The organism is Pseudomonas fluvialis (assembly GCF_002835605.1).
GTDB classification, from domain to species: Bacteria; Pseudomonadota; Gammaproteobacteria; order Pseudomonadales; family Pseudomonadaceae; genus Aquipseudomonas; species Aquipseudomonas fluvialis.
This window is the reverse complement of sequence record NZ_PIYS01000027.1, coordinates 1-115,343: the sequence shown is the minus strand read 5'-3', so window position 1 is coordinate 115,343 and position 115,343 is coordinate 1. Positions and strand designations below refer to the sequence as shown.

The following is a 115,343-nucleotide window of genomic DNA, read 5'->3' as shown; positions in this document are numbered from 1 at the left end:
CCTCGCCCCATACCTGACTGGGACTAACCTCCGCCACGACCCCCTGATGCACCCCCTCGGCCCACTCGTCGAGCTCACGACGCTCGCGCTGCCCGACACTGATGCGCTGCTGCGTCGCCAGCTCAACCAACGTCTGCACCCGCGGATCCTGACGCCCCTCGGCCAGCCACAACTGCTTGACGCGGCGTGGGTGATGGCGCAGCAAGGCCTCCACGGCGTGCACGCCGTATACCTGCTCCAACTGACTCATGACTTCGCCTTACGCTTACGCGCCTTGCCGGGCGCCGCCGCGCCGTCCCGCTTGCCAGCCGAGGACTTGGCCTTGCCTTTGCCTTTACCAGACGACTTGCTGGCAGACCTGGTCTCATCTGCAGACTTCTGCTTGCTGGCACGACCTTTCGCCGGCGCAGCTGACGGAGCGGAAGAGCGCCCCGCCGCACTGCGCGAGCCACCCGCAGCCTGACGCGCACGCACCGCGACCGGCTGCTCCTGCGCCAGCTCGAAATCGATCTTGCGCTCATCCAGATCAACACGCATGACCTTCACCGACACGCTGTCGCCAAGTCGGAAGCTGCGCCCACTGCGCTCACCGGCCAGGCGATGATGTACCGGATCGAAGTGATAGTAGTCACCCGGCAAGGCCGTGACGTGCACCAAGCCCTCGACATAGATGTCACGCAACTCGACGAACAGGCCAAAGCCGGTCACCGCGGTAATCACCCCGGCAAAGGTTTCGCCCACGCGATCCTGCATGAACTCGCACTTCAGCCAGTTGACCACATCACGCGTGGCCTCATCGGCGCGCCGCTCGGTCAGCGAGCACTGCTCGCCGAGCTGCTCCAGAGCCGCCTCGTCGTACGGATAGATACGCGCCTTGGGCATGCTCGCGGCGCCCGCCCGCAACACATGCGGGGTGTCCAGCTTCGAGCGAATCACGCTGCGAATCGCCCGATGCACCAGCAGGTCCGGGTAACGGCGAATCGGCGAAGTGAAGTGGGTATAGGCTTCGTAGTTGAGGCCAAAGTGCCCCTGATTGTCGACGCTGTACACCGCCTGACTGAGCGAGCGCAGCATCACCGTCTGGATCAGGTGGAAATCCGCACGCCCCTGAATCGACTGCAAGAACTTCTGATAATCCTTCGGCGTAGGGCCTTCCTTGCCCTTGTGCAGGCTCAGGCCCAGCTCACCGAGAAACGCCTTGAGCTTTTCCACGCGCTCGGCAGGCGGACTGTCATGCACACGGTACAGCGACGGCAGCTCATGTTTCTGCATGAACTGCGCAGTCGCCACGTTGGCGGCCAGCATGCACTCCTCGATGAGCTTGTGCGCATCGTTGCGCTGGGTCGGACGAATCTCCGCGATCTTGCGGTCAGCACCAAAGACGATGCGCGTCTCCTGGGTCTCGAAGTCAATCGCCCCGCGCTCGTGACGAGCCGCCAGCAGCACCTGATACAAGGCATACAGCTGCTTGAGATGCGGCACGACCTGCGCATACTCCTGACGCAAGGCCTTGCCTTCGGCGCTCTTCGGATGCTCCAGCATGCTACTGACCTTGTTGTAGGTCAGCCGCGCATGCGAGTGGATAACCGCCTCGCAAAAGCGATAGTCGACCAGCTTGCCGGCCTTGGAGATGCTCATCTCGCAAACCAATGCCAGGCGATCGACCTGCGGATTCAGCGAGCACAAACCATTCGACAGTTCTTCAGGCAACATCGGCACCACCCGTTCAGGGAAGTACACGGAATTGCCGCGCTGCCGGGCTTCTTCGTCCAGTGGCGAGCCCACCTTGACGTAATGCGATACATCGGCAATCGCCACGTACAATTTCCAGCCACCGGAGAACAGCTTCCAGCGACTGGTGTTGCGCTCGCAATACACCGCGTCGTCGAAATCCCGGGCATCCTCGCCGTCGATGGTGACAAAGGGCAGATGGCGCAGGTCGACACGCTTCTCTTTGTCTTTCTCCTCGACCTGCGGCCTGAGCTTGCGAGCTTCGCGAACGACCTCCTGCGGCCAGACATGCGGAATGTCATAGCTGCGCAGCGCCACATCAATCTCCATGCCCGGCGCCATGTAGTTGCCGATCACCTCGATCACATCACCCTGCGGCTGGAAACGCGCGGTCGGCCAGTGAGTGATGCGAATCTCGACGAACTGGCCGATGCGTGCGCCGCCGTTACGCCCCGGAGTAACCAGCACCTCCTGCTGGATCTTCGGATTATCCGCCTCGACGAAACCAATGCCGGCTTCCTCGAAATAACGCCCGACGATGCTTTCGTGGGCGCGCTGGATCACCTCGACAATGGCGCCCTCGCGGCGCCCCCGCCGATCCAGGCCGGAGACCCGCGCCAGGGCACGATCACCATCGAACACCAGGCGCATTTGCGCCGGCCCGAGGAACAGGTCATCACTGCCGTCATCCGGCACCAGGAAGCCGAAGCCGTCACGATGACCGCTAACCCGACCACAGACCAGATCAAGCTTATCCACCGGGGCATAGGTGCCACGCCGGGTATAGATCAGTTGACCATCGCGCTCCATGGCCCGCAGCCGACGACGCAAGGCCTCGGCCTGTTCGTCATCGTGCAGGCCGAACTCTTCCAGGAGTTGCTCCCGGGTCGCGGGTGCACCGCGCTCATCCAGGCGCTTGAGAATCAGCTCACGGCTGGGAATAGGGTTTTCATACTTTTCCGCCTCGCGGGCGGCCTCGGGATCGAGGGTTTGCCAATCGGCCATTAGAGAGGTGTCACCTGTATTCATGAAAGGCATCTGTGCCTTGGTGCGTATTGAAGCGCGAAACGCCCCCGGCGGTCATTGCGCCAGGCAATAATTTTTTCAGCGTCAGGGGTTTACAAGGAAAAACCCGAGCCGTATAGTTCGCGCCCACAGCGTCACTGCGACGTTGTAACCCGGAAAGAATACAGCAATACGACGTTATTGATGCATTCAATCCCGTGCCCAGGTGGCGGAATTGGTAGACGCGCTGGTTTCAGGTATCAGTGGTGGCAACACCGTGGAAGTTCGAGTCTTCTCCTGGGCACCAATTTCAAACGAATCGAATCCCAATTATTCGATTTGTGTATAAAAAGGATGGCAAGGTTCCTTTTTCGCTTGCGAAGCAAACCTTGTAAGTCGATGAGCAATCATCGCGCTGTGCCCAGGTGGCGGAATTGGTAGACGCGCTGGTTTCAGGTATCAGTGGTGGCAACACCGTGGAAGTTCGAGTCTTCTCCTGGGCACCAATATTCAAGTAAAAAACCCGCCTCTGGCGGGTTTTTTATTGCCTGCATGCTCATGCCTTGAATTGGCCAAGACTGCCTTGCAGCTGCCTGGCCAGCTCGGCGAGCATGCGCCCACTGGCCGCGGCCTGGGCAACGGCTTCAGCCGCTCGCTGCGCCTCCTGATGAATCACCTCAACACGGCCACCCACCGCCAGCACACCCTCGCCCTGCTGCCGGGCCGCACTGGCTGCGGCCTCGATCGCGCCATGCACCTCATCGACTGCACGCTGAATGGACTGCTGCAGACGCTCGCTGTCGCGCAACGCCTGTACACCCTGTTCTCCCTGCGCGCCGGCCTCGCCAATAGCCGCCACCGCATCCCGCGCACCCTGCTGCAAGCTGACGATATGCTGCTGAATATCGCCGGTAGATTGCTGCGTCTTGCTCGCCAGCGCACGCACCTCGTCCGCCACTACCGCAAAACCACGCCCACTTTCCCCTGCCCGAGCCGCTTCGATCGCCGCATTAAGCGCTAGCAGATTGGTCTGCTCGGCAATGCCATGAATGACGTGCAGCACCGTCTCGATCTGCTCGCTCTGCCGCGCCAAGCGCTCAATGACCACAGCCCCCTGCTCGACGCGTGTTACCAGCGCCTCGATCAGAGCCCCGACACGCTGGGCAATCTGGGCATTCTCGTGCGCCAACTGGCGAATCGCCCCGACCTGCTGCTGCGCGTCGCCCATCAACCGACTTTGCAGCGCCGCCTCTTCGCCCACCCCAGCCAGCGCCTGGCGACTGGCCGCCACCTCCTCACTCTGACGCCGGGTTGCCGCCTCGGCCACCGCCGAGCGCTGCCCCAGGTCGATGATCTCGCTGGCCGTTCGCCCCGCCACCTCGCCCGCTTCGCGCACGATTGGCTGCAGCTTGGCCACGAAACGATTGACCGCCGCGGCCATTTCGCCCACTTCATCCTGCCCCTGCAGAGCAATCCGCCGCGTCAGATCCCCCTCGCCAGCCGCCAAGTCATCCAGCGCAGCAATCAACAGGCGCAGCTTGCTGACCACCCGCCAGCCCAGCACGATCAAGACACTGAACAACAGCAGCCCGCCCACCAGTAACAGCCCTGCCGCCACCCGCCAGCGTAGCGCTGCAGCCGCCTCCTGTACGGTCTGGCGACTGCCCTCGGTCATATTCACCGCCGTATCGCGCGCGGCCTGCAGGCGTGCTGCCAGGGTCGCCGCACTGTCCGCAGCGGCGCCACTCAACCCACTGCTGACCAGCTCACCACTGCCCTCGATCAGGCTGGCAAAGCGCTGGTCAAGCGCTTCCAGCGAGTCATCCACATTGGCCGTGGACACCCCAACCAACACCTTACCAATCACCGTCCCCAACGGACTGATCTCGGCCTGAGCGAGGTAGATGGATTTATCCTGGGCCGCCGCCTGCAACACCTTGTCCAAGGGCGAGCGCCCCTCGCCCTTGTCCAGCAGGGTCTGCACCCGATAGTCCTGGCGATTCAAATGACGCGTCAGACGCTGCCCCTGTGCATCCAGGTAGACCACGAAAACTACGGCCGAATTGCGCTGGGCCATGCGTACTAGCTCGGTCAGCGCCGGCACATCGTTATCCCAGATCGCCTTGGGAGCCACTGCCGCCAGCAACTGCGCGATATCGTCCGCCGACTGCTGCAAGCCCCCTTCCAGAAGCAGCCGAAGCTGCTGCTGTTCTGCGCCCAGCCGGGTTGACAGCCCTTCCGCCAGACGCCCCTGTGTCTTGCCGGCCAGTGCCTGCAGGCCTGTCTGCACCTCGCCACTGGCCTGTTCCAGAGCTGACGACAGTGCTGCACTGTCCTGCTGCAAGCGTTGCGCCAACTGTTTCTCCAGCGCCCCCACGGTCACCCGCGCCAGCAACAAGGCCACCAACAGTTGCGCCAGCAGAGCCAGCAGCAGCGTGACCAGCACCGGCAACAGCAGACGGCTGCGCAACAGGGAAAACAGACTGATCACAACGACCTCCTCGGCACTTCGGCCAACACAACCCGCAGCGGCTGCAAAGGGTTAACGGCAGATAGTCTCTTCGGTATAGCCAGAAACCTGACTTTTTGCCGCACATAAAAAAACCGGGGGCACCCATCACTGGATGCCCCCGGCTATACACCGCGAATCAGGCGTAGGGATGACGCAGCACGATGGTCTCGTTGCGATCCGGGCCCGTGGAAATGATATCGATCGGCGCTCCGACCAGCGTTTCGATACGCTGGATGTAATTGCGCGCGGCCTGCGGCAGATCCTCCAGGCGCTGGGCGCCCAGGGTCGACTCGCTCCAGCCGGGCATCTCCTCGTACACCGGTTGCAGGCCGATATAGCTGTCGGCATCGGTCGGCGCATCGACCAACAGCTGGCCATTGGCATCCTGGTAGCCGGTGCAGATACGGATGCTGTCGAGGCCATCCAGCACATCCAGCTTGGTCAGGCACAGCCCGGAGATGCTGTTGATCTCAATGGCACGCCGCAGGATGACCGCGTCGAACCAGCCACAACGACGCGCGCGCCCCGTGGTGGAGCCGAACTCATGCCCTTGCTTGGCCAGGTAGGCGCCCGTTTCGTCAAACAGCTCGGTGGGGAAAGGCCCGGAGCCTACGCGCGTGGTATAGGCCTTGGTAATACCGAGGATGTAGTCGAGGTAGAGCGGACCAAAGCCCGAACCGGTGGCGGTGCCGCCGGCCGTAGTGCTGGAGCTGGTGACATAGGGATAGGTGCCATGGTCGATATCCAGCAGCGAACCCTGCGCCCCCTCGAACATGATGTAGGCCCCCTGACGGCGCAGCTCATGCAGGCGTGCCGTGACGTCGGTTACCAGCGGACGCAGCATCTCGGCGTATTCCATGCACTCGTCGAGTGTCTTCTGGAAATCGACAGCCGGCTCCTTGTAGTAGTTCTGCAGAACAAAGTTGTGGTAGTCGAGCAGCTCGCCGAGCTTGGCGGCAAAACGCTCGCGGTGGAACAGATCGGCAATGCGCAGACCACGGCGCGCCACCTTGTCTTCATAGGCCGGACCAATACCACGCCCGGTAGTACCGATCTTCGCATCGCCACGCGCTTTCTCGCGCGCCTGGTCCAGCGCCACGTGGTAAGGCAGGATCAGCGTGCAGGACGGACTGACGCGCAGACGCTCGCGCACCGGCACACCCTTCTCTTCCAGCTTGACCATCTCACGCAGCAGGGCGTCGGGGGCAACCACCACGCCGTTGCCGATCAGGCATTCGACGTTGTCGCGCAGGATGCCCGAAGGAATCAGGTGCAGCACGGTCTTCTCGCCATCGATGACCAGGGTATGCCCTGCATTGTGACCACCCTGATAGCGCACCACCGCAGCAGCCTGGTCGGTCAGCAGGTCGACGATCTTGCCTTTGCCCTCATCACCCCACTGGGTGCCCAGGACAACCACATTCTTACCCATAACGCTTACCTCTTTGCGAAAACGAAACGCCGGCCGCTGCCGACGCAAAACGATTCATGCCGTTAGCGACAACAGCTGCCAGCGCCCATCCAGCCATTCCAGACGCTGACTGCAACCGGCAGCCCGAGCTGCCTGCAAGTCCTGACCGGGCAGTGCCTGCAGCACCTGGCGGCCCTCCTGACGCAGGCGCTGGACCGCCTGCCACAGGTACAGATCATGGTTGTCCGGCGCCCAGATGGCGCCGACCGCCGGGGCCTCACGGAACTGGCCAAGCGAGACCAGGGTCTTCAGGTCCGTGGAAAAACCGGTTGCCGGACGGGCACGCCCGAAATCGGCACCAATGTCATCATAGCGACCGCCCTGGGCAATCGACTGCCCGACACCCGGCACGAAGGCGGCAAACACCACCCCTGTGTGGTAGTGGTAACCACGCAGTTCCGCCAGGTCGAAATACAGCGGCAGCTCGGGGAAACGCAGTTCAAGAGCGTCCGCGACAGCCACCAGCTCATCCAGCGCCTGCTGTACCGCAGGCGGCGCAGCCACCAGACAGGCCTGGGCCAGATCCAAAACATCGCGCTCACCGGACAGATCGACCAGCGCACGCAACATCGACGCCAGCTCACCCGGCAGACTGGCAGTCAGTTCGACCACTTCATCGATAGCCTTGCGTTGCAGCGCATCAAACAAACGCTGCTCCACTTCGCCGGTCACGCCGGCAGCCTCGCAAAGGCCGCGGTAGATACCGACATGGCCAAGGTCCATGTGCACATCCGCCACCTGGGCCAGGCTCAGGGTATCCAGCATCAGGCTGATGACTTCGATATCGCTGGCTGGGCTGGCATCGCCATACAGTTCGGCACCCAACTGGATGGGACTGCGCGATGTAGCCAGGGCACGCGGCTTGGCATGCACCACGCTACCGGCATAGCACAGCCGGCTGGGCCCCTCACGGCGCAGGGTATGCGCGTCGATACGCGCCACCTGCGGCGTAATATCTGCACGCAGGCCCATCTGCCGGCCAGACAGCGGGTCGGTCACCTTGAACGTGCGCAGGTCAAGATCCTGCCCAGCGCCCGTGAGCAAGGACTCCAGGTATTCGATGTGCGGGGTGATCACCAGCTCGTAGCCCCAGCGCTGGAACAGATCCAGCACCTGGCGGCGCGCCGCCTCGATGCACGCCGCTTGCGGCGGCAATACTTCTTCGATGCCATCTGGCAGAAGCCAGCGGTCTACCGTTGCCATGTTGCCATTCCCCTCTCAGCCGGTCGGCAAGCCTTCAGTGAAGCCAATACAGCAGGGCCGTGCCCAGCAGCATGCTGGCCAGCCCGATCAGGCGCAGCTGGCGTTCGGATAATTCGGCCAGCGCCAGCATGGCGGCGCGCCAACGCCCTGGATAGAGGAAAGGCAGGATACCTTCCAGCACCAGTAGCAGTGATAACGCGATGCCCAGTTCCTGCCACATCATTGCCGTAGACGCAAAAAAGCCGGGGTTATCCCGGCTGCCGCATGATAACACGCTAAAAGCTGCAAACCACAAGCCTCAGGCGGTCAGCCGGCAACACCCGTGCCGACTGACCGCCTGAGATCCTCAAGGCTTGGCGTTGCGCAAGTAGCGGAAGAAGTCGTTGTCCGGATCCAGCACCAGCACATCGCTCTTGCTGGCGAAGCTCTCGCGATAGGCCTGCAGGCTGCGATAGAAGGCGTAGAACTCGCGGTCCTGATTGTAGGCGCGGGCATAGATCTCGGCGGCCTTGGCGTCCCCGTCACCACGGGTTTCCTCGGCTTCGCGGTAGGCTTCGGCAATCAGCACGCGGCGCTGGCGGTCCGCATCGGCACGAATCCCCTCGGCCTGTTCGGCGCCCTTGGCGCGATGCTCACGCGCCTCGCGCTCACGCTCGGTACTCATCCGCTCGAAGACGCTGCGGTTCACCTCGCGCGGCAGGTCGATACGCTTGACGCGCACATCCACCACTTCGATACCCAGCTCCTGGCTGGCCATGCGATTGAGCGAACGGGTGATGTCGGCCATCAGCTCGTCACGCTTACCCGAGACCACCTCATGCAGAGTGCGCTTACCAAATTGGTCACGCAGACCGGCCTCGAGACGGCGCGAGAGACGCTCATCAGCCACCTGCTTGAGGCCCGAAGTCGCGGTATAGAAGCGCTCGGCATCCGCCACCCGCCACTTGGCATAGGCATCAACCATCACCGCCTTTTTCTCCAGGGTGAGGAAACGCGAAGTCTGCGAATCGAGCGTCAGCAAGCGTGCATCGAACTTGCGCACCTGATTCATCACCGGCACGCGAATATGCAGACCCGGCTGAACATCGGCCACTTCCACCTTACCGAAGCGCAGCAAAACGGCACGCTCGGTTTGCGAAACGATATAGAAGCTGTTCCAGGCGAGGATCACCAGCAGTACGCCGGTGAGCAGGCCAATCAGTGTCTTGTTACTCATCAGCGACCCTCCCGTGCACGCACATCACGCGACTGCAGATCATTGGCGATGCGCGCCCCCAGATCGGACGAACTACCACCCACGGCGGCACGCGGTGCTGCCGTGCCATCACGCGGCGCAACCATCTTGTCCAGCGGCAGGTAAAGCAGATTGTTCTGCCCCTTATCGCCAGTCACCAGCACCTTGCTGGTATTGCTGAAGACTTCCTGCATGGCTTCCAGGTACAGACGCTCACGCGTTACCTCGGGCGCCTTACGGTATTCGGTCAGCAGCTTACTGAAGCGCTCCGCCTCACCCTGGGCACGGGCAATCACTTCATCACGGTAGCCATTGGCATCCTCGATGATGCGCTGCGCCTGGCCGCGCGCCTCGGGCACCACGCCGTTGGCGTAGGCTTCCGCCTGGTTCTTGGCACGCTGCTCATCTTCGCGCGCACGGATCACGTCATCGAAGGCTTCCTGCACCTCGCGCGGCGCTGCCGCACTCTGCACGTTGACCTGGGTAACACTGATACCGGTGCGGTAGTTATCCAGGAACCGCTGCAGCCGCTCCTTGACCTCACTGGCCATCAGCTCACGACCTTCGGTCAGCACCTGATCCATGGCCGTGGAGCCAACCACATGGCGCAGAGCGCTATCGGTCGCATGCTGCAGACTGACTTCCGGCTGATCGACATTCAGCACGAAATCCTGCAGGTTGCTGATGCGATACTGCACGGTCAGCGGCACCTCGATGATGTTCTCATCCTCGGTGAGCATCTGCCCCTGGGCGCTGTAGGCGCGCTCGCGGGTAACGTTTTCCTGGAATTTGCGATCAATCGGCGGGAAATAGATATTCAGGCCCGGACCAACGGTTTCGTAGTACTTGCCAAAACGCAGCACCACAGCCTGTTCCTGCTCATCGACCACATACACCGCGCTGTACAGCCAAAGTGCTGCCAACACCGCCAACGCGATACCGATCAACCCCAGGCCACCGGCCGCCGAACCATTGCCGCTTCCCGAGGACTTCTTGCCGCCAAAGATGCCATTGAGGCTGTCCTGCAGCTTACGCAGGGCCTCATCAAGATCCGGCGGCCCCTGGCGTCCACCGCCCTTGCGACCACCCCAGGGATCCTGATTGTTCGAGTTGCCACCCGGCTCATTCCAAGCCATAGCGCTCTCCAGACTAAAAATGCCAAAACGCGCCCATTAGCGCGCCGCCCATGCTACCGAAAGCGCGAGGATGACGGGGAAATGCCATCGCCACGCATTATTGCAAAGTATGTTGCGCAATGAATTCCTGCGGCTGCAGTCCTTCACGACTGACCAGCCGATTCAGCTCGGCACGCGGCAAGCGCAGCTGCAGCAGGATATCCCCCTGCTCGTCATGCGCTTCGCCTTGCACGGCACCGGCGGCAAACAACTGGGCGCGCAGGCGCCCCAAACGCTGCGGCAGGCGCAGGGTAGCCGCGAACAGGTCTTCACCGAGCAGCTCGGCAATCGCCTGGCGCAACAGTTCCAAGCCCCGCCCGTCGCGCGCCGAGAGCCATACGCGCTGTGGCTTGCCGGCGGCATCGCGCTGGATATGCGGTTCGATACCTTCCAACAGGTCCAGCTTGTTGTACACCTCAAGCAACGGCACTTCGCTGGCGCCAATCTCTCCCAGCACCGCCAGCACTTGCTCGATCTGCAACTGCCGCTCGGGTTCGTGCGCGTCAATCACGTGCAGCAGCAGATCGGCGTTGCTCGACTCTTCCAGGGTGGCCCGGAAAGCCTCGACCAGCTTGTGCGGCAAGTGCCGGATGAAACCTACCGTATCGGCGAGGATGATTGGCCCAAGGTCATCCAACGGCAGGCGGCGCAGGGTAGGGTCGAGCGTGGCGAACAGCTGATCGGCGGCATATACCTCGGACGTCGTCAGGGCATTGAACAACGTCGACTTGCCGGCATTGGTATACCCCACCAGCGACACCGCCGGAATCTCCGCCCTACGCCGACCACGACGCGCCTGCTCACGCTGGCTACGCACCTTTTCCAGACGTTGGCGAATCTGCCGAATGCGCACGCGCAGCAGGCGGCGGTCGGTTTCCAGCTGGGTCTCCCCAGGGCCACGCAGACCAATACCACCTTTCTGGCGCTCCAAATGCGTCCAGCCGCGCACCAGGCGCGTACTCATGTGCTCCAACTGGGCCAGCTCGACCTGCAGTTTTCCTTCATGGGTACGCGCGCGCTGGGCGAAGATGTCGAGAATCAGCCCGGTACGATCCAGCACGCGACACTCGAACGCTCGCTCCAAGTTACGTTCCTGACTGGGTGTCAGGCTGTAATTGAAGATGACCAGTTCGGCCTCGCAGGCCTTGACCAGCTGCGCCAGCTCATCAACCTTGCCGCTGCCGATCAGATAGCGCGCCGTCAGTTGCTGGCGGGGCACGCTGACAAAGGCTGCCATTTGTGCACCGGCCGAACGCGCCAGCTCCTGAAACTCTTCGGGATCCTCGCGCACCGCCGGCTCTTGGCCTTCCAGATGCACCAGAACGGCGCGTTCTCCCCCGCCGTGGCGCTCAAAGAACAATGCAGAACTCCGACTTAGACGTCATCCGCCTCGCCTGCCTGTTCGCTGGCCGGCAAACGCACCGGACGGCTTGGCACCACGGTGGAGATGGCGTGCTTGTAGACCATCTGGCTGACAGTATTCTTCAGCAGGATGACGAACTGATCAAAAGACTCGATCTGCCCCTGCAGCTTGATGCCATTGACCAGATAGATGGAAACCGGGACGCGTTCCTTACGCAGGGTGTTCAGATAAGGGTCTTGTAGCGAATGCCCTTTTGACATGTGCCGCACTCCTTCAGGGATGAATCGTTATAGTTGTGAAAAACAAATCGCCACATATCCCTTAGGATAGACGGCTTCGGGAAATTCTCAGGCCAATATGGCGGCCGCTTGCAGGTATTTCAAGGCGCGCTCGACATTATCCTCGGCCTGGCTATCCAGCCAGTGCAACGGCGTCTGCCAGCCACGTAACCAGGTAAATTGGCGTTTGGCCAACTGGCGTGTCGCCGCCACACCGCGCTCGACCATGCTGTGACGTTCGATGTTGCCATCCAGGTACTCCCAGACCTGGCGATAGCCTACCGCACGCATGGATGGCAAACCGAGATGCAGATCGCCACGCGCACGCAGGGCTTCGACCTCGCTAATCAGCCCCTGTTCCAGCATCAGTTCAAAGCGCAGGGCAATACGTTCGTGCAATATCTGACGCTGCGCCGGGGCAATCGCCAACTGCGCGACAGTATAAGGCAAAAGCCCCTGGCTACCGCGCGCCTGCTGGCGCAGACGGTGCTCGCTCATGGTCAGCCCACTCAGCCGGTAGACCTCCAGGGCTCGCACCAGACGCTGTGGGTCATTGGGATGAATACGCTGCGCGGACTGTGGATCCACCCTGCGCAACTCCTCATGCAGCGCGGCATAGCCTTCGGCCGCCGCCCAGGCCTCCAGCTCCGCGCGCAGCACGGCATCCGCTGCCGGCATTTCCGCCAGCCCTTCCAGTAACGCCTTGAAATACAGCATGGTGCCGCCTACCAGCAACGGGATACGCCCCGCGGCGCTGATCCGTGCCATCGCCTGCAGGGCGTCCGCACAGAACTCGGCGGCCGAGTAACTCTCCAGCGGATCGCGAATATCCACCAGATGATGGGGGAACTCGGCCAGCAACTGGGCATCCGGCTTGGCCGTACCGATATCCATACCCCGGTAGATCAGCGCCGAGTCGACACTGATCAGTTCACATGGCAGGCGCTGCGCCAGCGCCACAGCCAGGTCAGTCTTGCCAGCGGCTGTTGGCCCCATGAGAAATATGGCAGGAGGAAGACTAGGCATCGGCACGCTCGCAGGCAACGGAAAGGGCAGGACGCGCTTCAGCGGCCGCGCAGGAACAGCTTGTCGAGGTCATCCATGGCCAACTGCGTCCAGGTCGGCCGGCCGTGGTTGCACTGGCCACTACGCTCGGTCTGCTCCATATCACGCAGCAAGCCATTCATCTCCGGCACACTCAGACGCCGATTGGCACGCACCGCGCCATGACAGGCCATGGTGCCCAGCAACTCGTTGAGGTGCGCCTGGATACGATCACTGCTGCCATATTCCAACAAGTCCGCCAGAACATCACGCACCAACTGGCCAGCCTGGGCCTGCTTGAGCAGCACTGGAATCTGTCGAATGGCCAGGCTTTCCGGACCGAGACGCTGCAGCTCGAAGCCCAGGCGAGCGAACCACTGGGCATGCTCTTCGGCACAATCCGCCTCACGCTGGCTCAACGCCAGAGACTCGGGCACCAGCAGCGGCTGGCCTTTCAGGCCTTCGCTGGCCATGGCCGCTTTGAGGCGCTCATACATGATCCGCTCATGGGCGGCATGCATGTCCACCAGCACCAGTCCCTGGGCATTTTCCGCGAGGATATAAATCCCCTTGAGCTGAGCCAAGGCATAGCCCAGCGGCGGAATATCCGCCTGGGCGACCGGCAACTCGGTGCTGGACGCCTGCTCCTGATAAAACTCGCGGTATACGCCCTGCTGGTCGGCCAGCGGCACGCCAGGCGAGCGCGGTGGCATATAGCCGGACGATGCAGGTGCAACAACAGTGCTGGCCTCATAGGCCGGCAAGCCGGCGCCGGACTGGGCAGCCAGGCTCATCTCGCCCTGCGGACCGAACTCGCCCGCCTGCAGACCACTGGCACGCGGTATCTCAGGCAGCGCGGCAGGCGCCGCCAACTGATCCTGCGGGCGAACCTCCGCCAGCGCTCGATGCAGGGTGCCGTAAAGGAAGTCATGCACCATGCGACTGTCACGGAAGCGCACTTCATGCTTGGTCGGGTGGACATTGACGTCCACCACGGCCGGTTCGACCTCGAAAAACAGCACGAACGCCGGATGTCGGCCGTTATACAAGACATCACGGAAAGCCTGGCGCACCGCATGCGCCACCAGCTTGTCGCGCACCATGCGGCCATTCACGTAGAAGTACTGCAAATCCGCCTGGCTGCGCGAAAAGGTTGGCAAACCCACCCAGCCCCATAGCCGCAGGCCACTGCGTTCCACCTCGATAGGCAATGCCTGCTCCAGGAATGCCGGGCCACAGACATTAGCCACACGACGCGCACGGCTCAGCGGATCATCCGCGGCATGCAGGGCTAGCACCGTCTTGCCGTTGTGGCGCAGATTGAAGGCCACATCGAAACGGGCCAGGGCCAGACGACGAATCACCTCCTGCAGGTGATCAAACTCGGTTTTCTCCGCACGCAGGAACTTGCGCCGCGCTGGCGTATTGAAGAACAGGTCGCGAACCTCCACCGAGGTGCCCTGGGGATGCGCTGCCGGTTGGACGCGCGCTTCCATTTCCCGGCCTTCGCTTTCCACCTGCCAGGCCTGCTCCGCACCTGCAGCCCGCGAGGTCAGCGTCAAACGCGACACCGAGCTGATCGAAGCCAACGCCTCACCGCGAAAGCCCAGGCTGAGCACCCGCTCCAGATCCTCCAGGTCACGGATCTTGCTGGTGGCGTGCCGCGCCAGAGCCAGCGGCAGATCCTGCATATCGATACCGCGACCGTCATCGCGGACCTTGAGCAGTTTCACGCCGCCCTGCTCGACCTCCACATCAATGCGTCGCGCACCAGCATCCAGGCTGTTTTCCAGCAGCTCTTTGGCAACCGAAGCCGGGCGCTCAACCACTTCACCGGCGGCGATCTGATTGGCCAGTCGCGGACTGAGCAGGGCAATCCGCGAAGGCGGCGTCGGAATATCTAGCTCGCTCATGGCTGTACCGCCACGGTGGTTTGCGGAATCTGCAGCACCTGGCCGACCTTGATAGTGTCGCCGCGCAGATTGTTGGCCGAGCGCAGCGCCACGAGACTGACCTGGTAACGCTGGGCGACCAGCGCCAAACTGTCCCCTGCCGCCACCACATGCTCACGCGGCCCCTGGGCGATGATCTTGCCCGAATCACGGAGCCAGGCGATGTAGGTGCCGGCCGGCGGATTTTCATGGAAGAACTGGCGAATACCCGTGCGAATCGAATTGGCCAGGGCCTGCTGATGAGCGGCGGTGGACAGCTTGCGAGCCTCGCCAGGATTGGAGATAAACCCGGTCTCCACGAGGATGGACGGAATATCCGGCGACTTCAGCACCATGAAGCCCGCCTGTTCGACGCGCTTCTTGTGCAAGGGCGTGACCCGCCCCATGTTGCTCAACACCTTTTGCCCGACATTCAGGCTCGACGACAGCGAGGCGGTCATCGACAGGTCGAGCAACACGCCGGCCAGCATACGATCCTTGTCATCCAGACTGACGCTGCCTACCCCACCGATCAGGTCGGAACGGTTTTCGCTATCGGCCAACCAGCGCGCGGTTTCCGAGGTGGCACCCCGATCAGACAATGCATACACCGAGCCGCCGAACGCCGAGGAGCGCGGCGCGGCGTCGGCATGAATGGACACAAACAGATCAGCCCCTTTCTTGCGGGCAATCTCGGTACGTCGGCGCAGCGGAATGAAATAATCGCCGGTACGCACCAATTCGCCACGGAAGCCCTTCTCCTGGCTGAGCTGGCGCTGCAACTCGCGGGCAATGGCCAGGGTCACATGCTTCTCATAGAGTTTTTTGTCCGGGCCGATGGCCCCAGGGTCCTCGCCGCCATGGCCGGCATCGATGGCGATGATGATGTCGCGCTTGCCACCCGGCGGCGGCGGAAGGCGCGCCGGCGCCTGCGTAGGCGTGACGGGCAGGCTGGGCTGCACGGGGGGCACGTTACTCGGCGCTTCGCCATCAAACAGATCGACGACCAAGCGATGCCCGTATTGCTGATTGGGTTCCAGTGTGAAGCTCTTCGGTGTAACCCGCGCACTGAGGTCAAGCACCATGCGCAACTCACCGGGCGCGCGTTGCGCAGCGCGCACGGCGCGGATCGGCGTATTGCTCAGATTGAGCTGTTCAAGGGCCATCTGCAGTTGCGCACCACTGACATCAATGACGATGCGTTCGGGTGCAGCCAGGGTGAATACGCTGTGTTTCACCGGACCACTCAGGTCAAACACCAGGCGTGTGTTGTCCGGCGCACGCCACAGGCGCACACCGCGGATATCCGTGGCAGCCAGCACTGACCCGGCGACACTCAGCAAACACAGGCCCAGCACAGCCAACGGTACGCGCCAGCGCATACAGTTCCCCTCGTTTATAAGTCTTGACCCGCGCGCAGCTGCTCGCACCAACGCTGCGCGCGCGGGGTGCGAGCCTGCAGGTGCAGGCAACGGCCCTCGCCGCTGGGCGCAATGGTAATGTCCAGCTCAGCGCTTGGCAAAACACCTGCGCCGCGTTCCGGCCACTCGATCAAACACAAGGCATCCTCGGCGAAATAGTCGCGAATCCCCAGAAACTCCAGCTCCTCGGGATCAGCCAGACGATACAGATCGAAGTGATAGGCCTGACCGTCGGCCAACTCATAGGGCTCGACCAGGGTAAAGGTCGGACTCTTCACCGCGCCCTGATGCCCCAGACCGCGCAACAGGCCTCGCGACAGCGTGGTCTTGCCGGCCCCCAGATCACCGCGCAGATAGATCACGCCATGCCCACCACATACCTGCCCCAGGCGTGCACCAAAGGCCTGCATGGCTTCTTCGCCATGTATCTCCATGCTCAGTTGCAACATGGGCTGTGCTCCTCCAGCAACTCACGAATCACTCCGACCAGCTCACTGGCCAGCAGGCCTCGCCCGGCCTGCCCCAGGCGCTCACCGGCACGCGCATGCAGCCAGACCGCCAGCTCGCTGGCCGGCAACGCCGCCAGCCCCTGAGCCAACAAGGCACCGATCAGACCGGCCAAGACATCGCCCAACCCCGGCCCGGCCATCGCCGGATGGCCATGCTCACAGAGACGCAGGGTATGTCCATCCGTCACCAGACTACCGGCGCCCTTGAGTACCACCACGGCCTGGTAGCGTTGCGCCAGACGCAGGGCCGCTGCCGGCCGGTCATCCTGCACCTCGGCCAGACTGCAACCCAGCAGGCGCGCCGCCTCTCCCGGATGGGGCGTGAGTACTGCACCGGCGCGGATCTGCACCCGCCCCGCCGCCAGCAGGTTCAAGGCATCGGCATCCCAGACCTGCGCGCCCTCGAACTGCGCGGCCGCCGTCAGCAGGCTGCGCCCCCAGGCGCCCTGACCCAGGCCGGGGCCGACCACCAGCACATCATGCCCCGGCAGCAGCGCCAGCAACTGCCCACTCGACAGCAGCCCGCGCACCATCAGCTCGGGACAACGCGCGAGCGCGCCCGCCACATGCTCTTCCCGCGTCGCCAGGCTGACCATACCGGCACCTCCGCGCAAACCACTCTGCGCCGCCAGCAGCGCCGCACCGCCATAGCCACGTTCTCCGCCAACCACCAGCAGACGTCCGCAACGCCCCTTGTGCGTGGTGCGCGGACGCGCCGGCAAACGCTGCAGGTTGCCTGCCGTCAGGCGCTGCGCCATGGCAGGCGCCGCTGCGCAGAGCGCCGCATCAGCCTGCAGATCGGCAAAACACAGTTCACCCACCTGATCAGGGCCCGCCCCGGTGAACAGGCCCAGCTTGAGAGCTATAAAGGTAACCGTCAGATCGGCGCGCACCGCCGCACCCCATAGCCGGCCAGTGTCGGCACACAGCCCGCTGGGGATATCCAGCGCCAGACACGGCAGGCCGCTCGCATTGATCCGCGCCACTGCCGAGGCATAAGGTTCGCGCAGCTCGCCCGCAAGCCCGGTGCCGAGCATGGCATCGACCAGCAGACCGTCCAGCACGGCCTCGGCGTGCCAGGGCTGCACCTGCAGACCCTGCGCGCAGGCCTCGGCGTACGCCTGCGCCGCCGCATCGCGCAACCTGGCAGGATCAGCCAGGCTATACACCTGCACATCCCAGCCGGCTCGCCGGGCGAGAACCGCCAGCAGGTAACCGTCACCCGCATTATTGCCAGGCCCGGCCAGCACACAGAGTTTGCGCAGCTGCGGCCAGCGGCGGCGCAAGGCACGCCAAGCGGCCTGAGCCGCCCGCTGCATGAGCACAGCGCCCGGCGTGCCGGCAGCCATCAAGCGGGCATCCAGCGCGCGAACCTGTGCCGCGTCGTGCAACGACAACGGCCAGGACGAAGGGTATTCGGACATGGGTACTCCTGCGGCAACTCTGGCAAAATTATACCCCGCTTCCCCTGCACGCTGGCCTGCCATGCCTACATCGCCACTCGACCTAGCCACCCTGGCTGCCTCCATCAAGGAATGGGCCCGTGAACTGGGCTTCCAGCAGGCCGGCATCTGTGAGCCGCAACTGGACGAACAGGAGGCACACCTGCAACGCTGGCTGGATGCCGGCTACCACGGCGAGATGGACTACATGGCCGCGCACGGCAGCAAGCGCAGTCGCCCCGCCGAACTGGTGCCCGGCACGCTGCGGGTCATTTCCCTGCGCATGGACTACCTGCCTGGCGACACGCGAATGAGCCAGCGCCTGGCCCAGCCGGAACAAGCCTATGTCTCGCGCTATGCGCTGGGCCGTGACTATCACAAGCTGATCCGCAAACGCCTGCAGCAACTGGCCGAACGCATCCAGCAGGCCATCGGCCCCTTCGGCTTCCGTGCCTTCGTCGACAGCGCGCCGGTGCTGGAGCGCGCCATCGCCCGCCAGGCCGGCCTCGGCTGGGTAGGCAAGCATAGCCTGATCCTCAACCGCCGCGCCGGCAGCTGGTTCTTCCTCGGCGAGCTGTTCGTCGATGTGCCCCTGCCGGTCGACGCCCCGCTGGATAGCGAACACTGCGGGCGCTGCACCGCGTGCCTGGACATTTGCCCGACCCAGGCCTTCGTAGCGCCCTATGTGCTGGATGCACGGCGCTGTATTTCCTACCTGACCATCGAGCTGAAAGGCCCTATCCCCGAAGCGCTGCGGCCGCTGATCGGCAACCGGGTGTTCGGTTGCGACGACTGCCAGATCGTCTGTCCGTGGAACCGCTTCGCCCGCCCCAGCGAGCAAAGCGACTTCCAGCCGCGCCACGGACTGGACAACAGCAGCCTGGCGGAGCTGTTTCTATGGAGCGAGGAAGAATTTCTGCAGCGCACCGAAGGCTCGCCACTGCGGCGCGCCGGCTATCAGCGCTGGTTGCGCAACCTGGCCGTAGGGCTCGGCAACGCCCCCTCGACCATCCCTGTACTGCAGGCCCTGCGCGCCCGTCAGGACGACCCCAGCGAACTGGTCCGCGAGCACGTCGCCTGGGCGCTGCGCCAGCACGCCGAACGCGACGCCCAGTAAGCCACTGGCCGCCTGGCCTTCAGCGCAGAGGCCGCGTGACCCACCTACAGCTTGAGCAGGTGGCGACGATAATGCTGCAGCTCGGCAATCGACTCGCGGATGTCATCCAGCGCCTGGTGCGTACCGCGCTTCTGGAAGCTTTCCTTGACCTGCGGCGCCCAGCGCTCGGCGAGAATCTTCAGGGTTGAGACATCCAGGTTGCGATAGTGGAAATAGCCCTCCAGAGTCGGCATGTAACGCACCAGAAAACGCCGATCCTGACCGATGCTGTTGCCGCAGATTGGTGATTTGCCGCGCGGCACCCACTGTTCGAGGAACGCCAGGGTCTGCGCCTCCGCTGCAGCCATGTCGGTGCGGCTGTCACGCACCCGCTGGGTCAGCCCGCTCTCGCCATGCGTACGGGTGTTCCATTCATCCATACCCGCCAGCACGGCATCGGGGTGATGAATGGCGATCACCGGCCCCTCGGCCAGCACATGCAGATCACTGTCGGTAATGATCGTGGCCATTTCCAGAATGACATCGCGCTCCGGCTCCAGGCCGGTCATTTCCAGGTCGATCCAGATGAGATTCTGCGGGTCTTGCATAGCCAAAGGCTCCTGACAGGCGGTGGGAAACGCTGATCGGGCAATCAGCGCAAGCTGCTACGCGGGTAGCCAGCCAAGGCTGGTCAAAACAGCCGAGTGCGCAGTGTAGCAATTAGCACTGTGTTTAACGGGCCTGAGCAAAGACCCGCCTGCTCACGGCATGCGCCACACCAGCAGGGCACCAGCCCGCCAATCGTGCAACTCGATGCGCTGCGTAGGCGCCACGCCAGGAATGGCAAAACTGTTGCTGACCAGCAAGCTGCCATGCCCCATCTCGGCCTGTGCTTTGTCCCACACACGCGGCATGGGTGCGGGCGAGAGAAAGCAGTAGACCAGCGCGTAGGGCGCCAAGTCGACCTGCCACAGACTGCCATAGCGCACTCGGCAGTTAGCCAGCGGCAGGCTGCGCAACCAACCGAGCAGAAACACCAACGGCGCACTTTCCACACCATGAAACTGCCGTTGCGGATTGGCGCGTGCCAGTCGGGTAAGACTGCCTGCCAGGCCGCTGCCCAAGTCGATAAAGGCCGCATCGTCGGGCAACGGGTCAAGCAACTGCTGCAAGGCCCGCTCCGCCGGCGCACTGCTCAGATAGAGCGGCACCCGCTCGCCCAGACTGTTCCAGTTGGCCAGTAGCAGCAGAGCGAACATCGACGCCGGCAGCCAGGCCGGCCAGTCCAGCTGCTGACCCAGCACGACCGCCGGCATGAATAACAGACTGATGGGCAGCCACCAGCGCGGCAAGCCCAGCAGATGCCCCGTCACAGCAGCCAGCCCGCCCTGTAGCCCGGCCAGGGCCAGGCCAGTCAGCGGCCACCCCGTCAGTCGCCAGACAACCGGCAACACCGCCCAGGCCAGCAACCCGGCCAGCACCTGCAGCAGCAGCGCCAGCACGGCTGGATAACGCCTTAGCCAAGCCACAGCCCATTTCCTCGCAGCCCCCGATGACGCGCAGTGTAGCGGCGCGGCGCGCCCGACGCGCGTGCTAAACTCGCGCATCCTTCAACCTGCGGACCCCCCATGGCCAAACGCCAACTCAGTCGCCGGCAAAGCTGGCGCATCGAAAAAATCCAGGAAGAACGCAGCGCCCGCGCCGCCAAGCGTGAGTCCCGCGCCCTGGAGGAACTGCAAGGCGGCGACCTCGGCGAGGAGCAGAACGGCCTGGTCATCGCCCATTTTGGCGTACTGATTGAAGTCGAAGCGCTGGATGGCGAGCAGGCAGGCCAGGTATTCCGCTGCAACCGGCGCAGCAACCTGCCGGCACTGGTTACCGGCGACCGCGTCGTGTGGCGCCCCGGCAACCAGCAGAACGGGGTGATCGTTGCACTCCTGCCGCGCCACTCCGAGCTATGCCGGCCCGACATGCGTGGCCAACTCAAGCCGGTTGCAGCCAACATCGATCAGATCGTCATCGTGTTCGCCCCGCTGCCGCATCCACACGCCAACCTGATCGACCGCTACCTGATTGCCGCCGAGCATGCCGGTATTCGGCCGCTGCTGCTGCTCAACAAGGCCGACCTGCTGGACGAACACAACAGCGCGCACATCGACCGTCTGCTGGCCACCTACCGGCAACTCGACTATCCGCTGCTGGAAGTCTCGGCACAGGATGGCGCCGGCATGGACGAACTGCGGCAACGCCTGGATGATCGTGTCAGCGTATTTGTCGGTCAGTCGGGGGTGGGCAAGTCATCGCTGGTCAACGGTCTGCTGCCGGGCATCGACACGCGGGTCGGAGCACTCTCCGAGCAGACCGGCAAGGGCACGCACACCACCACCACGGCACGCCTGTTTCACTTCCCCAATGGCGGAGAGCTGGTCGACTCGCCCGGCATCCGCGAGTTTGGCCTCGGCCATGTCAGCCGACAAACCATCGAGGAAGGCTTCATCGAGTTCCGCCCGCTGCTCGGGCACTGCCGCTTCCGTGACTGCAAACATGACCGCGAACCCGGCTGTGCCCTGCTCGCTGCACTGGCAGACGGGCGCATCCAGGAACAACGCATGCACAGCTACCGGCACATCATCGCCAGCCTGCCGCAAGACAGCTACTGACGCGGCTCGCCCATTTGCAACACGCCCTCTTCGAAGATATTCAGGCGCTCACGCAGCTGCCCGGCCGGTAGCGGCTCGGGCGGCGTATCTGTCGCAGGAGAAGCGGCGGACGGCGCATCCGACGCTTCGTCATTTTGCTCGCTCTCGATGGTGCGCTGAGCCTTCTTGGTCAGCACCACGATGTCGATACGCCGGTTCACAGGATTGAAAGGATCTTCGCGATCAAACAATGCCGAAGAGGCGTACCCCACGACACGCGCTACCTGTTCCTCCGGGTACCCCCCAAACACCAGGGTACGACGGGCAGCATTGGCACGATTCGAAGACAACTCCCAGTTACCAAAGCCACCCGCACCGGCAAAGGGTTTGGCATCGGTATGCCCGCTAATGCTGACCTTGTTCGGCACCCCCTTGATGGTGTCGGCCATGATCAGCAGGATATCTTCGAAGTACGGCTGCAACTGAGCGCTACCGAGGTTGAACATCGGCCGGTTATCGGCATCCATGATCTGTATGCGCAACCCGTCCTGGGTAATCTCGAAGAGAATCTGATCCTTGAACTTCTGCAGCTCGGGGTTTTCCTCAACCTTGTTCTGCAGCTCCTGGAGCAGCATCTCCAGGCGCTCGCGCTCGACCTTCTCGGCCAGGTTCTCCGCGACATCCGGACTGATCTTGACCTGCTCAGGCGGATTGACCTCGGTTTCCCCTTCAGGATTGATGTGTAACTCGTCGGCGTCGGTACGCCCCTGGGAATCCGGATTGAGCGTGCGATCCGGCGCCACGGTAGGCGTACCCCCCAGGTCGATGACATAGGGGCTGGCACTTTCGGTAAAGCCGATAGGGTCCTGAAAGTAACCAGAAATGGCTTTTTTCTGCTCCGGCGTAGCCGAGGTCATCAGCCACATCACCAGGAAGAACGCCATCATCGCCGTGGCAAAGTCAGCAAAGGCAATCTTCCAGGCCCCGCCATGATGGCCACCGGCAACCTTCTTGATGCGCTTGACGATAATCGGCTGATTGTTTTCCACGATTCAGGCCTGTTCAGCTGCCACGCATGGCCTGTTCCAGCTCGCTGAAGCTGGGACGATGTGCCGGATAGAGCACCTTGCGACCAAACTCCACGGCCAGAGTGGGTGGCATCCCGGACGCCGAAGCCACCAGCGCGGCCTTGATGGCCTCGTAGACGTTCAGCTCTTCCTTGGCATCATGCTCCAGCGCATTGGAGAGCGGCGCAAAGAAACCATAAGAGGCCAGGATGCCGAGGAAGGTACCCACCAGTGCAGTACCCACTTTCTCGCCAATCTGCGCGTTATCCGCCGTGGCAAGAATGGACATGGTAATCACGATACCCAGCACCGCCGCCACGATACCCATCGCCGGCATGCCATCGGCCACCTTGGCCACCGCATGGGCGGGGTGCTCAAGGTCTTCCTTGAGGCTGGCCAGCTCCATGTCGAACAAGCCCTCCAGCTCATGGGGCGCCATGTTGCCCGAGGACATGATGCGCAGGTAATCGCAGATATAGGCGGTCATGCGCTGATCCTTGAGGATCGCCGGGTACTTGGTAAAGATCGGGCTGGACGCAGGCTCCTCGACATCCGCCTCGATGGCCATCATGCCTTCACGACGACTCTTGTTGAGAATCTCATAGATCAGCTTGAGCACCTCCAGATAGAAGGTGTGGGTAAAGCGCGAACCGAACATGCTCAGCGACTTTTTGAACACATGCATGAAGGCGCTGGCCGGGTTGGCCTGCAGGAAAGCCCCCAAGGCGGCGCCGCCGATGATCATCACCTCGAAGGGATGCACCAGCGCCATGATTTTGCCCCCGGAAAGCACGAAGCCCCCCAGCACGCAACCGAAAACGACGAGAATGCCGACTATTTTGATCATCTGGACACTTGCACGAGCGATGGGAAGGGTGTTTGCAACAAGCCCTTCTATTTATCGGAACATATACGCCAGACTATAGCCCCCGAAGGCGAAATGCCAGTTGGACTGCATGCCCATGACGTCTGCCCCGCCCCTGCCCCGCAGCATCGAAGGCTGGATCAAGCACCTTGATCCGGTGCGCCTGCCAATTGCCCGCGAGCAACATCTGCGCATCAGTCGTGCACTGGCTGACAGCCGCCTGTCATTACGCGACATCGCCTTGCAAATGCAGGACTGCCCGGCCATTGCCCTGAGCCTGCTGCGCGAAGCCAACCGCCCACGCAGCCCTCTGCACAGTCCGGCAGAAAGCCTGGAAGTCGCGCTTACCCGACTGGGCATCGGTCGTTGCGAGCAACTGCTCGGCCAACTCCCCCAGGCGGAGAGCAGCCGAATCCCTCCGCCACTGCGGCAACTGGAGCTGATCAGCCTGCATGCCATGCAACAGGCCAACGGACTGTTCGCCCATCGCCTGGCCCGCCTCTGGCAGGAAGTGCACTGGGGCAGCCTGCTGTTCCTCGCGCCCCTGTGGCCGCTGCTTGCCGCCCATCCGACACTGTTCCTGGCGTGGGAACAACGCGTACTGGCTGCCGGTGAACCTGCCCGACAGGTCGAGCAGGAGCTGCTTGGCGTGCCCCTGCTGCAGCTCTGCCAGGCACTGGTCGAACACTGGCGCCTGCCACAGTGGATCATCGATGGTTATCGCCTGCTCAACAGCGACAAGCGCCTGCTCGTCAAAGCACTACATATTGCCCGCGACCAGGAACACCCACTCCAGCAGCAACACCAACTGGATGCCGATCCTGCCCTGCGTCGCTGGCTGGGGCAGCCTGCACACAGCCTGCTACTGGCCAATGGCCTGGCCGTAGCCGCTCACCACAGCTGGAGCACTCCGCACAGCCTACGCTGGCAGCGTCTGGCCGGGCTGTATCTGCAGCAACCCCTGGAACTGCTGCAACAGCAGGTTCACCAGCACGCCGTGAGCAGTGCGCGACTGCATGCTCAAGCCGATCTCTGGCACCCGGCCGAAGCCCTGCTCTGGCCATGGGACTGCCAGCGCCTGCACGTTGTGCGCAAGGACAGCCACGCACAGGCAACTGCACCTGCGAGCAGCCGTCTGCACGAGGACTGGAAACCACTCTGCACGGAGTTGCTCAAACAGCCCAGCCCGTTCGACAATCTATTGCAGCTGACCAGCCACGCCTGCCGCGCGCTACGCGCCTGCGGCCTGCAGCGCATCCTGCTGCTGCTTGCCGATCGCCAGCATACCCGCCTCGTCGCCCAGCAAAGCAGTGGGCTCAGCGGCCTGAAGGCGGGGTTCAGCCTGGACCCCGCCAGTAGCCAGATCCTCAAGCGACTGCTGCAGAAACCGGCCCAGCTGCGCCTGGAGCCCGCCAATCAGGCGCAATATTCCGCGTTACTACCCGGCAACCTGAAAGCCCTGTTCCCCAGCGAACACCTGCTGCTGCGTTCGCTGGCCAGCCAGGAGCGCGTAGTCATGCTGCTGGTCTGCGACCAGCAGGGCATGCCCTTCAGCAGCGAACAACTGCATGCCTTTGGCAAAACCGTGCAATGTATCGAGCGCGCCCTGGACAACTTCAGCCGCCGCGCACGCTGATGCTTTCCGCTACAATCGCTGCACCCTCAAGCCCTGGAGCCCCGGCATGCGCGCCTTTTCCTCCCTGCCCCTGGTGATCGAGCCGGTCGACCTGGCTGAGCGCCTGCACGCCCCCGAACTGATCCTCGTTGACCTGCGCAGCCTGGAGCAGTATCGCGCCGGGCATATCCCCGGCGCCCGGCACGTTGACAGCAAGCGCACCCAGCGCAGCGCCAGCCCAACGCCGGGCCTGCTGCCCGAACTCGACGCCTTGCAGCAACTGTTCGCCGAGTTGGGGCACCGCGAAGAAGCCGTTTACGTGGTGTATGACGATGAAGGTGGCGGCTGGTCGGGACGCTTCATCTGGTTGCTCGACTGCATCGGACATAGCCGTTATCACTACCTCAATGGCGGCTGGCTGGCCTGGAATGCCGAGCAGCGGCCACAAAGCCAGGAAGAGCCGCCTCTCGGCCAGGGCGAACTGCAACTGACGCTCAACGACGCACCGACCGCCAGCCGCGAATACCTGCAGCAACGCCTGGGCGCCAATGACCTGGCAATCTGGGATGCCCGCTCAGCGGCCGAATTCAGCGGTGCAAAGGTGCTCGCGGCGCGGGGTGGACACATCCCCGGCGCCATCAACCTGGAGTGGACTACCGGCATGGATACGCAGCGCCAACTGCGCATCCGCCAGGATATCGGCGCCTTACTGGCGACCCACGGCATTACTGCCGATAAGGAAGTCATCACCCACTGCCAGACTCACCGCCGCTCCGGCTTCACCTACCTGGTCGCCAAGGCGCTTGGTTACCCGCGTGTCAAAGCCTATGCCGGCTCCTGGTCGGAATGGGGCAACCTGCCCGACACGCCCTGCGAACTCTGAAGGATCATCATGAAAGAACGTCTGTTCATCATCAGCCAGTACCTGCTGCCCCACCACCTGCTCTCGCGCCTGGTCGGCTGCCTGGCCGAATGCCGCGTGCGCTGGGTGAAAAACGCCTTTACCCGCTGGTTCGCCCAGCGCTATCAGATCGACATGAGCGAAGCGCAGGTCGAGGCACTGGATGGCTATGAGCATTTCAACGCTTTCTTCACGCGTGCCCTCAAACCCGGCGCCCGCCCACTGGACAGTGCAACGGACAGCGTACTGTGCCCTGCCGACGGCGCCATCAGCCAGCTTGGCCGTATCGAGCACGGTCGCATCTTCCAGGCCAAGGGACACAGCTTCAGTGCCGTGGAATTGCTGGGCGGCGATGTGCAGCGTGCCGCCCCCTTCCTCGGCGGGCAGTTTGCGACGGTCTACCTGTCGCCGCGCGACTACCACCGGGTGCACATGCCGCTGAGCGGCACACTGCGGGAAATGGTCTACATCCCTGGCCGCCTGTTCTCGGTCAACCAGAGCACGGCAGAAAATGTCCCTGAACTGTTTGCCCGTAACGAGCGCGTCGCCTGTATCTTCGACACCGAATGCGGGCCGATGGCCGTGGTATTGGTCGGCGCCATGATCGTTGCCAGTATCGAGACCGTCTGGGCCGGCCTGGTTACCCCGCCGCGCCGCCAACTGAAGACGCAGCGTTATGACGAAGCCGCACGCGCGCCCATTCAGCTGGAAAAGGGTGCAGAGCTCGGCCGTTTCAAACTGGGCTCGACCGCTATCGTGCTGTTCGGCCCGCAACAGGTGCAATGGCTCGACGAGCTCGCCGCCAACAGCCCGGTGCGCATGGGGCAGGCTTTGGCCAAGCAGGTCGCACAAACGCACACCGAAGCCGCGCAGAGCGAGGCAGCAGCACCGACAAACTGCTAGAGTGCAAGAAAACACTGGCGGCGGCGGCGTCTTGAGCGCTGACCACCGCACACCGGATCATGGAGTCACGGCAAGCAATGGATAGTCCTCGCCCCCAGCTGCGTCTTCGGGTGCCTACACCCGATCGACACAACCTGAGCTTCTGCGACGGTTCGCTACGCGATCTGCGTCGCTGGGTGGCCGGCCTGCCCAAGGCCAACATCGGTGAAACCGCACGCCAGCTGTATCAGGCCCTGGTGGAACTCAACCAGCTGCAGTGCGCCAGCGAACAGCGCCTGCAAATGCTTGAGCTGCTGCGTCCGGAAATTCATTTCGTCTGTCAGCATCTGGAACGCCATTTCATCGGCCAGGCCATCGTGCTTGACGAGCGTCCGCGCAAGGTTGCCAACCTCTGCCAGGCCCTGCAAAACCACCTGGCCATCGGCTACAAACTGATTGTCAGCCAGGCGCTTCAGGAACCCAGCAACCGACAGCGCGACAATCACCTACTGATTGCCCTGCAACGCGCCATCCGCAGCCTGACCGCCCCGCTGGTGCGCGCCAGCCAGCTTTACTGCCCGGTGCCGGAAGGCCTGTGGCTGGAGCTGCACCAGCTGTACCAGATCGCCAGCCAGGCTCAACTGGCCGAGCAGCCGGTCAGCGATGGTCTGGCACGCCATGGCAACGCCATGAGCTGCGCACAGAGTTACCTGGTTGCCTTGCTGCTCGGCTGCGCACGCACCAATCAGATGCGCCAGAGCGGCATTGCCCGACTCGCTGAAATCCTCGAAGCCTGGAGCCTGCTGGCACGCCTGCTGCCTGCCAGCGACAGCGCCAGCCTATTCGCCATTGCACCACAACAGGATGGCCCGCCGCGTTTCAAGTCGCTCTTTGGTAGTGCCGAGCAGCAACACATGCTTGGCCTGGATACCCATCCACTGGCTGACAGCATCAAGGAATACCTGCTGCTGCCCGAGGAAGAACGGCAAGGCTCGCGCCTACTGGTTCCCGCGCACTTCAGCGTGGACATGTTGCAACACCTGGCCGCCGCATGGGGCGATATTGCCGAACGCACCTTCCAGCGCAACCAGGGCCAGGGGCAACTGACCCTGTGTATCGGCATGAGCGCTTTGCACTACTACCTGGGCGAGCGCAAGACCCTGGCACAGCAGCTCAAGCGTCCGGAAGTCCCCAAGCAGGCGGTGTTCGCCAGCGATGCCGGCGCCGCCCAGGATATATGGGGCAACGCCTTTGATGCACAACCCGGCATGCGCTGGGACGCCGGGCTGGATATGGAAGAGATTCAGTACAAGCCTGCTGCAGAGAGCGAAGAGACTGGCTTGGGGAGCGACGCCGACAGCGACGAATATCCCGTGCATGAACTGCCTATCGTTAACCACAGCCCCGGCGGCTATTGCCTGAGCTGGCCACGCGAGGTTCCCAGCCAGCTGCAGACCGGCGAGCTGCTCGGCATACAGGACATGCCAGGACGCGCCTGGACCGTGGCCGTGGTGCGCTGGATTCGCCAGGTGCGCGGTGGTGGCACGCAGATGGGTATCGAGCTGATCGCCCCGCAGGCGCAACCCTGCGGCCTGCAACTGATCCGCAAGCAGGAACAAAACAGCCAGTACCTGCGCGCCCTGCTACTGCCGGAAATTCGCGTGATCTCCCGCCCCGCCAGCCTGATTACGCCGCGCTTACCGTTTCAGGAAGGGAGCAAGGTACAGCTCAACCTGCAGGGCGAAGAGCACCGTGCAACGCTTGGCAGACGCCTGTGTGCCACCGGCAGTTTCAGCCAGTTCCAGTACCGTCTGACCGATGCCGCCGACCACCCGGAAGGGAAGCCGGTCACAAGCGGGAAAGCCTCCGGGGTCAGTCTGGAGGAAGACTTTGACTCCCTCTGGAAGTCGCTGTAGATTCGCCAAACCCTTATTTTTCCAGCTTTTTAGCGCCTTTAGTGCGCAAATAGACCTGCCATGGCCATTGCAAAAAAAACCATCCGCCTGCTGATTCTCGAAGACTCGCAGAACGAAGCAGAGCGTTTGGTCAGCCTGTTTCGCAATGCCGGGCATGCCACCCGAGTGCATCGCCTGACGTCCAGTGACGATTTGGCCGAAGCCCTGCAACAGAGCTGGGATCTGCTGATTGCCGCACCTTACAGCGAGCACCTGGACCCGCACGAAGCACTCAACGCCATTCGCCGGCAGGCCAAGGACATCCCCTTTATTCAGCTGGTCGTGGACAACGATCCGGACAACATTACCGAAGCCTTGCAACTGGGCGCCCAGGATGCCCTGCCAGCGGGAGAGGACGAACGTCTGCTGCTGGTGGCCAAGCGCGAGCTGAGCAACCTTGAAGAACGTCGCGCCAGACGCAGTGCGGAAGTGGCCTTGCGCGAAGCAGAAAAGCGCTGCCAGCTGTTGCTCGACAGCTCGGTAGACGCCATCGCCTACGTACATGACGGCATGCACATCTACGCCAACCGTGCCTACGTGGAGATGTTCGGCTACGCCGATGGCGAGGAACTGGAAGGCATGCCAATGATCGATCTGATTGCCGGCAGCGATCAGGGTGCCTTCAAGGACTTTCTCAAGAGCTACCGTAGCGGTGAGGAGAGTGCCGAGCTCAGCTGCCAGGGAGCACACATCGACGGCAGCCAGTTCAGTATCCGCATGAGCTTCTCGCCGGCCACCTACGATGGCGAACCCTGCATCCAGGTGGTACTGCGCGCTGAAAGCAGCAATGCCGAGCTGGAAGAAAAACTCCGCGAAATCAGTAGCCAGGACCTGGTCACCGGTCTGTACAACCGCCCACACTTCCTCGAACTGATGGATGCGGCAGTAGAACGCGCCGTCAGCCAGGGACAAAGCGCTACGCTGGCCTATATTCGCCTGGATCGCTACGCCAGCCTGCTTGCCGAGGTAGGCATTGCCGGCATCGACCTGCTGCTGGCCGACCTCGCCCACCTGCTGCGCGAACACTTTGCCAGCGACGCCCAACTGGCACGTTTTGGCGATGATATCTTCAGCGTACTACTGCCCGGGCAACATCCAGAACAGGCACACGCTGCGCTTCAGGCTCTCCTGAAGAAAGTCGAAGCGCATCTTTTCGAAGTCAGCGGACGCACCGCACAAACCACCCTGAGCATCGGCGTGGCCGGGCTCAATGAAAAAACCGCACGCGCCCAGGACATTGTCGATCGCGCCCATCGCTGCGCCGACGAGTTGCGCGACGGCAATGGCATCAAGCTCTACGATCCGGCTGAAGAACTGGCCGCTGCCGCCAGCCGCGGCAACATCCAGGCCATGCTGCAACAAGCCCTGGAGACCAACGGCTTCCGCCTGCTGTTCCAGCCGATCATCAGCCTGCGTGGCGACAACGAAGAGCACTACGAAGTGCTGCTGCGCCTGCACAACGCACAGGGCGAGGAAGTCCCGCCCGCCGAGTTCCTCGCCGCCGCCATGGAGCTGGGGCTGGCAGAGAAAATCGACCGTTGGGTGATCCTCAACTCCATCAAGCTGCTTGCCGAGCACCGCAACAAGGGCCACAACACCCGACTGTTCGTGCACCTGACAGCCAGTAGCGTGCAGGATCCGACCCTACTGCCTTGGCTGAGCGTGGCCACCAAGGCAGCCCGCCTGCCGGCCGACGCCCTGGTCCTGCAGCTCGCCGAGCCGGATGCCATTGCCTACCTGCGCCAGGCCAAGGCACTGACCCAGGGCTTGGCGCAACTGCACTGCAAAGTCGCACTGAGCCAGTTCGGCTGTGCCATCAACCCGTTCAACAGCCTTAAGCACCTGCATGTCGACTTCGTGAAGATCGACAACTCCTTCAGCCATGACCTGGCCAACCCGGAAAACCAGGAAGCCCTGAAGACCCTACTGGCCAGCCTGCATGCCCAGGCCAAGTTGACCATCGTACCCTGCGTGGAAAGCGCCTCGGTGCTCGCCACGCTGTGGCAGGCCGGTGTCAACTACATCCAGGGCTACTACTTGCAAGGTCCCAGCCAGTCGATGGATTACGACTTTTCTTCCGGCGACGAGTGATTGCGCCTAGGCTTCCGCCTCACTGATCAACCAGTCCAGACGCCAGGTTGCCTGGCTTTGCGCCAGCTGCTCAGCCAACCAGGGCAGCAGCTCACGCAGGCTGTCTTCCAGCCCCCAGGGCGGATTGGCAATCGCCAGCCCTGAACCGTTCAGGCCCAACGCATTGTCGGCCGGATGCACCATGAGCTCGGCACGCAGCAACTTCGGCGCCGCACTGGCAGCCAGCGCCTGGTAGAAACTGCGCAACTGCCGCTCATCCTTGATCGGATACCAGATCACGACAATGGCCTGGCGCATGCGACCCAGCGCGTCATTCAGCGCCTTTACACAACGCTGCAGTTCATCGACCTGCTCAAAAGGCGGATCAATCAGCAGCAGCACGCGTTTTTCCGCTGTCGGCAGCAGGGCCCGCGGCACATGCCAACCGTCACCGCGATGCACCGCTACGCGCCGATCCTCGGCCATATTGGCTTTGAGCAGCGCGCCATCTTCCGGGTGTTTTTCATTGCAGTGCAGACGGTCTTGCGGGCGACTCAGGCGGCGCGCCAACTCCGGCGATCCCGGGTAGTAACGCAAGCGGCCATCAGCATTCAGCGCCCGCACTACCTGCAGATAATTCATCAGCGCTTCCGGAAGCGCCGGCTGCTCCCACAGCCTACCGATACCTTCGCGCCACTCGCCAGTACGGCTGGCCTGGTCGCCCAGCAGGTCATACAACCCCACACCAGCATGACTGTCCAGATAGGCATAGGGCGCATCCTTTTTGGCCAGCAGGGCCAGGATGCGCGCGATACACAGATGCTTGAGCACGTCGGCATGGTTGCCGGCGTGAAAGGCGTGACGGTAGTTCATGGGGCTCTCCGAAGCGAGCGGCAAGTTTACCCGCTGCACCGGTTTTACGCGCGCCCCAACGTACAGGGCAGGCTGCCGCCATCAGCTGCTTGATTGAGGCAAGCGCCCCATTTCGGCACCTGTCGCACGCTGGCAATACGGTACAAGGCTTGCCCCGAGCAGTCTTGCTGCGCAAGTCTGTAGGGCAAGAGCCAGGCATGCGCTGGCCAGCCGTGGTCTTGTGCGAGTCACGGCTACCGACCTTCCACCCGCGAAAATGGAGCACTCATGCTGATCGACGACCTGCTTGGCTGCGAACTGCCCCTGATCCAGGCGCCGATGGCCGGCGCGCAGGATCATCGCCTGGCCGCCGCCGTGTGCCAGGCCGGCGGCCTCGGCTCACTGCCCTGCGCCATGCTCACGCCCGCCGCCTTGCGTCAGGAACTGCAAGCGATGCGCGCACTGACCGCACGCCCGTTCAACCTCAACTTCTTCAGCCACGCCCTGCCAGAACCGGACGCCGCCCGCGAGGCTGGCTGGCGGGACACGCTGGCACCTTACTATGACGAGCTGGGCGTGGACCGGACGTGCATTGCGGGTGGGCCTGGACGTCTGCCCTTCAATGACGAAACGGCCGAATTGGTAGCCGAGTTCCGCCCGGCGGTGGTGAGCTTCCACTTTGGCCTGCCGGATGAAACCTTGCTGCAGCGAGTCCGCAACAGTGGCGCGAAGATTCTCTGCACGGCCACCACCCTGGAAGAAGCGCTGTGGCTACAGGAACGCGGTGTCGATGCGGTGATTGCCCAGGGGCTGGAGGCCGGCGGGCATCGCGGGCACTTTATGGATTTTGACCTGAGCCGCCAGCTCGGCACCTTCGCCCTGCTGCCGCAACTGGTCGATGCCCTCGCGGTGCCAGTGATCGCCGCCGGCGGTATCAGCGATGCGCGTGGCGTAGCGGCTGCCATGACCCTCGGTGCGGCAGGCGTGCAAGTGGGCAGTGCTTACTTGCTGTGCCCGGAAGCCACTACCAGCGTCGTGCACCGCACCGCCCTGCACAGTCCGAATGCACGTCACACGGCGCTAACCAACCTGTTCAGCGGGCGTCCGGCGCGGGGCATCGTCAATCGCCTGATGCGCGAACTGGGTCCGCTCAGCACGCAGGCGCCGGCCTTCCCGCTGGCCAGCGCGGCCATCGCGCCCTTGCGGGCAGCCGCCGAGGCACAGGGCAGCGGGGATTTCTCACCCCTATGGGCCGGACAGAACATCGCCAACTGCCAGCCCATGCCGGCCGCAGAACTGACTCATGCGCTGGCTCAGGGCTTCATTGCAGATCGAGGTTCGCCCACCGATGGCTGATGTGGTGCTTTATCACCACAACTGATGATGCTGGGCAGCCGGGGCAGCGACTGCCTAGACTCGAACCCTCATCTGGAGGCCCGTTCCATGTCCGAAACTCTGCTCAGCTCCCGCAACCTGGCATTCGAACTCTATGAAGTACTCGACGCCGAAGCCCTGACCCAACGCGAACGTTTCGCCGAGCACAACCGCGAAACCTTCGACGCCGCCATCGCCACCGCCCGCGGTATCGCCGAGGAACTGTTCGCCACGCACAACCGCAAGAACGACGAGCATGAGCCGCAATATGTCGACGGTGGCGCAGTGCTGATCCCCGAGGTCGAGCCGGCCCTGCGCGCCTTCCACGAGGCGGGCTTTCTCAACGCCACCCGCGACTTCGAGCAGGGCGGCATGCAGCTGCCCAACCTGCTGTCGCAGGCCTGCTTCGCCCACTTCCAGTCGGCCAACATCGCCACCAGCTCCTACTCGATGCTGACCATGGGCGTGGCCAACCTGATCGAAGCCTTCGGCAATGACGAGCAGAAACGCAAATACCTGCAGCCGATTATCGACGGCCGCTTCTTCGGCACCATGGCGCTGACCGAGCCGCACGCCGGCTCTTCCCTGTCGGATATCCGCACCAAGGCCGAGCCGCACGCCGACGGCAGTTACCGCATCAAAGGCAACAAGATCTTCATCTCCGGCGGCGACCAGCCGATCTCCGAGAACATCGTGCACATGGTGCTGGCCAGGCTGCCGGACGCACCGCCCGGAGTGAAGGGCATCAGTCTGTTTATCGTGCCGAAGTTCCTGGTCAACGAAGACGGCAGCCTGGGCAAGCGCAACGATGCCCTGCTGGCCGGCCTGTTCCACAAGATGGGCTGGCGCGGCACCACGTCCACGGCGCTGAACTTCGGCGATAACGACGACTGTGTCGGCTATCTGGTGGGCAAGCCGCACCACGGCCTGTCCTACATGTTCCAGATGATGAACGAGGCACGCATCGGCGTCGGCATGGGCGCCATCATGCTTGGCTACGCCGGCTACCTGTACTCGCTGGACTACGCGCGCAACCGCCCACAGGGCCGCCCTGCCGACGGCAAGGACCCGAGCAGCCCACAGGTGGCAATCATCGAACACGCCGACGTACGGCGCATGCTGCTGACCCAGAAGGCCTACGTCGAGGGTGCCTTCGACCTCGGTCTGTACGCCGCGCGGCTGTTCGACGACACCCAGACCCTGGCAACCGCCGAGGAGCGCCAGAGCGCCCTGGAGCTGCTCGACCTGCTTACCCCGATCGTCAAATCCTGGCCCTCGGAGTTCTGCCTCAAGGCCAACGAACTGGCCATCCAGATCCTCGGCGGACACGGCTATACCCGCGAGTATCCGGTTGAACAGTACTACCGTGACAACCGCCTGAACCCAATCCACGAGGGCACCCACGGTATTCAGTCGCTCGACCTGCTCGGGCGCAAGGTCTCGATGAACAAAGGGGCCGCGCTCAAGCAACTGATGGCACTGATCCAGGCCACCTGCCAACAGGCCAGTCAGTTCGAGACGCTGACGCACCTGCGCCAACCCCTCGAACAGCTGGTACAGCGCCTGGGCAGCGTGACCCTGGCCCTGCTCGGCGACCTCATGGCCGGCAAGGTCGAACAGGGCCTGGCCAACTCGGCTTTGTATCTGAACGTGTTCGGCCATGCGGTGATTGGCTGGCGTTGGCTGGAGCAGGCGATCCGTGCCGAGCAGGGCCGCTTGCGCAGCCTCGACAACGCCGAGGAATGCGCCTTCTATCAAGGCAAGCTGCAGGCTGCAGGCTATTTCCTGACCTGGGAAGTGCCCGCCTGTCAGCATGCCCTGAACCTGCTGGAAGCCCGCGACGCGACCTGCCTGGCCATGCAGCCGGACTGGTTCTGAAGACAGCAGGCGCCAGCTGGGCCGCCTGTGACACTTTGACAGCCCGCGCCGGCAGCCCGCAGAATCGAAACAGGCGCCCCCTGCGGCGCCCTGTTTCCTGCCTGTCGGAGTAGCCCTTGGACGCCATCACCATCAACAGCCTGTTGCTGATTGGAGCATTGCTCGTTGGCGCCAGCATCCTGTTGAGTTCGGTCAGTACGCGCCTGGGCATACCGATCCTGGTGATATTTCTCGGCGTTGGCATGCTGGCCGGCACCGATGGCGTAGGCGGCATTGTTTTTGACAACTATGCGCTGGCCTATCTGGTCGGCAATCTGGCGCTGGCCGTCATCCTCCTTGACGGCGGCCTGCGCACCCAGGTCAAGAGCTTTCGCGTGGCCCTCTGGCCGTCCCTGTCGTTGGCCACCCTGGGCGTGCTGCTGACCTCCGGGCTGACCGGCCTGGCAGCCACCTGGCTATTCGACCTGCACTGGCTGGAAGGCCTGCTGATCGGCGCCATCGTCGGCTCGACCGATGCCGCTGCGGTATTCTCTCTACTGGGTGGCCAGGGGCTTAACCAGCGAGTCAGCGCCACTCTGGAAATCGAATCAGGTAGCAACGACCCCATGGCGGTATTCCTCACCGTCACCCTGATTGCCATGCTGGCCAGCGGCCAGGATCACTTCGACCTGAGCGTCGCCGCCCAGCTGCTCTGGCAATTCGGCCTTGGCGCAGCGCTCGGCCTGGGCGGCGGCTGGCTACTCCTGCAACTGGTCAATCGCCTAAGCCTGGCCAGTGGCCTCTATCCTCTACTCACCGTCAGCGGCGGCCTGGCCCTGTTCGCCATCACCAACGCGCTCGGCGGCAGTGGCTTCCTGGCCATCTACCTGTGCGGGCTGCTGCTCGGCAACCTGCCTATCCGTTCACGCCATGGCATCCTGCATATGCTCGATGGCCTGGCCTGGCTGGCGCAGATCGGCATGTTCCTAGTGCTAGGACTGCTGGTGACGCCGCACGAGTTGCTGCCGATCGCCTTGCCAGCGCTGGCCCTGGCGCTGTGGATGATTCTGGTGGCGCGCCCACTTTCGGTCTTCCTCGGCCTGCTGCCATTCCGCGCCTTCCACGACCGTGAAAAGGCCTTTATCGCCTGGGTAGGCCTGCGCGGCGCGGTCCCCATCATCCTTGCCGTATTCCCGCTGATGGCCGGCCTGGAGAACGCCCAGTTGTTCTTCAACCTGGCGTTCTTCATCGTACTGGTCTCCCTCTTGCTGCAAGGTACCAGCCTGCCTTGGGTGGCACGCCTGGCCAGGGTCACCGTCCCCCCCGAGCCAGCGCCCATCTCGCGCGCGGGACTGGAGGTACACCCCACCAGCCAGTGGGAACTGTTTATCTACCGCCTCGGCGCGGAGAAGTGGTGTATTGGCGCGCCCCTGCGTGCCTTGAAGATGCCCGAAGGCACCCGTGTCGCTGCGCTGTTTCGCCAGCGCCAATTGCTCCACCCATCCGGCAGTACCACCCTGGAGGCCGGCGACGTACTCTGCGTGGTCGGCCATGAACACGACCTGCCGGCACTGGGCAAACTGTTCAGCCAGCCACCCAAGCGCGGCCAGGACCTGCGCTTCTTTGGCGACTTCATTCTCGAAGGCGAAGCCGAACTTGGCGCAATTGCCAAGCTGTATGGCCTGCCCCTGGGTGAAGAAGAGGCTCAGCAGAGCCTGGCCAACTTCATGCTCGGGCAAATTGGCGGCGCCCCGGTGATCGGCGACCAAATCGAGTGGCAGGGTCTGACCTGGACGGTCGCGCAACTGGAAGGCAACCGAATAGCCAAGATCGGCGTACGTTTTCCGGAAGGCCGCAGCGGGCCCGGTCTGTTCCTGTGAGCCAGGCGCAGCCTGCGCCATCAGCAGGCTGCTAGACTAGCGCCTTCGTTGTTACTGCCATGAGCGTTGTCATGTCCCCGCTGCGTGCCTTGCTATATCCCCTGTTGCTCTGTGTTTCCCTGCTGGCTCATGGTGTGCCCAGCAGCGACCAGGTACAAGCCAGCCTCAACGGCTTGGCCGAACGCAAGCTGGCCGAAGCCGAAGAGGCTGCCGTCAAGGCCACCCTGGAGCAAACCCTGGCCTTCCTGCGTCAGCGAGACAACAGCGACAGCCAGCTCAAGGCATTGCGCCAGCAACTCGAGCAGGCACCACGCCAGGTCACCCAGAACCAGCGCGAGCTGGCCCAACTCAAGCAGCTGACGCCCAGCGACCTGGCCAGCCAGTCACGCAATCGTTCGGTGGAGCAGCTCGAACAACTGCTGGGGGAACGCAACAAACAACTGAGCGAGTGGCAACAGGCACTGGGTGAAAGCAACAGTCAGCTGATCGCCGCACAGACCCGACCAGAGCGCACCCAGGCGCAGATCAGCAGCAACCAGACGCGCAGCCAGCAAATCAGCAACCAGCTGAAGAGCAACCGCGACGGCAATCGCCCGCTGAGCAGCGAACGACGCGACCTGCTGCAGGCCGAGCTGGCGGCCCTGGACAGCGACAACCTGCTGCTGCGCGAGAGCCTTGCCGGCAACAACCAGCTGCTGGAGCTGGCCAGCAGCCGCCGCGACCTGCTCAACCTGCGCATCGGTCGCCTGGAAAGCGACATTCTCACCCTCCAGGAACTGATCAGCGACAAGCGTCGCGCGCAATCCGAGCAAACCGTCGCCGAGCTGGGCGGCCAGGCCCAGAACGATGGCGGCAACAGCCTGCTGCAGGAAGAAAGCCTGCTCAACCAGAAATATTCCGAGCAATTGCTCAAGACTACCGACCGGCTCAACAGCCTGACCACGCAAAACCTGCAGGTACGCCAGCAACTGGACAACCTCAGCCAGGCCGAGCAGGCCCTGGAAGAACAGATCAACGTGCTGCGTGGCAGCCTGCTGCTGTCGAAGATTCTCTACCAGCAGAAGCTCGAACTGCCGCGCCTGAACCTCAAGGGCAATCTCACCGATGAGATTGCCGACCTGCGCCTGCGTCAGTTCGAACTGGGCCAGCAACGCGCCCTGCTCAGCAATGTCCCCCAATACATTGAGCGCCGCCTGGGCAGCCACGCCAGCGACGCCGAGCTGCACAGCCAGTTGAGCAGCCTGGCCCAGGCACGCAGTGAGTTGCTGGAACGCCTAGATCGTGAGCTGAACGCCCTGCTCAACGTCAGCATTACCCTGCAGCTGAACCAGAAGCAGCTGCAAAGTACGGCCAATGCGCTACGCCAGACCCTCGACGAGCAGATGTTCTGGATTCCCAGCAATCGCCCGCTGGACCTGGCCTGGCTGCAGAGCTGGCCCCAGCTGCTCCAGCAGCAACTACTCGGTATTCCCTGGCAAAGTACCCTGGAAGAACTCTGGCGCGGCCTAGGCAGTCGCCCCTGGCTGTTCATTCCGGTTTTCCTGCTCGCCCTGGGTCTGTTCTGGCATCGCCAGCGCATCAAGGATCGCCTGCAGGCACTTGATCAGGATATCGGCCACTACAAACGCGACAGCCAACTGCATACCCCACAGGCCTTGCTGCTCAACCTGCTGCTGGCACTGCCGGTCAGCCTGCTACTGCTGCTTGGCGGCCTCGCCCTGGAATTCGATGCCCGCGGCCAGAACGTCTACCTGGCCCCGGCACTGCTGGAAATCGCCCAGGCCTGGCTGGTCCTCTACTGCAGCTTCCGTATTCTGCGCCCGCATGGCATTGCCGAGCGACACTTCCACTGGGACCAACAGCTGACACGCTTCCTGTTCGTGCAGATCCGCCGTCTTGGCTTGGTAGTGATACCGCTGGTCGCCGTAGTGACCATTGCCGAAAACCATCCTTCGGCCTTCGATGAAGATGCCCTGGGCATGGCCATCGTATTGATCGGCTACAGCCTGATGACCTGGCTGCTGGCCCGCCTGCTGCTTTCGGCCGAGGCACGCGAACATGCCTCGCCGCTGCGCCTGCTGCTCGGCCTGGGCATCACCCTGCTGCCGCTGGGGCTGATCATCGCCGTGGGCTTCGGTTATTACTACACCGCCCTGAAGCTCACCGACCGCCTTATCGACACCCTCTACCTGCTGCTGCTCTGGGTCGTGGTGGAAGCCAGTTTCGTCCGTGGACTGTCGGTAGCCGCCCGCCGCCTGGCTTATCAGCGCGCACTGAGCAAGCGGCAGAGTACGGCCAAGGACAGTGAAAGCGGCGAGGCCATCGAAGAACCCAGCCTGGATATCGAGCAGGTCAACCAGCAATCTCTGCGCCTGATCCGCCTGACCCTGCTGGGCGTGTTCGGCGTGGCGTTGTACTGGGTCTGGGCCGATCTGTTGACGGTGTTTACCTACCTCAACCAGATCACCCTGTACCAGTACACCAGCGGCAGCGGAGAAACGGCGACCCTGGTGCCCCTGAGCCTGGGTGACCTGATCGGCGCCATCGTCATTGTCATGCTCACCGTGGTGCTGGCACGCAACCTGCCGGGCCTTCTGGAAGTCCTGGTGCTTTCACGCCTGCGTCTCGCCCAGGGCAGTGCCTATGCCACCACGGCCCTGCTCTCCTATCTGATCGTCGGCCTAGGCAGCGTAGTTACCCTGTCTACCCTGGGGGTCAGCTGGGACAAGCTGCAATGGCTGGTCGCGGCCCTGTCGGTAGGTATCGGTTTCGGCATGCAGGAAATCTTCGCCAACTTCATTTCCGGGCTGATCATCCTCTTCGAGCGCCCGGTGCGCATTGGCGACGTGGTAACCATTGGCAACCTGTCCGGCACGGTCAGCCGCATTCGCATCCGCGCCACCACCATCACCGACTTCGACCGCAAAGAAATCATCGTCCCCAACAAGACCTTCATCACCGGGCAACTGGTCAACTGGTCGCTCAGCGACACCGTCACCCGCGTCACCATTCGCGTGGGGGTCGGCTACGGCTCCGACCTGGAACTGGTGCGACGCCTGCTGCTGCAGATCGCCCAGCACAATCCTCGCGTGCTGCGCGAACCCAACCCGATGGTGTATTTCCTCAACTTCGGCGAAAGCACCCTGGACCACGAGTTGCGCATCCATGTCCGAGAGCTGGGCGACCGCAACCCGGCCATCGACGAGATCAACCGGGAAATCGATCGCCAGTTCAAGGAGCACGGCATCGAAATTGCCTTCCGCCAGCTCGACGTATTCATCAAGAACGTCAGCGGCCAGCAGTTGCACATCAGCGAAGGCCCAGGCCACTGAGTCACAGGCTACAGGCCTACGTTTATTCCTAGTAAGCTACTCGGAAATAAACGGAGGCCTGCATGGTGGCACTCGACGCGCTGCACTTCGACAACCGCTTCGCCCGGCTCGGCGATGACTTTTCCACAGCCGTACTGCCGCAGCCCATTGAGCAGCCACAGTTGCTGATCAGCAGTCCGGCGGCGATGGCCCTGCTCGACCTCGACCCAGCGCATGTCGATCCGCAACAGCTGACCCGCCTGAGCGCCGGGCACAGCCTGTGGGCCGCCGCCGAGCCACGCGCCATGGTCTATTCCGGCCACCAGTTCGGCGTCTACAACCCGCGCCTGGGCGACGGCCGCGGGCTGCTGCTCGGCGAAGTGATCAACAGCGCGGGCGAGCATTGGGATCTGCACCTGAAAGGCGCCGGCCTGACCCCCTACTCACGCATGGGCGATGGCCGCGCAGTGCTGCGCAGCTCGATCCGCGAGTTCCTGGCCAGCGAATACCTGCACGCACTGGGCATTCCCACCTCGCGGGCGCTGTGCGTGACCGGCTCGCAGACCCCGGTCTGGCGCGAGCGGGAAGAGCGTGCCGCCATGCTCATGCGCCTGGCACCCAGCCATATCCGCTTCGGGCACTTCGAGTATTTCTACTACACCGGTCAGCACGCTCAGCTGCGCCAGCTGGGCGAGCACCTGCTGGCCAGCCATTTCACACCCTGCCTGGCGGCCGAACAGCCCTGGGCGGCGCTGTTTGCCGAGATCGTGGAACGTACCGCGCAGCTCATCGCCCGTTGGCAGGCGTATGGCTTCTGTCATGGCGTGATGAACACCGACAACATGTCGATCCTCGGCATCACCTTCGACTTCGGCCCCTATGCCTTTCTCGATGACTTCGATGCCAGCTATGTGTGCAACCATTCCGACCACCAGGGCCGCTACAGCTATCGCAATCAGGTACCAATCGCCCACTGGAACCTCAGCGCCCTGGCCCAGGCGCTGACCCCGCAGGTCAGTGTCGAACAGCTGCGCCACAGCCTCGAACAGTTCCTGCCCAGCTACCAGCAGCACTACCTGGAGCTGATGCGCCAGCGCCTGGGCCTGCAGCATGCCGAGGCCGGCGACCAAGCGCTGATCGACGACCTGCTGGCCCTGCTGCAACGCAGCGCCACGGACTACCCCCTGTTCTTCCAGCAGCTCGGCGCAGATAACCCGGCCGTAGCCCTGCGCCAGCTACGCGACGAGCAGCTCGACCTGGCCGGCTTCGATCGCTGGTCTCGCGACTACCTGCTGCGTCTGGAGCGGCAAGGAGGCAACCCCGCCGAGCGCCAGCAGCGCATGCAAGCCGTCAATCCGCGCTACATACTGCGTAATTACCTGGCCCAGCAGGCCATCAGCGCTGCCGAGCAGGGCGACCTGGCCCCACTGCATGAACTACACAAGGTGCTTAGCCAGCCTTTTGCCGAGCAGCCCGCTTTTACCCAGTACGCTGCACGTCCGCCCAGCTGGGGCAAGCATCTGGAAATCAGTTGCTCCTCCTGAGCATTGCTTTGCTTCTTTTAGGCATATAAACCTGCTCAAACATTCTTAGACACTCTAAGCAGCAGGCCTTATCTTCTGCGCCTGCTCGACAGCCCCTGGCTGCTCGATACCTCACACGAGATTCGTTGCAAGGATTTCCCCGATGTCCTGGGACTCACTGCCGCTGCTGTTTGTCGCCGGCCTGCTGCTGTGGGTGCTGTACGCTTTCGTGCGCGAGAAGTGGAGCCCGGACATCGTGGTAGCGGTTGCCGTCGCCGCCCTGCTGGTCAGCCAGTTGCTGACCCCAGGCGAAGTGCTCAGCGTACTCAGCAACTCCGCCCCCATCACCATTGCCTGCATGTTCGTGCTGTCTGCCGCGCTTGAACGCACCGGCTGCATCGATGCCTTGGGCAACTGGCTGGGCGATCTGGTGGGCACCAGCCCGGTGCGTGTGCTCACCGGGCTGACGCTGACCGCGCTGGTAATTTCCGCCTGCCTGAACAACACCCCAGTCGTGGCCATTCTCACCCCGGTGGCCATCGCCCTGGCCCGGCGTGCCGGTACGTTGCCATCCAAGCTGCTGATTCCGCTGTCCTACGCCACCATCCTCGGCGGTACCCTGACCATGATCGGTACGTCCACCAACATTCTGGTGGACGGTGTGGCCCGTAAGGCTGGCCTGGAACCCTTCGGCATCTTCGAGATCACCGGGGCCGGCCTGATCATGGCTGCTGCCGGTATGTTCTACCTGCTAACCATCGGCCATCGCCTGCTACCGGAACGCGAGACGCTCTCCAAGCAACTGCGCCCGGACCTCGCCCGGACCTTCATGAGCGAGCTACTGGTGCCGCATGATTCGCCGATGATCGGCAAGACCCTCAGCGAGGCCAATCTGAACGGCGGTAGTGGCTTGCAGGTACTGAAGATATTCCGCGAACAGGAAGAACTCACCGAACCAGGCCATGACACCGTGCTGGCTGCGGGTGATCAACTGGTAATCCATGGCCAGGTCAAGGATGTGGTGGAGCTGCGCGGCAGCGGGCACCTGACCTTCAATCGCGGCGAAGCCTTCGAGACCATTTCCAGCCATGACGTTATCCTCGCTGAGGCCATCGTCGGACGTAATTCGCGCTACAGCCACCGTCCGATGCGCGACCTTGACCTCACTGCACGCTACGGCATCGCCGTACTGGCCGTGCATCGCCAGGATGAAAATGTCTCCGGCAACCTGGATGACTTCCAGTTGCAGTTCGGCGACGTCATGCTGGTCGAAGGCACCCCGGCGCAGATCAAGCGTTTCGCCGACAACGGCGAACTGATCAGTCTGAACGCCGTGCAGGAGCGCGCCTTCCGCCGCGACAAGGCGCCGATCGCCATCATCGCCACCCTGGCGGTGATGTTGCTGGCGGCACTTGGGGTCATGCCCATCGAAGGCCTGGCAATCATCGGTGCCGCGAGCGTGCTGGCCACCCGCTGCCTGGATGTGGAAGATGCCTACAAGGCAGTGGACTGGAAGATCCTCAGCCTGATCTTCGGCATGCTGGCCATCAGCATCGCCATGGACAAGGTCGGCCTGGTCAAGCTGCTGGTGGAGAACGTCATGGGCTGGCTGCCCTGGGCCGGCCCGCTACTGATGCTCAGCCTGATCTACCTGCTGACCTCCGTGCTCACCGAAATGCTCTCCAATAACGCCGTGGCGGTGCTGGTCACCCCCATCGCCATCGGCCTGGCCCAGCACATGGGCGTCGACCCGCGGGCTTTCGTTGTCGCCGTGATGTTCGCCGCCAGCGCCAGCTTCGCCACGCCGATTGGCTACCAGACCAATACCTTCGTGTATAACGCCGGCGGCTACCGCTTTACCGACTTCATGAAGGTGGGCATCCCGCTCAACCTGCTGCTGTGGCTGGTGGCCAGCCTGGTCATTCCCTGGTTCTTCCCGCTCACGCCGCTCTGAGTAACACGTCGCCAGGCGACTTTGTTGCCACAGGTCATTGACCTGCGGGCCCTGCCCTCGCCATCCTGCGGGTCTTTTTCCGACCCAGCAGGAACGCGCCCATGAAACTGGAAACCCTGGCCATCCACGCCGGCTACAGCCCCGACCCGACCACCAAGGCTGTCGCCGTACCGATCTACCAGACCACCTCGTTTGCCTTTGACGACACCCAGCATGGCGCCGACCTGTTCGACCTCAAGGTTGCCGGCAACATCTACTCACGAATCATGAATCCGACCAACGCGGTGCTCGAGGAGCGCGTCACCGCGCTGGAAGGTGGCGTTGGCGCGCTGGCCGTGGCCTCAGGCATGGCGGCCATCACCTACGCCATCCAGACCATCGCCGAAGCCGGCGACAACATCGTCTCGGTGGCCAAGCTGTATGGCGGCACCTACAACCTGTTTGCCCACACCCTGCCGCGCCAGGGCATCGAAGTGCGCTTCGCCGCGCATGACGACATCGCCGCGCTGGAAGCACTGATCGACGACAAGACCCGCGCGGTGTTCTGCGAATCGATCGGCAACCCGGCCGGCAACATTGTCGACCTGCAGGCACTGGCCGATGCCGCCCACCGCCATGGCGTGCCGCTGATCGTCGATAACACCGTGGCCACACCGATGCTCTGCCGGCCCTTCGAGCACGGTGCCGATATCGTGGTACACGCGCTGACCAAGTACATGGGCGGTCACGGCACCACCCTCGGCGGCATCGTGGTCGATTCCGGCAAGTTCCCCTGGGCGCAGCACAAGGCGCGCTTCCCCCTGCTCAATACCCCGGACGTGTCCTACCACGGCGTGACCTACACCGAGGCGTTCGGCCCGGCCGCATTCATCGGCCGCTGCCGCGTGGTGCCGCTGCGCAACATGGGCGCAGCCCTATCGCCATTCAACGCCTTCCTCATCCTGCAGGGTCTGGAAACCCTGGCCCTGCGCATGGAACGGCACTGCGAGAACGCTCTCAAGGTCGCCGCCTACCTGAAAAACCACCCACAGGTAGCCTGGGTCAAGTATGCCGGCCTGGCCGATCATCCCGAGCATGCCCTGGCGCAGCGCTACATGGCAGGCAAGCCGGCGTCGATCCTCTGCTTCGGCATCCAGGGTGGCAAGGAAGCCGGTGCCCGCTTCATCGACGCCCTGCAACTGGTGGTACGCCTGGTCAATATCGGTGACGCCAAGTCGCTGGCCTGCCACCCGGCAACCACCACCCATCGTCAGCTCAATGACGAGGAACTGGCCAAGGCCGGGGTTTCCCAGGACCTGATCCGCCTGTCGATCGGCATCGAGCATATCGACGACATCCTCGCCGACCTGACCCAGGCCCTTGAAGCTGCCAAGGGCTGATCCGCCCCTTGATATCGCCGTTCGCGCCTCCAGATTGGTCACTACACCCCCTGGAGGCGCGTATGAGCGAACCCCTGCTGATCCCCTGCCCGGCCTGCAATGGCCTGAACCGCATTCCCGCCGAACGACTGGGCGACGCCGCGCGCTGCGGCCGCTGCAAAGCCGAGGTGCTGCCCGCCAGGCCCTTTGCACTTAGCCAGGCCAGCTTCGCCGCACAGAACAAGGGCGACCTGCCGCTGTTGATCGATGTCTGGGCCAGCTGGTGCGGACCGTGTCGCAGCTTTGCAGCGATCTTCGAACACGCTGCAGAGCAACTACAGGGGCGCTGTCGCCTGGCCAAGCTGGACAGCGAAGCCAATCCGCAGCTCTCCGCGGAAATGGGCATTCGCTCGATTCCGACCCTGATCCTCCTCAAAGGCGGCCGCGAAGTGGCGCGCCAGAGCGGTGCTCTGCCCTTGCCGCAACTACTCGGCTGGTTGCGCCAACAGGGCATCTGAGCGTTTCGGTCACTCAGGACGGCAAAACGGGTCATTCCCTGCGGCAATCTGTGCCCTTAGTCTGGCCCGACCACCCTCCGCACGGAGTCCGTCCTGCCATGCCCTTGCCCAGCCAACTGGTGCGCCAGCTCACCGAGGAACACATTGCCTTCATCCAGCGTTCGGGGCTTAAAGCCGAGGTAGTCGAACCCGGCCATGTGCGCCTGCGTATGCCACTGGCCGGCAACCAGAACCACCTTGGCAGCCTATATGCCGGCGCGCTGTTTACCCTGGCCGAAGTCCCGGGCGGCGCGCTGTTTCTCAGCAGCTTCGACAGCCAGCGCTTCATTCCGCTGGTCAAGGCCTTCAATCTGCGCTTCCTGCGCCCGGCACTGAGCGACATCACGGTGGAGGCTCGCCTGGATGCCGAACAGATCGCCGCGCTGCAGGACACCGCCGAACGGCTCGGCAAGGCAGAGTTCAGCCTGGCCCTGCAGCTACAGGACAACCAGGGCCAGGTGGTCGCCCTTAGCGAAGGCCTGTACCAGATACGCAAACGCTGAAGAGGATTGCCGCAAGAGCGGACAAATCATCTAGACTCGGGGCTCTCGCGCAGGTAGCAGCGGCACGCAATGGAGGCCCCATGTTCAAGCACATACTCATCGCTCACGATCTCAGCCAGCAAGCCGATGTCGCCCTGCGTCGCGCCGCGCAACTGGCCGAACAGCATCAGGCGCGCCTGACCCTGTTGCACGTCGCCGAAGGGCAACACAGCAGCGCCAGCCTCAAGGAACTGCAGCAGGCTACCGAGCAGGTGCTCGGCGAACGCCTGAGCAGCTACAGCCACTGTCCGGCACAGGTGCTGATCCGCCAGGGCAAAGCCTCGGACGTCTTGCTACAGGCCCTGACGGAAGAGGACTACGACCTGCTGGTGGTCGGCAGCCACCACAAGAACAAACCGGAGCTATTCACCGGCACCAACCTGGAACGCATCGCCCGCCACTGCCAGGTGCCGCTGTTGCTGGCCTGTGGCCAGGATAGCCGGGCCTACCAGCAGGCCGTACTGGCCATCGACTCTTCGCTGTGCGCCTGCAAAGCCCTGGCCTGTGCCTACCAGTTGCTGCCGAGCACTGCCCAGCTGCACGCAGTGAACATCTTCAGCCAGCCGGCCAAGCAAAGCGCCAGCAAGGCCGCGGCCCAATTGGAAATCCAACAGGCGCTGATCGGCCAACTGGTTGACGATGAATGCAGCCAATTGCCCAGCGATGGCCCCAGCGTCAGCCACGAAGTTGTCCCTGGCACCCTGGCCGGCAGCCTCGACCAACTGATTCGCCAACGCCGCCCGCAACTGCTGGCGCTCGGCCAACACAGCCGCAGCGTACTGGTCAACGCGCTACTCGGCAGCCTGCCCGCGCACTATCTGCGCCAGGCGCCCTGCGACGTGCTGCTGGTCAAATAGTGCTCAATCGCCTGTGTAGCCTCGCACTGCTGCTCCTGCTCGGCCTGGTCAGCGCCGGCCAATGGCATCTGCTAGAAACTCTGCACGCCGAGCCACTGCGCTTTGCCAACCCCGGCCAGCTCAGCCCGCTGCACCAGTTCACGCTGGTCAGTCACGGGCAATTGCTGGCTACTGGCAATCTGTTGCTGGCCCTGGCCCTGCTCGCCAGCTGGGCTCACCAGCTGTATCGCCCGGCACGCAGGCGCTGGCTAGGGTACCTCAACAGCCTGCATGCGCTTTACCAGCTCTTCCTCGCGGTCATTGTCGGCACCTCCGTGAACACCATCCTGCAGGCGGTGGCCGGACAGCCACAGGCCCCGTTCAGTGCCGAGCTGTGGCTGAGCCTGTACGGTATCCCCGGATTACTCGCGGCGTTACTGTTTCTCTTCGGCCCCGGCCTGCTGCAGCTCGGTCTGGGCCTGCTGCAGCAACAACGCGCCCCGGCTTAACGCCCGCCATCAAGCAGGTCGTGCAACTCGACGAACTGCTGACTGAGCTTGTGGCGTGGTTCCAGGTAGATCAAAGGCTTGCAGGCCTGGTGTGACTCGCGCATTTTCACCGAACTCATCAGGTTGACCGGCAGCACCGGCATGCCTTCGGCGATCAGTTCGTCGAGCAACTGCTGCGGCAACGCGGCACGCGGCTGGAACTGATTGACCACGATGCCTTCAACCTGCAATTCCTCGTTATGGTCGTCGCGCAGCTCGGCAATTTCCTGGAGCAGACCATACAGGGCCTGGCGCGAGAAACTGTCGCAATCGAAGGGAATCAGTACGCGATCTGCCGCGATCAACGCGGAAACCGTATAGAAGTTCAAGGCCGGCGGCGTATCCAGGTAGATACGCTCGTAGTCATCGCCCAGTTCATCGAGCAACTTGCGCAGGCGATTGATCTTGTGTTTCTGCTCCAGCTTGGGCTGCAGGTCAGCCAGTTCGGCCGTCGCGGTGATCACGTGCAGGTTGTCAAAGGGCGTTTCGTAGATGTCGACCTTGCCTTTTTTGGCAAAAGGTCCGCCGGACAGGGTCTGCTTGAAGAAGTCGGCAATCCCTACGGGAATCTCGTCACCCGCCAGGCCCGTGAGGTAATGACTGGAGTTGGCCTGCGCATCGAGATCGATAAGCAGGGTACGATAACCCTGAGAGGCGCTGACCGCCGCCAGGTTGCAGGCAATGCTGGACTTGCCTACGCCACCTTTCTGATTGAATACCACGCGACGCATCTGACACCTCCCTGATGATGGATGCGTCGATTCTATGCAAAGGCTGGCGGCACGGCGAGCACCAATACCGTTCCGACCGGCAAGCGGCTGGCGTCTGCGCTGCAGAGCGACCAGCGCGCACTGCCAGATGGCTCAATGGTACTGCGCAGACAGCTCGTGCACGGCCTCGAAGAAGGCGCGGGCGTGCTGCGGATCGACCTCCGGGGTGATGCCGTGCCCCAGATTGAACACATGCCCGCTGCCTTGCCCATAGGCGGCGAGAATACGCCCCACCTCACCACGAATCACCTCGGGCTGTGCATAGAGCACGCTGGGGTCCATATTGCCCTGCAGGGCGACCTTGTCACCGACCCGCGCCCGGGCACTGCCAATATCGCAGGTCCAGTCCAGACCCAGCGCCTCGGCACCCGTGTCAGCCATCGATTCCAGCCACAGGCCGCCACCCTTGGTGAACAGGATTACCGGCACGCGACGCCCTTCATGTTCACGGATCAGTCCGTCGATGATCTGCTTCATGTAGCGCAGGGAGAACTCCTGGTAAGCCGCCGCCGACAGCGCCCCCCCCCAGGAATCGAAGATCTGCACGGCTTGCGCACCGGCAAGGATCTGCCCGTTGAGATAGGCCGTTACCGAGCGAGCCAGCTTGTCGAGCAGCGCGTGCATGGCCTGCGGGTTGTTGTAGAGCATGGCCTTGGACTTGCGGAAGTCCTTGGAGGAGCCGCCTTCGACCATGTAGGTAGCCAGCGTCCAGGGGCTGCCACTGAAGCCGATCAACGGCACCCGGCCGTTCAGCTCGCGGCGGATGGTGCGCACGGCATCCATCACATAGCCCAGGTCCTGTTCGGCATCGGGAATCGGCAAGGCCTCGATATCCGCCAGGCTCGACACCACCTTTTTGAAGCGCGGGCCTTCGCCGGTCTCAAAGTACAATCCCTGGCCCATGGCATCCGGAATGGTCAGGATGTCGGAGAAGAGAATCGCCGCATCCAGTTGCGGATAACGATCCAACGGCTGGATGGTGACCTCACAGGCCAGCTCGGGGTTCTTCATCAGGTTGACGAAATTACCTGCCTGGGCACGGGTAGCACGGTACTCCGGCAGGTAGCGACCGGCCTGGCGCATCATCCACACCGGGGTGACGTCGACGGGTTGCTTGAGCAGGGCGCGAAGGAAGCGGTCGTTTTTCAGTGCAGTCATGGCGTAGTCCGGCATCAGAAACTGGGTGGGAGGGCGACAGCCTGGCTGTCATGCCTCGCCACCTCGGGGTGTGCCGCATTGTCGCAAAGCACTGGGCAAAAGGCACGGCGCCCGGCATGCCTTTTCGCCAGGGTCTTGATCCTGCTCAAGCCTGGACACCCAATAAAAAAACGGCACGCCCCATCGGAGCGTGCCGCCATGCTTGGCCTGACGCAGGGTTACAGGCCGAGATAATCGAGGATGCCTTCGGCAGCCTGACGCCCTTCATGGATGGCGGTTACCACCAGGTCGGAGCCGCGCACCATATCGCCCCCGGCAAACACCTTGGGATTGCTGGTCTGGAACTTGTACTGACCATCCGCCGGAGCCAGTACACGGCCCTGGCTGTCGATACCGATGGCGACATCAGCGAACCAGGCAGCAGGGCTGGGACGGAAGCCGAAAGCAATCAACACCGCATCGGCCGGAATCACTTCCTCGGAACCGGGAATCGGCTCGGGGCTACGACGGCCACGGGCATCCGGTTCGCCCAGACGGGTTTCCACAACCTTGATGCCTTCCACCTTGCCGTTGCCGACAATTTCGATCGGCTGGCGGTTGAAAAGGAACTTGACCCCTTCATCCTTGGCGTTCTTCACCTCGCGACGCGAACCGGGCATGTTCTCGGCATCCCGACGGTAGGCACAGGTCACACTCTTGGCACCCTGGCGAATCGAGGTCCGGTTGCAGTCCATCGCGGTATCGCCACCGCCCAGCACCACGACCTTCTTGCCGGCCATGTCAATGAAGTCCTCTGCGGACTTTTCAAAACCCAGGTTGCGATTGACGTTGGCGATCAGGAAATCCAGCGCGTCGTAGACGCCCGGCAGATCTTCACCCGGGAAACCGCCCTTCATGTAGGTGTAGGTGCCCATACCCATGAATACGGCATCGTATTCATCCAGCAACTGCTGCATGGTCACGTCCTTGCCCACCTCGGTATTCAGGCGGAACTCGATACCCATGCCCGTGAAGACCTCACGACGCCGGCTCAGCACGTGCTTTTCCAGCTTGAACTCGGGAATCCCGAAGGTCAGCAAGCCACCAATCTCCGGATTCTTGTCGAACACCACCGGGGTGACGCCGTTGCGCGCCAGTACATCCGCACAGCCCAGGCCCGCCGGGCCGGCACCGATGACCGCAACACGCTTGCCAGTGGGCACAACCTTGGACATGTCGGGACGCCAGCCCATGGCGAAGGCCGTGTCGGTAATGTATTTCTCCACCGAACCGATGGTTACCGCACCGAAGCCATCATTGAGAGTACAGGCGCCCTCGCACAGGCGATCCTGCGGGCAGACCCGCCCACAGACTTCCGGCAGGGTATTGGTCTGGTGCGAAAGCTCTGCCGCCGCAATGATGTTGCCTTCGGAAATCAGCTTCAACCAGTTGGGAATGTAGTTGTGCACCGGGCACTTCCATTCGCAATAAGGGTTGCCACAGCCCAGGCAGCGGTGCGCCTGCTCGGCCGCCTGCAAGGGCTTGAAGCTGTCGTAGATCTCGACGAACTCTTTCTTGCGCTGGCGCAGCAATTTCTTCTTCGGGTCTTTGCGCCCGACTTCGATGAACTGGAAGTCGTTATTCAGACGTTCAGTCATAGCAAACCTCTTAGCAGCAGCTTCAAGCGCCAAGCTTCAAGCTGCAAGACAATCATCTTGGATCGACAAGCCCGCAGTTGCTGCCAACCTGCAGCCTGGGGCCTGTCGCGTACCGCTGCTTACTGCGGATTGGCCCGGGTACTGGAGAGTAGCGACTTGAGACTGGCAGCCTTCGGCTTGACCAGCCAGAAGCGCCGCAGGTAGTCATCCAGATTCTCCTGCAAATGCGTACCCCAACTGCTACCGGTTTCCGCCACATACTCGTCGAGCACCGACTGCAGATGGCTGCGATAGGCCTCCATCGCTTCACCGGTGATGCGCTGGATCTCCACCAGCTCATGATTGACCCGATCGACAAAGCTGTTGTCCTGATCCAGCACATAGGCGAAACCGCCGGTCATGCCGGAACCGAAGTTGTAGCCGGTCTTGCCCAGCACACAGACGAAGCCGCCGGTCATGTACTCGCAACAGTGGTCACCGGTACCTTCCACCACGGTATGAGCCCCCGAGTTGCGCACCGCGAAGCGCTCGCCCGCCGTACCTGCGGCGAACAGCTTGCCGCCGGTGGCGCCATACAGACAGGTGTTGCCGATGATCGCCGACTCCTGACTCTTGAACGGACTGCCCGCTGGCGGAACGATAACCAGCTTGCCGCCGGTCATGCCCTTGCCCACATAGTCGTTGGCATCACCTTCCAGGTGCAGATGCAGACCACCCGCGTTCCACACCCCGAAGCTCTGCCCGGCAGTGCCCTTGAAGCGGAAGCTGATCGGCGCCTCCGCCATGCCCTGGTTACCATGTACACGAGCAATCTCACCGGAAACACGCGCGCCAATGGAACGGTCGCAGTTGCCGATTGCCAGCTCAAAAACAGCACCCGACTTGCTATCGATAGCCGCCCGCGCCAGTTCAACCATACGCTCGGCGAGCAGCCCCTGATCGAACGGCGGGTTCCTTTCTGCCTGGCAGAACTGCGGTTTGTCCGCCGGGATCAGCTCGCTACCCAGCAGCGGGGTCAGGTCGAGATTCTGCTGCTTGCCGGTCGCACCGGGCAGCACGTCGAGCAGATCGGTCCGACCAATCAGCTCACCCAGGCTGCGCACGCCCAGACGGGCCAGCCACTCACGGGTTTCCTCGGCGATGAAGGTGAAGAAGTTCATCACCATCTCGACGGTACCGATGAAGTGGTCCTTGCGCAGTTTCTCGTTCTGCGTAGCCACGCCGGTGGCGCAGTTGTTCAGGTGGCAAATACGCAGGTACTTGCAGCCCAGAGCGATCATCGGCGCGGTACCAAAACCGAAGCTCTCCGCACCAAGAATGGCCGCTTTGATCACGTCGAGGCCGGTCTTCAGGCCGCCGTCGGTCTGCACACGCACCTTGCCGCGCAAGTCGTTGCCGCGCAGGGTCTGGTGCGCTTCGGCCAGACCCAGCTCCCACGGGCTGCCGGCGTACTTGATGGACGTCAGCGGCGAGGCGCCGGTGCCACCGTCGTAGCCGGAGATAGTAATCAGGTCGGCATAGGCCTTGGCGACACCAGCCGCGATGGTGCCCACGCCAGGCTCGGCGACCAGTTTCACGGAAACTAGCGCCTGCGGATTGACCTGCTTGAGGTCAAAAATCAGCTGAGCCAAGTCTTCGATGGAGTAGATATCGTGGTGCGGCGGCGGCGAAATCAGCGTCACGCCCGGCACCGCATAGCGCAGGCGCGCAATCAGGCCATTGACCTTGCCACCCGGCAACTGACCGCCCTCGCCAGGCTTGGCACCTTGGGCGACCTTGATCTGCAACACCTCGGCATTGACCAGATACTCGGGGGTAACACCAAAGCGACCGGTAGCCACCTGCTTGATCTTGGAGCTCTTCAGCGTGCCGTAGCGCGCCGGGTCTTCGCCACCCTCACCCGAGTTGGACCGCGCGCCCAAGCGATTCATCGCCTCGGCAATCGCTTCGTGGGCCTCAGGCGATAGCGCCCCCAGGGAAATACCCGCGGAGTCAAAGCGCTGCAAGATGGCCTGTACCGGCTCTACCTCATCCAGCGCCAAGGGTTGCGCGGCTTCCTTGACCTGCAGCAGGTCACGGAGCATCGCCACCGGACGGTTATCCACCAGCGCAGCATATTCCTTGTACTTGGCATAGCAACCCTGCTGCACGGCAGCCTGCAGGGTGTTCACCACATCCGGGTTGTAGGCGTGATATTCGCCACCATGCACGAACTTCAGCAGACCGCCCTGCTGGATCGGCTTGCGTGCAGCCCAGGCCTCACCGGCCAGCAGCAGCTGTTCGGCTTCGATATCGACAAAGCGTGCCCCCTGGATACGACTGGCCACGCCACGGAAGCACAGCGAGGTCACCTCCTCGGACAAGCCTACCGCCTCGAACAGCTGCGCGCCGCGATAGGAGCCGATCGTCGAGATCCCCATCTTCGAGAGAATCTTCAGCAAGCCCTTGGCAATGCCCTTGCGGTAGTGCTTGAAGACCTCATAGAGGTCACCCAGCACCTCACCGGTACGGATCAGATCGCCCAGCACCTCATAAGCCAGGAACGGATAGACCGCCGAGGCCCCGAAGCCCACCAGCACGGCATAGTGATGCGGGTCGCGTGCAGTGGCGGTTTCCACGAGGATATTGCAATCGCAACGCAGGCCCAGCTCAACCAGATGATGATGCACCGCGCCCACCGCCAGCGCGGCATGAATCGGCAGCTTGCCCGGCGCAATATGCCGGTCACTCAGCACCAGCAGCACCTTACCGGCACGCACGGCAGCTTCGGCTTCCGCGACCACGCGACGCACGGCAGCCTGCAAGCCTTCGCTCTGCGCATAGTTAAGGTCAATGTGTGCGCGCTCGAAGCCCGCACGATCCAGATTCATCAGCGCTCGCCACTTGGAGGGCGAAATCACCGGAGAACTGAGAATGACCCGCGCAGCATGCAACGGCGACTCTTCGAAGATATTGCGCTCGGCCCCCAGGCATACCTCGAGCGACATGACGATGGCTTCACGCAGCGGGTCGATCGGCGGATTGGTCACCTGGGCGAACTGCTGACGGAAATAGTCATAGGGCGAGCGAACTCGCTGACTGAGCACTGCCATGGGCGTATCGTCGCCCATGGAGCCCACGGCCTCCTGACCCTGCTCGGCGAGCGGACGCAGTACCTGATCACGCTCCTCGAAGGTGACCTGGAACATCTTCATGTATTGCTTGAGCTGCTCGCTGTCGTAGAAGGCCGAACCATGATCATTGTCGGCCATGGTCGCCTGGATACGCAGGGCATGCTCGCGCAGCCATTTCTTGTAGGGATGACGCGACTTCAGACGATTGTCGATGTCATCGGTAGTCAGCACCTGACCTGTTTCGGTATCCACCGCAAGAATCTGTCCAGGCCCGACGCGCCCCTTGGCCAGCACGTCTGAGGGCTGGTAATTCCACACGCCGATTTCCGAGGCCAGAGTGATGTAGCCATTCTTTGTGGTCACCCAACGCGCCGGACGCAGGCCATTGCGATCCAGCAGGCAGGCCGCATAACGCCCATCGGTCAACACCACGCCAGCCGGGCCGTCCCACGGCTCCATATGCATGGAGTTGTACTCATAAAAAGCACGCAGCTCAGGGTCCATGGTTTCGACATTCTGCCAAGCCGGCGGAATGATCATGCGCACGCCACGGAACAGATCGATACCGCCGGTCACCATCAACTCCAGCATGTTGTCCATGCTCGAAGAGTCGGAACCGACACGATTGACCAGCGGCCCCAGCTCTTCGAGGTCGGGAATCTGCTCATTGGCAAACTTCAGACGACGCGCCTGGGCCCAGTTGCGGTTGCCGGTGATGGTATTGATTTCGCCGTTGTGCGCCAGGAAGCGGAAAGGTTGCGCCAGCGGCCATTTCGGCAAGGTATTGGTCGAGAAACGCTGATGGAACACGCAAATAGCGGTTTTCAGGCGCTCGTCGCTCAAGTCTGGATAGAAGGCGGCCAGGTCGGCCGGCATCATCAGACCCTTATAAATGATGGTCTTGTGCGAGAAACTGCAAATGTAGTGATCGCTGTCGGCAGCATTGGCTACCGAAGAGCGGCGCCGCGCGCTGAACAGCTTGATGGCAAACTCTTGCTCGCTGAAACCCTCGCCGCCGATAAACACCTGCTCGATCTGCGGCAGGCGCTCCAGAGCCAGGCGCCCAAGCACGCGCGTATCGATAGGCACCTTGCGCCATCCGATCAGCTGCAGACCGGCAGCGAGGATAGCGCGGTTCATGTTTTCGCGAGCCTGCTCGGCTTTGCTGGAGTCCTGATTGAAGAACACCATGCCTACCGCGTACTGCGCCGGCAATGCGACCGAGAACTGCTCCTGAGCCACCGCACGCAGGAACTGATCAGGCTTCTGGATAAGCAGACCACAACCATCCCCCGTCTTGCCATCCGCATTGATGCCGCCGCGGTGCGTCATGCAGGTCAGCGCCTCAATGGCGGTCTGCAGCAAGTGATGACTGGCCTCACCCTGCATGTGGGCGATCAAACCAAAGCCGCAGTTATCCCTGAACTCATCAGGACGGTACAAACCTGCTTTCATAGACACCCTCACCGCAAAAACATGAACAATTACAGCAGCTTACCTTTCGCGCACAAGGAAACACCGAGTTTTCCACGGGCGAAAGGGAAGCCATTGTACATATCTGCCTGTGCGTGTCACACATTTTTGCGACTCAAACGCAAAAATATATGTCGCAATTATGAAAGAATCCGTCGCTGCACCATGTTAGAGCACTTTCGCACCAAAATGGCGCATCAATCCATTTCCTGCTGGATACTCCCGATACTACGCGGCCAAGGCTTACCCGCCTGAAGCTTTGCGGGCAACTCACGGATGGCAGCCTGCGCCGCTGTGCGACCACTGAACGCACCATATGTGACCACAAACAGCGGCTGCCCCTGATGCTGCTTGCGGAAGTAGCGATATTCGCCACCACCCTGGCGCACCAGCGCCTGCGCATTGGCCTCGGAGCGCGTACCCGCTACCTGCAACACATAGCGCCCTGCCGCCTGACTGCGATACCAGGCGCTATCCGCCAACACACCCTTAACCGAAGCAGACTGAGGCTTGCTGACTGCGGCCGGAGCAGGCTTCGCAGGCACGTTCTGTACAGGAGGGACGGGCTTCGGTGCCGGTGCCGATGCCGGCGCCGGCGCCGGCGCCGGCGCTAGTGCTGGTGCTGGTGCTGGTGCTGGTGCTGGTGCTGGTGCTGGTGCTGGTGCTGGTGCTGGCGGCAAGGCTGGCACAGCCACCACAGGTGCAATACTGGTAACCGGAGCAACAGGCTCAGCACTACCCGGCGAGACAACCTCCTCGGCTTCCGAACCCGCCGCCGCGGCAAGCGGCTGACGAATGACAGGCTGCGCTTCACCCACCAGCGGAAGCGGCAATGGCTGACGCGCACCATCGAAGGCAATTTCCGTCGACTCACCTGCCACAGGCTGCGCAGCCTTTACTACCGGCCGCACCGCCAATTCAAGGGGTCGCTCCGCCTCAACCTGCAGCGGAGCAGAGGTTTCACGCTGCATGAACCAAGCCGCCGCCATAGCGCCAGCCACCACCAGCAGCGCCAACAAGTGCTTGACAGGCCACTGTACACGCGAGGCAGTCGTCGAGCGCCGGGCCGCCAACATGCCGTCCAGCAGCTCATCCTTGGCAACCTGGTTAATACCGCCCGGCCAACCACCGGATGCACGATGGATTTCCTGCAACTGCTCTTCGTCGAATAGCTCGAGCGCCTGCCCCGCCCCCTCCAGGCGCTGCGCCAGATACTCGCAGCACTCCTCGAACGAATAAGGCTGCAAGGCTATGGCGTGATAGCGCTCTTCGCCGGCAGACAGGGAATCGAGACGCGCCAACAGGGAAGGCTCCGCAAACAGGAATAAATGCGGATGACCGTCTCGCCCCCCCTCTGCCAAAGCGAACAAAGCACGCAAAGCCGACTCATCGAGCAGCTCTGCATCATCCACTAACAGGTAAACTTCCTGGCCGGTCAAGGTAAGCTGTCCGATGCGCGCAAGCAGCATCGGCAACTCCGCCTGTTGCTCGCCAATTCCCTGCGCCACCTGACGCAACAGGGAGGCTGCATCTGGAGATGTTCGCGCCGACAACACCACACTGAGCACCGCCTGCTTATTGGTGCTGGCAACCAGTGCCTGGCGCAATAGCGTCTTGCCACTCCCCTGAGGCCCGCTCACCACCAACAACAACTGGCTATAACGCGCCAGATGATGCAACTGCCCAAGTACCGGCTTGCGTTGCGCAGGAAAGAATTTGAAGCCCGGCACTCGAGCCGCAAAGGGGTCATGACTGAGCTGGTAATGCGCGAGGAAAGCCTCGTCAGCATGCATGCTGTTCATTTAGCGTCGAATCTCTCAGAGTTGCGCGACAATAGCGGCATAGTCGGTTAGCAGTACGTCCTGCAGCAGGCTCGCCGGATAATCAGCAGTGACACAGGCCTCGCCCATTGCCTTGAGCAAAACAAGGCGCAACTGACCATCCAGCACTTTCTTATCCACAGCCATATGCTGCAAGAAATCTTCCGCCGTCATCTCGGCAGGCGGCACCACGGGCAACCCCGCCGCAAGTAACAAGCGCGCCACGCGATCACGCTCACTGGCTGTCAACCAACCCAAGCGATGTGACATCTGTGCGGCCATGAGGGTTCCAGCCGCCACGGCTTCGCCATGCAGCCACTTGCCATAGCCCATGTGGGTTTCGATGGCATGCCCGAAGGTGTGTCCAAGGTTTAGCGTGGCGCGCAATCCCGACTCACGCTCATCCGCAGCAACTACCCGGGCCTTGGCAGCACAGGACCGCTCGATAGCCTCAATGAGTGCCGCTGGCTGCAACCCACGCAGGGCAACGATGTTTTGTTCCAGCCAGTCAAGAAAAGGCGCATCGCAAATCAAGCCATACTTGATCACCTCGGCCAAACCTGCCGACAACTCACGCGCGGGAAGGGTTTGCAGGGTGGCAGCATCAATCAGCACAGCCTTGGGCTGATAGAACGCGCCGACCATATTCTTACCCAGCGGGTGATTGATGCCGGTCTTGCCACCCACCGAGGAATCAACCTGCGAGAGCAGTGTGGTCGGAACTTGGATGAAGTCGACGCCGCGCTGATAGCAAGCAGCAGCAAAACCCGTCATATCACCGACAACCCCACCGCCCAAGGCGATCAGGGTCGTGCGCCGATCATGGCGCGCCTGCAGCAAGCCATCGAAGATCCGCTGCAAGTGCTGCCAATCCTTAAACGCCTCACCATCGGGCAGAACAATAGAGATAACCGCATAGCCACCGAGCGCCTGCTGCAAACGCTCCAGATACAAAGGTGCAACCGTGCTGTTGGTTACGATGGCCACCTGCCGCCCGGCAATGTAGGGGCGCAACAGATCACCCTGCCCCAACAGATGACTGCCAATGATGATCGGATAACTACGCTCGCCGAGATCGACCTGAAGTGTACGCATGCTGCCCTCGCTAAAATGGCTATTAGGATACCGCAGAAGCGGCAGCCAATCAGCGAGGAGGAAGACTCTGCAGCTGCGCGAGAATTTCCTGAACCACCAGGCGCGGCGGCCGTTCATCGGTTTCGATGATGATATCTGCCACCTCTCGGTAAAGCGGGTCACGAATCGCCATCAATTCAGTGAGAACACGCCCAGGATTGGCCGTTCGCAACAAGGGGCGGTTACGATCACGCGAAGTGCGCTCCAACTGCTGCTCCACCGACGTGTGCAGGTAGATAACCCGGCCACCCTGGCGAATAGCCTGGCGGTTCTCGGGACGCATCACCACACCACCGCCTGTCGCCAGAACCAGGCCATCCTCCGCGCAAAGCTCAGCAATCATAGCCTGCTCGCGCTCACGAAAGCCCTGTTCCCCCTCTACATCAAAGATCCAGGGAATATCCGCCCCCGTACGCTGCTCGATTTCCTTATCGGAATCTTTGAACAGGTAACGCACTTCCTTGGCCAACAAGCGCCCGATGGTGCTTTTACCAGCACCCATCGGGCCGACCAGAATCAAATTGGCCACAAGCACTCAGCGATTCACGGCAATCGACTGACTATTCATGATGCGCGGGGTGAGGAAGACCAGCAGCTCATTCTTCTTGTCTTCCACAATGTCACGACGGAAGAGACGCCCCAAGTATGGCAGGTCGCCCAAGAAAGGCACTTTCTCCACTGATTTAGTCTGCGTACTGGAGAATACGCCACCCAAGACAATGGTCTCACCGTCATTGATCAACACCTTGGCGTTAACCTCGTTCTTCTTGATTGGCGGAACACCTTTGACTGCCTGAGAAAAGTCCGGCTCATCCTTGTTGACCTTAACTTCCATAATCACTCGATTATCTGGCGTGATTTGCGGTGTTACTTCGAGGGAAAGCGCAGCTTCCTTGAAAGCAACCGTGGTCGCACCGCTGGAGCTAGATTCTTCATAAGGGATCTCCGAGCCTTTGAGAATCTTGGCCGTCTCCTTGTCCGAAGTCACCACTTTAGGCTGAGAAATCACTTCCCCGTTACCGGTTTTTTCCATCGCCGACAACTGCAGATCAAGAATGGCATTATCGGTTACAAAGCCCAAACCAATACCAGAGGTACTGTTAGCCAAGCCCATATCGACAAACGGAACCGGTGCTACACCATCTTTAGCCGTCCAGTTACCGACAGTGTCAGTACCAGGGAGACGCAATGTAGTCACTCCATCTTTGGTTTCGACAGTTTGAGCACCGTCCTTACCGTAGAAATTCCAGTTTTTGTCACCCCAGAAAGCGCCCCCCCAACGAACACCCAGAGCCTTGTCGTAACCAACAGCCGCCTCAACAATACGCGCCTCAATCATGACTTGGCGTACCGGAATATCCAGCTGCGCGACAACGCGGCGCAATTCATCCAAGCGATCCTGCGTCTGGAATGCAATGATGCTGTTGGTGCGATCGTCCACGGTAATTGAGCCACGATCCGGAACAGCGCCATCTGCAGTGGCAACCGACTGGAACAGCTTGGCGATGTCAGAAGCTTTGGCGTAGTTAACCTGAATCAGCTCGCGACGCAGAGGGGCGAGCTCAGCAATTTGCTTCTTCGCCTCAAGCTCCTGACGCTCACGCGCGGCGATTTCTTCCGCCGGGGCAACCAACAAGACATTGCCGACCTTGCGTTTGTCGAGACCCTTGGTTTTCAGAACCAGATCCAGCGCCTGATCCCAAGGCACATTCTGCAGACGCAGCGTAATGCTGCCCTCCACAGTATCGCTGGCAACCAAGTTCAGGTCAGTGAAATCGGCGATCAACTGCAGCACCGAACGCACATCAATATCCTGGAAGTTGAGCGAAAGCTTTTCACCCGTATAGGCAAAACGCTCAGCTTTGCGCTTCTCCACTTCATCCTGGGCCAACGGCTTGACGCTGATGGTCAGACGATTGTCAGCCTGAAAAGCCAGATAATCATAAAAGCCGGTTGGCTCAATGACGATGGATACATTATCGCCGCTCACACTGGCATTGACGAAGTTAACCGGCGTTGCGAAATCCTTGACATCAAGACGCGCACGCATGGCCTCAGGCAACTGCGTTTTGGCAAATGTGACGCGAATTTTGCCACCCTGCTCCTCGATATTCGGCGTGATACTGGAGTCCGAGAGATCGATAACCAGATTGCCTTCACCCTGCTCGCCACGCTGGAAATCAATATTCCGAATTTCCTTGGCTGCGGAGGTCACTGCTTTAACGGGCGCAGTCACAACGGGCTGCGCCACCGGCGCAGCGGACGCGGCAACAGGCGCCTGGCCCGCACCAATCACCACGTAAAGGTTATTACCCTCAACACGGGTAGAGTAAGGCGTAAGCGTAGTAAGGTTAACAATCAGACGGGTGCGATCTTTAGCCTCCACTACAGTCAGGCTGCGTGCATTACCCGCACCCAGCTCACGATTCTTGATCCCCAACTTGCTGGAGACTCCAGGTAGATCCAGAGCAATTCGCGCAGGCTGCTCGATGGTATAGCCACGCGGAGCGGCGACTGGCTCATCCAGGCCAAGCTTGAGCTCGATCTTGTCACCTGGTAGCGAGGCTACGTCCAGGCTCTGAATGTTGGCCGCCAACAAGGAAGGCGCAAAGCCTGCCAGAACCGCAGCCAGACCGAGAGGGAGGAATCCGTGCTTCATCGGGCAGCCTCGACGTGAAGAGTTATCTGTGTTGTTCATCGTGCATTCGTCCTATGAGCGCTCTTTGAGCGTAAGGGAGCGCGGGCGCTCGACCCATCCGCCCTCACCGTCGGTAACAATTTCCACTACATCAATCTGCGACTCGCTGATAGCCACCACCTTGCCATGATTGGTGCCGAGATAATCACCGATCTTGACGCGATGCACGCCATCACTACCGGTAATCAACGCATAGGTACCTGCGTCGTTAGACAGCGTGCCTACCATGGTAAAGGTCTCTATATTGAAACCCTCCAGAAACTGCTTGATCCGCGTCTCGTCTGGCTTGACCACTCGATCACCAGCTTTTTGCTTAGCAGCCATGTCAATCTTGATGGGCGGCTGGAAGGGACTCCGCAAGTTGCTGGCCTGATAAGTAAAAGGCTCGTAGGCAGCAAACTTGGGCAACGGCTCGATAGCGCCCTTTGGACGAGCACGCACCTCATCCATAAAAGCATTCAAATCCGCAAAACCAGAGTGAGACTCGCAACCGGCAAGCAATGTTGCGACAGCAAGCGCAGCTAAATACTTAAAGCGGATCATTGATTAACCCCCTTATCGTTGTAGCGATAAGTTTTGGCCAAAATCCCCATCTTCAAACGTGAACTGCCCTCTGCAGCAGGAGCAATAGCGAAATCATGCAGGGTTACGATGCGCGGCAAGCTCGCCACACCGCTGACAAAAGTTGCCAAATCGTGATAGCTGCCCACCACATCAATCTGAATAGGCAACTCGATATAGAACTGCTGAGCCACCTCAGGTAACAGCTTGATTTGCTCGAAATCTAGACCACTACCCAGACCAGTACGCGTGATATCCTCGAGCAAGCCAGGCACTTCAGTATCGCTGGGAAGCTGCCTCAGCAAAGCACCAAACGACTCCTCCATTTCCACCATTTGCTCTTTATAAGCATCAAGATTGGCGGCCTGAAATGCCTTAACAGAAAACTGCTCCTTCAGGGTTTGCTCTTCCGCCACCTGTGCATCCAGCGAAACCTGCAGATCTTGCAGATGGAAGTGGTACCCGAGAAAAAGCACAACCACAAACAAAATAACAGCAAAGATGAACTTAACAGGTGCCGGCCAGACACCGATGTTATTGAGATCAAGCTCCGACAGTTCAACTTTCTTCAGCGATTCGAGACTCTTGGCAAAACTCATGGCTTAACTCCCGCCTGCTCACCTTCAACCGGCGGCCTGGTTTGCTGCACGGTCAACTGGAACACATTGGCCTGATCGACAGCCCCGGCAGTCACAGCCTTAACCTCGGTCAGGTTGGGCGCAGTCAGCCACTCGGAAGCATCCATGTTGCGCATCAGGTTCGACACACGGTTGTTGGATTCGGCAGCGCCCACTACCGCAATGGTTTGGCCGTTCATTTTCAGACTGGTGAAATACACACCATCCGGCAAGGTGCGCACCAATTGATCAAAGATTCGCCCAATGATCGGGCGATTGCCTTGCAGGTCCTGGATGATCTTCATCCGCTCCAAGAGCTGTTCCCGTCGCTGTTTCAGCTCGCTGATTTCAGCGATTCGCGCATCCAAAACCGCAATTTCCTTGCGCAGATAGTCGTTGCGAGCCTGCTGGGACTCAATGGCGCCATTGAGATACTGGTCGCCAACAAAAACCAGGCCACCAGCCACGACAAGCACGCCAGCCAAAGTAACCATGAAGCGCTGCTTACGCTCCTCGCGCAGCTGCTCACGCCAAGGGAGTAGGTTGATCCGTGCCATCAGTCAAAACTCCTCATTGCCAGGCCGCAAGCAATCATCAAAGCAGGCGCATCACTGGCGAGCGCACCCGCATTGACCTTGCCACTTAGCGCCATATCGGCAAAAGGATTGGCCACCAGCGTTGGCGTGCCGATTTTCTGCTGGATCAAACGATCCAGATCAGCAATTGACGCGGTACCGCCAGCGAGCAGGATGTAATCCACATCATTGAACTGCCCAGAGGCAAAGAAGAACTGCAGGGAGCGAGAAACCTGCTGCACTACGGCATCCTTGAAGGGTTGCAAGACCTCCGAATCATAGTCATCCGGCAAACCACCCTGCTTCTTGGCCAACCCCGCCTCTTCAACGGACAGACCATAACGACGCTGAATCTCGTCAGTCAGCTGCTTACCGCCAAACAACTGCTCGCGGGTATAAATCGTGCGACCGTTGTGCAGGACGCTCAACGTAGTCATCGTGGCGCCAATATCCACCACAGCCACGGTAAGATCATCAGAGCTGCTACTCAACTGCGATGCCAGCAAGCCATACGCCCGCTCCAGCGCATAGGCCTCCACGTCAACCACCTTGGCGGTCAATCCAGCCAGTGCAAGCGCAGCCTCGCGCACCTCGACGTTTTCCTTACGGCAAGCTGCCAGCAGCACCTCTACCCGTTCGGGGTTGCGCGCAGAAGGCCCCTGCACCTCGAAGTCGATCGCCACCTCTTCCAGTGGATAAGGAATGTACTGATCGGCTTCGATCTTCAGCTGAGTTTCCAGCTCGTCATCCGTCAGACCAGCTTCCATCTCGATGGTCTTGGTAATGACCGCCGAACCGGCAACGGCGACCGCGGCCTGCTTGACCCCGCTTTTGGCTCGCGCCACCACACGCGCAAGAGCCTGGCCGACACCTTCCAGCTCGGCAATATTCTTTTCAACAACGGCATTGGGTGGAAGAGGCTCGACGGCGTAGGCCTCTACCTTGTAGCGGCTTCCCGAGCGACTCAGTTCAAGGAGCTTGACCGAGGTCGAGCTAATGTCGATCCCCAGCAGCGTGTTCGCTTTCTTGTTGAAGAGCCCTAGCACGACGGATTTCCTATCAGCATCCGATACTTACGGACGATTTATGTTTTTCCACATTAAATAACAGTCTTGACAGAAGCGCAAATGGCTCCCCTTGAAAAAAACCGCTTATAATGTGACCAGCTTTTCCCTTTTCACCGAAGCCTACTCTTAACTCATTCTTTTATCTGGAAATCCCATCATCTTGATTCGCCTGCTCAAGTTTTTCTGGTGGTCTGGCGTCGCCATATTTTGTGCTGCACTGCTCAGTTTCAGTGGCGCCTACCTGTATCTTAGCCCCAGCCTGCCGTCCGTCGAGTCGCTACGCAGCATCCAACTGCAGATACCTCTGCGCGTCTACAGCCATGATCAGAAACTGATCGCTGAGTTTGGCGAGATGCGCCGTGCGCCCATTGCCTTTGCCGACATTCCTGAAGATTTTATTGCAGCCCTGCTTTCGGCCGAGGACGACAACTTCAGCCAACATCATGGCGTCGACTTCAGCAGCCTGTTGCGCGCTGCGACACAATTATTGAAAACCGGACAGATCCAAAGCGGCGGCAGCACCATCACCATGCAGGTGGCGAAGAACTTCTTCCTCACCAGTGAACGCAGCTTCTCACGCAAAATCACCGAGATTCTGCTTGCCTTGCAAATAGAACGAGAGCTGAGCAAGGAAGAAATCCTTGAGCTCTATGTCAACAAAATCTACTTGGGACACCGAGCCTACGGCATCGAAGCCGCTGCCCAGGTCTACTACGGAAAGCCCATAGGCGAACTGAGCCTGGCCCAGATGGCCATGATTGCCGGCCTACCCAAAGCCCCCTCGGCATTCAATCCGCTGGTCAATCCTACACGCAGCAAGGAACGCCGCGACTGGATTCTGGGGCGCATGTATCGCCTCGGCAAGATTGATCAGGCACGCTATCTGGCCGCCATCGAAGAGCCCATCGCCGCCAGCTACCACGTGCCAAAGCCAGAGCTCAGCGCACCCTATATCGCCGAGATGGCACGCGCAGAAATGGTCGGCCGATACGGCAGCGAAGCGTACACCGAAGGCTTCAGGGTGTATGTCACAGTACCCAGCAACCTCCAGGAAAGCGCCAACCGCGCCCTGCATGAAGGGCTGCGTAGCTACGATCAGCGCCACGGCTATCGCGGCCCGGAAGCACGCCTGGCTGAACTACCTCGCGAGCAATGGCCTGCCCGTCTAGCGCAGCAGCGCAGTCTAGGCGGCCTGGAGCCCGCCTTGGTCACCCAGGTTGAGCAAAGCGGCATCCTGGTCATGCTACGCAACGGTGAAGAACAGGCAGTCGCCTGGACAAGCATGCAGTGGGCGCGGCCCTTCCTCAACAGCAATAGCATGGGCCCAGTGCCACGCAAACCGGCCGATATCGTCCAGCCCGGCGATATTATCCGAGTCAAGCGCCTGGATGACGACAGACTCGTTTTCGCCCAACTGCCTGCTGCGCAAAGCGCACTGGTTACGCTGGATCCGGCAAACGGCGCCATTCGCGCCCTGGTAGGCGGCTTTTCTTTCGAGCAGAGCAATTACAACCGTGCCACCCAGGCCAAACGCCAGCCAGGCTCCAGCTTCAAACCCTTCGTTTACAGCGCTGCACTGGATAACGGCTACACCGCTGCCAGCCTGGTCAATGACGCCCCCATCGTTTTCCAGGAAGCCGGCATGGCCGAAGCCTGGCGACCGAAAAACGACAACAACACCTTCCTTGGCCCCATTCGCCTACGCGAAGCGCTTTATCGTTCACGTAACCTGGTATCGATTCGCCTTCTGCAGGATCTGGGTATCAATAAGACACTCAGCTATATCGAGCGCTTCGGCTTTCGCCGCGAAGACCTGCCTGGCAATCTTTCGCTAGCCCTGGGCACCGCCAATCTGACGCCGATGGAAATCGCTACCGGATGGGCAGCATTCGCCAACGGCGGGTACAAGATCGAACCCTACCTGATCGAACGGATTGACAGTCGCGACGGACAACAGCTATTCGTCGCCAATCCGCGCAGCGTGCCCGGCCTGACACCGCTACTACCCAGCAGCGGTGTCCCGTCTAGCGAGAGCGTGCCGCCAAGCGCAGAGCAAATCATCGACCCACGCACCAGCTATATCCTCACCAGCATGCTGCAGGACGTCATCACCCGCGGCACCGGCAGGCGCGCCCTGGCCTTGCAACGTGCCGACCTGGCCGGCAAGACCGGTACGACCAATGAGTCCAAGGACAGCTGGTTCTCCGGCTACAACGCCGACCTGGTCACTACGGTGTGGAGCGGTTTCGACCAACCGGCCAGCCTGGGCCGTAACGAATATGGTGGCACGGTTGCCCTGCCGATCTGGATGAGCTTTATGGGTGAAGCACTCAAGGACCGCCCACAACGCCTGCTACCACAACCGCCTGGGGTGGTAACCCTGCGTGTCGATCCGTTCAGCGGTCGCGCAGCGACGCCCGGCAATCCAAACGCCTACTTCGAGGTTTTCAAAAGCGAGGACACTCCGCCTTCGATGAGCGAGTTCGACCCCAGCCTGCAAGCCCCTGGCAGTCCGCTGCCCATCGAGGAAGATGCACCGCTGGATCTGTTCTGATCACCTAGAAAAACGCCCCGTGACCAAAGGTGACGGGGCGCAACCAGAACCCAGCGAGTTCAGCGGCGCAAACGCATGCCTGGCTGGTCATCCTCGCTCATTTCCAGGCTGAGCCCCTGACTCATGCTGGTCAGGTGCTCACCATCCGTTTCCGAACCGAGCTTGATCATCAGACGCAGGTCGTTCGCCGAATCGGCATGCAGCAAGGCATCTTCGTAAGTGATTTCGCCCTGCACATAGAGGTTGTACAGCGCCTGATCGAAGGTCTGCATGCCTTGCTCGGTGGAGCGCTTCATCAGAGGTTTGAGTTCATGAACCTCACCCTTACGGATCAGGTCAGCCGCCAGCGGGGTATTGATCAGCACTTCGATTACCGCGCGACGCCCCTTGCCATCCGGTGTCGGCACCAGCTGCTGAGCGACAATGGCCTTGAGGTTGAGCGACAGGTCCATCCACACCTGGTTCTGCCGATCCGGCGGGAAGAAGTTGATGATTCGATCCAGCGCCTGGTTGGCATTGTTGGCGTGCAGGGTCGCCAGACACAAGTGCCCGGTTTCGGCAAAGGCTACCGCGTAGTCCATGGTTTCACGTGTACGAATCTCGCCAATCAGAATCACATCGGGCGCCTGGCGCAGAGTGTTCTTCAGGGCAACCTCGAAAGAGTCGGTATCGATGCCCACTTCACGCTGGGTAACGATGCAACTCTGGTGCTGATGGATGTACTCGATCGGGTCTTCGATAGAGATGATGTGGCCACTGGAATTCTTGTTGCGATAACCGATCATCGCCGCCAGCGACGTTGATTTCCCGGTCCCTGTGGCCCCGACGAACAACACCAGGCCACGCTTGGTCATCGCCAGCTTCTTCAGCACCTCAGGCAACTTGAGGTCTTCCAGGGTCGGAATATTGGTTTCGATACGCCGCAACACCATGCCGGCCAGATTGCGCTGATAGAAGGCGCTGACCCGGAAGCGGCCGATGCCACGTGCACTGATGGCAAAGTTGCACTCGTGATTTTCGGCAAACTCGCGACGCTGCTGTTCGTTCATCACCGAATGCACGGTTTCACGGGTCTGCTCGGGTGACATCGGCACCTTGGTCACCGGCATGATCTTGCCATTGACCTTCATCGACGGCGGCACCCCCGCCGTGATGAACAGGTCGGAACCACCCTTCTCGACCATCAGTCGCAACAGTTTTTCAAATTCCATGAAGCCCTACCTGCACTGGCACAGCGACCGCGCCGCCTCGGCGGGCGGTCGTATTTATCAGAAGTTTTCCGGAGTCTTGGCTTTCTCGCGGGCGTTTTCCCGGCTGATCAGCCCCTTGGCCACCAGGCTCTTCAGGCAGGCATCGAGGGTCTGCATGCCCAGCGCACCGCCGGTCTGGATCGCCGAATACATCTGCGCCACCTTGTCCTCGCGGATCAGGTTACGAATGGCCGGCGTGCCGATCATGATCTCGTGGGCCGCTACCCGGCCACCGCCAATCTTCTTGATCAGCGTCTGCGAGATAACCGCCTGCAACGATTCGGAAAGCATCGAGCGAACCATGGATTTCTCCTCGGCCGGGAACACGTCGACGATACGGTCGATGGTCTTGGCTGCCGAGGTGGTGTGCAGGGTGCCGAACACCAGATGACCGGTTTCCGCAGCAGTCAGCGCCAGGCGGATGGTCTCCAGATCGCGCATCTCGCCGACCAGAATAATGTCCGGGTCTTCACGCAGGGCCGAACGCAGCGCCTCGTTGAAGCCCAGGGTGTCGCGATGCACTTCACGCTGGTTGACCAAGCACTTCTTCGATTCGTGAACGAATTCGATCGGGTCTTCCACGGTAAGAATGTGGTGGTACTTGCAGTTGTTAAGGTAGTCGAGCATCGCCGCCAGGGTGGTCGACTTACCCGAACCGGTCGGACCGGTCACCAGCACCAGGCCACGCGGCACATCGGAGATCTTCTTGAAGATCTCGCCCATTCCCAGTTCTTCCATGGTCAGCACCTTGGAAGGAATGGTCCGGAAGACCGCGCCGGCCCCACGGTTCTGATTGAAGGCGTTAACCCGGAAGCGCGCTACGCCGGGCACTTCAAAGGAAAAGTCGGTCTCGAGGAATTCCTCGTAATCCTTGCGCTGCTTGTCATTCATGATGTCGTAGATCAGCGCATGGACCTGTTTGTGATCCATCGGCGGCAAGTTGATCCGCCGCACATCGCCATCCACGCGAATCATCGGCGGCAAGCCAGCCGAGAGGTGCAGGTCCGACGCGCCTTGCTTGGCGCTGAAGGCAAGCAGCTCGGTAATATCCATGGGACTCCCCAATCAGATGCAAGCAGGTAGAATGCCGCAGAGCCAAGACGGCCGGGCTATAGAGCGCAAGTAATGTCCACGATAGCAGAGAATATTGCAAAGGTTGCCGCGCGCATCCGTGCGGCAGCGCAAGCCTCGGGGCGTGATCCCGCACACATACAGCTGCTCGCAGTGAGCAAGACCAAGCCGGCACAGGCCGTGCGCGAGGCCTTCGCCTGCGGCCAGCGTGACTTTGGCGAAAACTACCTGCAGGAAGCGCTGAGCAAGCAGCAGGAACTGGCCGACCTGCCGATTACCTGGCATTTCATCGGCCCCATCCAGTCCAACAAGACCCGGCTGATTGCCGAACATTTTGCCTGGGTGCATTCGGTAGACCGCCTGAAAATCGCCCAGCGCCTGTCCGAACAGCGCCCGGCCAACCTGCCCCCGCTGAAGATCTGCCTGCAGGTCAACATCAGCGGCGAAGCCAGCAAGTCAGGCTGCTCGCCCGCAGAACTCCCGGCGCTCGCCGCCGCCGTGGCCAAGCTGACTAACCTGCAACTCTGCGGTCTGATGGCCATCCCCGAGCCCAGCGACGATCTCGCGCAGCAGCGCGCCGCCTGCGCGCAATTGCGCCAACTGGCGAGCGACCTGCAGCCGCCCCTGGCGACGTTGTCCATGGGCATGAGCCATGACCTGGAAGCCGCCATTGCCGAAGGTGCCACCTGGGTACGCATCGGCACCGCCCTGTTTGGCGCCCGCGACTACGCCACCCCTCACTCTTAAGGAATACCGATGAATTCGCCTCGCATAGCCTTTGTCGGCGCCGGCAACATGGCCACCAGCCTGATCGGCGGCCTGCTCGCCCAGGGTGTCCCGGCCAGTCATATCCGCGCCAGTGACCCCGGTGTAGAGCAACGCAGCCGCCTGAACGCCGAGCACGGCATCGAACTGTTCGCCGACAACCCGGCCGCCATCGCCGAAGCCGATGTCGTGGTGCTGGCGGTCAAGCCCCAGGTGATGAAAGCGGTCTGCCTGGACCTGGCCAAGCACCTCAAGGGGCATGAGCTGGTTGTCTCGATCGCCGCCGGCATCAGCTGCGCCAGCCTGGCCAACTGGTTGCGTGCGGAGCGCCCCACTGCGCCGGCCATCGTGCGCTGCATGCCCAATACCCCAGCCCTGCTGCGCCAGGGCGTCAGCGGTCTGTTTGCCACGCCCGAGGTCAGCGCGGCGCAGCGCCAGCTTGCCGAACAACTGCTGGGCGCGGTTGGTCTAGCCTTGTGGCTCGACGAAGAACAACAGATCGATGCGGTTACCGCCCTGTCCGGTAGCGGCCCAGCCTATTTCTTCCTGCTCATCGAGGCCATGACCCAAGCCGGCACACAACTCGGCCTGGATGCGCAAACCGCCGCACGCCTCGCCCAGCACACTGCACTGGGCGCGGCCCGCATGGCCGCGGAAAGCCAGGTCGAGGCCGGCGAGCTCCGCCGTCGGGTCACCTCGCCCAACGGCACCACCGAGGCAGCCATTCGCTGCTTCCAGGCCGGCGGTTTCAGTGAACTGGTACAGCAGGCCATGCAGGCTGCCCAGCAACGCTCGGCCGAACTGGCCGCCCAACTCGGCGACTAAACCCGGAGCTTTCCCATGAATGGTTTGAGTACTGCCTTCATCTATGTCATCCAGACGCTCGGCAGCCTGTACCTGCTGATCATCCTGCTGCGTTTCATCCTGCAACTGGTACGCGCCGACTTCTACAACCCGCTCAGCCAGTTCGTGGTGCGCGCCACCCAGCCGCTGCTCAAGCCGTTGCGCCGGCTGATTCCCGGCCTGGCCGGCCTGGACATCGCCTCGCTGGTGCTGGCTATCGGCGTGCAGCTGCTGCTGATGATCGTCACCCTGCTGTTGATGGGCATCGACGTTGGCGGGCATCTCGCGCAACTGCTGGTGTGGTCGCTGATCGGTGTGACTTCGCTGTTCCTCAAGGTGTTCTTCTTCGCCCTGATTGTCAGCGTGATCCTCTCCTGGGTCGCACCGGGCAGCTACAACCCGGCGGCACAACTGGTCAACCAGCTGTGCGAACCATTGCTGGCACCGATTCGCCGCCTGCTGCCCAACCTGGGCGGGCTGGACATTTCACCGATCTTTGCGTTTATCGCACTGAACCTTTTGGACATGCTGGTGATTGGCAACCTGGTCGTCATGACCGGCATGCCCAAGGCCCTCAGCCCGTTCATCTGATGAGCTACTTTCGCTGGGACGGCGCCGATCTGTTGCTCGACTGTCACCTGCAGCCCAAGGCCAGCAAGGATGAATTTGCCGGGCTGCATGGTGAGCGCCTGAAAATCCGCATCAGTGCCCCGCCGATCGACGGCAGGGCCAATGCCCAGCTACTGGCGTTCATCGCCAAGGCTTTTGGCGTGGCGAAAAGCCAGGTCAGCCTGGACAGTGGCGACAGCAGCCGGCAAAAGCGCGTACGCATCCAGGCGCCCCGCCAGCTCCCTGAGCTGCCCGGCCTGGCACCCGCATCCTGAGTGGTTACGCAGGCGGCAGACTGCCACGCATTGACGCTGGCCTCGCGCTCTCCATAATGCAAGCACCGCCTACCAGGTCGACATACGTCCGGAGAGATTGCCATGAGCATGGAACGACTCAGCCAGCAGGTCGATGCCTATGTCGCCTGGAAGCGCGAACTGATCCGCGAGATCACCCGCTACCGCAGCTGGCTGGAACACAACCGGCTGAACTCCGAGACGCTGACCGCCAAGCTGGAGCGTGCACTCAAGCTGTTGCGCACCGACCACATCACCCTGGCCTTCGTTGGTGAGTTTTCGCGCGGCAAGACCGAGCTGATCAACAGCCTGTTCTTCTCCGAATACGGCCAGCGCATGTTGCCCTCGCAGGCCGGGCGCACCACCATGTGCCCCACCGAGCTGTTTTTCGACCCACGCAGCGAACGCTCCTGCATCCGCCTGCTACCCATCGAGACACGCAGCAGCGCCGCCAACATTGCGCAGTTCAAACGCATCCCGCGCTATTGGGTGAATATTCCCCTGGACAGCAGCGATCCGGCCAACATGGCCCAGGCCTTTGCCCAGGTCGCACGCAGCAAAGCCATGCCGGTGGAGCAGGCCATCCAACTGGGCTTCCACCCCGACGGCCTGGAACCAGCCGGCAAACCGGGACAGGTACTGGTGCCGGCCTGGCGCCATGCGCTGATCAACTTCGATCACCCGCTGCTGCGCCAGGGCCTGCGCATCCTCGATACGCCCGGACTCAACGCCTTGGGCAGCGAGCCCGAGCTGACCCTGTCGATGCTGCCCAATGCCCAAGCCATTCTGTTCCTGCTGGCCACCGATACCGGGGTCAGCGCCAGCGACATGGCCATCTGGCAAAACCACATTCGCCAACTGGATGAAAACACCCAGAGCAGCCTGTTTGCCGTGCTCAACAAGATCGACATGCTATGGGATGACCTGGCCGGAGAAGCCAAGATCGCCCAGAGCATCGAGCAGATGCGCCAGAGCACTGCCAAGCAACTGGGCATCGACGCCGATAACGTGCTGCCGCTGTCCGCCAAGCAAGCGCTGCTGGCCAAGGTGCGTGGCGACCGCGCGCTGCTCGCGCGCAGCCGTATGGCCGATCTCGAGCACCTGCTCTGTGAACGCATCGTTGCGCAAAAGGAACGCCTGCTCGAAGAGCGCGTGGTCAACCAGGTGCTGGCCCTGCTCAACAACAGCCAGCATGCCCTCGCCCTGCGCCTGGAGAAAGTCCGCCAGCAACAGCAACTGCTGGAAAACCACCAGCAGGACAATGGCCAGTTGCTTTTCGAACTGACCGCCAGCACCAAGGAAGAACATGCCCAGCACCATCGGCGCCTGCTGGGCCTGAAAACCAATCAACGCCTGCTCAAACGCCAGGGCGACCTGCTCTGTCAGGCGCTGCGTGCCGAACAACTCGACCAGCAGCTCAGCCTGCTCAGCGACAGCCTGAACGGTAGCTGGACGACCCTGGGCATCCAGCAGGCCATCCTGCGTTTCTTCGACAGCATCGAGCATGATCTGGACAGCTTTGCCAGCGAAGCGGAACAGGCCAACCGCATGGTTGCGGCCATCTACCAACGGCACAACCAGGATAATCCGCTGCACGGCGTCGATGCCCCGCAGTTCAACAGCAAGCGCTACCAGCGCGAGCTCGGCCAACTGCGCCAGAAAGCCGACCAGTTCCGCCTGCAGCTAAAGACCCTGCTGACCGAGCAGCGCACCCTGAGCCGACGCTTTTTTACCACCCTGGTGCAGGAAGTGGTCAGTCTGCACAAGCGCCTGCGCGAGGATGCCCGGCAATGGGCCGGTGACGCCCTGATGCCGCTGATGCAGTACACCCTGGAACACAAGCAACTGCTGGAAAGCCATATGCTGCGCCTCAAGGCCCTGGCCCAGGACACCCAGCAGGCACGCCAGCGTGGTCAGCAACTGGCGCGCTACAGCAGTGAACTGGAGCAGCAACTGGCCCAGGCCAACGACATGCTGCGCCAGCTGCGCCGTCCGGCGCCCATCCAGCGTCAGGGCAAGGTGGTCAGCCTGCCACAGGCGGCACGCCAGGACTCCGGCGAGGCCTGAGGCCGCGTATTGCACAGCCTTGCCGCTGGCCTTCACGCTCTTTAGACTGGCGCCTCCGTCTAGCAAGAGCAGGGTCCGATGCCCGCAGTGTTCCCCGCCGACTCCGTTGGCCTGGTCAGCCCCCAGCGGCTGGCCTTCCAGCAACCGCTGGCCCTGGCCTGTGGCCGCCAGCTGGACAGCTACGAACTGGTGATCGAAACCTATGGCCAGCTCAACAGCCAGGCCAGCAACGCCGTGCTGATCTGCCATGCCCTCTCCGGGCATCACCATGCCGCGGGCTACCACAGCGTGGACGAACGCAAGCCCGGCTGGTGGGACAGCTGCATCGGCCCCGGCAAGCCCATCGACACCAACAAGTTCTTCGTGGTCAGCCTCAACAACCTGGGCGGCTGCAACGGCTCGACCGGCCCGAGCAGCCTCAACCCGGCGACCGGCAAGCCCTATGGGGCGGATTTCCCGGTGATTACCGTGGAGGACTGGGTGAACAGCCAGGCCCGCCTGGCCGACCACCTGGGCATCCGCCAATGGGCTGCGGTGGTGGGCGGCAGCCTGGGCGGCATGCAGGCCCTGCAGTGGAGCATCAGCTATCCGGAACGGCTACGGCATTGCGTATGCATCGCCTCGGCGCCCAAGCTCTCGGCACAGAACATCGCCTTCAATGAAGTCGCCCGCCAGGCCATTCTGTCCGACCCCGACTACCACGAAGGGCGCTTCCAGGAACTTGGCACCATTCCCAAGCGCGGCCTGATGCTGGCGCGCATGGTTGGCCATATCACCTACCTGTCCGATGACGCCATGGGCGAAAAATTCGGACGCGAGCGCAAGAGCGCCACGCACAACTATGACCTGCACAGCGTCGAGTTCCAGGTAGAGAGCTACCTGCGTTATCAGGGCGAAGAGTTCTCCGGACGCTTCGACGCCAACACCTACCTGCTGATGACCAAGGCCCTCGACTACTTCGACCCGGCGGCGGCCCATGAGGGCGACCTGGCGCGCACGCTGAGCGTCGCCCAAGCCGACTTCTGCGTATTGTCCTTCACCACCGACTGGCGCTTTTCGCCGGCCCGCTCGCAGGAAATCGTCAACGCGCTGATGGCCGCCAAGAAAAACGTCTGCTACCTGGACATCGACGCTCCGCAGGGCCACGACGCCTTCCTGCTGCCCATCCCCCGCTACCTGCAGGCCTTCAGCGCCTACATGCAGCGCATCGAGGTATAAGTCATGCGTGCCGATCTGGACATCATCCAGCACTGGATACCTGCCGGCAGCCGCGTGCTCGACCTGGGCTGCGGCAACGGCGAACTGCTCGCCTGGCTGCGTGAGCACAAGCAGGTCAGCGGCTATGGCCTGGAAATCGACCCGGACAACATCGCCCACTGCATCGAGCGCGGCGTCAACGTCATCCAGCAGGATCTCGACCAGGGCCTCGGCAACTTCGCCAGCGACAGCTTCGACGTGGTGGTCATGACCCAGGCGCTGCAAGCTGTGCATTACCCCGACCGGATCCTCGACGAGATGCTGCGGGTGGGCAAGACCTGCATCATCACCTTCCCCAACTTCGGTCACTGGCGTTGCCGCTGGTACCTGGCCAGCAAGGGGCGCATGCCGGTTTCCGACTTCCTGCCCTATACCTGGTACAACACACCGAACATCCACTTCTGTACGTTCAAGGACTTCGAGGCGCTGTGTCACCAGCGCCAGCTGCGCGTCCTCGATCGCCTGGCGGTCGATCGCCAGCACCGCCACAGCACGGCCAGCCGTCTATGGCCTAACCTGCTGGGTGAAATCGGTATCTACCGCATTAGTCGTGTCTAGGAGAGTTCCCATGCGTGCCCTGTTGCTTTGCCTGCTGACCCTCAGCCTGTCGCTACCTGCCAGCGCCGAACGCCTGCAACGTTTCGGTGAGCTGGAAGTGCACTACAGCGTGTTCAACTCGACCTTTCTGCAACCGGATATCGCCGCCGCCAGTGGCCTGGAGCGCAGCAAGCAGCGCGGTGTCATCAATATCGCCCTGCGCAAGGGCAGCCAGGCCCAAGCCGGCACGGTCAGCGGCCAGGTGCGTAACCTGCTTGGCCAGCGCAGCCCACTGACCTTCCGCGAGCAGCGCGAAGGCGAGGCCATCTATTACTTGGCACAGTTCACCATCGACAGCCGTGAACAACTGGTCTTTGAACTGCAGGTACAAGGCAATGGCGGGCCGGCGCATACGCTGACCTTCACCCAGGAAGTCTTCGCGGATTGATCCCCATGCAGCTCAACGAACTGGTACTGGCCAGCCACAACGCCGGCAAGCTCAAGGAACTGCAGGACATGCTCGGCGAACATGTACGGCTGCGCTCGGTCGGCGAGTTTTCCCGCGAGGAGCCTGAGGAAACCGGCCTGTCGTTTGTCGAGAACGCCATCCTCAAGGCGCGTCATGCTGCGCGCCTGAGCGGCCTGCCGGCACTCGCCGACGACTCCGGGCTGGCCGTCGATGCCCTCGGCGGCGCACCAGGCATCTACTCGGCACGCTATGCCGATGGCCAGGGCGATGCCGCCAACAATGCCAAGCTGCTGCAAGCACTGCGCGAGGTGCCCGAGGCACAGCGTAGTGCCCAGTTCGTCTGTGCCCTGGCGCTGGTCCGGCATGCCGACGACCCGTTGCCGATCATCTGCGAAGGGCTCTGGCAGGGCTGTATCCTGCAGGCTCCGCGCGGCAGCAACGGCTTCGGCTACGACCCGCTGTTCTGGGTCGAGGAGCGCCAGTGCAGCAGCGCCGAACTGGACAAAGCCAGCAAGAACCAGCTCAGTCACCGCGCCCGCGCCATGCAGTTGCTCAAGCAGCGGCTGGGGCTATGAATGCGCCACGCCAGCCGGCGCCGGCCACAGCGCTGAGTGAGCGGCCCGCAGTCAGCGCGTCTTTCGAGCTGCCGCCGCTCTCGCTGTACGTGCACATCCCGTGGTGCGTGAAGAAATGCCCGTACTGCGATTTCAACTCGCATGCTGCCGGCCCCAGCCTGCCGGAAGAGGCATACGTCGATGCGCTGCTGGCCGACCTGGAGGCCGAGCGTGAGCAGGCGCAAGGACGCCCGCTGCGCTCAATCTTCTTCGGTGGCGGCACGCCCAGCCTGTTTTCCGCCAAGGCACTGGGACGCTTTCTCGACGGTGCGCAACAACGCCTGTCCTTCAGCGAGGACATCGAAATCACCCTGGAGGCCAACCCCGGCACCTTTGAGCAAGCCAAATTCACCGCCTACCGCCAGCTCGGCATCAATCGCCTGTCGATCGGCATCCAGAGCTTTCAGGACAGCAAGCTCAAGGCGCTCGGGCGCATCCATGATGGCGGCGAAGCCGTGCGCGCCGCCGACATGGCACGCGCCGCCGGTTTCGACAATTTCAACCTCGACCTGATGCACGGCCTGCCCGAGCAGACGCTGGAAGAAGCACTCGCCGACCTGCATCTGGCGATCGCCCAGCAGCCCAGCCACCTGTCCTGGTACCAGCTGACTATGGAGCCCAACACACAGTTCTGGAGCCAGCCGCCGAGCCTGCCGGAAGATGACATTCTCTGGGACATCCAAGAGGCCGGCCAGGCTCTGCTCGCCGAACAGGGCTACGCGCAGTACGAAACCTCGGCCTATGCCCGGCCACAGCGCCAGGCGCGGCATAACCTCAATTACTGGACCTTTGGCGACTTCATCGGCATTGGCGCCGGAGCCCACGGCAAGCTCAGCCACGCCGACGGACGCATCCAGCGCACCTGGAAGACCCGTCTGCCCAAGGACTACCTGGCCAGCGCACAACGCCAGCAGGCCGGGGCCCGCTGGCTGGACGCACAGGAACTACCCTTCGAATTCCTGATGAACGCCCTGCGCCTGAGCGACGGCGTACCCAGTAGTCTGTTCAGCCAGCGCACCGGGCTGCCCCTCGCGCATCTTGACGCGGCACGCCAACGCGCCGAGCAGCAGGGGCTGCTCAATCCCGACCCACAGCGTCTGCAGGCCAGCCCCCGCGGGCAGCTGTTTCTCAACGACCTGCTGCAACTGTTTCTGTGAAGACAAGGACCGCCCATGGATATGCTTCTCGACCTGATCGTCAACCTGTCACGCTGGAGCCGCGGCCACCTCTACGACATCTCCCTGGCTATCATGGCAACCCTCTTCGTGCTGTTCGGCCCAGGACTCAATGCCTGGGTGCAACGCAGCATCGGTTCGCTCAATTTCATCCTGCGCACGCTGATCTTCGTTATCGTCTGCGCGGTCGGCTACGGCCTGGCCATCGTCTTCCTCACCCCCTGGCTGGCCAAGGGACTGGCGCACTTCAATAACTTCACCTTGTCGCCGGTGCTGCTGCTGGTGTTCTTCATCATCGGCATACTCGCCGACCGCAGCTGACCAGTCGCTCAGCTTTTTCGCCACCTGCGCAAGCATTTTGCCAAGCGGTTCCGCAACGGCCGCGAACTGTCACACCCTGGCACTGCGACGCTGCTCGCCAAAGCGGCATACCCGCCTGCAGCGGCTGCCAGGCTGTGATGCAACCAGCGAACTCGGCACACCTCCCTCCCTAGACTGCGCAGCGCAACCTCACTCCCACAAGGAAACGCTGCATGTCAAAAACCTGGATCGCCGCCGCGGTGGCCACGGCCGTCGTCGGTGGTGCACTCGGTGTGCTGCTCGCCGAACAACCCACGCCCCTGCCTGCGCCCCTGCAAGCGGAAGACAGCCTTGGGCAACCGCCTGCAGTTACGCCAGCCGCCCTGCCTAAGCGTACTCAGCTGCCGCTCAGCGCACAGCCCAAGCACAGCCCCGGTGACCTACCTAGCGAGCGCGTATTGTGGAACGCCGACAGCCTGCGTGAAGAGCACGCGCAAGGGCTCACCCAGTACTACACGCAGATCAATCCACAACTGTTGCAGGACCTGCAGCAGGGCCAAGTCGTCAGTCTGGCCTTGCCTGGCCATGCACAGGTATTGCGCGTCACGCTGAGCCAGACCCGCAATACCGGGGACAGCGCGGTGTGGCATGGCGCGCTGGGCGAAGACGATGATCTGGAAAGCCTGACCCTGGTGCGCGGCAAGCTGGAAACCCATATCAGCGTAGCCACCCGCGACGGCAGCCTGGCCATCATCATCGACAACGCCACCGGCAAGACACAGATCACCGACGAGAACCAACTGGTACTGCGCGCCGACCCTAACGACCACCTGCACTACGACCACCAAGAGCTGGCCCCGCTGCCGCCGCCCAGCCAGGGCTGAAACAAGGAAAATTCCATGAACAAAACGCAATGGCTATCCGCCCTGGCGCTCGCCATGGCCGCCCACAGCGCCCAGGCCAACCCGCAGATCGTCGACATCATGGTGCTCTACACCAAGGATGCCCAGGCGCTGCCCAACGGCCGCGATATCGACGCGCGCATCGCCAGCTATATCGAATACGCCAACAATGCCTATGCCAAGAGTGGCGCTAACCTGCGCCTGCGCCTGGTACACAAGCAGTTGCTGGATTGGGCCGACTACTACGACGTGTCATCCAGCAACCTCAACAAGTTCACCTACGACAGCCGGGTACAACGCTTGCGGGAACAATACGGCGCGGACCTGGTGCAACTGGTCAACCGTACCACCCAGGGCCAGGGCTACGGCGTCTGCGGCATCGCCTGGATGGGCAGCGGCAGCAAGAACAGCGACCGCTTCAACAACGGGGCCAAGGAAATGGCCTATGGCCTGACCGGGGTTGACTGCAGCCTCAGCACCTTTGCCCACGAGGCCGGGCACAATATGGGCCTGCGCCACTCCTACGAGCAGGACCAGCAGGAAGGCTATTACAGCAACAACGGGCACAGCGGCACCCACGAATGGAGCCGTGGTTATGGCGTGCAGGGCCAGTACAGCACCATCATGGCCTACCCGCAGGTCTTCGGCGCCCGCCGTCAGGCCCCGGTATTCTCCAACCCGCAACTCAGCGACAGCGATTGCAGCAACCGTCCATGTGGCGAACATGAGCGAGCCGATGCCGTTCGTGCCCTCAACGCCATGGCCGCACAGATCGCCGCATTCCGTGCCACCCAGGTACCCGTTACTGGCAATCCGGGTGGCACCACTCCACCACCGGCCGAATTGCCCTGGTGCAGCAAGCCGGCACTCAAGAGCCTGGTCGGCAATGGCGAATTCAACAACGGCGAGGGTTGGCGCAGCCTGTTTGGCCAGGGTCGCCTGAGCCTGGTGAATGTCGCGCTGAACTGCCGCGACAATGCCTTGCAGATGGAGACCCAGGGCTTCGATGCGCTGGTCACACCAGTCGGCGCGCTGAACCGCGGCAGCCAGTACCGATTGCGCGCCAAAGCCATGCTCAAGGCACGCGACAGCCGGGAAAATGTCCGCCTGGCCATCCTCCAGGAGCTCAACGACGGACGGCTCAGCTACAGCGCCGAACAGTCGGTCAGCTTGTCGCTCACCGGCAACGAGTTCTCCCGCCTGGAACGCAACTTCACCTTCCAGCCCGCAGCAGACGCACGCAGCACCTATGTTGCCCTGTGGAGCGATAGCGGCAGTAGCCTGCTGATCGACGAAGTCGAACTGGTCGAGGCGCAGGCCGCCACGCCACCGGTTCCACCGTTCCCCAGCCAACTCAGCTGGAGCTTCGAGAATGGCATCGACGGCTGGTCGGGCTTCCACAGCAAGATCCGCGCCAGCAGTTATGCACGCAGCGGCAAGCGCGCTCTGGAAGCCTACCAGCGGCAGTATGAAGGCTCGGGCGCCAGCATCAGCCTGCTTGGCCAGGTGCAGCCCGGCGCACGCTATCAGCTCTCGGTGGACCTGGCGATTGGCCGCAGCAGTGGCAGCAGCGCGGTAGCCTACGCCTACCTGTATGTCGAAGACAGCCAGGGCCGCGGTCAACACCTGAGTCTTGGCCAGCGCGCCACTCGGGCGGGCCAGTGGAGCACACTGGCTCAGGAGGTGCAGTTGCCGGCAGGCACGCTGCGCCGTGCCGAGCTACTGATCCTCGGCACCCAGCGCAGCCAGTCGCTGTTCATCGACAACGTCAGCCTGCGCAAACGCTAAGCACGCTCCGCGATAAAAAAAGCCCGTATCCGGGGATACGGGCTTTTTTATTAACCGCTGAACCGTGAAGCGCGATCAGTTGCCTTCGCGGCGCAGCGCCTGGGCGGTGAAATCACGCGGGCGCAGTTCGGCAGAGAAATCGTACATCGGCTCGTTGTTGTCCAGGCCGTCGACGAAGTAGCGACCACCCTTCAGGTCGTAGATGGTCTCCAGGGTGCTCATGAACATCGGCACGTCGTAGTAATTGATCGAATGGGCTTCCTGCAGGCCACTCAGCTCGCCGTTCTTGTTGTACAGGTCGACGGCAAGGATCTGCCAGCTGTCCTCGTCGATGTAGAAACGACGCTTGGCGTAGGGATGGCTGAAACCGGTACGCAGCGTGGCCTCGACCACCCAGACACGGTGCAGCTCATGACGCAGCAGCGCCGGATTGACGTGCTTCTCCTGGAGAATATCGGTGTACGGAATACCTTTCTGGTGCAGCGCATAGCTGTTGTAGGGCATGAGCATTTCACGCTTGCCAAGCAGCTCCCACTGATAACGATCCGGTGCACCGTTGTACATGTCCACTACGTCAGCGGTGGCCATGCCGCTGGTATCCGGCTGCAGGCTGTCATAGGCGAGCATCGGCAAACGACGCACGCGACGCTCACCACGGTTGAAACGCCAGGCTTTGCGGATCGACAGCACCTGATCCAGGGTTTCCTGCACGACCAGCGCATTACCGGCCAGCTTGGAGGGTGCCACCACACGGTACTTGTAGAAGAACAGGGTGTTGTCCAGATCGCGCAGGCTTACCCCTTCACGGCCGTACACGAAATAGATCTCGCGCTCCAGCTTGAGCAGGTTGTAGGCACCGCTGGCCAATACAGCCGCCTGATTGGTGACATAGCGGAACTGGTCGCCGCGGTAACGCATGATGTGGTTCCACACCACCTCCAGGCCTTCCTGGGGAATCGGGAAGGGAATCCCCGAGGCGGCCCCTTCCACACCATTACCACCGGAGATCATCTGCGCATTCTGCGCGTTGTAACGAGTGGCATCGTAGATACGCTGCGGCACCGAGGCACTACGACGGGTCGGAAATACCCGCAGGTTGTAGCCAGGGTAGGTTTTCAGCAGCGCCTTGTGGCCTTCGCTGAGCTGCTGTTCATACTGCCCCATGTTGCCGGCATCCACCTGGAACAGCGGGCTGTCGGCCTTGAACGGATCGGGATGGTGCATACCCGGCTGATACTCCGCCGGCGGCGTGGTGATTCCGCCCTCCCAGGACGGAATGCTGCCGCTGGCATTACCCGCCTTCTCGGCGCCCAGCGGTGTCAGGTCAGCCCCCAGGCGCGCTGCCTGCACGGCGTCGACCTTGGCCTGAACGGGCAGCGCACAGGCCGCCAACAGCAATAGTGCCAATCGCTTCATCACAACATTCTCCTCGCAGCGGCCGTGGGCCGTACTTCTTGTTGGCTCGTGAGCGGCGCTCGGCGAACCCATCCTGAACATGGTGGAGCAGGTGAGGCCATCCTGGTGCCGGGTGATCCCAGTCTAGTCGTTCATCCCTGTGAGCGGCGTACGCCCTTGGTATATCAGTGCTCGCGGCGGAACTTGAGGTCCCAGACGCCATGACCCAGGCGCTCACCGCGGCGCTCGAACTTGGTCACCGGGCGCTCTGCTGGGCGTGGAATGTAACCGCCATCGACCGCCAGGTTACGATAGCCCGGCGCGGCATTCATCACCTCGAGCATGTGTTCGGCATACGGCTGCCAGTCGGTGGCCATGTGCAATACACCACCGACCTTCAGTTTTTGCCGCACCAACTGCGCCCATTCCGGCTGGACGATGCGCCGCTTGTTATGCCGGGCCTTGTGCCAGGGGTCGGGAAAGAACAGCAGCACGCGATCCAGGCTGGCATCCGCCACGCAGTCACGCAGCACTTCCAGCGCATCGCAGCTGTACACACGGATATTCTCCAACTGCTGTGTCAGCATGCCGTTGAGCAGCGCACCAACGCCGGGGCGGTGCACTTCCACACCAATGAAGTCCTCGTCAGGCGCCGCAGCGGCCATCTCCAGGGTCGCCTGCCCCATACCAAAGCCGATCTCGAAGGTACGCGGCGCCTGACGACCGAATACCTCATCGAAGTCCTGCAGGCCGGCGGCCAGCTCCAGACCAAAACGCGGCCAGCCCAGCTGCAGGCCACGCTGCTGACCTTCGGTCATGCGCCCCGCACGCATGACGAAGCTTTTGATGGCGCGCATCGGCCGCGCCGCGTCGGGGGTAGTTTCTTCGTTCATCAAATAACCTGCGCACGCACCGCGCTGCCCGGCCGGCGACCGGGCGCACGGCAGCAATAGTTAGCGGATCAGACCTTCCAGTGGCGACGAGGCACTGGCATAGAGTTTCTTCGGCATGCGTCCGGCCAGGTAGGCGAGGCGCCCGGCGATCACCGCATGGCGCATGGCGGCGCCCATCTGTACGGGGTCACCGGCATGCGCGATGGCGCTGTTCATCAGCACCGCATCACAGCCCAACTCCATGGCGATGGTGGCATCCGAGGCTGTGCCCACACCGGCATCCACCAGCACCGGCACCTTGGCTTCTTCAAGAATGATCTGCAGGTTGTAGGGATTGCAGATACCCAGGCCGGTGCCGATCAACCCCGCCAGCGGCATGACGGCGATACAGCCCATCTCGGCCAGTTGGCGGGCGATGATCGGGTCATCGCTGGTGTAGACCATCACATCGAAGCCTTCCTTGACCAGCACTTCGGCGGCCTTGAGCGTCTCGATGACATTGGGAAAGAGCGTCTTCTGGTCAGCCAGCACCTCCAGCTTGACCAGCGTGTGGCCGTCCAGCAGCTCACGGGCCAGCCGGCAGGTACGCACGGCATCCTGGGCATCGAAGCAGCCGGCGGTATTCGGCAGGATGGTGTAACGCTCGGGGCTGATCACATCGAGCAAATTGGGCTCGCCGGGATGCTGTCCGATGTTGGTGCGGCGCACCGCCACGGTGACGATTTCCGCGCCACTGGCTTCGATGGCCAGGCGAGTTTCCTCGAGGTCCTTGTATTTGCCGGTACCCACCAGCAGACGGGACGCATAGCTGCGACCAGCGAGCACGAAGGGTTTGTCGCTACGAGCTTGACTCATGGAAACTCCTTGCGCGGCTGTTCAGCCGCCACCAATGGCATGCACCACTTCGACCCGGTCACCGGGCTGCAAGCGATGCTCGGCATGTGCGCTGCGCGGCACGATGTCCAGGTTGACCTCAACCGCCACACGCCGCCCGGCCAACTGCATCAGCTCAAGCAGATCAGCCAGGCTACTGCCGGGTGCTAGTTCAACGGGACTGCCATTTACTTCAATCAGCATGACCGAATAATCAGAAAAAGCCGGGGCGGCATTCTAATCGACCACAACGTTGCACGCTATCCACGCGGCAGTCGCCAGGCGGCCAGGCTCACGGCCAGCCAACCGGCGACCAGGCAAAGGCCGCCCAGCGGCGTGAGCAGGCCCACCGGCCAGCCCCACAGCACCCGTGCATAAAGACTGCCACTGAACAGCAGCATACCCAGCAACCAGGCCGCACTGGCCAGACGCAGGTAAAGCGAGGGCTGACGCAGCAACCACAGGCCGACCAACAACAGCGCCAGGCTATGCCACTGCTGGTAATGCACTGCCGTCTGAAAAACCGCCAGGTACTGCTCACTGAGCCGCGCGCGCAGGCCATGCGCGGCAAAAGCCCCGAGCAGGACACTGGCCGCACCACTCAGACCGGCCAGCACAACTACGATTCGCGTCATGGACTTTCCTTCGCCAAACTGCAGCTGCCTATAATCGCCCACCCCGGACTGAATGACCAACCCTGCATGTTGCGCACCCTGCTCCGTCGACTGCTGAACATCTTCCTGCTGCTCCTGCTCGGCAGTGCCTTGCTAGTGCTCGCCCTACGCTGGATCGACCCGCCCGGCAGTGCGCTGATGGTCGAGCGCAAGCTGGAAGCCTGGCGACAGGGCGAAAGCCTGCAACTGCAGCGTCAATGGCGCGACTGGCAACAATTGCCGGATGACCTGAAGATGGCGGTGATAGCCGCCGAAGACCAGAAATTCGCCAGCCATGCCGGCTTCGATCTGCACGCTATCCGTGCCGCCCTGGCGCACAACCAGCAAGGCGGCAGCCTGCGGGGTGCCAGCACCCTCAGCCAGCAGGTCGCCAAGAACCTGTTCCTCTGGTCCGGGCGCAGCTGGCCACGCAAGGCCCTGGAAGCCTGGTTCACTGCCCTGCTGGAAGCCCTGCTACCCAAGGAGCGCATCCTCGAGCTGTACCTCAACAGCGCCGAATGGGGGCCCGGCATCTTCGGCGCCGAAGCGGCCGCGCGTCACCATTTCGCCATCGGCGCACCCTACCTGTCGCGTCAGCAGGCTACCCTGCTGGCCGCCATCCTGCCCAATCCGCTCCAACGCAGCGCTCGCCAGCCAAACGCCGCTACGCTGCGGCGCGCCGCCTGGATCAGCCGGCAGATGCGCCAACTGGGGGGCAGCCATTACCTGCAACAAATGCACAACAGCCACTGGTCACAGCGGTTGTTCACGCCATGAACGCCGGGGCTGCGCCAGCAGTCCCTGTACCTGCTCATCGACCAGCTGTGCGGTCAGCGCCCACTGCGGGTAGACCCAGGCCAGCCCCTCCGACAGCTCCAGCCGCAGTCGGGGCTTACCAAGACTGGCCGCCAGCTGTTCCGCCGAGACACTGTGCAAGGGCTGCAGGCTGAGGCTGCTGACCGGCAGTTCAGCCCATTGCACGGGCCACTCGCCGGTTAACGCCTGCTCGGCATCCGCCGCCATGCCCGCCAGCACGGGTTGCAGGCGCTCTGCCCAGCTGGCCGACCACTGCAGTTCAGCCTGCAGACGCCAGCCCGCCTGCTCGGCACGCCACAGCAAGCGCGCCTGCGGCTGCCCGGCCTGCAGCCACAGCTGCCCCGCCTGCACTTCCTGCAAGGTCACCAGACGCAACCGCGCATCGGCCAGCGGGTCGAGGAGTCGTACCTGCCAGTCCTGCAGCTCGACCAGCGGCTGCGCCGCACGTCCCAGCCAGAGGGCCAGGGTGAAGATGGCCGAAGCCAGCAGCGCGTAGAACAGCAGATGTTGCACTCGAAGGGCCTGTCGCCACATGCGTGATTTTCCCGGACGTTAGACAGCAAAAAGCCGCACCAAGGTGCGGCTCTGTGCTGCCTGGAATGCTTACGCCTGAATCGAGCCCTTGAGCTTGTTCATGGCATTTTTTTCCAGCTGGCGGATACGCTCTGCAGAAACCTGATACTTGGCCGCCAGATCATGCAGGGTCGCCTTCTCCTCGGCCAGCCAGCGCTGGTAGAGAATATCGCGGCTGCGCTCGTCAAGCTTGTCCAGCGCCTCATGCAGGTGACCACTGGCGCTGTCACTCCAGTCAGCTTCTTCTAGTTGGCGGGCCGGATCATAGCGGTGGTCTTCCAGATAATGCGCAGGCGCCTGGAAGGCCGTGTCGTCGTCTTCGTCACAGCCCGGATCGAAGGCCATATCCTGGCCATACAGGCGGCTTTCCATCTCGCGCACTTCGCGCGCCTCGACACCCAGGCTCTGTGCCACGGCGTTGACTTCTTCGTTGTTCAGCCAGGCCAGCTTCTTCTTCTGCCCGCGCAGGTTGAAGAACAGCTTGCGCTGTGCCTTGGTGGTAGCGACCTTGACGATGCGCCAGTTGCGCAGGATGAACTCGTGGATTTCGGCCTTGATCCAGTGCACGGCAAAGGACACCAGGCGCACCCCCATTTCCGGGTTGAAGCGCTTGACCGCCTTCATCAGCCCGACATTGCCTTCCTGGATCAGGTCGGCCTGGGCCAGGCCATAGCCGGCATAGCTCTTGGCGATGTGCACAACGAAACGCAGGTGCGCCAGCACCATCTGCCGGGCGGCTTCGAGATCCTGCTGGTAGTACAGGCGTTCGGCCAGCTCGCGCTCCTGTTCTACGGAGAGCAGCGGGACGCCGTTGACCGCATGCACGTAGGCCTCGAGGTTGGCACCCGGAGCCAGGGCATAGACAGGTTGCAGGGAAGTACTCATGCGAATCCTCCGATTCACGAAACTCGCGCAGTGTAGCACTGGCGGGTTTGACGGCAAGCCTGTGGATAAGTTCCGTAACGCATTACCGCAAACCCACGGCTAGCGCGGCTGCAGCTCCGAAAGGTGGCGCGCCACGGCTAGCCAGGCACCGATATAGCCGAGGAAAATGGCCCCCAGCAACAACGACAGGCCATCGTCCAGTGGCACCCCCTGTAAGGCGAAGTCACTGCCGTACAGGCCGGCCAGGCGCACTACCGCCGCATTCAACCAGTCCAGGCCGAAGGCCAGCACCAGCCAGGCCAGCAGGCCCGCACCCGTGCCGTACAGCGCGCCCATATAAAGGAAGGGGCGGCGCACATAGGCATCGGTGCCGCCCACCAGCTTGATGATTTCGATCTCGCTGCGCCGGTTCTCGATATGCAGGCGAATGGTGTTGCCGATCACCAGCAGCAAGGCAAGGATCAGCAGCAGGCTGAGACCGAACACAAAGTGATCGCCCAGGCCGAGAATCGCCCCCAGACGCTCCACCCACTGCAGGTCCAGCTGCGCTTGCTGCACGCCCGGCAGCTCCGCCAGACGCAGGCGCAACGCTTCCAGCGCGGCCTTGTCGACCTCTTTGGGGGTCACCAGAATTACCGCCGGCAAGGGGTTTTCCGGCAATTCCTTGAGCGCCTCACCCAGCCCGGATTGCTGCTGGAACTCTTCCAGCGCCTGGCTGCGACTGATCCACTCGGCCTCGGCGACATCATCCAGCGCAGCGATTTCATCGCGCAGACGCGGCCCTTCGCGCTCGTCGAGCGACAACTGCAGGTACAGGGAAATCTGCGCTGCCTTCTGCCATGAGCCGCCCAGCCGCTCGACGTTATCCAGCAGCAGGGCCAGGCCCATCGGCAGCGACAGGGCAATGGCCATCACCAGGCAGGTGAAGAAGCTGCCAACCGGCTGGCGCGCCAGGCGTCGCAGGCTGTCCAGCAGGCTGGCACGATGACTTTCCAGCCAGGCATTCAGCAGCTCGCGGCTGCTCGGCTCATCACCCTGGGCAACCGGCTTGCTAGCCACCGACTGTGGATTGGCGCCGACCCGCTGGGCGGCCTGGCGATTGCGTTGTTCGTCCATCAGCTGGCCTCCCCATCGCCGATCAGCCGTCCGCGCTGCAAGGTCAGCATGCGATGCCGCATGCGCGCGATCAGCGCCAGGTCGTGACTGGCAATCAGCACCGTGGTGCCCAGACGGTTGATGTCCTCGAACACCCCCATGATTTCTGCAGCCAGACGCGGGTCGAGGTTGCCGGTCGGCTCATCCGCCAGCAGCAAGGCCGGGCGGTGTACCACGGCACGCGCAATGCCGACCCGCTGCTGCTGGCCGGTGGACAGGTCGGCCGGCGACTGCTCGGCCTTGTCACTCAGACTGACACGCTCCAGGGCCAGGGAGACCCGCTTGGCGATTTCCGGCTTGGACAGGCCGAGGATCTGCAGCGGCAGGGCGACATTATCGAACACCGTACGATCGAAGAGCAGCTGGTGGTTCTGGAAGACCACGCCGATCTGCCGGCGCAAATAGGGAATCTGCGCATTGCTGATCTGTGCCAGGTCCTGCCCTGCCAGCAGCAACTTGCCGCTGCTCGGCCGCTCCATGGCCAACAGCAGGCGCAGCAGGGTGCTCTTGCCGGCACCGGAGTGACCGGTAACGAAGAGAAACTCGCCGCGCCGCACACGAAAGCTCAGTTCATGCAGGCCGACATGGCCATTGGCGTAACGCTTACCCACCTGTTCGAAACGAATCATGGACGCTGATGACCTTCAGGGAAGAGTGAGCAACTCAGTGCTGTTTATCGGCGAACAGCGCCTGGACGAAATCCTTGGCCACGAAGCTGCGCAGGTCGTCGATACCCTCGCCCACACCGATATAGCGAATCGGCAGGCCGAACTGCTTGGCCAGGGCGAAGATCACCCCCCCCTTGGCCGTGCCGTCCAGCTTGGTCAGCGCCAGGCCGCTCAGGTTGACCGCCTGGTGGAACTGCCGGGTCTGGTTGATGGCGTTCTGTCCGGTGCCGGCATCCAGCACCAGCAGGGTTTCATGGGGCGCCGATTCGTCGAGTTTGCCGATGACCCGGCGCACCTTCTTCAGCTCCTCCATCAGATTGTCCTTGGTATGCAGACGACCGGCGGTGTCGGCGATCAGCACATCCATACCGCGCGCCTTGGCCGCCTGCAGGGCATCGAAGATCACCGAAGCGGAGTCGGCGCCGGTATGCTGTGCCACTACGGCAATCTGGTTGCGCTCGCCCCACACCTGCAGCTGCTCCACGGCAGCGGCGCGGAAGGTATCGCCAGCCGCCAGCATGACTTTCTTGCCATCCTGCTGCAGCTTGCGCGCCAGCTTGCCGATGGTCGTGGTCTTGCCTACGCCGTTCACACCAACCACGAGAATCACATAGGGCTGCTGCGCAGCTTCGATATTCAGCGGTTGCTCGACCGGCGCCAGCAGGGCGGCTAGTTCTTCCTGCAACGCCTTGTACAGCGCCTCGCTGTCAGCCAATTCCTTGCGCGCCACACGACGGGTGAGGTTCTGCACGATGGCCGTCGTCGCTTCCACCCCCACATCGGCGGTCAGCAGGCGGGTTTCCAACTCATCAAGCAGGTCATCGTCGATCGCCTTCTTGCCGAGGAACAGGCTGGCCATACCCTCGCCCAGGCTGGCGCTGGTCTTGGCCAGGCCTTCCTTGAGACGGGCAAACCAGCCACCCTGGTTGTCACCCGGCTTGGCCTGTTCCTGCTGGACCGGCGCGGCCTCCGCTTGCGGCGGCTCGGCCGGCGGCAGCGGTGCAACCACCACGGGCTCGGCACCGGCATTGATACGGAAGCGGCTGAAGCTGGGGCGCGGCGCCTCTGCTGTGGCCGGCAAGGCCTGCGTCATATCCTGCGGCGGTTCGGCGCTTAGCGCTTCGGCAAGCGGTTGCCCAGCAGCAGGCTGGCTGACGGCTTCGACCTGTACGACAGGGGCATCCACAGGCGGCGCTGGCGCAACCTCAGGTAGGCCTGGCGCAGCCTCTACCGCCACCTTTGCCGCTACCTCGGGCGCAGTGGCGGCCTGCGCCACCGTGCTCTCTGGCGGCGTGGGCGTTTCACTGGCCGCCTGCACGGCTGCCGGCTCGTCCTGGGGCTTCTTGCGCAGCCAGCCGAACAGCGACTTTTTCTCGGGGTTTTCCGCAGCGGCAGGCGGGGTGTTCTTCTCGTCGGGGGAACCAAACATGCTCAACAGGCTTCTCTGCGGGAGGCAAGGTGCTCGACCGCTCCTTGCGCTGCACATCTACCCCGCCATCCAGCAGCACGCTGCGGGCGGGAACGTTGCGCGCGACTTTACCACTAACCGCCCGCCTGCGCAGTGTTCGCCGTCAGGCGGGCGGGCCCTGCCAGCCAGGCACCAGGCCACGCAGCAGGCTGTCGATCAGCAACGGGCTGTCGGCCAGCGGATCAAACAAGGCACTGTCACGCGTCCAGTCGGTGAACAGGCCAACCAGCTGCGCGTGCAGCGCCCGCGCCGCCAGGGCTGGGGTGATCTGCGCATGCAGCAGCGGGCGGCACGCCGGGCTGGCAAACAACTGCTCGACCAGCGCGATGAATTGATTGACGAAGGCGTAGTGGCGGGTTTCCGCCTCGCGCAACTCATCGGTGAACTCGCAGCGGTGCAACAGGATGGTCAAGATGCGCCGCTTCTGCGGGTCGCGCGCCAGATTCTGCACCGCCTCCACACACAGCTCGCGCAGCGCCAGCAACGGCTGCTGCGGATCACACTGGCCCAAACGCTCGGCGAGCTGTTCGGGCGGCAGGCGTACGCCGTTGAGCATCTCGTGGAACAGGTGGGCCTTGTTCTCGAAGTGCCAGTACAGTGCCCCGCGCGTCACCCCGGCCGCCCGGGCGATCTGCTCCAGTGTGGTGTGTGCCACACCCTGGGCCAGGAACAGCTGTTCGGCAGCCTCCAGCAGCTGCTGGCGGGTCTGCTCGGCCTGTTGTTTGGTACGACGCATGCGCTGTGCGAAACCTCCACGGTATGCAGAACAGATGCACGGCTGGCAAATCCAGGTCGGGCGACTTAACTACAGACAGGCCAGACCTGGCCATAGCGCGTTCAGTGTAACGGTAAAAGGCACGCAAGGCGCCTTTACAAACAGTCGTGTATGTAACAGCATCGCCCACCTTGTCGTTTTTCACCCCTCCCGCAGTGGCACGGCCGACTCCGGGGCGCACTGCCGCCGCACAACCGGCCAACGACCGCCACCCGCCAGGGGTGTTTAACGCTGTACTGCCAACGTGGCCGGCCCCTGGCCCGCCTGAACGGCCAACGCGGAGAGAGACATCCATGCCACTGATTCATCATCGCGCCGCCACAGCGCTATTTTGCCTGGCCCTGGGCCTGCCGCTGACCAGCCTGGCCGCCGGTCCGGGTGGCGACATGCCGCCGCCTGAAGTACATATCGAGGTAGTGCAGCCTGCTGACCAGCCGTTGGTCTTCGAATATGCCGCGCGCACCGCCGGGTATCGTGAGGTCGAGGTACGCGCACAGGTCAGCGGCATCCTCCAGGAGCGTACTTACCAGGAAGGTAGCGCCGTCAAGCAGGGTCAGGTGCTGTTTCGCATCGACCCGCGCACCTATGCCGCCGCCCTGGCCCGCGCCAAGGCCAGCCTGGCCCAGGAGCAGGCGCGTTTCCGCCAGGCGGAGCGCAACCTCAAGCGCATCGGCGAATTGCAGAAGAAGGGCTACGCCAGCGAAAGCGAACTGGATAACGCCATTTCCAGCTTCGAACAGAGCAAGGCCAATATCCAGGCGGCCGAAGCCGAGGTCCTGTCACGACAGATCGACCTCGACTACACCACGGTGAAGGCGCCCATCTCCGGCATCACCAGCAAGGAAACCCGCTCCGAGGGCAGCCTGGTGGTCGCTGGCGACCCCAACTCCAGCCTGTTGACCAACATCACCCAGCTCGACCCGATCTACGTCAACTTCGCCTACCCGGACCGCGAGGCCGAACGCCTGCGCTCCGCGGTACAAAGCGGCAACCTGATGCTGCCGAACGATGGCCAGCTGCTGGCCCAGGTGCAGTTCGGTGACGGCTCCTTCTACCCGCTGGAAGGCAAGGTCGACTTCACCGACAGCCTGGTCGATCGCGGCACCGGCACGGTCAGCGCACGCGCCGTGGTCGCCAACCCCGAGCAGAAACTGTTGCCGGGCCAGTTCGTCCGCGTGCTGGTCAAGGGCATCAGCCAACGTAATGCGCTGAGCGTACCGGAACGCGCGGTGGCCCAGGGCCCGCAGGGCACCTTCGTGTATATCGTCGACGAGCAGGGCCTGGCGCAGATCCGCCCGGTGAAGACCGGACGCACCAGCCATGGCCGCTGGCTGATCGACAGCGGCCTGCAGGCCGGCGACAAGGTGATCGTCGAAGGTCTGCCGCGGGTTCGCCCCGCTGCCCCGGTGACCGTGCGCGAGCAGGCTGAGTAATTTCCCAGAACGCGCCGGCCCAGGGCCGGCGCCGTGCTGTCGTGGTACGGCAGCGAGGAGCGTTTGACGTGATATCCCGCTTTTTCATCGACCGCCCGGTATTCGCCACGGTCATCTCGGTGGTCATCGTGCTGGCCGGCCTGGCTGCCATGCGCAGCCTGCCGGTGGCCCAGTACCCGCAGATCCTCCCGCCCCAGGTACAGGTCAGCGCCGCCTACCCCGGTGCCAGTGCGCAGGTCATCGCAGAGACCGTGGCTGCGCCGCTGGAGCAAAGCATCAACGGCGTCGAGGGCATGATCTACCAGCTGTCCAACTCGGCGAGCAGCGGCGCCATGAGCCTGACCGCCTACTTCCAGGTCGGCACCGACCCCGACCAGGCGACCATCGACGTCAACAACCGGGTACAGGCCGCACTGGCCAAGCTGCCCGAGGAAGTACGCCGCCAGGGCGTCAAGGTGGAGAAGAAGTCCTCGGACATTCTCCAGGTGATCAACCTGTACTCGCCGGACAACTCGCAGGACCCGGTGTTCATCTCCAACTACGCGCTGATCAACATCATCGATGAACTCAAGCGCCTGCCCGGCGTAGGGGACGTCCGCCAGTTCGGCTCCAAGGACTACTCCATGCGCATCTGGCTGCGCCCGGACAAGCTGGCCCAGTACAACCTCAGCCCGGCCGACGTGGTGCGCGCCATCCGCGAGCAGAACGCGCAGTTCGCCGCCGGCAGCTTCGGCCAGGCACCGCTGCCCACGCCGCAGGACTTCACCTATACGGTGACCACCCAGGGTCGCTTCAAGGACCCCAAGGAGTTCGAGCAGGTCATCCTGCGGGCCGACCAGACCGGCGCCAGCCTGCGTCTCAAGGATGTCGCCCGCATCGAACTGGGGGCCCAGGACTATTCGCTGGTCACCTCGCTGAACGGCCAGCAGAACGCCGCCTTCGGCGTGTTCCTGCAACCCGGCGCGAATGCCCTGGACACCGCCAGCGCGGTGCGTGATGCGCTGGAACGCCTGGCGCAGCGCTTTCCCCAGGGCATGACCTACAAGATTCCCTACGACACCACCAAGTTCGTGCAGATCTCCATCGACGAGGTGGTCAAGACCTTCTTCGAAGCCCTGCTGCTGGTAGTGCTGGTGGTCTTCCTGTTCCTGCAAAATTGGCGGGCCACGCTGATCCCGGTACTGGCCATCCCGGTGTCGCTGGTCGGCACCTTCGCCGGAATGTACCTGCTGGGTTTCTCGATCAACCTGCTGACCCTGTTCGGCATGGTGCTGGCCATCGGTATCGTGGTGGATGACGCCATCGTGGTCATCGAGAACGTCGAGCGGGTCATGCGCACCCAGAAACTCGATGCGCGCAGCGCGGCGATCAAGGCCATGGAGGAAGTCACCGGACCGATCATCGCCATCGTCCTGGTGCTCTGCGCGGTGTTCGTCCCGGTGGGCTTCCTCGGCGGCCTGGCCGGGGAGATGTATAAACAGTTCGCCATCACCATCGCCGTGTCGGTGGTGATCTCCGGGATCGTTGCGCTGACCCTGTCGCCGGCCCTGTGCGCCCTGCTGCTCAAGGAAACGCATGAGCAACCCGCCGCACCCTTCCGCCTGTTCAACCGCCTGTTCGACCGCGCCACGGCGCTGTACAGCGCCGGCGTGGCGTTCTTCCTCAAGCGCGCCCTGCTCGGCCTGCTGCTGTTCGGCGGCATGCTGCTGCTGACCTTCGAGCTATTCGGCCGGGTGCCTGGCTCGCTGGTTCCGGAAGAGGACCAGGGCTATGTGATCAACGCCTATTTCCTGCCACCGGCCGCTTCGGTGAGCCGTACCGATGCGCTGACCAGCGACTTCACCCAGCGCCTGATGGAACATCCGGCAGTGGATAACGTGGTGACCTTCGCCGGTTTCGACATCCTCACCTTCGGCCAGCGCACCAACGCCGGGGTGTCCTTCGTGCCGCTCAAGGACTGGTCGGAGCGCACCACGCCGGAACTGGATGCGCGCAACCTGACCCGTGAAATCATGGGCATGGGCATGGCCGAGAAAGACGGCATGGTGCTCTCGTTCAACCCGCCACCGATCTCCGGGATGAGCACCACCGGCGGCTTCGAAGGCTTCATCCAGGACCGCGCCGGCGCCGGCACCGAGCAACTGGCCGCCAAGGTCCAGGCCTTCCTTGCCGCCGCACAGAAACGCCCGGAGCTGGCCGGTCTGCAAAGCACCTTCAGCGCCAACGTGCCGCAGTACTACATCGACCTCGACCGCACCAAGGCCGCCGCGCTGGGCGTCGCGGTGAGCGATGTGTTCACCGCCATGCAGTCGACCTTCGGCAGCTACTACGTCAACGACTTCAGCCTGTACGGGCGGATCTGGCAGGTCAGCCTGCAGTCGGAAGCCGAGTTCCGCAGCAAGCCGGACGACCTGTCGCAGGTCTACGTGCGCTCGGCCAGCAGCGGCGAGCTGATCCCGCTGACCAGTCTGATCAAGGTACGCCGCATCCTCGGCCCGGATACCTACGCGCGCTTCAACGTCTATCCGGCGGCCAAGCTGCTCGGAGGCCCGGCCCCCGGCTACAGCTCCGGGCAGGCGCTGGCAGCCATGCAGGAAGTCGCCGACGAAGTACTCGGCGCGGATTACAGCCTGGCCTGGATCGGCTCGGCCTACCAAGAACAGGCTACCCAGGGCTCAGGCAGCCTGGCCTTCGTGTTCGGCCTGATCATGGTGTTCCTCATCCTCGCCGCCCAGTACGAGCGCTGGACCCTGCCGCTGGCCGTGGTGACCGCCGTGCCCTTCGCGGTGTTCGGCGCCATCCTCGCTGTCTGGCTGCGCGACCTGCAGAACGACGTGTACTTCCAGGTCGGCCTGATCACCCTGATCGGCCTGGCGGCGAAGAACGCCATTCTGATCATCGAGTTCGCCGTGTTGCTGCGCGACGAGGGCAAGGGGCTGTTCGAGTCGGCGCTGGAGGCAGCAAAACTGCGCTTCCGGCCGATCGTCATGACCTCGCTGGCCTTCATCCTCGGCTGTGTGCCGCTGGCCATCAGCAGCGGCGCCGGCTCGGCCAGCCGCCATTCGATCGGCACCGGGGTGATCGGCGGGATGCTGGCGGCCACGCTGCTGGCGACCTTCCTCATCCCGATGTTCTACCTGCTGGTCGAACGCGCCAGTGAGCGCCTGCGCGGCAAGCGCAGCTAACGGCGCTACAGGCGCAGGCCACCCGCGCCACGCTGCAGGCGGCGCAACTGCGCCGACAGCTCACGCAGGTTGGCGTCCTGCGCCGCCAGCTCGGCCCGTTGCGCCGGGTCGAGCAACTGCAGCAACGCGGCATCCAGCTGCCCGGCCAGTTGCTGCAACTGTGCCTGGCGTTGCGCGCTGTGCTCGGCCAGGCGCTGCCATTCCTCGTCCTGTGGCAGGCCGTAGCCCTGCGTGCCCAGCAGCTCCGCCGGACGACTGAGAAAGCCACTCTGCTGCAGCAGGCGCTGCAGGCCTTCGCCGAGCGGGGCCAGCGCCTCGGGCGACTCGCTCAGGTAGCGCTGTTTCAGTTCATCCTGCACGCGTAGCAACAGACGCCGGCGGGCGGCCTGTTCGAGCACCAGCAGGGCAGCACTTTGCCGCAGGCTGGCGCGGGCAAACCAGGCCTGGCGCTGGGTCGGCGGAGCATCCAGCCAGTCCTCGACCTGCCCGTATGGCAACCCCCAGTCGGCCTGCAATCCGGCAAACAGCTGGGTATAGCGTTCGCGGTAGGAAGCAAAGCGATAACCCAGGCGCTCCGCTTCGCGCGGCTCGGCCAGCGCCGAGGGATCAGCCAGACCACGCGCCACCAGCAGCTGCAGCAGCCCGTTGGGCAGCAGGCTGTCCAGATCGGCAAGACGCGGATCAGCCGTACCGCTGCGCAACAGCTTGAGCGTTTCCACCGCACAGTTGTTGCTGATGAAAAAGTAGCGCCCGTCGTAACTCCAGTGCTGTTCCAGCGCCCGGGTGAGCAGCGCCAGGCGCTGGCCGGCACTCAGACGCAGCGGCACCGACTGCAGGCTGCGCAGCTCGACGCGGGTGTATTCATCGATCACCTGAGCCAATGGCAGGACGAACAGCCGCGACGGATAGGCGCCACTCAGTCCGCCCCAGCTGGACAACTGCACGTCGTCCACATAGGCGCGGAACGACAGCACCAGATGATGCTCGACATCCAGCAGGCAGTCCTCGCCCGGTGCCCGCCCCGGCGCACAGAGCACCAGGCGCAACATGCTGTGGCCAAAGCGGCTGGCCCACTGCTGGTTGCCCTCGGCCAGCAGGTAGTCGACCCGGTACAGGCGCGCCGGGTCGAGGCGCGCCAAGGGCGCGCGGGCAAAATCGCTGCCGGCATTCAGGTAGGCCAACCCCTTTGCACAGGCTGCCTGCCGGGGTGGCTGCCAGGCAAAATGCTCGGCAAATAGTGCGGCCAGCGACGGGCGGCGACAGGCATACTGCGGGTCGAGCAGGAAATGCTCGAAGTTCACGGCGAAGAACTCGCGTGGATGGCTCAGCTCGTAACGGTCGACACTGCGCGCCTGCTGGCCGTTGAACGCCTCGCGCGCGCCCCGCTGCCCCACCGCCTGCGGCCAACCGGCCAGGTCGAGCAGGCGCGGATGATCGCTCAGCGTATAGCGGCGCGCCGTCTGCCCACGACACTCGCCCGGCAAGCCTACCGCCCCCAGGCTGGCCAGTTGCTGCCGGCAACGCCTGTGCAGGCGCCGCTCGGCCGGTGTCCAGTAGCGAGCACGGTCATACAGGTGGGCCAGTTCGTGCAGCACGGTGGCCTGCAGCTCCAGCTCCAGGCTGGCATGCCGGCCGCGCGCCGGCTGCTGTGGATCGGCGAGCAGCGCGGGCAGCAGCCGGGCATTCAGCTCAATATGCGCACGCCAGGCATCGGCGCGGGCAAACGCCTCGTCCGGCAGCGTGGTCGACCAGCGCACGCTGACCGGTCCCGCCAGGCGCTGGCGAAAGCTCGGCGGCAAGCGCGCCAGGCTGTCCTCCAGCAGACGCTCGCTGACCGCGCGCGCCTGGGCATGCAGGCCGCGCGCCTCCAGCTGCAACTGCAGCGCCCAGGCACCCTGGGCCGGCAGGCAGGCGAGCAGCAGCAAGACACGCAATAAGCCAGGCATAGAAAGGACACTCAACACACGCTGCCAGGGCAGCACCGCCGCGCATGATAAACGCTGCGCCGGGCGACAGGCTGGTCTGGCCAAGGCCTTTGCACAGCCTGCTAGAATCCCTGCCCGACTTGCCGACGGCGGGAACCTGCCGTCGGCTCAGGCACTCTTAGCCAGGCTGGTCCGTAGGGTTGCCAACCTGAGAGTCCGCTTACCGAATAAAAAGGCCTTGCCATGCCCAACCTTGTCCACCGCGCCCTTGCCGGCTGCCTGCTCTGCCTGTTCAGCAGCCTGAGCCTGGCCAACAGTGCCCAGCCCACCCATGAGTTCCAGCTGGAGAATGGCCTCAAGGTCATCGTGCGCGAGGATCACCGTGCCCCGGTGGTAGTCAGCCAGCTGTGGTATCGGGTCGGCTCCAGCTATGAAAGCGCCGGCCTCACCGGCCTGTCGCACGCCCTCGAACACATGATGTTCAAGGGCAGTGCCAAGCTCGCCCCCGGCGAATCGTCGCGCATCCTGCGCGAACTGGGCGCCGAGGAAAACGCCTTCACCAGCGACGACTACACCGCCTACTACCAGGTGCTGGCCAGCGATCGCCTGGCTGTGGCCCTGGAAATGGAAGCCGACCGCCTGGCCAGCCTCAAGCTACCCGCCGACGAGTTCGCCCGGGAAATCGAAGTGATCAAGGAAGAACGCCGCCTGCGTACCGATGACCGGCCCAGCGCGCTGGCCTACGAACGCTTCAAGGCCTTGGCCTTTCCCGCCAGCGGCTACCGCAACCCGACCATCGGCTGGATGAGCGACCTGCAGCGCATGCAGGTGGACGACCTGCGTGCCTGGTACCAGCAATGGTACCGACCGAACAACGCCACCCTGGTGATCGTCGGCGATGTGCAGCGCGACCAGGTGGAAAAGCTCGTCACGCGCTTCTTCGCGCGCATTCCCGGCAAACCGCTGCCGGCGGCCAAGCCACCGCTGGAACTGGCCACCCCCGGCGAGCGGCGCACCACCCTGTATCTCAAAACCCAGTTGCCGAGCCTGCTGATGGGCTTCAACGTGCCGGGCCTGGCCACCAGCGAGGATGCACGCAGCGTACACGCCCTGCGCCTGCTCGCCGCGCTGCTCGATGGCGGCAGCAGTGCCCGCCTGCCGGCACGCCTGGAACGCGGCAGCCAGTTGGTCAGCGGCGCCTCCGCCTGGTACAACGCCTTCACCCGCGGCGACAGCCTGTTCGTACTCAGCGCCACCCCCAACAGCCAGACCGGCAAGACCCTGGCCGAGGCCGAGACCGGTCTATGGCGCGAGCTGCGCGCCCTGCAGGAACAGCCGCCCAGCGAGGAAGAGCTGAACCGCGTGCGTGCCCAGGTGATTGCCGGCCTGGTCTACGAGCGCGACTCGATCAGCAGCCAGGCCAACAGCATCGGCCAACTGGAAAGCGTCGGCCTGTCCTGGCGGCTGATCGACAGCGACCTGCAGGCCCTCAGCGAAGTCACTGGCGCCGACATCCAGGCCGCCGCGCAACGCTTCTTCCAGCGCGAGCGCATGGTCGTCGCGCACATCCTGCCGCAGGAGAACAGCCATGAGTGAGCGCAAGAACCTGCGGGCCGGCCTGCTCGGCCTGATCATGGTGCTGGCCATTGGCGGCCTGACCATCCTCGCCAACCGCAACGCTCCCACACCAGCACCGGCGACCCCGGCCGCCGCCCAGCAGCCAGCCAGCGTCGGCCTGCAAAGCCTGGCCGAGCTGAACAACAGTACGCCGGCGCGGCGCACCCTGCATATCGAAGACTGGCGCACGTCCAGCGGTACCCGGGTGCTGTTCGTCGCCGCCCCGGAACTGCCGATGTTCGACCTGCGCCTGACCTTCGCCGCCGGCAGCAGCCAGGACGGCGAACACCCGGGTCTGGCCGTGCTGACCAATGCCATGCTCAACGAAGGCGTACCGGGCATGGATACCGACGCGATTGCCCAGGCCTTCGAAGACCTCGGTGCGCAGTTCAGCAACGGGGCCTACCGTGACATGGCGGTGGTCAGCCTGCGCAGCCTTACCCAAGCCACCCAGCGTGAGGCAGCCCTGGCCCTTTTCAGCCAGGTGATCGGCCAGCCGAGCTTCCCCAATGAGCCGTTGCAACGCATCAAGAACCAGTTGCTGAGCAGCTTCGAGCAGTACCAGCACAACCCCGGCAAGCTGGCCAGCCTGGCGCTGATGGCCACGCTGTATGGCGACCACCCCTACGCCCACCCCAGTGAAGGCACCGCGCAGAGCATCCCGCCGCTGCGCCGTGAGCAGCTGCAGGCTTTCCATCGCCGCGCCTACAGCGCCGGCAATGCAGTGATCGCGCTGGTCGGCGACCTCAGCCGGAGCGAGGCCGAAGCGATTGCCGAACAGGTTTCCGCCGCCCTGCCGGCCGGCCCGGCGCTGCCAGCGGTTGCCGCCCCCAACGCGCCGGAGGCCAGCCAGCAGCACATCGATTACCCTTCCGCGCAGACCCACATCAACCTCGCGCAACTGGGTATTCCCCGTAACCATCCGGACTGGCCGGCCCTCTACCTGGGCAACCAGATCTTCGGCGGCGGCGGCTTCGGCAGCCGGCTGATGGAGGAAATCCGCGAGAAACGCGGCCTCACCTACGGCGTGTACTCGGCGTTCAGCCCGATGCAGGTGGCCGGTCCGTTCAGCATCAGCCTGCAGACCCGCGCGGAAATGACCGACGGCACACTGCAGCTGATCCGTGAACAACTAAAACAGTTTCTTAACGAAGGCCCCACTGCCGCCGAACTGCAGCGTGCCAAGCGCGAACTGGCCGGCAGCTTCCCGCTGAGCACGGCGAGCAACGCGGACATCGTCGGCCAGTTGGCGGCCATGGCCTTCTATGACCTGCCGCTGGACCAGATGGAGCGTTTCATGGAGCAGGTTCAGGCACTCAGCCGCGAGCAGGTGCGCGAAGCCATGGCCCGCCATCTCGACCCGCAGCGCCTGGTGGTGGTCACCGCCGGGCCACAGGTGGCTCAACAGCCTCTGCCGGAGCCCGGCAGCAGCAGCGAGAGCAGCAACCAGCCGGGCCGGGCACACTGATGGCGCGCCCGGCAAAACCTCGCAGCACGGCGCATGGTGGCCAGGGACAGCTGCGCATCATCGCCGGCGAATGGCGTTCACGGCGCTTTGCCTTTCCCGAAGCGCCCGGCCTGCGCCCGACCCCGGACCGGGTACGGGAAACCCTGTTCAACTGGCTGGCGCCCTACATCGAAGGCGCACGGGTGCTGGAGTGCTTTGCCGGCAGCGGTGCGGTGTTTCTCGAGGCGCTGTCCCGCGGGGCCAGCGCCGGCCTGGCCCTGGAACTCGACACAGGCGCCGCGCGCAGCCTGCGCGGGCATCTGGATACGCTGGCCTGCACACGCGGCCAGGTGCTCCAGCAGGACAGCCTGCGCTACCTGGCCGAACAGCCGGCACAGCCCTTCGACATCGCCTTTCTTGATCCACCCTTCCAGCTCGACCTGCTGCAACCCGCCTGTCTGCTGCTGGAAAGCCGTGGCTGGCTGGCCGACGACGCCTGGATCTACACGGAAAGCGCCAGCGCTCCCTCAAGCCTGGCACTGCCCGACACCTGGCAGCTGCATCGTGAGAAGCACACCGGCCAGGTCTACTACGCCCTGTGGCGCCGCCGCGTGACGCGCTAAAGAAAACGCCCCGCAATGCGGGGCGTTGACCTTACACGACACTCAGCCTGCTCAGTAACACCAGATATCCTGGGGCGGAGCGACCGTGCAATTCTGCGCTGCACAGGTACCACCACCTGCGCCGCTATCGATCTCCTGGCTATCCATGCTGTAGCCATGGTTCGGCTTGATCTCCAGCAATTCATTGGCCGGCAGGCCATCGATGCAGTAACGGCCAGCCGCATCGCTGGGTGCCGACATGCCGAACAGCGTCTCGTCACTGTTGCGCCAGGCCACCATGCTCACCTCGACCACCGGATTGCTCGGCGAACACTGGTAGACCATGCCACTCACGCAGGTCGTACCACCGCCCCCCGAAGGCTTGCGCAGCGCCACGCTGGCACAGGCATCACCGGCAGCCTGGGTATTCACCAGCTGGGTTGGATAGCCAAGCGCACGCACCTTGACGCTGGCGTTTTCCGGCGCCTTGAGCTGGAAGCTGCCGTCCGCGGCGGTCACTGCCGTGGTCCCCGCACTGCTGGTCACCTCCAGGCCGACCACCGGAGCGCCCTGCTCGTCTCGTACATCACCCTGGATGCACGCCACGCCCGTACTGATCACCAGATCACCGGCAGCCACCGCCGAACCCGCGGCACAGCTTTGTCCGGCAGCCCCGGATTGCACCGCCAAGGCGGGCGAGCTGGCGCTCAGGCTGTCGACGAACAGGCTGGCACGCAGGCTGCTCAGTGCCGAGCTTTTCACCTTGATGCAGAAGTTACCCTGTGCATCACTTTGCGCAGAGCTGGTACCGGCATAGTCGATGCCACTGCTGAGAATGCTCGCTCCCGCCAGCGCTTGACCATTGCCGTCGACGACCCGGCCACTGACTTCCGTGGTGGCAATCGGCTGGTCACTGTTCCACCAGGAAAAATGCGCCACACTGGCAAACACCGCCAGGCGATCAGGCAGTACGGTGGACGCTGCCACCTGCCCGACACCTTCCTCGATCCACAGACCGCGCACGGTATCGAAATGCCACATGGGCGTCTGATCGCCCGGGCTCAGCGGGGTGCTGCGCGGCAGCAACAGCTCGATCTGCGCCTGGCTGCCAGCCTTCAGATTGACCTTGCGGCCATTCTGGCTGAGGCTGAAATCAGCCATGCTGAAGGACTCCAGCAGGACATTCTGGCCTGCCAGGGTGCGCGCCGAGAAATCGCCCGGGGCGGCCTGGACTTCCTCCGTCGACACATCGATCGGACTGATGACCAGATCCACCGGCTGGCTGCCACTGACGGTCAGGCTGTTCGGTGGAAAATGCACCTTGAAGCCCTGCTCCTGCAGCGTGCCACCCGTCTGCGGAATGAGCGTCTGCACCGCGCCGGCCTTGGCCAGCATTTTGTTCAGGGTGCGTGGCTGCATGCGTACCAGCAACAGCTTGTCGAACTGCAGAGGCTTCTGGCGCTGCAGGCTGACGCTGCCATGCCCGAGGGCATAGCCGGATTTGCTGAAGCTGAGCTGCAGCTTCTGCTCCGGGCTGACCCCATCGATACGGTAGAAGCCACCGGCACCGGTTTCCACCTGACGCGGAAAGATCAATGGCAGCGGGCCTTGCACCCGCACCCGTACACCACTCAGGGGCAGGCCTTCGCTATCGACCACCTGGCCGCTGATGCTGGCCTTGCCGATCAGCACGGCATGCGCCGGCAGTGCGCTCAGGCCAAGCATCAGCAGGGCCAGCACGCACACACGGCGCAAGGCAAGAGAGAGTCTTGGCATTGCGAGTCATCCTTGAGAAAAGAAAGGGGCCGCTATATAGCCGATCAAGACACCCGGCAGCCATGCCCAGGGGTAACCACTACCGAATCTGCTAGTCAGCACACAAAGACCGTCAGAACCTCGTCACGCTTGCCGAATACCGTCAATAATCGCGCACACGGCTATTCCCGGAAATTCAGTCGCCTGATGGTGCTTTCCGCGCGCCTCGCCAGGCTCTAGTGTGAGCCCCCTCTCCTGTTGCTTAGCCAGGGCTCCACGACAACCACCCATGACCTTCTCCGCCGCCACTCCTTTCAAGCCCGCCTGGTGGCTGCCCGGCCCCCATGCCCAGACACTCTGGGCCTCGCTGCTGCGCCACGCACCACGCCTGCAGCGCCAGCGCGAGCGCTTGTGGCTGGCCGATGGCGACTTTCTCGACCTGGACTGGTACGGCCCGCACCAGGCCGACACCCCCCTGGTGCTGATCGCCCATGGGCTCACCGGCTCCTCGCAGTCGCATTACGTGGTCGGCCTGCAGCGCGCGCTGGCCGACCTGGGTTGGGCCAGTGTGGCGTTGAACTGGCGGGGCTGCTCGGGCGAAGCCAACCTGCTGCCACGCGGCTATCACTCCGGGGTCAGCGAGGACCTGGCCGCCGTCATCAGCCATCTGCAGGCCTGCCGGCCGTTGGCCCCGCTCTACGCGGTAGGCTACTCACTGGGCGGCAACGTGCTGCTCAAGTACCTTGGCGAGCAGGGTGAACAGTGCCCGCTGCAGGCGGCGGTGGCGGTATCCGTGCCATTTCGCCTGGACCACTGCGCCGAACGCATCGGCATGGGCTTTTCACGGTTTTACCAGGCGCACTTCATGCGCGCCCTGGGCAATTACGTGCAGGACAAGCGCCGGCAGTTCCACGCGCGCGGCGCGCATGAGCATCTGGCCACCCTGGAGGCTCTCGGGCCGAGCCACGGCATGCGCAGTTTCTGGGAGTTCGACGAGCGTTTCACCGCCCCACTGCACGGTTATGCCGACGCTGCGGACTATTACCGGCGGGCCTCCAGCCGTTTCTACCTGGCGCGGATTGCCAGGCCCTGCCTGATGATCCAGGCCGCCGACGACCCGTTCGTCTTCCCGCACAGCCTGCCAGCGCCCGACGAACTGGCCGCGCACAGCCAGCTGGAACTGCACGCACAGGGCGGCCATGTCGGTTTTATCGAAGGTTCTCTGCGCCAACCTGCTTTCTACCTGGAACGGCGCATCCCGCAATGGTTGCACCAGCAGGCCAGCCAGGCGCCGGACTAAGCCGGAGGCCGGCCCACCCGCAGATAGTCAGGGCAGCACGGCGCTGAGCGGGACATGCAGACGGGCCTGCAGGGTACGCACCTCGTCACGCGCCGCCGGACTGACGTAGCCGCTTTCCAGAGCCAGCACCTGATAGATGCCGCGGCGCAGCAATTCCTCGCTGAGCGGCGCATCGTCCGGGCGCATGCTGCACAGAAAACGCACCCAGGAAGTCAGGATGATCCAGCTGTTGAGGGTCAGCGCTTCGATCTCTTCAGGCTGCATGACCAGGATGCCCGCCTCGACAAAGCCCTGGTAGATCGCCTGGGCCTGCTGCAGACAGTGCCCGGCAAACAGCCGGTAGCGCGCGGCCAGTTCGCTGTCGCTGTCCAGCAGGTGCTCCAGGTCACGATGCAGGAAGCGGTAGTGCCACATCGCCGCGAGCAGGGCTTCCAGGTAGTAGGTCTTGTCGGCCACGGTCAGCGCACGCCCCGCCGGACGCTGGAGAAACTGCGCGACCTGGCGTTCGTACTGGGCAAACAGCTCGGCGATGATCGCCTGCTTGTTGCGGAAGTGGTAGTACAGGTTGCCCGGAGAAATCCCCAGATGCGCGGCAATATGGTTGGTGGTGATGGCGCGCTCGCCCTGCGCATTGAACAGCGCCAGGCTCTCTAAAACGATGCGTTCGCGGGTTTTCAGGGCTACGGCCATGGCCGGGGTCTCGCTGACTGACAGAAGGTTCCGCCTGAACACGGCGGACATGGGCGGCAAAGGTACACCCTGCGCGGGCCGGACAACACTCTGACGGCCATTTGACCGAATAGAGTAATTACTCTAGAGTTTTCCGCAACCCACCGCCTGCCCCCGGAGACAGCCATGGTTGCCGACATCGCCCACCTGCATCACAACCAGCAGCAGATTGACCAGCTGCAGGCCGCCTTCCAGCGCCAGCGCAGCGCCTTTGCCGGCAACCCGCTGCCTTCCCTGGAACAGCGCCGGCAATGGCTGAAGGCCCTGCTTGAGCTGCTGCGCAGTGAACAGCAGGCCCTGATCGACGCCATCAGCGCGGATTTCAGCAACCGCTCCGCCGATGAAACCCTGCTGGCCGAGATCATGCCTTCGCTGCACGGCATCCATTACGCCAGTCGCCGTCTCGGCAAGTGGATGAAGCCCTCGCGCCGTCAGGTCGGCCTGGCCTTCCAGCCGGCCAGCGCACGGGTGCTGTACCAGCCGCTGGGCATGGTCGGGGTGATCGTGCCGTGGAACTATCCGCTGTACCTGGCCATCGGCCCGCTGGTCGGTGCGCTGGCCGCCGGCAACCGGGTGATGATCAAGATGAGCGAGTCCACCCCGGCCACCTCGCAACTGCTCCGTGACCTGCTGGCCCGGGTGTTTCCCGAAGACCTGGTGTATGTCGCCCTCGGTGAGGCGGATGTCGGGGTGGCCTTCTCCCGCCTGCCCTTCGACCACCTGCTGTTCACCGGCGCCACCAGCATCGGCCGGCATGTGATGCGCGCCGCCGCCGAAAACCTCACCCCGGTGACCCTGGAGCTGGGCGGTAAATCGCCGGCGATCATCAGTGCCGACGTACCGATGCACGATGCCGCCGAACGCATTGCCTTCGGCAAGACCCTCAACGCCGGGCAGACCTGCGTGGCCCCGGACTATGTGCTGGTACCACGCGCCCGTCTGGAAGAGTTCGTCGACGCCTATCGCCAGGTCGTGCTGCGTTTCCTGCCGCGTCTGGCGGACAACCCCGACTACACCGCGATCATCAACAGTCGCCAGCTGGGCCGCCTGCAGGGCTACCTGCGCGACGCCGCGGATAAAGGGGCACGTATCGTGCCGCTCTACGAACACAACCAGGAGCGCCGCCTGGCGCACACCCTGGTGCTGGACGTGACTGACGACATGCAGCTAATGCAGGAGGAAATCTTCGGGCCGATTCTGCCGGTACTGCCCTACGATCAGCTCGATCAGGCGCTGGCCTACATCAACCAGCGCGACCGCCCGCTGGCGCTCTACTACTTCGGCTACAACAAGGCCGAGCAGCAGTACGTACTCAGCCATACGCACTCCGGCGGCGCATGCATCAACGATACCCTGCTGCATGTGGCTCAGGATGACCTGCCGTTCGGTGGCATCGGCCCCTCCGGTATGGGCCACTACCATGGCCATGAAGGCTTCCTGACCTTCAGCAAGGCCAAGGGGGTGTTCATCAAGCAGCGCTTCAATGCCGCGCGCTTCATCTATCCGCCTTACGGCAAGGCTATCCAGAAGCTGATCTACCGCCTGTTCGTACGCTGAGGGCTGCCATGTCCCACTCACCTCATGCAGCCCCGCTGTCACGCCGCGGCCTGCTCAAGACCGGGCTGTTCGGCAGCCTGCTGCTGGCCGGTGCCGGGCTGGGCGCCAGCCTCAGCGGCTGCTCGCCAAGCACTCCGGCACGGGGCTTTCAGGTCCTGCGCGAGGGCGATCTGGCCTTCCTGCGCGCACTGATCCCGGTATTGCTGGATGGCGCCGTGAGCAGCGGACGCATGCCCGCCGCTGTCGAGCAGACCCTGGCCGGTATCGACTACAACCTGGCCGCCTTCTCGCCGGCCATGCGCAAGCTCACCATGCAGCTCTTCGACGCCCTGGCCCTGCCGCTGACCCGTGGCCCGCTGACCGGCGTATGGGGAGGCTGGGAGCAGGCCAGCGCCGGCGACATGCAGGCCTTCCTGCAGCGCTGGCAGAACAGCTCGCTGGACCTGTTGCAGATGGGCCATGCCGCCCTGCTGCAATTGGTGATGCTGGCCTGGTACGGGCAAGCCGAGGCCTGGGGCCATTGTGGCTACCCCGGCCCGCCGCAGATCTGAACCATCCACCTGATCCACCCTGCGCGAGAGTGCCGCGATGTCCGTACCCGATCTGTTTGCCGAAGGCCTGGCCCGCGGCTGGAAAACCCACGATGGCTCGCAGCTGGCGGAAGATCTGCGCCTGGAAGCCGACATTGCCATCATCGGCAGCGGTGCAGGCGGCGCCACCAGCGCGGAAATCCTCAGTGCCGCCGGCTTCAAGGTGCTGCTTATCGAAGAAGGCCCACTGCGCACCAGCCGCGACTTCAAGCTGCAGGAGCCCACCGCCTATGCCGAGCTGTACCAGGAAGGCATGGGCCGGCTCAGCGAGGATGGCGCCATCACCATCATGCAGGGCCGTGCGGTGGGCGGCACCACGCTGATCAACTGGACTTCCAGCTTCCGCACACCCGCCGCTACCCTGCAATACTGGGCAGAGCAGTACGCAGTGGCCGGACACGACAGCGCGAGCATGGCCACCTGGTTCGAGCGACTTGAGCAGCGCCTCGGCGTCGCGCCCTGGGCCCTGCCGCCGAATGCCAACAATGACGCCCTGCGCCGCGGCTGCGAAGCGCTGGGCTATAGCTGGCAGGTGATTCCGCGCAACGTGCGCGGCTGCTGGAACCTCGGTTACTGCGGGTTGGGCTGCCCGGTGAATGCCAAGCAATCGATGCTGGTCACCAGCATCCCGGCCACCCTGGAAGCCGGCGGCGAGCTGCTCTACCTGGCCCGTGCGGAGCGTTTCAGCCTGCGCGACGGGCGCATCGAAGCGCTGCACTGCCTGGGCATGGATGCGCGTTGCGTGGCGCCCAATGGCCGACGCATCGAAGTACGTGCCCGCCACTACATCCTGGCCGGCGGCGGTATCAACAGCCCGGGCCTGCTACTGCGCTCAGCGGCGCCCGATCCGCACCAGCGCCTCGGCAAACGTACCTTCCTGCATCTGGTGAATTTCTCGGCCGCGCGCTTCGACGAGCTGATCAACCCCTTCTACGGCGCGCCGCAGTCGATCTACTCGGATCACTTCCAGTGGGACGACGGGGTCAGCGGACGCATGTCCTACAAACTGGAAGTGCCGCCGCTGCAACCGGCATTGGCTGCCTCGCTGCTCGGCCGGCATGGCCGCGACAACGCGGCACGCATGGCCGACCTGCCGCGCACCCATGTGATGCTGGCGCTGATGCGCGACGGCTTTCACCCCGACAGCGCCGAAGGCACGGTCAAATTGCGCAGTGATGGCAGCCCGGTGCTCGACTACCCGCTGACCAACTACACTTGGGACGGCATCCGCCGCGCCTATCACCGCATGGCGGAAATCCAGTTTGCCGCTGGTGCCAAGGCCGTACTGCCGCTGCACGCGGATGCCGACTACGTCGACAACCTGCCTGCCGCCCGCGAACTGATCGACCGCCTCGACCTGGCGCTGTACCGCACCAAGCTGGGCAGCGCCCACGTGATGGGCGGTTGCGCGATGAGCGAAGACCCACGCCTAGGCGTGTGCGACAGCCTCGGCCGCCACCACCAGCTGGAAAACCTGTCGATCCACGATGGTTCGCTGTTCCCCACCAGCATCGGCGCCAACCCGCAGCTGTCCATCTACGCGCTGTGCGCCAAGCTGGCCAGCGCCCTGGCCGAGCGCCTGCGCGGCGCCTGAGGTGTGCGCGGCGGTTGGCTGTACGCCAGGCGCTGCGCTACCATCCGCTTCCCTTAAGCACAGCCAGGAAGCCGCGATGAACCGAGTGTTGTATCCGGGCACCTTCGACCCCATCACCAAAGGCCATGGCGACCTGGTCGAGCGCGCCGCGCGGATTTTCGACGAAGTGGTGATCGCCGTCGCCGCCAGCCCCAAGAAGAATCCGTTGTTCCCCCTCGAACAACGCGTCGAACTGGCCCGCGCGGTCACCGCCCACCTGCCGAATGTGCGGGTCGTCGGCTTCTCCAGCCTGCTCGCGCATTTCGTCAAGGAGCAGGAAGCCAATGTCCTGCTGCGCGGCCTGCGCGCGGTGTCGGACTTCGAATACGAGTTCCAGCTGGCCAACATGAACCGACAGCTGGCCCCGGATGTGGAAAGCCTGTTCCTCACCCCCTCGGAAAAGTACTCCTTCATATCCTCCACGCTGGTCCGGGAAATCGCCGCGCTGGGTGGCGATATCAGCAAGTTCGTGCATCCCGCCGTCGCCGCGGCGCTGGCCGAACGCCTGAAACCCTGATCCACGGCAACACCTCAGCGTCCAACGGGTGCAGGATGACGGCGATTGCGGCACAATCGCCGCCCTGAACCAGCCCCCGCCGCCGTCCAGGCGGGGCCACAGGAGCCGACCATGTCCCTGATCATCACCGACGACTGCATCAACTGCGATGTTTGCGAGCCCGAGTGCCCCAACGGCGCGATTTCCCAGGGTGAGGAGATCTACGAGATCGACCCCAACCTGTGTACCGAGTGCGTAGGCCACTACGACGAGCCGCAATGCCAGCAGGTCTGCCCGGTTGACTGCATCCCCCTCGACCCCAACAACGTCGAGAGCAAGGACGAGCTGATGCAGAAATACCTGATCATCACCGGCAAGGCCTGACGCCGGCCCTCTCGCCACCGTCTGCGTTACACTGCCCGGCAGTTCATCGACTGCCGGGGATTTCGCCATGCGCCTGAGCGCCTGCCTGCTGCTCATCCTGTTCCACCTGCCGGCTCTGGCGCAGACGGTCGAGCCTCGCGTGGCCAGCGCCCATCCGGCGGCCACCGTGGCTGGCCTGGAAACCCTGGCCGCCGGCGGCAATGCCTTCGATGCCGCTGTCGCGGTGAGTGCCGCGCTGGCCGTGGCCGAGCCGTACGGCTCCGGGTTGGGCGGGGGTGGTTTCTTCCTGCTGCGCCTGGCCGGGACAAACGACAGTTTCCGCTTCATCGATGCCCGCGAACGGGCCCCCGCCGCTGCGCACGCGGCGCTCTATCAGCGCGATGGGCGGGTAGTGGCGCAACTCTCCCTGGATGGTGCGCTGGCCGCCGCCATTCCCGGCCTGCCCGCCGCGCTGGTGCACCTGGCCGAACACTACGGCCAACTGCCCCTGCAGGACAGCCTGGCACCGGCCATTCGCCTGGCCCGCAATGGCGTGGTCATCGACCCGCTGTATATCGAACGGGCGACCTTTCGCCTGGCGGCCTTGCAGGCCGATGCGGAAAGCGCACGGCGGTTCCTCGACCAGGGGCAACTACCGCGCGAGCACAGCGTACTGCGCCAGGCCGAGCTGGCCGAGACCCTGGAGCGCCTGGCCGCCGAGGGGCATGCCGGCTTCTACCAGGGCACGACCGCACAACGCCTGCTACAGGCCGTGCAGGCTGCTGGCGGCATCTGGCAGGCCGAGGATCTGCGCGACTACCGGGTGGTCGAGCGCCCGCCGCTGCGCTTTGCGCTGGGCGAAGGCCGTGAACTGATCAGCGCCCCGCCCCCCTCCGCCGGCGGTGTCGCCCTGGCGCAAAGCCTGAGCATGCTGCAACAGCGCAACTGGCAGGCCAGCCAAGGCGCGGCACGCATTCATCTGGTGGTAGAGAGCCTGCGCCGCGCCTACCGCGATCGGGCACTGCTCGGCGATCCGGACTTCGTCGACAATCCGCTGGCGCAACTCCTCGCCAGCGACTACCTGCAGCGCCTGGCCAACGACATCCAGCCAGGCCGCGCCACGCCCAGCGCCGAACTGCCCGCCGCGCCGGCCTGGCGGGAAGGCGACCATACGACGCATTTCAGCCTGATCGATGCCCAGGGCAACGCGGTAGCCGCCACGCTGTCAATCAACCTGCCGTTCGGCGCAGCCTTCACCGCGCCCGGCACCGGCGTACTGCTGAATAACGAAATGGATGACTTCGCCGCCGATCCGGGCGGCCGGAATGCCTATGGCCTGACCGGCAGCCAGGCCAATGCGGTCGCCGCGGGCAAGCGGCCACTGTCGTCGATGAGTCCGACCTTCATCGACAGCCCGGCGCAGCTGGCCGTCTTCGGCACGCCGGGCGGCAGTCGCATTCCCAGCATGGTGCTGCTGGCCATCCTCGACTATCTGGAGGGCAAGCCGGTCAGCCAGTGGCCGGCCACCCCGCGCTATCACCACCAGTTCCTGCCGGACCACATCGAGCATGAGGCCAACGCCTTCAGCTCCGCCGAGCGCGACGCCCTGCAACGACTGGGGCATCAGCTCAAGCCGTTGCCGCGCACCTATGGCAACCAGCAGGTGCTGCTCTGGGACAAAGCCAGCGGACGTACCGAAGGCGCCAGCGACCCGCGCGGCCGCGGACTGGCGCAGTAGCAGCGCTCAGTCCAGCGCGATCAGCGGCCCTTCTTCGGCCAGCAGGCTGCGCAGACCGCGCAACAGCTTGCTGTCGTCGCCCTGGGCAAGCAGCAGGACATTGCGCAGGCTCTGCGTGATACGGCTGGCATAACCCAAGTCATTCATCAGCGAGCTGGCCTGCAAACCGCTCAGATGTCGCTCGCGCACCTCGACGAATAATCGCTGGCGGAACGCCATGTCGAAATCAGCAGCACGCTCATCGAGCTGCTGCAGCTGTTCTTCCCACTGTGCATCAGGCAATTCGCTCATACCCAACTGACGCAGTTCACGCAGCACCAGCAAGAGATGCCGACGCAGGTCGAGATAGGCCTGGCGCGGTACCGTTGGCCCCTGTTCCAAATAATGCGCTAGGTTCTTCTGCAGGTGCTTGGCATCCTTGACCGCATCCACCAACTGCAGGGCGGCTACCTGGCAGGCCGTCCAAAACCGCTGATGCTGGCTGTCCAGCGGCACATCCAGCCGACTCATGAAGTCCAGCAGCTCGGCATGCACGCCTTTCACATGACGGCGATACAGCTGTTCGGCATCCAGGCCGCGGGTATCACTTCGCCCCTGGAGGATTTGCTCATCCACATGCTCGCTGCGCAGCTGTGCAACCGGCAGGTACAGCGCATGGCAGATCACCTCGAAACTCAGTCGCGCCATGTGCTGCAACTCCTGAGCGACGGCCTGGGCCGCCGTTTCCGCCGAGGCCAGCACCGTATCATCGAGGTAGCGTGCGTGGGTAAGCTGCTCACGAGCCGGATGCAGCTCGGTGATCAGCACCGCCGGCTCGGCCACTTCAGGCAGCAGCCGTTCCAGCAGGCCCGCCAGACGGGCCTGCCAGGGCCAGAACAACAGCACCCCCATGCCATTGAACAAGCTATGGAACATCGCCAGCTCGATCAATGGATTGGCGCCCAGACCCAACCAGGTGGTCAGCCATTGCACCAGCCAGGCCAGCGGCCGCAGCAAGGCCAGCGCCAGCAGCGCGGTGCCCAGGTTGAACAATACATGCACCAGGGCCAGACGCTGCCCGGCACGACTCCCTCCCAGTGCCGCGAGTACGGCCGTGACCGTGGTACCGACGTTGGAACCGATGGCAATCGCCAAACCCTGCTCCAAGCTCAGCTGGCCAGCGGCCAGCGCCGCCAGGGTCAACATCAGCGAAGCATGGCTGGACTGCAGAACGACGGTGAGCAGCAAACCCACCAGGCAATACAACAAGACGCCGAGCAGTCCCGACACATGCCAGCGCAGCGGATCGAAGCCTTCGGTCAGGCCGGAAAACCCTTGCTTGATCTCCTCGATACCCAGGAACAGGAATCCCACGCCAAGCAGTACACGCCCCAGCGCCTTGCCACGCTCACCGCTAAAGCCAGCCAGCACACCGAATACCAGCAAGGGCAAGGCCAGCGCCGACAGGCTGACATTCTGCCCGGCCAGCGCCAGCAGCCAGATGCCACTGGTGGTGCCCAGGTTGGCGCCGAAGAGGATGGCAATGCCGCCCGCCAGACCAATCAATCCGGTCGAAATAAAGGCGATGGTCAGCAGCGAAACCAGCGTGCTGGACTGCAGCAGCATGGTCGCGCCAATCCCGAAGAACAGGCTCTTCAGCGGCGTCTGCGTACTGCGCGCCAGCCATTGCTCCAGCTTGCCTCCGGCCAGCAAACGCAAGCCGTCCTCCAGGCACTGCATGCCAAACAGAAACAAGGCCAGCCCGGCACACAACAAGAGCCAGGCATGGCTGTAGAAAAAGCTGATCGCCATCAGCAGGCACAGCAATAGCAAAGGAGCGATTCGCAGCATGTTTAGCCTTTAGAGACTACCGCAGCGCAAGGCTGGCAGATGTCTTCGCATGGTAACCTTTTATAGCCAGCCAGGAGGCTGGCGTTATTTTTAATGCATGTAAGGAAGTACCATGAAACTGCAAGCACTTTTCCTGGCCGCCAGCGTGGCAACCCTGAGTGGCTGCGCCGTTACCAGCTCCCCGGTTGGCAATGCGCTGTTCACCAATGTCAGCGGGCCAGTAGCCGTCAGCAACAGCGCCGAAGCCAGCAAGCAAGGCAAAAGCTGTGCATACAACCTACTGGGACTGATTGCCGCCGGCGATGCATCCATCGAGGCGGCCAAGAAATCCGGCAATATCAGTACCGTGAGCAGCGTCGATGGTCACGGCACCAGCGTGCTGTTCCTCTACTCGAGCTTCTGCACGGTAGTCAAAGGTCAATAAAGCTTCCACATAGCAAAAGGCCGCTCATTGAGCGTAATGCTGTTCACTTAAGCATTTGAGCCCTGACGGGGCTTCCCCGAAAATCCGATGTCAGGTCCCTGGCATCGGATTTTTTATGTCTCTGCAACAGCAACTGCTCGACTTAGGTGAACTGTTCAACTTCTCGGATCTGAGCACCTTCACCCAAAACATCCCGATCGAGTGGGTGGCATCCGCTCTGGACTTGTCCGCCCAGGCCACCATAAGGCGGCGGCGTCTGCCCAGCGATCAGGTGCTCTGGCTGGTGCTTGGCATGGCCTTGTTCCGTGACGAGCCGGTGCATGAGGTCGCACGACGCCTGAATATCTGTGCCCAGGGGCTGGCCTCTCACGACCTGCTGGCCCGAAGCGGTGTCACCGAGGCGCGTAAACGATTGGGTGCCGATCCGGTTGAGTGGCTGTTTCGTCAGACGGGTAACCAGTGGGGTTGCGAGCGCTATGAGGGCGATACCTGGCAGGGCCTGCAAGTATTGGCCGTGGATGGCGCACTCCTGCGCACCCCAGACACGCCTGAACTCCGAGAGCATTTCGGCTCCGGCAATACCTCCACCGAGCGCCAGACGCCGTTTCCCATGCTGCGACTGGTAGCCCTGATGAACGTGCGCTCGCACCTGATTCTGGATGCGCAGGTGAGTCCCTACCGGCGCAGTGAGATGCGCTTGGCCGATGAGTTTATGCAGCAGATTCCCAATCAGTCGGTGACGCTGTTCGATAAGGGCTTCTGGAGTGCCGACTTGCTGTTGCGCCTGGGCGCCGCAGGGGAAAGCCGGCACTGGCTGATTCCGGCCCGCCAAGGGCTGGTTGGCGAGGAAGTCGCTCGTTACGGCAAGGGCGATCGTTTGCTGCGCATGAAGGTGTCGGCACAGGCACGAAAGCGCAACCCCGACCTGCCGACGCACTGGGAGGTACGTGAAGTCAGCTACGCCGTGAAGGACAAGATCAAGACAGTGCTCACCTCGCTGCCTGCGGATACTTACAGCGCCAAGACCATCGCCAAGCTGTATCAGGAGCGCTGGGAGATCGAGCTGGGCTTCCGGGATATCAAAAGCTCTCTGCAGCAGAATGCGATGACCCTGCGCAGCAAGGTAACGGAGCTGGTCTACCAGGAGGTCTGGGGCTTGTTGTTGGCCTACAACATCATCCGCCGCGAAGCCGGTCAGGCAGCCGTCGCCTTCGGCCGCTCTCCGGGCGACATCCGCTTCAAACCAGTAGCTCAATACATCGCCGTGCAATTGATCGTGATGGCGGCGGCCAACCCGATTTCAGCAACAGGAACACGATTGTCGGAGCTGAGAGCAGGAATCGGTGGGCTGTTTCTGGATCACCGTCCAAGGCCATCAAGACCAAGGACGGTGAAGATCTCAAAGACCCGTTATCCAGTGGATCGAAAGGCTGCTCCGCTTAAGTGA

The 115,343-nt window shown here is 62.9% G+C and carries 96 protein-coding genes, 2 tRNA genes and 1 pseudogene (1 of these 99 running past the window's edge); 49 read left to right on the top strand and 50 right to left on the bottom strand.

Annotation, left to right across the window (positions count from 1 at the left end):
* Nucleotides 1-250 carry the 5' end (the start) of a 23S rRNA (guanosine(2251)-2'-O)-methyltransferase RlmB gene (gene rlmB, locus CW360_RS13475; RefSeq protein WP_093987079.1) on the bottom strand. It extends 488 nt beyond the left edge of the window, so only the first 250 of its 738 coding nucleotides appear in the window; it begins with the start codon at nucleotides 248-250; its stop codon lies off the left edge, out of view.
* Nucleotides 247-2,736, bottom strand: a complete 2,490-nt coding sequence (gene rnr, locus CW360_RS13470) for a ribonuclease R (protein WP_101194044.1) — start codon at nucleotides 2,734-2,736, stop codon at nucleotides 247-249. The genes rlmB and rnr overlap by 4 nt, the downstream gene beginning before the upstream one ends.
* Before the next feature lie 220 nt (nucleotides 2,737-2,956).
* Here rnr and CW360_RS13465 point away from each other — a divergent pair.
* A tRNA-Leu gene (locus tag CW360_RS13465) sits at nucleotides 2,957-3,043 on the top strand.
* A 112-nt stretch (nucleotides 3,044-3,155) separates the two neighbouring features.
* Nucleotides 3,156-3,242 (top strand) — tRNA-Leu (locus CW360_RS13460).
* A 50-nt stretch (nucleotides 3,243-3,292) separates the two neighbouring features.
* On the opposite strand, the gene CW360_RS17375 is transcribed toward CW360_RS13460, so the two are convergent.
* From CW360_RS17375 to CW360_RS13395, 14 genes and pseudogenes are all read right to left on the bottom strand, one after another.
* Nucleotides 3,293-4,177 carry a methyl-accepting chemotaxis protein gene (locus CW360_RS17375; protein ID WP_392528290.1) on the bottom strand — a complete coding sequence of 295 codons (885 nt, stop codon included), beginning with the start codon at nucleotides 4,175-4,177 and terminating at the stop codon, nucleotides 3,293-3,295.
* A pseudogene (locus CW360_RS17370) lies at nucleotides 4,151-4,411 on the bottom strand (HAMP domain-containing protein); the annotation flags it as partial. The gene CW360_RS17375 and the pseudogene CW360_RS17370, both read right to left, overlap by 27 nt.
* A 973-nt stretch (nucleotides 4,412-5,384) precedes the next feature.
* Nucleotides 5,385-6,680, bottom strand: coding sequence for an adenylosuccinate synthase (locus CW360_RS13450; protein ID WP_101194042.1), 1,296 nt, complete (start codon nucleotides 6,678-6,680; stop codon nucleotides 5,385-5,387).
* Between the two features lie 54 nt (nucleotides 6,681-6,734).
* Complete coding sequence (locus CW360_RS13445; RefSeq protein ID WP_101194041.1) at nucleotides 6,735-7,922, bottom strand: ATP phosphoribosyltransferase regulatory subunit; 1,188 nt, start codon at nucleotides 7,920-7,922, stop codon at nucleotides 6,735-6,737.
* A 34-nt stretch (nucleotides 7,923-7,956) separates the two neighbouring features.
* Nucleotides 7,957-8,142 (bottom strand): DUF2065 domain-containing protein, encoded by a 186-nt coding sequence (locus tag CW360_RS13440; protein WP_101194189.1) that lies wholly within the window; start codon nucleotides 8,140-8,142, stop codon nucleotides 7,957-7,959.
* Between the two features lie 126 nt (nucleotides 8,143-8,268).
* Nucleotides 8,269-9,138, bottom strand: a complete 870-nt coding sequence (gene hflC, locus CW360_RS13435) for a protease modulator HflC (RefSeq protein WP_093984968.1) — start codon at nucleotides 9,136-9,138, stop codon at nucleotides 8,269-8,271.
* Complete coding sequence (hflK, locus tag CW360_RS13430) at nucleotides 9,138-10,292, bottom strand: FtsH protease activity modulator HflK (RefSeq protein WP_093984967.1); 1,155 nt, start codon at nucleotides 10,290-10,292, stop codon at nucleotides 9,138-9,140. Before hflK ends, hflC begins: the two co-directional genes overlap by 1 nt.
* 97 nt (nucleotides 10,293-10,389) lie before the next feature.
* Nucleotides 10,390-11,691 carry a ribosome rescue GTPase HflX gene (gene hflX / locus CW360_RS13425; protein ID WP_101194040.1) on the bottom strand — a complete coding sequence of 434 codons (1,302 nt, stop codon included), beginning with the start codon at nucleotides 11,689-11,691 and terminating at the stop codon, nucleotides 10,390-10,392.
* Between the two features lie 14 nt (nucleotides 11,692-11,705).
* A complete protein-coding gene (gene hfq, locus CW360_RS13420; protein WP_093984965.1) occupies nucleotides 11,706-11,954 on the bottom strand; it encodes an RNA chaperone Hfq in 249 nt (82 codons plus the stop codon).
* Between the two features lie 87 nt (nucleotides 11,955-12,041).
* The gene (miaA, locus tag CW360_RS13415; protein ID WP_101194039.1) at nucleotides 12,042-12,998 is read right to left on the bottom strand and encodes a tRNA (adenosine(37)-N6)-dimethylallyltransferase MiaA; all 957 of its coding nucleotides are present in this window, start codon (nucleotides 12,996-12,998) and stop codon (nucleotides 12,042-12,044) included.
* Nucleotides 12,999-13,036: 38 nt separating this feature from the next.
* A complete protein-coding gene (gene mutL / locus CW360_RS13410; RefSeq protein ID WP_101194038.1) occupies nucleotides 13,037-14,929 on the bottom strand; it encodes a DNA mismatch repair endonuclease MutL in 1,893 nt (630 codons plus the stop codon).
* Nucleotides 14,926-16,329: an N-acetylmuramoyl-L-alanine amidase gene (locus CW360_RS13405; RefSeq protein WP_101194037.1), complete on the bottom strand. Its 1,404-nt coding sequence runs from the start codon at nucleotides 16,327-16,329 to the stop codon at nucleotides 14,926-14,928. Before CW360_RS13405 ends, mutL begins: the two co-directional genes overlap by 4 nt.
* Nucleotides 16,330-16,343: 14 nt before the next feature.
* Nucleotides 16,344-16,817, bottom strand: a complete 474-nt coding sequence (gene tsaE, locus CW360_RS13400; protein ID WP_101194036.1) for a tRNA (adenosine(37)-N6)-threonylcarbamoyltransferase complex ATPase subunit type 1 TsaE — start codon at nucleotides 16,815-16,817, stop codon at nucleotides 16,344-16,346.
* Entirely contained in the window at nucleotides 16,805-18,301 is a 1,497-nt protein-coding gene (locus CW360_RS13395) for an NAD(P)H-hydrate dehydratase (protein ID WP_101194035.1), read from the bottom strand. Before CW360_RS13395 ends, tsaE begins: the two co-directional genes overlap by 13 nt.
* Nucleotides 18,302-18,362: 61 nt before the next feature.
* On the opposite strand from CW360_RS13395, the gene queG reads away from it, so the two are divergent.
* Entirely contained in the window at nucleotides 18,363-19,436 is a 1,074-nt protein-coding gene (gene queG / locus CW360_RS13390; protein ID WP_101194034.1) for a tRNA epoxyqueuosine(34) reductase QueG, read from the top strand.
* A gap of 44 nt (nucleotides 19,437-19,480) precedes the next feature.
* On the opposite strand, the gene orn is transcribed toward queG, so the two are convergent.
* Both orn and CW360_RS13380 read right to left on the bottom strand, forming a co-directional pair.
* Nucleotides 19,481-20,023, bottom strand: coding sequence for an oligoribonuclease (gene orn / locus CW360_RS13385; RefSeq protein ID WP_093984958.1), 543 nt, complete (start codon nucleotides 20,021-20,023; stop codon nucleotides 19,481-19,483).
* A gap of 153 nt (nucleotides 20,024-20,176) precedes the next feature.
* On the bottom strand, nucleotides 20,177-20,944 hold the full coding sequence (locus CW360_RS13380; protein ID WP_101194033.1) for a trans-aconitate methyltransferase: 768 nt from the start codon (nucleotides 20,942-20,944) through the stop codon (nucleotides 20,177-20,179).
* Between the two features lie 99 nt (nucleotides 20,945-21,043).
* Between CW360_RS13380 and rsgA the strand changes: the two genes are divergently transcribed.
* Nucleotides 21,044-22,075, top strand: a complete 1,032-nt coding sequence (gene rsgA / locus CW360_RS13375) for a small ribosomal subunit biogenesis GTPase RsgA (RefSeq protein ID WP_101194032.1) — start codon at nucleotides 21,044-21,046, stop codon at nucleotides 22,073-22,075.
* Here the strand turns inward: rsgA and motB are convergent.
* Entirely contained in the window at nucleotides 22,069-23,103 is a 1,035-nt protein-coding gene (gene motB / locus CW360_RS13370) for a flagellar motor protein MotB (protein ID WP_101194031.1), read from the bottom strand. The two genes, rsgA and motB, sit on opposite strands and share 7 nt — an antisense overlap.
* A gap of 13 nt (nucleotides 23,104-23,116) precedes the next feature.
* Nucleotides 23,117-23,968 carry a flagellar motor stator protein MotA gene (gene motA, locus CW360_RS13365; protein WP_093984954.1) on the bottom strand — a complete coding sequence of 284 codons (852 nt, stop codon included), beginning with the start codon at nucleotides 23,966-23,968 and terminating at the stop codon, nucleotides 23,117-23,119.
* A 115-nt stretch (nucleotides 23,969-24,083) separates the two neighbouring features.
* Between motA and CW360_RS13360 the strand changes: the two genes are divergently transcribed.
* From CW360_RS13360 to CW360_RS13340, 5 genes are all read left to right on the top strand, one after another.
* Nucleotides 24,084-25,622 carry an HDOD domain-containing protein gene (locus CW360_RS13360; protein WP_101194030.1) on the top strand — a complete coding sequence of 513 codons (1,539 nt, stop codon included), beginning with the start codon at nucleotides 24,084-24,086 and terminating at the stop codon, nucleotides 25,620-25,622.
* A gap of 46 nt (nucleotides 25,623-25,668) precedes the next feature.
* Nucleotides 25,669-26,484 carry a rhodanese-like domain-containing protein gene (locus CW360_RS17135; RefSeq protein ID WP_101194029.1) on the top strand — a complete coding sequence of 272 codons (816 nt, stop codon included), beginning with the start codon at nucleotides 25,669-25,671 and terminating at the stop codon, nucleotides 26,482-26,484.
* A 3-nt stretch (nucleotides 26,485-26,487) separates the two neighbouring features.
* A complete protein-coding gene (asd, locus tag CW360_RS17130) occupies nucleotides 26,488-27,405 on the top strand; it encodes an archaetidylserine decarboxylase (protein WP_245874729.1) in 918 nt (305 codons plus the stop codon).
* Between the two features lie 77 nt (nucleotides 27,406-27,482).
* The gene (locus tag CW360_RS13345; RefSeq protein ID WP_093984950.1) at nucleotides 27,483-29,300 is read left to right on the top strand and encodes a molecular chaperone; all 1,818 of its coding nucleotides are present in this window, start codon (nucleotides 27,483-27,485) and stop codon (nucleotides 29,298-29,300) included.
* Between the two features lie 60 nt (nucleotides 29,301-29,360).
* Nucleotides 29,361-31,430 carry an EAL domain-containing response regulator gene (locus CW360_RS13340; protein ID WP_101194027.1) on the top strand — a complete coding sequence of 690 codons (2,070 nt, stop codon included), beginning with the start codon at nucleotides 29,361-29,363 and terminating at the stop codon, nucleotides 31,428-31,430.
* Nucleotides 31,431-31,436: 6 nt separating this feature from the next.
* On the opposite strand, the gene CW360_RS13335 is transcribed toward CW360_RS13340, so the two are convergent.
* Complete coding sequence (locus CW360_RS13335) at nucleotides 31,437-32,282, bottom strand: 23S rRNA (adenine(2030)-N(6))-methyltransferase RlmJ (RefSeq protein WP_101194026.1); 846 nt, start codon at nucleotides 32,280-32,282, stop codon at nucleotides 31,437-31,439.
* Between the two features lie 267 nt (nucleotides 32,283-32,549).
* On the opposite strand from CW360_RS13335, the gene CW360_RS13330 reads away from it, so the two are divergent.
* The 11 genes from CW360_RS13330 to CW360_RS13280 all read left to right on the top strand — a co-directional run bounded on the left by CW360_RS13330 (nucleotide 32,550) and on the right by CW360_RS13280 (nucleotide 47,962).
* Entirely contained in the window at nucleotides 32,550-33,617 is a 1,068-nt protein-coding gene (locus CW360_RS13330; protein ID WP_101194025.1) for an NAD(P)H-dependent flavin oxidoreductase, read from the top strand.
* A gap of 87 nt (nucleotides 33,618-33,704) precedes the next feature.
* Nucleotides 33,705-35,513, top strand: coding sequence for an acyl-CoA dehydrogenase (locus tag CW360_RS13325; protein WP_093984946.1), 1,809 nt, complete (start codon nucleotides 33,705-33,707; stop codon nucleotides 35,511-35,513).
* A 116-nt stretch (nucleotides 35,514-35,629) separates the two neighbouring features.
* Nucleotides 35,630-37,372, top strand: coding sequence for a potassium/proton antiporter (locus tag CW360_RS13320; protein WP_093984945.1), 1,743 nt, complete (start codon nucleotides 35,630-35,632; stop codon nucleotides 37,370-37,372).
* A gap of 71 nt (nucleotides 37,373-37,443) precedes the next feature.
* Entirely contained in the window at nucleotides 37,444-40,704 is a 3,261-nt protein-coding gene (gene mscK, locus CW360_RS13315; protein ID WP_425439771.1) for a mechanosensitive channel MscK, read from the top strand.
* A 62-nt stretch (nucleotides 40,705-40,766) separates the two neighbouring features.
* The gene (gene selO, locus CW360_RS13310) at nucleotides 40,767-42,227 is read left to right on the top strand and encodes a protein adenylyltransferase SelO (protein ID WP_101194023.1); all 1,461 of its coding nucleotides are present in this window, start codon (nucleotides 40,767-40,769) and stop codon (nucleotides 42,225-42,227) included.
* 142 nt (nucleotides 42,228-42,369) lie between these two features.
* On the top strand, nucleotides 42,370-44,160 hold the full coding sequence (locus CW360_RS13305) for an SLC13 family permease (protein WP_093984938.1): 1,791 nt from the start codon (nucleotides 42,370-42,372) through the stop codon (nucleotides 44,158-44,160).
* Between the two features lie 101 nt (nucleotides 44,161-44,261).
* On the top strand, nucleotides 44,262-45,539 hold the full coding sequence (locus CW360_RS13300) for a bifunctional O-acetylhomoserine aminocarboxypropyltransferase/cysteine synthase (RefSeq protein ID WP_093984937.1): 1,278 nt from the start codon (nucleotides 44,262-44,264) through the stop codon (nucleotides 45,537-45,539).
* Nucleotides 45,540-45,601: 62 nt separating this feature from the next.
* Nucleotides 45,602-46,036 (top strand): thioredoxin TrxC, encoded by a 435-nt coding sequence (gene trxC, locus CW360_RS13295; protein ID WP_101194022.1) that lies wholly within the window; start codon nucleotides 45,602-45,604, stop codon nucleotides 46,034-46,036.
* 98 nt (nucleotides 46,037-46,134) lie between these two features.
* A complete protein-coding gene (locus CW360_RS13290; protein ID WP_101194021.1) occupies nucleotides 46,135-46,578 on the top strand; it encodes a YiiD C-terminal domain-containing protein in 444 nt (147 codons plus the stop codon).
* Nucleotides 46,579-46,658: 80 nt separating this feature from the next.
* The gene (locus tag CW360_RS13285) at nucleotides 46,659-47,474 is read left to right on the top strand and encodes a universal stress protein (protein WP_093984934.1); all 816 of its coding nucleotides are present in this window, start codon (nucleotides 46,659-46,661) and stop codon (nucleotides 47,472-47,474) included.
* The gene (locus tag CW360_RS13280) at nucleotides 47,474-47,962 is read left to right on the top strand and encodes a hypothetical protein (RefSeq protein WP_101194020.1); all 489 of its coding nucleotides are present in this window, start codon (nucleotides 47,474-47,476) and stop codon (nucleotides 47,960-47,962) included. Before CW360_RS13285 ends, CW360_RS13280 begins: the two co-directional genes overlap by 1 nt.
* On the opposite strand, the gene CW360_RS13275 is transcribed toward CW360_RS13280, so the two are convergent.
* From CW360_RS13275 to CW360_RS13220, 12 genes are all read right to left on the bottom strand, one after another.
* Entirely contained in the window at nucleotides 47,959-48,732 is a 774-nt protein-coding gene (locus CW360_RS13275) for a ParA family protein (RefSeq protein ID WP_101194019.1), read from the bottom strand. The genes CW360_RS13280 and CW360_RS13275 overlap by 4 nt on opposite strands.
* A gap of 132 nt (nucleotides 48,733-48,864) precedes the next feature.
* The gene (gene hemE, locus CW360_RS13270; protein WP_093984976.1) at nucleotides 48,865-49,929 is read right to left on the bottom strand and encodes a uroporphyrinogen decarboxylase; all 1,065 of its coding nucleotides are present in this window, start codon (nucleotides 49,927-49,929) and stop codon (nucleotides 48,865-48,867) included.
* A gap of 218 nt (nucleotides 49,930-50,147) precedes the next feature.
* Nucleotides 50,148-51,566: an FAD-dependent oxidoreductase gene (locus tag CW360_RS13265; protein WP_101194018.1), complete on the bottom strand. Its 1,419-nt coding sequence runs from the start codon at nucleotides 51,564-51,566 to the stop codon at nucleotides 50,148-50,150.
* A gap of 119 nt (nucleotides 51,567-51,685) precedes the next feature.
* Nucleotides 51,686-56,134 carry a glutamate synthase large subunit gene (gltB, locus tag CW360_RS13260; protein WP_093984930.1) on the bottom strand — a complete coding sequence of 1,483 codons (4,449 nt, stop codon included), beginning with the start codon at nucleotides 56,132-56,134 and terminating at the stop codon, nucleotides 51,686-51,688.
* Nucleotides 56,135-56,349: 215 nt separating this feature from the next.
* Complete coding sequence (locus tag CW360_RS13255; protein ID WP_101194017.1) at nucleotides 56,350-57,954, bottom strand: AAA family ATPase; 1,605 nt, start codon at nucleotides 57,952-57,954, stop codon at nucleotides 56,350-56,352.
* A gap of 15 nt (nucleotides 57,955-57,969) precedes the next feature.
* Nucleotides 57,970-59,067, bottom strand: a complete 1,098-nt coding sequence (gene aroB / locus CW360_RS13250) for a 3-dehydroquinate synthase (RefSeq protein ID WP_101194016.1) — start codon at nucleotides 59,065-59,067, stop codon at nucleotides 57,970-57,972.
* A 49-nt stretch (nucleotides 59,068-59,116) separates the two neighbouring features.
* Nucleotides 59,117-59,635, bottom strand: a complete 519-nt coding sequence (gene aroK / locus CW360_RS13245; RefSeq protein WP_093984975.1) for a shikimate kinase AroK — start codon at nucleotides 59,633-59,635, stop codon at nucleotides 59,117-59,119.
* 6 nt (nucleotides 59,636-59,641) lie between these two features.
* The gene (locus CW360_RS13240) at nucleotides 59,642-61,765 is read right to left on the bottom strand and encodes a type IV pilus secretin PilQ (protein ID WP_170307401.1); all 2,124 of its coding nucleotides are present in this window, start codon (nucleotides 61,763-61,765) and stop codon (nucleotides 59,642-59,644) included.
* A 51-nt stretch (nucleotides 61,766-61,816) separates the two neighbouring features.
* Nucleotides 61,817-62,347 carry a type 4a pilus biogenesis lipoprotein PilP gene (gene pilP, locus CW360_RS13235; protein WP_101194014.1) on the bottom strand — a complete coding sequence of 177 codons (531 nt, stop codon included), beginning with the start codon at nucleotides 62,345-62,347 and terminating at the stop codon, nucleotides 61,817-61,819.
* Complete coding sequence (pilO, locus tag CW360_RS13230; RefSeq protein WP_093984925.1) at nucleotides 62,344-62,964, bottom strand: type 4a pilus biogenesis protein PilO; 621 nt, start codon at nucleotides 62,962-62,964, stop codon at nucleotides 62,344-62,346. Before pilO ends, pilP begins: the two co-directional genes overlap by 4 nt.
* Nucleotides 62,961-63,539, bottom strand: coding sequence for a type 4a pilus biogenesis protein PilN (pilN, locus tag CW360_RS13225; RefSeq protein WP_093984924.1), 579 nt, complete (start codon nucleotides 63,537-63,539; stop codon nucleotides 62,961-62,963). The genes pilO and pilN overlap by 4 nt, the downstream gene beginning before the upstream one ends.
* Entirely contained in the window at nucleotides 63,539-64,603 is a 1,065-nt protein-coding gene (locus CW360_RS13220; protein ID WP_101194013.1) for a pilus assembly protein PilM, read from the bottom strand. Before CW360_RS13220 ends, pilN begins: the two co-directional genes overlap by 1 nt.
* 181 nt (nucleotides 64,604-64,784) lie before the next feature.
* Here CW360_RS13220 and CW360_RS13215 point away from each other — a divergent pair, with 181 nt between their 5' ends.
* Nucleotides 64,785-67,178, top strand: coding sequence for a penicillin-binding protein 1A (locus CW360_RS13215; protein WP_101194012.1), 2,394 nt, complete (start codon nucleotides 64,785-64,787; stop codon nucleotides 67,176-67,178).
* Nucleotides 67,179-67,237: 59 nt separating this feature from the next.
* Here the strand turns inward: CW360_RS13215 and CW360_RS13210 are convergent, their stop codons facing one another.
* Nucleotides 67,238-68,389: a PilT/PilU family type 4a pilus ATPase gene (locus CW360_RS13210; RefSeq protein WP_093984921.1), complete on the bottom strand. Its 1,152-nt coding sequence runs from the start codon at nucleotides 68,387-68,389 to the stop codon at nucleotides 67,238-67,240.
* A 57-nt stretch (nucleotides 68,390-68,446) separates the two neighbouring features.
* Nucleotides 68,447-69,481 carry a type IV pilus twitching motility protein PilT gene (gene pilT, locus CW360_RS13205; RefSeq protein ID WP_093984920.1) on the bottom strand — a complete coding sequence of 345 codons (1,035 nt, stop codon included), beginning with the start codon at nucleotides 69,479-69,481 and terminating at the stop codon, nucleotides 68,447-68,449.
* 72 nt (nucleotides 69,482-69,553) lie between these two features.
* Here pilT and CW360_RS13200 point away from each other — a divergent pair, with 72 nt between their 5' ends.
* The 13 genes from CW360_RS13200 to mep72 all read left to right on the top strand — a co-directional run bounded on the left by CW360_RS13200 (nucleotide 69,554) and on the right by mep72 (nucleotide 81,118).
* Nucleotides 69,554-70,246, top strand: a complete 693-nt coding sequence (locus tag CW360_RS13200) for a YggS family pyridoxal phosphate-dependent enzyme (RefSeq protein WP_101194011.1) — start codon at nucleotides 69,554-69,556, stop codon at nucleotides 70,244-70,246.
* 9 nt (nucleotides 70,247-70,255) lie between these two features.
* Entirely contained in the window at nucleotides 70,256-71,089 is an 834-nt protein-coding gene (gene proC / locus CW360_RS13195) for a pyrroline-5-carboxylate reductase (RefSeq protein WP_101194010.1), read from the top strand.
* Nucleotides 71,090-71,104: 15 nt separating this feature from the next.
* Nucleotides 71,105-71,698 (top strand): YggT family protein, encoded by a 594-nt coding sequence (locus tag CW360_RS13190; protein ID WP_093984917.1) that lies wholly within the window; start codon nucleotides 71,105-71,107, stop codon nucleotides 71,696-71,698.
* A complete protein-coding gene (locus tag CW360_RS13185) occupies nucleotides 71,698-71,991 on the top strand; it encodes a DUF167 domain-containing protein (protein WP_093984974.1) in 294 nt (97 codons plus the stop codon). Before CW360_RS13190 ends, CW360_RS13185 begins: the two co-directional genes overlap by 1 nt.
* A 102-nt stretch (nucleotides 71,992-72,093) precedes the next feature.
* Entirely contained in the window at nucleotides 72,094-74,076 is a 1,983-nt protein-coding gene (locus CW360_RS13180) for a dynamin-like GTPase family protein (protein WP_093984916.1), read from the top strand.
* Nucleotides 74,077-74,154: 78 nt separating this feature from the next.
* The gene (gene metX, locus CW360_RS13175; protein WP_101194009.1) at nucleotides 74,155-75,294 is read left to right on the top strand and encodes a homoserine O-succinyltransferase MetX; all 1,140 of its coding nucleotides are present in this window, start codon (nucleotides 74,155-74,157) and stop codon (nucleotides 75,292-75,294) included.
* A 3-nt stretch (nucleotides 75,295-75,297) separates the two neighbouring features.
* Nucleotides 75,298-75,891 carry a methionine biosynthesis protein MetW gene (gene metW, locus CW360_RS13170; protein WP_101194008.1) on the top strand — a complete coding sequence of 198 codons (594 nt, stop codon included), beginning with the start codon at nucleotides 75,298-75,300 and terminating at the stop codon, nucleotides 75,889-75,891.
* Between the two features lie 10 nt (nucleotides 75,892-75,901).
* Nucleotides 75,902-76,318, top strand: a complete 417-nt coding sequence (locus tag CW360_RS13165; RefSeq protein WP_093984913.1) for a DUF4426 domain-containing protein — start codon at nucleotides 75,902-75,904, stop codon at nucleotides 76,316-76,318.
* Between the two features lie 5 nt (nucleotides 76,319-76,323).
* Nucleotides 76,324-76,914: an RdgB/HAM1 family non-canonical purine NTP pyrophosphatase gene (rdgB, locus tag CW360_RS13160; RefSeq protein WP_101194007.1), complete on the top strand. Its 591-nt coding sequence runs from the start codon at nucleotides 76,324-76,326 to the stop codon at nucleotides 76,912-76,914.
* Nucleotides 76,911-78,110: a radical SAM family heme chaperone HemW gene (hemW, locus tag CW360_RS13155; RefSeq protein WP_093984911.1), complete on the top strand. Its 1,200-nt coding sequence runs from the start codon at nucleotides 76,911-76,913 to the stop codon at nucleotides 78,108-78,110. The genes rdgB and hemW overlap by 4 nt, the downstream gene beginning before the upstream one ends.
* Nucleotides 78,111-78,125: 15 nt before the next feature.
* Nucleotides 78,126-78,449 carry a DUF3392 domain-containing protein gene (locus CW360_RS13150; protein ID WP_093984910.1) on the top strand — a complete coding sequence of 108 codons (324 nt, stop codon included), beginning with the start codon at nucleotides 78,126-78,128 and terminating at the stop codon, nucleotides 78,447-78,449.
* A 212-nt stretch (nucleotides 78,450-78,661) separates the two neighbouring features.
* On the top strand, nucleotides 78,662-79,312 hold the full coding sequence (gene bamI / locus CW360_RS13145; RefSeq protein ID WP_101194006.1) for a biofilm-associated metzincin protease inhibitor BamI: 651 nt from the start codon (nucleotides 78,662-78,664) through the stop codon (nucleotides 79,310-79,312).
* A gap of 15 nt (nucleotides 79,313-79,327) precedes the next feature.
* Complete coding sequence (gene mep72 / locus CW360_RS13140) at nucleotides 79,328-81,118, top strand: biofilm-associated metzincin protease Mep72 (RefSeq protein ID WP_101194005.1); 1,791 nt, start codon at nucleotides 79,328-79,330, stop codon at nucleotides 81,116-81,118.
* Nucleotides 81,119-81,193: 75 nt separating this feature from the next.
* Here mep72 and CW360_RS13135 read toward each other — a convergent pair whose 3' ends face one another.
* The 5 genes from CW360_RS13135 to CW360_RS13115 all read right to left on the bottom strand — a co-directional run bounded on the left by CW360_RS13135 (nucleotide 81,194) and on the right by CW360_RS13115 (nucleotide 84,914).
* Nucleotides 81,194-82,534: a DUF1329 domain-containing protein gene (locus tag CW360_RS13135; RefSeq protein ID WP_170307395.1), complete on the bottom strand. Its 1,341-nt coding sequence runs from the start codon at nucleotides 82,532-82,534 to the stop codon at nucleotides 81,194-81,196.
* 164 nt (nucleotides 82,535-82,698) lie between these two features.
* Nucleotides 82,699-83,370 carry a tRNA (guanosine(46)-N7)-methyltransferase TrmB gene (gene trmB / locus CW360_RS13130; RefSeq protein WP_245874728.1) on the bottom strand — a complete coding sequence of 224 codons (672 nt, stop codon included), beginning with the start codon at nucleotides 83,368-83,370 and terminating at the stop codon, nucleotides 82,699-82,701.
* 96 nt (nucleotides 83,371-83,466) lie between these two features.
* Complete coding sequence (locus tag CW360_RS13125; RefSeq protein WP_101194002.1) at nucleotides 83,467-84,261, bottom strand: thiazole synthase; 795 nt, start codon at nucleotides 84,259-84,261, stop codon at nucleotides 83,467-83,469.
* A 21-nt stretch (nucleotides 84,262-84,282) separates the two neighbouring features.
* On the bottom strand, nucleotides 84,283-84,483 hold the full coding sequence (thiS, locus tag CW360_RS13120; protein ID WP_093984904.1) for a sulfur carrier protein ThiS: 201 nt from the start codon (nucleotides 84,481-84,483) through the stop codon (nucleotides 84,283-84,285).
* A 56-nt stretch (nucleotides 84,484-84,539) separates the two neighbouring features.
* Nucleotides 84,540-84,914 (bottom strand): DUF423 domain-containing protein, encoded by a 375-nt coding sequence (locus tag CW360_RS13115; RefSeq protein WP_101194001.1) that lies wholly within the window; start codon nucleotides 84,912-84,914, stop codon nucleotides 84,540-84,542.
* A 66-nt stretch (nucleotides 84,915-84,980) separates the two neighbouring features.
* On the opposite strand from CW360_RS13115, the gene mtgA reads away from it, so the two are divergent.
* Nucleotides 84,981-85,709: a monofunctional biosynthetic peptidoglycan transglycosylase gene (gene mtgA, locus CW360_RS13110; protein ID WP_101194000.1), complete on the top strand. Its 729-nt coding sequence runs from the start codon at nucleotides 84,981-84,983 to the stop codon at nucleotides 85,707-85,709.
* Here mtgA and CW360_RS13105 read toward each other — a convergent pair.
* The 6 genes from CW360_RS13105 to CW360_RS13080 all read right to left on the bottom strand — a co-directional run bounded on the left by CW360_RS13105 (nucleotide 85,686) and on the right by CW360_RS13080 (nucleotide 91,233).
* Nucleotides 85,686-86,282: a hypothetical protein gene (locus CW360_RS13105; protein ID WP_093984901.1), complete on the bottom strand. Its 597-nt coding sequence runs from the start codon at nucleotides 86,280-86,282 to the stop codon at nucleotides 85,686-85,688. The two genes, mtgA and CW360_RS13105, sit on opposite strands and share 24 nt — an antisense overlap.
* A 69-nt stretch (nucleotides 86,283-86,351) precedes the next feature.
* Nucleotides 86,352-87,206, bottom strand: coding sequence for an RNA polymerase sigma factor RpoH (gene rpoH / locus CW360_RS13100; protein WP_101193999.1), 855 nt, complete (start codon nucleotides 87,204-87,206; stop codon nucleotides 86,352-86,354).
* A 99-nt stretch (nucleotides 87,207-87,305) separates the two neighbouring features.
* Nucleotides 87,306-88,322, bottom strand: a complete 1,017-nt coding sequence (ftsX, locus tag CW360_RS13095) for a permease-like cell division protein FtsX (protein WP_093984899.1) — start codon at nucleotides 88,320-88,322, stop codon at nucleotides 87,306-87,308.
* Nucleotides 88,322-88,990, bottom strand: coding sequence for a cell division ATP-binding protein FtsE (gene ftsE / locus CW360_RS13090; protein WP_093984898.1), 669 nt, complete (start codon nucleotides 88,988-88,990; stop codon nucleotides 88,322-88,324). The genes ftsX and ftsE overlap by 1 nt, the downstream gene beginning before the upstream one ends.
* A gap of 34 nt (nucleotides 88,991-89,024) precedes the next feature.
* The gene (ftsY, locus tag CW360_RS13085; RefSeq protein WP_101194188.1) at nucleotides 89,025-90,458 is read right to left on the bottom strand and encodes a signal recognition particle-docking protein FtsY; all 1,434 of its coding nucleotides are present in this window, start codon (nucleotides 90,456-90,458) and stop codon (nucleotides 89,025-89,027) included.
* Nucleotides 90,459-90,600: 142 nt separating this feature from the next.
* A complete protein-coding gene (locus CW360_RS13080; protein WP_101193998.1) occupies nucleotides 90,601-91,233 on the bottom strand; it encodes a TetR family transcriptional regulator in 633 nt (210 codons plus the stop codon).
* 332 nt (nucleotides 91,234-91,565) lie between these two features.
* Here CW360_RS13080 and CW360_RS13075 point away from each other — a divergent pair, with 332 nt between their 5' ends.
* On the top strand, nucleotides 91,566-92,705 hold the full coding sequence (locus CW360_RS13075; RefSeq protein WP_101193997.1) for an efflux RND transporter periplasmic adaptor subunit: 1,140 nt from the start codon (nucleotides 91,566-91,568) through the stop codon (nucleotides 92,703-92,705).
* Between the two features lie 68 nt (nucleotides 92,706-92,773).
* On the top strand, nucleotides 92,774-95,890 hold the full coding sequence (locus CW360_RS13070; protein ID WP_093984894.1) for an efflux RND transporter permease subunit: 3,117 nt from the start codon (nucleotides 92,774-92,776) through the stop codon (nucleotides 95,888-95,890).
* 5 nt (nucleotides 95,891-95,895) lie between these two features.
* Here CW360_RS13070 and CW360_RS13065 read toward each other — a convergent pair whose 3' ends face one another.
* A complete protein-coding gene (locus CW360_RS13065; RefSeq protein WP_101193996.1) occupies nucleotides 95,896-97,836 on the bottom strand; it encodes a DUF7844 domain-containing protein in 1,941 nt (646 codons plus the stop codon).
* 222 nt (nucleotides 97,837-98,058) lie between these two features.
* Here CW360_RS13065 and CW360_RS13060 point away from each other — a divergent pair, with 222 nt between their 5' ends.
* Genes CW360_RS13060 through rsmD form a run of 3 tightly spaced genes read left to right on the top strand, consistent with a single transcriptional unit; the run spans nucleotide 98,059 to nucleotide 101,502 of the window.
* Nucleotides 98,059-99,411: a M16 family metallopeptidase gene (locus CW360_RS13060; RefSeq protein WP_101193995.1), complete on the top strand. Its 1,353-nt coding sequence runs from the start codon at nucleotides 98,059-98,061 to the stop codon at nucleotides 99,409-99,411.
* A complete protein-coding gene (locus tag CW360_RS13055; RefSeq protein WP_101193994.1) occupies nucleotides 99,404-100,900 on the top strand; it encodes a M16 family metallopeptidase in 1,497 nt (498 codons plus the stop codon). The genes CW360_RS13060 and CW360_RS13055 overlap by 8 nt, the downstream gene beginning before the upstream one ends.
* The gene (gene rsmD / locus CW360_RS13050; RefSeq protein WP_093984890.1) at nucleotides 100,900-101,502 is read left to right on the top strand and encodes a 16S rRNA (guanine(966)-N(2))-methyltransferase RsmD; all 603 of its coding nucleotides are present in this window, start codon (nucleotides 100,900-100,902) and stop codon (nucleotides 101,500-101,502) included. The genes CW360_RS13055 and rsmD overlap by 1 nt, the downstream gene beginning before the upstream one ends.
* Before the next feature lie 51 nt (nucleotides 101,503-101,553).
* On the opposite strand, the gene CW360_RS13045 is transcribed toward rsmD, so the two are convergent.
* Nucleotides 101,554-103,257: a carboxypeptidase-like regulatory domain-containing protein gene (locus CW360_RS13045; protein WP_101193993.1), complete on the bottom strand. Its 1,704-nt coding sequence runs from the start codon at nucleotides 103,255-103,257 to the stop codon at nucleotides 101,554-101,556.
* Nucleotides 103,258-103,525: 268 nt separating this feature from the next.
* On the opposite strand from CW360_RS13045, the gene CW360_RS13040 reads away from it, so the two are divergent.
* Complete coding sequence (locus CW360_RS13040; RefSeq protein ID WP_101193992.1) at nucleotides 103,526-104,536, top strand: hydrolase; 1,011 nt, start codon at nucleotides 103,526-103,528, stop codon at nucleotides 104,534-104,536.
* Between the two features lie 27 nt (nucleotides 104,537-104,563).
* Here the strand turns inward: CW360_RS13040 and CW360_RS13035 are convergent, their stop codons facing one another.
* The gene (locus CW360_RS13035) at nucleotides 104,564-105,226 is read right to left on the bottom strand and encodes a TetR/AcrR family transcriptional regulator (protein ID WP_101193991.1); all 663 of its coding nucleotides are present in this window, start codon (nucleotides 105,224-105,226) and stop codon (nucleotides 104,564-104,566) included.
* Between the two features lie 165 nt (nucleotides 105,227-105,391).
* On the opposite strand from CW360_RS13035, the gene CW360_RS13030 reads away from it, so the two are divergent.
* The 6 genes from CW360_RS13030 (at nucleotide 105,392) to ggt (ending at nucleotide 111,642) form a co-directional block, all read left to right on the top strand.
* Entirely contained in the window at nucleotides 105,392-106,822 is a 1,431-nt protein-coding gene (locus tag CW360_RS13030) for a coniferyl aldehyde dehydrogenase (RefSeq protein ID WP_101193990.1), read from the top strand.
* An 8-nt stretch (nucleotides 106,823-106,830) separates the two neighbouring features.
* Entirely contained in the window at nucleotides 106,831-107,373 is a 543-nt protein-coding gene (locus tag CW360_RS13025) for a twin-arginine translocation pathway signal protein (protein WP_101193989.1), read from the top strand.
* A 37-nt stretch (nucleotides 107,374-107,410) separates the two neighbouring features.
* On the top strand, nucleotides 107,411-109,006 hold the full coding sequence (locus tag CW360_RS13020) for a GMC family oxidoreductase (RefSeq protein ID WP_101193988.1): 1,596 nt from the start codon (nucleotides 107,411-107,413) through the stop codon (nucleotides 109,004-109,006).
* A gap of 76 nt (nucleotides 109,007-109,082) precedes the next feature.
* Entirely contained in the window at nucleotides 109,083-109,562 is a 480-nt protein-coding gene (gene coaD / locus CW360_RS13015) for a pantetheine-phosphate adenylyltransferase (RefSeq protein WP_093984883.1), read from the top strand.
* 111 nt (nucleotides 109,563-109,673) lie between these two features.
* A complete protein-coding gene (locus CW360_RS13010; protein WP_093984882.1) occupies nucleotides 109,674-109,925 on the top strand; it encodes a YfhL family 4Fe-4S dicluster ferredoxin in 252 nt (83 codons plus the stop codon).
* 67 nt (nucleotides 109,926-109,992) lie between these two features.
* On the top strand, nucleotides 109,993-111,642 hold the full coding sequence (ggt, locus tag CW360_RS13005) for a gamma-glutamyltransferase (RefSeq protein WP_101193987.1): 1,650 nt from the start codon (nucleotides 109,993-109,995) through the stop codon (nucleotides 111,640-111,642).
* Between the two features lie 6 nt (nucleotides 111,643-111,648).
* Here ggt and CW360_RS13000 read toward each other — a convergent pair whose 3' ends face one another.
* Entirely contained in the window at nucleotides 111,649-113,472 is a 1,824-nt protein-coding gene (locus tag CW360_RS13000) for a Na/Pi cotransporter family protein (RefSeq protein WP_101193986.1), read from the bottom strand.
* A gap of 112 nt (nucleotides 113,473-113,584) precedes the next feature.
* Here CW360_RS13000 and CW360_RS12995 point away from each other — a divergent pair, with 112 nt between their 5' ends.
* Nucleotides 113,585-113,896, top strand: a complete 312-nt coding sequence (locus CW360_RS12995; protein ID WP_093984879.1) for a TRL-like family protein — start codon at nucleotides 113,585-113,587, stop codon at nucleotides 113,894-113,896.
* A 115-nt stretch (nucleotides 113,897-114,011) separates the two neighbouring features.
* The gene (locus tag CW360_RS12990) at nucleotides 114,012-115,343 is read left to right on the top strand and encodes an IS4 family transposase (RefSeq protein WP_170307333.1); all 1,332 of its coding nucleotides are present in this window, start codon (nucleotides 114,012-114,014) and stop codon (nucleotides 115,341-115,343) included.

What these genes read in the sequence shown, in the direction of transcription:
- CW360_RS13180 (WP_093984916.1), top strand. Translation starts at nt 72,094, where the DNA reads ATGAGCATGGAACGACTCAGCCAGCAGGTCGATGCCTATGTCGCCTGG.
- pilN (WP_093984924.1), bottom strand. Translation starts at nt 63,539, where the DNA reads ATGGCACGGATCAACCTACTCCCTTGGCGTGAGCAGCTGCGCGAGGAG.
- CW360_RS13300 (WP_093984937.1), top strand. Translation starts at nt 44,262, where the DNA reads ATGAAACTGGAAACCCTGGCCATCCACGCCGGCTACAGCCCCGACCCG.
- CW360_RS13035 (WP_101193991.1), bottom strand. Translation starts at nt 105,226, where the DNA reads ATGGCCGTAGCCCTGAAAACCCGCGAACGCATCGTTTTAGAGAGCCTG.
- metX (WP_101194009.1), top strand. Translation starts at nt 74,155, where the DNA reads ATGCCCGCAGTGTTCCCCGCCGACTCCGTTGGCCTGGTCAGCCCCCAG.
- pilP (WP_101194014.1), bottom strand. Translation starts at nt 62,347, where the DNA reads ATGATCCGCTTTAAGTATTTAGCTGCGCTTGCTGTCGCAACATTGCTT.
- CW360_RS13275 (WP_101194019.1), bottom strand. Translation starts at nt 48,732, where the DNA reads ATGCGTCGCGTGGTATTCAATCAGAAAGGTGGCGTAGGCAAGTCCAGC.
- CW360_RS13065 (WP_101193996.1), bottom strand. Translation starts at nt 97,836, where the DNA reads ATGCCTGGCTTATTGCGTGTCTTGCTGCTGCTCGCCTGCCTGCCGGCC.
- CW360_RS13440 (WP_101194189.1), bottom strand. Translation starts at nt 8,142, where the DNA reads ATGTGGCAGGAACTGGGCATCGCGTTATCACTGCTACTGGTGCTGGAA.
- aroB (WP_101194016.1), bottom strand. Translation starts at nt 59,067, where the DNA reads ATGCGTACACTTCAGGTCGATCTCGGCGAGCGTAGTTATCCGATCATC.
- CW360_RS13290 (WP_101194021.1), top strand. Translation starts at nt 46,135, where the DNA reads ATGCCCTTGCCCAGCCAACTGGTGCGCCAGCTCACCGAGGAACACATT.
- CW360_RS13165 (WP_093984913.1), top strand. Translation starts at nt 75,902, where the DNA reads ATGCGTGCCCTGTTGCTTTGCCTGCTGACCCTCAGCCTGTCGCTACCT.
- CW360_RS13340 (WP_101194027.1), top strand. Translation starts at nt 29,361, where the DNA reads ATGGCCATTGCAAAAAAAACCATCCGCCTGCTGATTCTCGAAGACTCG.
- CW360_RS13335 (WP_101194026.1), bottom strand. Translation starts at nt 32,282, where the DNA reads ATGAACTACCGTCACGCCTTTCACGCCGGCAACCATGCCGACGTGCTC.
- CW360_RS13030 (WP_101193990.1), top strand. Translation starts at nt 105,392, where the DNA reads ATGGTTGCCGACATCGCCCACCTGCATCACAACCAGCAGCAGATTGAC.
- hflC (WP_093984968.1), bottom strand. Translation starts at nt 9,138, where the DNA reads ATGAGTAACAAGACACTGATTGGCCTGCTCACCGGCGTACTGCTGGTG.
- pilT (WP_093984920.1), bottom strand. Translation starts at nt 69,481, where the DNA reads ATGGATATTACCGAGCTGCTTGCCTTCAGCGCCAAGCAAGGCGCGTCG.
- selO (WP_101194023.1), top strand. Translation starts at nt 40,767, where the DNA reads ATGGTGGCACTCGACGCGCTGCACTTCGACAACCGCTTCGCCCGGCTC.
- CW360_RS13040 (WP_101193992.1), top strand. Translation starts at nt 103,526, where the DNA reads ATGACCTTCTCCGCCGCCACTCCTTTCAAGCCCGCCTGGTGGCTGCCC.
- CW360_RS13240 (WP_170307401.1), bottom strand. Translation starts at nt 61,765, where the DNA reads ATGAAGCACGGATTCCTCCCTCTCGGTCTGGCTGCGGTTCTGGCAGGC.
- hemW (WP_093984911.1), top strand. Translation starts at nt 76,911, where the DNA reads ATGAATGCGCCACGCCAGCCGGCGCCGGCCACAGCGCTGAGTGAGCGG.
- ggt (WP_101193987.1), top strand. Translation starts at nt 109,993, where the DNA reads ATGCGCCTGAGCGCCTGCCTGCTGCTCATCCTGTTCCACCTGCCGGCT.
- CW360_RS13255 (WP_101194017.1), bottom strand. Translation starts at nt 57,954, where the DNA reads ATGAACAGCATGCATGCTGACGAGGCTTTCCTCGCGCATTACCAGCTC.
- CW360_RS12995 (WP_093984879.1), top strand. Translation starts at nt 113,585, where the DNA reads ATGAAACTGCAAGCACTTTTCCTGGCCGCCAGCGTGGCAACCCTGAGT.
- CW360_RS13010 (WP_093984882.1), top strand. Translation starts at nt 109,674, where the DNA reads ATGTCCCTGATCATCACCGACGACTGCATCAACTGCGATGTTTGCGAG.
- rnr (WP_101194044.1), bottom strand. Translation starts at nt 2,736, where the DNA reads ATGGCCGATTGGCAAACCCTCGATCCCGAGGCCGCCCGCGAGGCGGAA.
- rsmD (WP_093984890.1), top strand. Translation starts at nt 100,900, where the DNA reads ATGGCGCGCCCGGCAAAACCTCGCAGCACGGCGCATGGTGGCCAGGGA.
- CW360_RS13045 (WP_101193993.1), bottom strand. Translation starts at nt 103,257, where the DNA reads ATGCCAAGACTCTCTCTTGCCTTGCGCCGTGTGTGCGTGCTGGCCCTG.
- CW360_RS13345 (WP_093984950.1), top strand. Translation starts at nt 27,483, where the DNA reads ATGGATAGTCCTCGCCCCCAGCTGCGTCTTCGGGTGCCTACACCCGAT.
- CW360_RS12990 (WP_170307333.1), top strand. Translation starts at nt 114,012, where the DNA reads ATGTCTCTGCAACAGCAACTGCTCGACTTAGGTGAACTGTTCAACTTC.
- CW360_RS13200 (WP_101194011.1), top strand. Translation starts at nt 69,554, where the DNA reads ATGTCCACGATAGCAGAGAATATTGCAAAGGTTGCCGCGCGCATCCGT.
- hemE (WP_093984976.1), bottom strand. Translation starts at nt 49,929, where the DNA reads ATGACTGCACTGAAAAACGACCGCTTCCTTCGCGCCCTGCTCAAGCAA.
- pilO (WP_093984925.1), bottom strand. Translation starts at nt 62,964, where the DNA reads ATGAGTTTTGCCAAGAGTCTCGAATCGCTGAAGAAAGTTGAACTGTCG.
- CW360_RS13150 (WP_093984910.1), top strand. Translation starts at nt 78,126, where the DNA reads ATGGATATGCTTCTCGACCTGATCGTCAACCTGTCACGCTGGAGCCGC.
- tsaE (WP_101194036.1), bottom strand. Translation starts at nt 16,817, where the DNA reads ATGTTGCAACTGAGCATGGAGATACATGGCGAAGAAGCCATGCAGGCC.
- rpoH (WP_101193999.1), bottom strand. Translation starts at nt 87,206, where the DNA reads ATGAGTACTTCCCTGCAACCTGTCTATGCCCTGGCTCCGGGTGCCAAC.
- ftsX (WP_093984899.1), bottom strand. Translation starts at nt 88,322, where the DNA reads ATGGACGAACAACGCAATCGCCAGGCCGCCCAGCGGGTCGGCGCCAAT.
- CW360_RS13360 (WP_101194030.1), top strand. Translation starts at nt 24,084, where the DNA reads ATGACGTCTGCCCCGCCCCTGCCCCGCAGCATCGAAGGCTGGATCAAG.
- CW360_RS13285 (WP_093984934.1), top strand. Translation starts at nt 46,659, where the DNA reads ATGTTCAAGCACATACTCATCGCTCACGATCTCAGCCAGCAAGCCGAT.
- hfq (WP_093984965.1), bottom strand. Translation starts at nt 11,954, where the DNA reads ATGTCAAAAGGGCATTCGCTACAAGACCCTTATCTGAACACCCTGCGT.
- hflK (WP_093984967.1), bottom strand. Translation starts at nt 10,292, where the DNA reads ATGGCTTGGAATGAGCCGGGTGGCAACTCGAACAATCAGGATCCCTGG.
- CW360_RS13055 (WP_101193994.1), top strand. Translation starts at nt 99,404, where the DNA reads ATGAGTGAGCGCAAGAACCTGCGGGCCGGCCTGCTCGGCCTGATCATG.
- CW360_RS13325 (WP_093984946.1), top strand. Translation starts at nt 33,705, where the DNA reads ATGTCCGAAACTCTGCTCAGCTCCCGCAACCTGGCATTCGAACTCTAT.
- CW360_RS13450 (WP_101194042.1), bottom strand. Translation starts at nt 6,680, where the DNA reads ATGGGTAAGAATGTGGTTGTCCTGGGCACCCAGTGGGGTGATGAGGGC.
- CW360_RS13210 (WP_093984921.1), bottom strand. Translation starts at nt 68,389, where the DNA reads ATGGAATTTGAAAAACTGTTGCGACTGATGGTCGAGAAGGGTGGTTCC.
- CW360_RS13020 (WP_101193988.1), top strand. Translation starts at nt 107,411, where the DNA reads ATGTCCGTACCCGATCTGTTTGCCGAAGGCCTGGCCCGCGGCTGGAAA.
- queG (WP_101194034.1), top strand. Translation starts at nt 18,363, where the DNA reads ATGCCTACATCGCCACTCGACCTAGCCACCCTGGCTGCCTCCATCAAG.
- CW360_RS13405 (WP_101194037.1), bottom strand. Translation starts at nt 16,329, where the DNA reads ATGCGCTGGCGCGTACCGTTGGCTGTGCTGGGCCTGTGTTTGCTGAGT.
- gltB (WP_093984930.1), bottom strand. Translation starts at nt 56,134, where the DNA reads ATGAAAGCAGGTTTGTACCGTCCTGATGAGTTCAGGGATAACTGCGGC.
- CW360_RS13105 (WP_093984901.1), bottom strand. Translation starts at nt 86,282, where the DNA reads ATGTGGCGACAGGCCCTTCGAGTGCAACATCTGCTGTTCTACGCGCTG.
- rdgB (WP_101194007.1), top strand. Translation starts at nt 76,324, where the DNA reads ATGCAGCTCAACGAACTGGTACTGGCCAGCCACAACGCCGGCAAGCTC.
- CW360_RS13060 (WP_101193995.1), top strand. Translation starts at nt 98,059, where the DNA reads ATGCCCAACCTTGTCCACCGCGCCCTTGCCGGCTGCCTGCTCTGCCTG.
- coaD (WP_093984883.1), top strand. Translation starts at nt 109,083, where the DNA reads ATGAACCGAGTGTTGTATCCGGGCACCTTCGACCCCATCACCAAAGGC.
- ftsY (WP_101194188.1), bottom strand. Translation starts at nt 90,458, where the DNA reads ATGTTTGGTTCCCCCGACGAGAAGAACACCCCGCCTGCCGCTGCGGAA.
- CW360_RS13445 (WP_101194041.1), bottom strand. Translation starts at nt 7,922, where the DNA reads ATGGCAACGGTAGACCGCTGGCTTCTGCCAGATGGCATCGAAGAAGTA.
- CW360_RS17135 (WP_101194029.1), top strand. Translation starts at nt 25,669, where the DNA reads ATGCGCGCCTTTTCCTCCCTGCCCCTGGTGATCGAGCCGGTCGACCTG.
- mscK (WP_425439771.1), top strand. Translation starts at nt 37,444, where the DNA reads ATGTCCCCGCTGCGTGCCTTGCTATATCCCCTGTTGCTCTGTGTTTCC.
- CW360_RS13080 (WP_101193998.1), bottom strand. Translation starts at nt 91,233, where the DNA reads ATGCGTCGTACCAAACAACAGGCCGAGCAGACCCGCCAGCAGCTGCTG.
- bamI (WP_101194006.1), top strand. Translation starts at nt 78,662, where the DNA reads ATGTCAAAAACCTGGATCGCCGCCGCGGTGGCCACGGCCGTCGTCGGT.
- CW360_RS13265 (WP_101194018.1), bottom strand. Translation starts at nt 51,566, where the DNA reads ATGACTGAACGTCTGAATAACGACTTCCAGTTCATCGAAGTCGGGCGC.
- trxC (WP_101194022.1), top strand. Translation starts at nt 45,602, where the DNA reads ATGAGCGAACCCCTGCTGATCCCCTGCCCGGCCTGCAATGGCCTGAAC.
- rsgA (WP_101194032.1), top strand. Translation starts at nt 21,044, where the DNA reads ATGGCCAAACGCCAACTCAGTCGCCGGCAAAGCTGGCGCATCGAAAAA.
- mutL (WP_101194038.1), bottom strand. Translation starts at nt 14,929, where the DNA reads ATGAGCGAGCTAGATATTCCGACGCCGCCTTCGCGGATTGCCCTGCTC.
- CW360_RS13395 (WP_101194035.1), bottom strand. Translation starts at nt 18,301, where the DNA reads ATGTCCGAATACCCTTCGTCCTGGCCGTTGTCGTTGCACGACGCGGCA.
- CW360_RS13000 (WP_101193986.1), bottom strand. Translation starts at nt 113,472, where the DNA reads ATGCTGCGAATCGCTCCTTTGCTATTGCTGTGCCTGCTGATGGCGATC.
- orn (WP_093984958.1), bottom strand. Translation starts at nt 20,023, where the DNA reads ATGCAAGACCCGCAGAATCTCATCTGGATCGACCTGGAAATGACCGGC.
- CW360_RS13115 (WP_101194001.1), bottom strand. Translation starts at nt 84,914, where the DNA reads ATGACGCGAATCGTAGTTGTGCTGGCCGGTCTGAGTGGTGCGGCCAGT.
- mtgA (WP_101194000.1), top strand. Translation starts at nt 84,981, where the DNA reads ATGTTGCGCACCCTGCTCCGTCGACTGCTGAACATCTTCCTGCTGCTC.
- CW360_RS13190 (WP_093984917.1), top strand. Translation starts at nt 71,105, where the DNA reads ATGAATGGTTTGAGTACTGCCTTCATCTATGTCATCCAGACGCTCGGC.
- CW360_RS13330 (WP_101194025.1), top strand. Translation starts at nt 32,550, where the DNA reads ATGCTGATCGACGACCTGCTTGGCTGCGAACTGCCCCTGATCCAGGCG.
- miaA (WP_101194039.1), bottom strand. Translation starts at nt 12,998, where the DNA reads ATGCCTAGTCTTCCTCCTGCCATATTTCTCATGGGGCCAACAGCCGCT.
- CW360_RS13185 (WP_093984974.1), top strand. Translation starts at nt 71,698, where the DNA reads ATGAGCTACTTTCGCTGGGACGGCGCCGATCTGTTGCTCGACTGTCAC.
- mep72 (WP_101194005.1), top strand. Translation starts at nt 79,328, where the DNA reads ATGAACAAAACGCAATGGCTATCCGCCCTGGCGCTCGCCATGGCCGCC.
- CW360_RS13135 (WP_170307395.1), bottom strand. Translation starts at nt 82,534, where the DNA reads ATGAAGCGATTGGCACTATTGCTGTTGGCGGCCTGTGCGCTGCCCGTT.
- proC (WP_101194010.1), top strand. Translation starts at nt 70,256, where the DNA reads ATGAATTCGCCTCGCATAGCCTTTGTCGGCGCCGGCAACATGGCCACC.
- ftsE (WP_093984898.1), bottom strand. Translation starts at nt 88,990, where the DNA reads ATGATTCGTTTCGAACAGGTGGGTAAGCGTTACGCCAATGGCCATGTC.
- CW360_RS17375 (WP_392528290.1), bottom strand. Translation starts at nt 4,177, where the DNA reads ATGGCCGCGGCGGTCAATCGTTTCGTGGCCAAGCTGCAGCCAATCGTG.
- CW360_RS13125 (WP_101194002.1), bottom strand. Translation starts at nt 84,261, where the DNA reads ATGAGTCAAGCTCGTAGCGACAAACCCTTCGTGCTCGCTGGTCGCAGC.
- trmB (WP_245874728.1), bottom strand. Translation starts at nt 83,370, where the DNA reads ATGCGCGCCATCAAAAGCTTCGTCATGCGTGCGGGGCGCATGACCGAA.
- CW360_RS13025 (WP_101193989.1), top strand. Translation starts at nt 106,831, where the DNA reads ATGTCCCACTCACCTCATGCAGCCCCGCTGTCACGCCGCGGCCTGCTC.
- metW (WP_101194008.1), top strand. Translation starts at nt 75,298, where the DNA reads ATGCGTGCCGATCTGGACATCATCCAGCACTGGATACCTGCCGGCAGC.
- thiS (WP_093984904.1), bottom strand. Translation starts at nt 84,483, where the DNA reads ATGCTGATTGAAGTAAATGGCAGTCCCGTTGAACTAGCACCCGGCAGT.
- CW360_RS13075 (WP_101193997.1), top strand. Translation starts at nt 91,566, where the DNA reads ATGCCACTGATTCATCATCGCGCCGCCACAGCGCTATTTTGCCTGGCC.
- CW360_RS13305 (WP_093984938.1), top strand. Translation starts at nt 42,370, where the DNA reads ATGTCCTGGGACTCACTGCCGCTGCTGTTTGTCGCCGGCCTGCTGCTG.
- motA (WP_093984954.1), bottom strand. Translation starts at nt 23,968, where the DNA reads ATGATCAAAATAGTCGGCATTCTCGTCGTTTTCGGTTGCGTGCTGGGG.